At 58.8% G+C, this 114,027-nt stretch carries 110 protein-coding genes, 1 tRNA gene, 1 other RNA gene and 3 pseudogenes (2 of these 115 only partly in view); 78 read left to right on the forward strand and 37 right to left on the reverse strand.

Features of this window, described 5'->3' with window-relative positions; genetic code table 11:
• The 3 genes from U5L73_RS04305 to dbpA form a co-directional block, all read right to left on the reverse strand.
• Positions 1-792, reverse strand: partial view of an ABC transporter substrate-binding protein gene (locus U5L73_RS04305; RefSeq protein WP_322561189.1) — the 5' portion only. It extends 405 nt beyond the left edge of the window; 792 of the gene's 1,197 nt are visible here — the first part of the coding sequence; it begins with the start codon at positions 790-792; the stop codon falls past the left edge of the window.
• A 103-nt stretch (positions 793-895) separates the two neighbouring features.
• Positions 896-1,132, reverse strand: coding sequence for a hypothetical protein (locus U5L73_RS04310; RefSeq protein WP_313874988.1), 237 nt, complete (start codon positions 1,130-1,132; stop codon positions 896-898).
• Between the two features lie 116 nt (positions 1,133-1,248).
• Entirely contained in the window at positions 1,249-2,631 is a 1,383-nt protein-coding gene (gene dbpA, locus U5L73_RS04315) for an ATP-dependent RNA helicase DbpA (RefSeq protein WP_322561190.1), read from the reverse strand.
• Positions 2,632-2,784: 153 nt separating this feature from the next.
• Between dbpA and U5L73_RS04320 the strand changes: the two genes are divergently transcribed.
• The 4 genes from U5L73_RS04320 to U5L73_RS04335 all read left to right on the forward strand — a co-directional run bounded on the left by U5L73_RS04320 (position 2,785) and on the right by U5L73_RS04335 (position 7,356).
• Positions 2,785-3,585 carry an alpha/beta hydrolase gene (locus tag U5L73_RS04320; protein ID WP_322561191.1) on the forward strand — a complete coding sequence of 267 codons (801 nt, stop codon included), beginning with the start codon at positions 2,785-2,787 and terminating at the stop codon, positions 3,583-3,585.
• Between the two features lie 23 nt (positions 3,586-3,608).
• Positions 3,609-4,613, forward strand: a complete 1,005-nt coding sequence (locus U5L73_RS04325) for a GGDEF domain-containing protein (protein ID WP_322561192.1) — start codon at positions 3,609-3,611, stop codon at positions 4,611-4,613.
• Positions 4,614-4,655: 42 nt separating this feature from the next.
• Positions 4,656-6,152, forward strand: coding sequence for a M48 family metalloprotease (locus U5L73_RS04330; RefSeq protein WP_322561193.1), 1,497 nt, complete (start codon positions 4,656-4,658; stop codon positions 6,150-6,152).
• Between the two features lie 61 nt (positions 6,153-6,213).
• The gene (locus U5L73_RS04335) at positions 6,214-7,356 is read left to right on the forward strand and encodes a M14-type cytosolic carboxypeptidase (RefSeq protein WP_322561194.1); all 1,143 of its coding nucleotides are present in this window, start codon (positions 6,214-6,216) and stop codon (positions 7,354-7,356) included.
• Between the two features lie 19 nt (positions 7,357-7,375).
• Here U5L73_RS04335 and U5L73_RS04340 read toward each other — a convergent pair.
• Positions 7,376-7,714 (reverse strand): annotated as a pseudogene (locus U5L73_RS04340) (FKBP-type peptidyl-prolyl cis-trans isomerase); the annotation flags it as partial.
• Positions 7,715-8,031: 317 nt separating this feature from the next.
• Between U5L73_RS04340 and U5L73_RS04345 the strand changes: the two are divergent.
• Entirely contained in the window at positions 8,032-8,604 is a 573-nt protein-coding gene (locus U5L73_RS04345; protein ID WP_322561195.1) for a histidine phosphatase family protein, read from the forward strand.
• Here U5L73_RS04345 and U5L73_RS04350 read toward each other — a convergent pair whose 3' ends face one another.
• The 10 genes from U5L73_RS04350 to U5L73_RS04395 all read right to left on the reverse strand — a co-directional run bounded on the left by U5L73_RS04350 (position 8,605) and on the right by U5L73_RS04395 (position 19,565).
• Positions 8,605-9,465 carry a demethoxyubiquinone hydroxylase family protein gene (locus U5L73_RS04350; RefSeq protein WP_322561196.1) on the reverse strand — a complete coding sequence of 287 codons (861 nt, stop codon included), beginning with the start codon at positions 9,463-9,465 and terminating at the stop codon, positions 8,605-8,607. It lies immediately after the preceding gene.
• Positions 9,466-9,642: 177 nt separating this feature from the next.
• Positions 9,643-10,206, reverse strand: coding sequence for a pyridoxamine 5'-phosphate oxidase family protein (locus tag U5L73_RS04355; RefSeq protein WP_322561197.1), 564 nt, complete (start codon positions 10,204-10,206; stop codon positions 9,643-9,645).
• A gap of 58 nt (positions 10,207-10,264) precedes the next feature.
• The gene (locus U5L73_RS04360) at positions 10,265-11,047 is read right to left on the reverse strand and encodes a transporter substrate-binding domain-containing protein (protein WP_322561924.1); all 783 of its coding nucleotides are present in this window, start codon (positions 11,045-11,047) and stop codon (positions 10,265-10,267) included.
• Between the two features lie 320 nt (positions 11,048-11,367).
• Positions 11,368-13,371, reverse strand: a complete 2,004-nt coding sequence (gene htpG, locus U5L73_RS04365; RefSeq protein ID WP_322561198.1) for a molecular chaperone HtpG — start codon at positions 13,369-13,371, stop codon at positions 11,368-11,370.
• A gap of 94 nt (positions 13,372-13,465) precedes the next feature.
• Positions 13,466-14,734, reverse strand: a complete 1,269-nt coding sequence (locus U5L73_RS04370; RefSeq protein ID WP_322561199.1) for an alpha/beta hydrolase — start codon at positions 14,732-14,734, stop codon at positions 13,466-13,468.
• A 13-nt stretch (positions 14,735-14,747) separates the two neighbouring features.
• Positions 14,748-15,578 (reverse strand): pseudouridine synthase, encoded by an 831-nt coding sequence (locus U5L73_RS04375; RefSeq protein WP_416221277.1) that lies wholly within the window; start codon positions 15,576-15,578, stop codon positions 14,748-14,750.
• Between the two features lie 289 nt (positions 15,579-15,867).
• Positions 15,868-16,476: a retropepsin-like aspartic protease gene (locus tag U5L73_RS04380; RefSeq protein ID WP_322561201.1), complete on the reverse strand. Its 609-nt coding sequence runs from the start codon at positions 16,474-16,476 to the stop codon at positions 15,868-15,870.
• A gap of 17 nt (positions 16,477-16,493) precedes the next feature.
• Positions 16,494-16,742 carry a DUF3297 family protein gene (locus U5L73_RS04385; protein ID WP_322561202.1) on the reverse strand — a complete coding sequence of 83 codons (249 nt, stop codon included), beginning with the start codon at positions 16,740-16,742 and terminating at the stop codon, positions 16,494-16,496.
• Between the two features lie 13 nt (positions 16,743-16,755).
• The gene (locus U5L73_RS04390; protein WP_322561203.1) at positions 16,756-18,780 is read right to left on the reverse strand and encodes a putative bifunctional diguanylate cyclase/phosphodiesterase; all 2,025 of its coding nucleotides are present in this window, start codon (positions 18,778-18,780) and stop codon (positions 16,756-16,758) included.
• Between the two features lie 41 nt (positions 18,781-18,821).
• Positions 18,822-19,565 carry a Crp/Fnr family transcriptional regulator gene (locus U5L73_RS04395; RefSeq protein ID WP_322561204.1) on the reverse strand — a complete coding sequence of 248 codons (744 nt, stop codon included), beginning with the start codon at positions 19,563-19,565 and terminating at the stop codon, positions 18,822-18,824.
• Between the two features lie 176 nt (positions 19,566-19,741).
• Between U5L73_RS04395 and U5L73_RS04400 the strand changes: the two genes are divergently transcribed.
• From U5L73_RS04400 to U5L73_RS04435, 8 genes are all read left to right on the forward strand, one after another.
• Positions 19,742-21,694 carry an AMP-dependent synthetase/ligase gene (locus U5L73_RS04400; protein WP_322561205.1) on the forward strand — a complete coding sequence of 651 codons (1,953 nt, stop codon included), beginning with the start codon at positions 19,742-19,744 and terminating at the stop codon, positions 21,692-21,694.
• Positions 21,691-22,476: an ABC transporter ATP-binding protein gene (locus U5L73_RS04405; protein WP_313875013.1), complete on the forward strand. Its 786-nt coding sequence runs from the start codon at positions 21,691-21,693 to the stop codon at positions 22,474-22,476. The genes U5L73_RS04400 and U5L73_RS04405 overlap by 4 nt, the downstream gene beginning before the upstream one ends.
• Positions 22,477-22,490: 14 nt before the next feature.
• A complete protein-coding gene (locus tag U5L73_RS04410) occupies positions 22,491-23,420 on the forward strand; it encodes a branched-chain amino acid ABC transporter permease (protein ID WP_313875014.1) in 930 nt (309 codons plus the stop codon).
• A gap of 11 nt (positions 23,421-23,431) precedes the next feature.
• Entirely contained in the window at positions 23,432-24,508 is a 1,077-nt protein-coding gene (locus U5L73_RS04415) for a branched-chain amino acid ABC transporter permease (RefSeq protein ID WP_322561206.1), read from the forward strand.
• 72 nt (positions 24,509-24,580) lie between these two features.
• Complete coding sequence (locus U5L73_RS04420; protein ID WP_322561207.1) at positions 24,581-25,912, forward strand: ABC transporter substrate-binding protein; 1,332 nt, start codon at positions 24,581-24,583, stop codon at positions 25,910-25,912.
• 176 nt (positions 25,913-26,088) lie between these two features.
• Entirely contained in the window at positions 26,089-26,898 is an 810-nt protein-coding gene (locus tag U5L73_RS04425) for an ABC transporter ATP-binding protein (RefSeq protein ID WP_322561208.1), read from the forward strand.
• 85 nt (positions 26,899-26,983) lie between these two features.
• Entirely contained in the window at positions 26,984-28,237 is a 1,254-nt protein-coding gene (locus U5L73_RS04430) for a phenylacetate--CoA ligase family protein (RefSeq protein ID WP_322561209.1), read from the forward strand.
• A 196-nt stretch (positions 28,238-28,433) separates the two neighbouring features.
• Positions 28,434-29,405, forward strand: coding sequence for a tripartite tricarboxylate transporter substrate-binding protein (locus U5L73_RS04435; RefSeq protein WP_322561210.1), 972 nt, complete (start codon positions 28,434-28,436; stop codon positions 29,403-29,405).
• 36 nt (positions 29,406-29,441) lie between these two features.
• Here U5L73_RS04435 and U5L73_RS04440 read toward each other — a convergent pair whose 3' ends face one another.
• A complete protein-coding gene (locus U5L73_RS04440; RefSeq protein ID WP_322561211.1) occupies positions 29,442-29,774 on the reverse strand; it encodes a DUF1840 domain-containing protein in 333 nt (110 codons plus the stop codon).
• A 77-nt stretch (positions 29,775-29,851) separates the two neighbouring features.
• On the opposite strand from U5L73_RS04440, the gene U5L73_RS04445 reads away from it, so the two are divergent.
• A complete protein-coding gene (locus U5L73_RS04445) occupies positions 29,852-30,217 on the forward strand; it encodes a polyhydroxyalkanoic acid system family protein (protein WP_322561212.1) in 366 nt (121 codons plus the stop codon).
• A gap of 40 nt (positions 30,218-30,257) precedes the next feature.
• On the opposite strand, the gene U5L73_RS04450 is transcribed toward U5L73_RS04445, so the two are convergent.
• Entirely contained in the window at positions 30,258-30,512 is a 255-nt protein-coding gene (locus U5L73_RS04450) for an acyl-CoA-binding protein (RefSeq protein ID WP_322561213.1), read from the reverse strand.
• A 134-nt stretch (positions 30,513-30,646) separates the two neighbouring features.
• Between U5L73_RS04450 and U5L73_RS04455 the strand changes: the two genes are divergently transcribed.
• Positions 30,647-32,254: a wax ester/triacylglycerol synthase family O-acyltransferase gene (locus U5L73_RS04455; protein ID WP_322561214.1), complete on the forward strand. Its 1,608-nt coding sequence runs from the start codon at positions 30,647-30,649 to the stop codon at positions 32,252-32,254.
• Here the strand turns inward: U5L73_RS04455 and U5L73_RS04460 are convergent, their stop codons facing one another.
• The 4 genes from U5L73_RS04460 to U5L73_RS04475 all read right to left on the reverse strand — a co-directional run bounded on the left by U5L73_RS04460 (position 32,255) and on the right by U5L73_RS04475 (position 35,659).
• Positions 32,255-33,037 (reverse strand): hypothetical protein, encoded by a 783-nt coding sequence (locus tag U5L73_RS04460; protein WP_322561215.1) that lies wholly within the window; start codon positions 33,035-33,037, stop codon positions 32,255-32,257.
• Positions 33,037-33,693: a TetR/AcrR family transcriptional regulator gene (locus U5L73_RS04465; RefSeq protein ID WP_313875023.1), complete on the reverse strand. Its 657-nt coding sequence runs from the start codon at positions 33,691-33,693 to the stop codon at positions 33,037-33,039. The genes U5L73_RS04460 and U5L73_RS04465 overlap by 1 nt, the downstream gene beginning before the upstream one ends.
• Positions 33,694-33,696: 3 nt before the next feature.
• Entirely contained in the window at positions 33,697-34,941 is a 1,245-nt protein-coding gene (locus U5L73_RS04470) for a patatin-like phospholipase family protein (protein ID WP_322561216.1), read from the reverse strand.
• 115 nt (positions 34,942-35,056) lie between these two features.
• Positions 35,057-35,659, reverse strand: a complete 603-nt coding sequence (locus U5L73_RS04475) for a phasin family protein (RefSeq protein ID WP_322561217.1) — start codon at positions 35,657-35,659, stop codon at positions 35,057-35,059.
• A gap of 225 nt (positions 35,660-35,884) precedes the next feature.
• Between U5L73_RS04475 and U5L73_RS04480 the strand changes: the two genes are divergently transcribed.
• The 35 genes from U5L73_RS04480 to U5L73_RS04650 all read left to right on the forward strand — a co-directional run bounded on the left by U5L73_RS04480 (position 35,885) and on the right by U5L73_RS04650 (position 70,284).
• Positions 35,885-37,885, forward strand: a complete 2,001-nt coding sequence (locus U5L73_RS04480; protein WP_322561218.1) for an SDR family oxidoreductase — start codon at positions 35,885-35,887, stop codon at positions 37,883-37,885.
• A 38-nt stretch (positions 37,886-37,923) separates the two neighbouring features.
• Positions 37,924-38,880 carry a GDP-L-fucose synthase gene (fcl, locus tag U5L73_RS04485; protein WP_322561219.1) on the forward strand — a complete coding sequence of 319 codons (957 nt, stop codon included), beginning with the start codon at positions 37,924-37,926 and terminating at the stop codon, positions 38,878-38,880.
• A gap of 58 nt (positions 38,881-38,938) precedes the next feature.
• Complete coding sequence (gene gmd / locus U5L73_RS04490) at positions 38,939-40,060, forward strand: GDP-mannose 4,6-dehydratase (protein WP_322561220.1); 1,122 nt, start codon at positions 38,939-38,941, stop codon at positions 40,058-40,060.
• Positions 40,061-40,066: 6 nt separating this feature from the next.
• On the forward strand, positions 40,067-40,495 hold the full coding sequence (locus U5L73_RS04495) for a nucleotidyltransferase substrate binding protein (RefSeq protein ID WP_322561221.1): 429 nt from the start codon (positions 40,067-40,069) through the stop codon (positions 40,493-40,495).
• Positions 40,496-40,497: 2 nt separating this feature from the next.
• Positions 40,498-40,812, forward strand: coding sequence for a nucleotidyltransferase domain-containing protein (locus U5L73_RS04500; RefSeq protein WP_322561222.1), 315 nt, complete (start codon positions 40,498-40,500; stop codon positions 40,810-40,812).
• Between the two features lie 2 nt (positions 40,813-40,814).
• Positions 40,815-41,171, forward strand: coding sequence for a hypothetical protein (locus U5L73_RS04505; RefSeq protein WP_322561223.1), 357 nt, complete (start codon positions 40,815-40,817; stop codon positions 41,169-41,171).
• Complete coding sequence (locus tag U5L73_RS04510) at positions 41,168-42,535, forward strand: lipopolysaccharide biosynthesis protein (RefSeq protein WP_322561224.1); 1,368 nt, start codon at positions 41,168-41,170, stop codon at positions 42,533-42,535. The genes U5L73_RS04505 and U5L73_RS04510 overlap by 4 nt, the downstream gene beginning before the upstream one ends.
• Positions 42,536-42,543: 8 nt before the next feature.
• Positions 42,544-43,341 carry a class I SAM-dependent methyltransferase gene (locus U5L73_RS04515; RefSeq protein WP_322561225.1) on the forward strand — a complete coding sequence of 266 codons (798 nt, stop codon included), beginning with the start codon at positions 42,544-42,546 and terminating at the stop codon, positions 43,339-43,341.
• Positions 43,338-44,459, forward strand: coding sequence for a glycosyltransferase family 1 protein (locus tag U5L73_RS04520; RefSeq protein ID WP_322561226.1), 1,122 nt, complete (start codon positions 43,338-43,340; stop codon positions 44,457-44,459). The genes U5L73_RS04515 and U5L73_RS04520 overlap by 4 nt, the downstream gene beginning before the upstream one ends.
• A gap of 8 nt (positions 44,460-44,467) precedes the next feature.
• Positions 44,468-45,424: a GDP-mannose 4,6-dehydratase gene (locus tag U5L73_RS04525; RefSeq protein WP_322561925.1), complete on the forward strand. Its 957-nt coding sequence runs from the start codon at positions 44,468-44,470 to the stop codon at positions 45,422-45,424.
• 282 nt (positions 45,425-45,706) lie between these two features.
• Entirely contained in the window at positions 45,707-45,919 is a 213-nt protein-coding gene (locus tag U5L73_RS04530) for a DapH/DapD/GlmU-related protein (RefSeq protein WP_322561926.1), read from the forward strand.
• Positions 45,919-47,115, forward strand: a complete 1,197-nt coding sequence (locus U5L73_RS04535; RefSeq protein WP_322561227.1) for a glycosyltransferase — start codon at positions 45,919-45,921, stop codon at positions 47,113-47,115. The genes U5L73_RS04530 and U5L73_RS04535 overlap by 1 nt, the downstream gene beginning before the upstream one ends.
• Positions 47,112-48,293, forward strand: a complete 1,182-nt coding sequence (locus U5L73_RS04540; protein ID WP_322561228.1) for a glycosyltransferase — start codon at positions 47,112-47,114, stop codon at positions 48,291-48,293. The genes U5L73_RS04535 and U5L73_RS04540 overlap by 4 nt, the downstream gene beginning before the upstream one ends.
• Positions 48,277-49,398 (forward strand): glycosyltransferase, encoded by a 1,122-nt coding sequence (locus U5L73_RS04545; RefSeq protein ID WP_322561229.1) that lies wholly within the window; start codon positions 48,277-48,279, stop codon positions 49,396-49,398. The genes U5L73_RS04540 and U5L73_RS04545 overlap by 17 nt, the downstream gene beginning before the upstream one ends.
• Positions 49,395-50,171 (forward strand): glycosyltransferase family 2 protein, encoded by a 777-nt coding sequence (locus U5L73_RS04550; RefSeq protein WP_322561230.1) that lies wholly within the window; start codon positions 49,395-49,397, stop codon positions 50,169-50,171. The genes U5L73_RS04545 and U5L73_RS04550 overlap by 4 nt, the downstream gene beginning before the upstream one ends.
• Entirely contained in the window at positions 50,168-51,139 is a 972-nt protein-coding gene (locus U5L73_RS04555) for an SDR family oxidoreductase (RefSeq protein WP_322561231.1), read from the forward strand. The genes U5L73_RS04550 and U5L73_RS04555 overlap by 4 nt, the downstream gene beginning before the upstream one ends.
• On the forward strand, positions 51,123-51,683 hold the full coding sequence (locus U5L73_RS04560; RefSeq protein ID WP_322561232.1) for a sugar transferase: 561 nt from the start codon (positions 51,123-51,125) through the stop codon (positions 51,681-51,683). The genes U5L73_RS04555 and U5L73_RS04560 overlap by 17 nt, the downstream gene beginning before the upstream one ends.
• Positions 51,667-52,083 carry an H-NS histone family protein gene (locus U5L73_RS04565; protein WP_322561233.1) on the forward strand — a complete coding sequence of 139 codons (417 nt, stop codon included), beginning with the start codon at positions 51,667-51,669 and terminating at the stop codon, positions 52,081-52,083. The genes U5L73_RS04560 and U5L73_RS04565 overlap by 17 nt, the downstream gene beginning before the upstream one ends.
• Positions 52,073-53,932 (forward strand): nucleoside-diphosphate sugar epimerase/dehydratase, encoded by a 1,860-nt coding sequence (locus U5L73_RS04570; protein ID WP_322561234.1) that lies wholly within the window; start codon positions 52,073-52,075, stop codon positions 53,930-53,932. Before U5L73_RS04565 ends, U5L73_RS04570 begins: the two co-directional genes overlap by 11 nt.
• An 87-nt stretch (positions 53,933-54,019) precedes the next feature.
• A complete protein-coding gene (gene argB / locus U5L73_RS04575; RefSeq protein WP_322561235.1) occupies positions 54,020-54,919 on the forward strand; it encodes an acetylglutamate kinase in 900 nt (299 codons plus the stop codon).
• Between the two features lie 63 nt (positions 54,920-54,982).
• Positions 54,983-55,669, forward strand: coding sequence for a response regulator transcription factor (locus U5L73_RS04580; RefSeq protein ID WP_322561236.1), 687 nt, complete (start codon positions 54,983-54,985; stop codon positions 55,667-55,669).
• Between the two features lie 15 nt (positions 55,670-55,684).
• The gene (locus U5L73_RS04585) at positions 55,685-57,097 is read left to right on the forward strand and encodes a sensor histidine kinase (RefSeq protein WP_322561237.1); all 1,413 of its coding nucleotides are present in this window, start codon (positions 55,685-55,687) and stop codon (positions 57,095-57,097) included.
• A 68-nt stretch (positions 57,098-57,165) separates the two neighbouring features.
• Positions 57,166-57,810, forward strand: a complete 645-nt coding sequence (slmA, locus tag U5L73_RS04590; protein ID WP_322561238.1) for a nucleoid occlusion factor SlmA — start codon at positions 57,166-57,168, stop codon at positions 57,808-57,810.
• A 186-nt stretch (positions 57,811-57,996) separates the two neighbouring features.
• Entirely contained in the window at positions 57,997-58,602 is a 606-nt protein-coding gene (locus tag U5L73_RS04595; protein WP_416221278.1) for a TetR/AcrR family transcriptional regulator, read from the forward strand.
• 39 nt (positions 58,603-58,641) lie between these two features.
• Positions 58,642-60,438, forward strand: coding sequence for an acyl-CoA dehydrogenase C-terminal domain-containing protein (locus U5L73_RS04600; RefSeq protein ID WP_322561240.1), 1,797 nt, complete (start codon positions 58,642-58,644; stop codon positions 60,436-60,438).
• Between the two features lie 49 nt (positions 60,439-60,487).
• Positions 60,488-60,922, forward strand: coding sequence for a DUF2147 domain-containing protein (locus tag U5L73_RS04605; protein ID WP_313875034.1), 435 nt, complete (start codon positions 60,488-60,490; stop codon positions 60,920-60,922).
• An 18-nt stretch (positions 60,923-60,940) separates the two neighbouring features.
• Positions 60,941-63,340: a 3-hydroxyacyl-CoA dehydrogenase/enoyl-CoA hydratase family protein gene (locus U5L73_RS04610; protein WP_322561241.1), complete on the forward strand. Its 2,400-nt coding sequence runs from the start codon at positions 60,941-60,943 to the stop codon at positions 63,338-63,340.
• A gap of 8 nt (positions 63,341-63,348) precedes the next feature.
• Positions 63,349-63,870 carry a DUF4442 domain-containing protein gene (locus tag U5L73_RS04615; protein WP_322561242.1) on the forward strand — a complete coding sequence of 174 codons (522 nt, stop codon included), beginning with the start codon at positions 63,349-63,351 and terminating at the stop codon, positions 63,868-63,870.
• 12 nt (positions 63,871-63,882) lie between these two features.
• The gene (locus U5L73_RS04620) at positions 63,883-65,076 is read left to right on the forward strand and encodes an acetyl-CoA C-acyltransferase (RefSeq protein WP_322561243.1); all 1,194 of its coding nucleotides are present in this window, start codon (positions 63,883-63,885) and stop codon (positions 65,074-65,076) included.
• A 79-nt stretch (positions 65,077-65,155) separates the two neighbouring features.
• Complete coding sequence (locus tag U5L73_RS04625) at positions 65,156-65,962, forward strand: thioesterase family protein (protein ID WP_322561244.1); 807 nt, start codon at positions 65,156-65,158, stop codon at positions 65,960-65,962.
• 33 nt (positions 65,963-65,995) lie between these two features.
• On the forward strand, positions 65,996-66,760 hold the full coding sequence (locus U5L73_RS04630; RefSeq protein ID WP_322561245.1) for an enoyl-CoA hydratase: 765 nt from the start codon (positions 65,996-65,998) through the stop codon (positions 66,758-66,760).
• 268 nt (positions 66,761-67,028) lie between these two features.
• Entirely contained in the window at positions 67,029-67,706 is a 678-nt protein-coding gene (locus U5L73_RS04635; RefSeq protein ID WP_322561246.1) for a TetR/AcrR family transcriptional regulator, read from the forward strand.
• Positions 67,706-68,584: an SDR family oxidoreductase gene (locus U5L73_RS04640; RefSeq protein ID WP_322561247.1), complete on the forward strand. Its 879-nt coding sequence runs from the start codon at positions 67,706-67,708 to the stop codon at positions 68,582-68,584. Before U5L73_RS04635 ends, U5L73_RS04640 begins: the two co-directional genes overlap by 1 nt.
• A gap of 2 nt (positions 68,585-68,586) precedes the next feature.
• The gene (locus tag U5L73_RS04645) at positions 68,587-69,777 is read left to right on the forward strand and encodes an acyl-CoA dehydrogenase family protein (RefSeq protein ID WP_322561248.1); all 1,191 of its coding nucleotides are present in this window, start codon (positions 68,587-68,589) and stop codon (positions 69,775-69,777) included.
• A gap of 9 nt (positions 69,778-69,786) precedes the next feature.
• Positions 69,787-70,284: a thioesterase family protein gene (locus U5L73_RS04650; RefSeq protein WP_322561249.1), complete on the forward strand. Its 498-nt coding sequence runs from the start codon at positions 69,787-69,789 to the stop codon at positions 70,282-70,284.
• An 8-nt stretch (positions 70,285-70,292) separates the two neighbouring features.
• Here U5L73_RS04650 and U5L73_RS04655 read toward each other — a convergent pair whose 3' ends face one another.
• The 8 genes from U5L73_RS04655 to U5L73_RS04690 all read right to left on the reverse strand — a co-directional run bounded on the left by U5L73_RS04655 (position 70,293) and on the right by U5L73_RS04690 (position 78,471).
• Positions 70,293-71,027 carry a transporter substrate-binding domain-containing protein gene (locus U5L73_RS04655; protein ID WP_322561250.1) on the reverse strand — a complete coding sequence of 245 codons (735 nt, stop codon included), beginning with the start codon at positions 71,025-71,027 and terminating at the stop codon, positions 70,293-70,295.
• A gap of 162 nt (positions 71,028-71,189) precedes the next feature.
• On the reverse strand, positions 71,190-72,365 hold the full coding sequence (locus U5L73_RS04660; RefSeq protein WP_322561251.1) for an ABC transporter substrate-binding protein: 1,176 nt from the start codon (positions 72,363-72,365) through the stop codon (positions 71,190-71,192).
• 51 nt (positions 72,366-72,416) lie between these two features.
• Positions 72,417-74,273 carry a long-chain fatty acid--CoA ligase gene (locus U5L73_RS04665; RefSeq protein WP_322561252.1) on the reverse strand — a complete coding sequence of 619 codons (1,857 nt, stop codon included), beginning with the start codon at positions 74,271-74,273 and terminating at the stop codon, positions 72,417-72,419.
• 4 nt (positions 74,274-74,277) lie between these two features.
• Complete coding sequence (locus U5L73_RS04670; RefSeq protein ID WP_313875047.1) at positions 74,278-75,075, reverse strand: ABC transporter ATP-binding protein; 798 nt, start codon at positions 75,073-75,075, stop codon at positions 74,278-74,280.
• On the reverse strand, positions 75,072-75,899 hold the full coding sequence (locus tag U5L73_RS04675; RefSeq protein ID WP_322561253.1) for an ABC transporter ATP-binding protein: 828 nt from the start codon (positions 75,897-75,899) through the stop codon (positions 75,072-75,074). Before U5L73_RS04675 ends, U5L73_RS04670 begins: the two co-directional genes overlap by 4 nt.
• Entirely contained in the window at positions 75,896-76,972 is a 1,077-nt protein-coding gene (locus U5L73_RS04680) for a branched-chain amino acid ABC transporter permease (protein WP_322561254.1), read from the reverse strand. Before U5L73_RS04680 ends, U5L73_RS04675 begins: the two co-directional genes overlap by 4 nt.
• Positions 76,972-77,868, reverse strand: coding sequence for a branched-chain amino acid ABC transporter permease (locus U5L73_RS04685; protein WP_322561255.1), 897 nt, complete (start codon positions 77,866-77,868; stop codon positions 76,972-76,974). Before U5L73_RS04685 ends, U5L73_RS04680 begins: the two co-directional genes overlap by 1 nt.
• Positions 77,869-78,054: 186 nt before the next feature.
• A complete protein-coding gene (locus U5L73_RS04690; protein ID WP_322561256.1) occupies positions 78,055-78,471 on the reverse strand; it encodes an acyl-CoA thioesterase in 417 nt (138 codons plus the stop codon).
• Between the two features lie 40 nt (positions 78,472-78,511).
• Between U5L73_RS04690 and U5L73_RS04695 the strand changes: the two genes are divergently transcribed.
• The 6 genes from U5L73_RS04695 to U5L73_RS04720 all read left to right on the forward strand — a co-directional run bounded on the left by U5L73_RS04695 (position 78,512) and on the right by U5L73_RS04720 (position 84,941).
• Entirely contained in the window at positions 78,512-80,371 is a 1,860-nt protein-coding gene (locus U5L73_RS04695) for an ABCB family ABC transporter ATP-binding protein/permease (RefSeq protein WP_416221259.1), read from the forward strand.
• Between the two features lie 3 nt (positions 80,372-80,374).
• Positions 80,375-80,989, forward strand: a complete 615-nt coding sequence (locus U5L73_RS04700; protein ID WP_322561258.1) for a hypothetical protein — start codon at positions 80,375-80,377, stop codon at positions 80,987-80,989.
• Positions 80,990-81,115: 126 nt separating this feature from the next.
• Positions 81,116-82,093 (forward strand): LysR substrate-binding domain-containing protein, encoded by a 978-nt coding sequence (locus U5L73_RS04705; RefSeq protein WP_322561259.1) that lies wholly within the window; start codon positions 81,116-81,118, stop codon positions 82,091-82,093.
• A gap of 106 nt (positions 82,094-82,199) precedes the next feature.
• A complete protein-coding gene (locus U5L73_RS04710) occupies positions 82,200-83,111 on the forward strand; it encodes an amino acid ABC transporter substrate-binding protein (protein ID WP_322561260.1) in 912 nt (303 codons plus the stop codon).
• Positions 83,112-83,163: 52 nt separating this feature from the next.
• Positions 83,164-84,210 carry a dihydroorotase gene (pyrC, locus tag U5L73_RS04715; RefSeq protein ID WP_322561261.1) on the forward strand — a complete coding sequence of 349 codons (1,047 nt, stop codon included), beginning with the start codon at positions 83,164-83,166 and terminating at the stop codon, positions 84,208-84,210.
• Complete coding sequence (locus tag U5L73_RS04720) at positions 84,195-84,941, forward strand: DUF3025 domain-containing protein (RefSeq protein WP_322561262.1); 747 nt, start codon at positions 84,195-84,197, stop codon at positions 84,939-84,941. The genes pyrC and U5L73_RS04720 overlap by 16 nt, the downstream gene beginning before the upstream one ends.
• Here U5L73_RS04720 and U5L73_RS04725 read toward each other — a convergent pair.
• Positions 84,925-85,926: a Bug family tripartite tricarboxylate transporter substrate binding protein gene (locus tag U5L73_RS04725; RefSeq protein ID WP_322561263.1), complete on the reverse strand. Its 1,002-nt coding sequence runs from the start codon at positions 85,924-85,926 to the stop codon at positions 84,925-84,927. The two genes, U5L73_RS04720 and U5L73_RS04725, sit on opposite strands and share 17 nt — an antisense overlap.
• A gap of 196 nt (positions 85,927-86,122) precedes the next feature.
• Between U5L73_RS04725 and htpX the strand changes: the two genes are divergently transcribed.
• The gene (gene htpX / locus U5L73_RS04730; protein WP_322561264.1) at positions 86,123-87,001 is read left to right on the forward strand and encodes a protease HtpX; all 879 of its coding nucleotides are present in this window, start codon (positions 86,123-86,125) and stop codon (positions 86,999-87,001) included.
• A 116-nt stretch (positions 87,002-87,117) separates the two neighbouring features.
• Positions 87,118-87,747: pseudogene (locus tag U5L73_RS04735) on the forward strand (LysE family transporter).
• A 6-nt stretch (positions 87,748-87,753) separates the two neighbouring features.
• Here U5L73_RS04735 and U5L73_RS04740 read toward each other — a convergent pair.
• The 5 genes from U5L73_RS04740 to U5L73_RS04760 form a co-directional block, all read right to left on the reverse strand.
• Positions 87,754-89,217 (reverse strand): methyl-accepting chemotaxis protein, encoded by a 1,464-nt coding sequence (locus U5L73_RS04740; protein WP_322561265.1) that lies wholly within the window; start codon positions 89,215-89,217, stop codon positions 87,754-87,756.
• A gap of 7 nt (positions 89,218-89,224) precedes the next feature.
• Positions 89,225-89,365 carry an MCP four helix bundle domain-containing protein gene (locus tag U5L73_RS04745; protein WP_322561266.1) on the reverse strand — a complete coding sequence of 47 codons (141 nt, stop codon included), beginning with the start codon at positions 89,363-89,365 and terminating at the stop codon, positions 89,225-89,227.
• A 135-nt stretch (positions 89,366-89,500) separates the two neighbouring features.
• Positions 89,501-91,300, reverse strand: a complete 1,800-nt coding sequence (locus U5L73_RS04750; RefSeq protein WP_322561267.1) for an NAD(P)/FAD-dependent oxidoreductase — start codon at positions 91,298-91,300, stop codon at positions 89,501-89,503.
• A 50-nt stretch (positions 91,301-91,350) separates the two neighbouring features.
• A complete protein-coding gene (locus U5L73_RS04755; RefSeq protein ID WP_322561268.1) occupies positions 91,351-91,737 on the reverse strand; it encodes a helix-turn-helix domain-containing protein in 387 nt (128 codons plus the stop codon).
• An 18-nt stretch (positions 91,738-91,755) separates the two neighbouring features.
• Positions 91,756-92,298: a hypothetical protein gene (locus tag U5L73_RS04760; RefSeq protein ID WP_322561269.1), complete on the reverse strand. Its 543-nt coding sequence runs from the start codon at positions 92,296-92,298 to the stop codon at positions 91,756-91,758.
• Between the two features lie 165 nt (positions 92,299-92,463).
• Between U5L73_RS04760 and eat the strand changes: the two genes are divergently transcribed.
• Genes eat through eutC form a run of 3 tightly spaced genes read left to right on the forward strand, consistent with a single transcriptional unit; the run spans position 92,464 to position 96,132 of the window.
• Positions 92,464-93,858 (forward strand): ethanolamine permease, encoded by a 1,395-nt coding sequence (gene eat, locus U5L73_RS04765; protein ID WP_322561270.1) that lies wholly within the window; start codon positions 92,464-92,466, stop codon positions 93,856-93,858.
• A 40-nt stretch (positions 93,859-93,898) separates the two neighbouring features.
• Positions 93,899-95,299, forward strand: a complete 1,401-nt coding sequence (locus tag U5L73_RS04770) for an ethanolamine ammonia-lyase subunit EutB (protein ID WP_322561271.1) — start codon at positions 93,899-93,901, stop codon at positions 95,297-95,299.
• 8 nt (positions 95,300-95,307) lie between these two features.
• On the forward strand, positions 95,308-96,132 hold the full coding sequence (gene eutC / locus U5L73_RS04775; protein ID WP_322561272.1) for an ethanolamine ammonia-lyase subunit EutC: 825 nt from the start codon (positions 95,308-95,310) through the stop codon (positions 96,130-96,132).
• A 21-nt stretch (positions 96,133-96,153) separates the two neighbouring features.
• Here eutC and cysK read toward each other — a convergent pair whose 3' ends face one another.
• Complete coding sequence (gene cysK, locus U5L73_RS04780) at positions 96,154-97,071, reverse strand: cysteine synthase A (RefSeq protein ID WP_322561273.1); 918 nt, start codon at positions 97,069-97,071, stop codon at positions 96,154-96,156.
• A gap of 116 nt (positions 97,072-97,187) precedes the next feature.
• Between cysK and rnpB the strand changes: the two genes are divergently transcribed.
• Both rnpB and U5L73_RS04790 read left to right on the forward strand, forming a co-directional pair.
• An RNA gene (gene rnpB / locus U5L73_RS04785) (RNase P RNA component class A) lies at positions 97,188-97,532 on the forward strand.
• A 49-nt stretch (positions 97,533-97,581) separates the two neighbouring features.
• Positions 97,582-98,010, forward strand: a complete 429-nt coding sequence (locus tag U5L73_RS04790) for a CBS domain-containing protein (protein ID WP_313875069.1) — start codon at positions 97,582-97,584, stop codon at positions 98,008-98,010.
• 7 nt (positions 98,011-98,017) lie between these two features.
• Here U5L73_RS04790 and U5L73_RS04795 read toward each other — a convergent pair whose 3' ends face one another.
• Positions 98,018-99,214 (reverse strand): RNA pseudouridine synthase, encoded by a 1,197-nt coding sequence (locus U5L73_RS04795; RefSeq protein ID WP_322561274.1) that lies wholly within the window; start codon positions 99,212-99,214, stop codon positions 98,018-98,020.
• Positions 99,211-100,092, reverse strand: a pseudogene (locus U5L73_RS04800) (MBL fold metallo-hydrolase); the annotation flags it as partial. The gene U5L73_RS04795 and the pseudogene U5L73_RS04800, both read right to left, overlap by 4 nt.
• A gap of 103 nt (positions 100,093-100,195) precedes the next feature.
• On the opposite strand from U5L73_RS04800, the gene dapF reads away from it, so the two are divergent.
• From dapF to U5L73_RS04875, 15 genes are all read left to right on the forward strand, one after another.
• Positions 100,196-101,065: a diaminopimelate epimerase gene (dapF, locus tag U5L73_RS04805; RefSeq protein ID WP_322561275.1), complete on the forward strand. Its 870-nt coding sequence runs from the start codon at positions 100,196-100,198 to the stop codon at positions 101,063-101,065.
• Between the two features lie 16 nt (positions 101,066-101,081).
• On the forward strand, positions 101,082-101,780 hold the full coding sequence (locus U5L73_RS04810) for a DUF484 family protein (RefSeq protein ID WP_322561276.1): 699 nt from the start codon (positions 101,082-101,084) through the stop codon (positions 101,778-101,780).
• 16 nt (positions 101,781-101,796) lie between these two features.
• Positions 101,797-102,756 carry a tyrosine recombinase XerC gene (locus tag U5L73_RS04815; protein WP_322561277.1) on the forward strand — a complete coding sequence of 320 codons (960 nt, stop codon included), beginning with the start codon at positions 101,797-101,799 and terminating at the stop codon, positions 102,754-102,756.
• Between the two features lie 83 nt (positions 102,757-102,839).
• Positions 102,840-102,915, forward strand: a tRNA-Gly gene (locus U5L73_RS04820).
• A 108-nt stretch (positions 102,916-103,023) separates the two neighbouring features.
• Positions 103,024-104,205, forward strand: coding sequence for a class I SAM-dependent rRNA methyltransferase (locus U5L73_RS04825; protein ID WP_322561278.1), 1,182 nt, complete (start codon positions 103,024-103,026; stop codon positions 104,203-104,205).
• Positions 104,206-104,290: 85 nt separating this feature from the next.
• Positions 104,291-105,340, forward strand: a complete 1,050-nt coding sequence (locus U5L73_RS04830) for a GTP-binding protein (protein WP_322561279.1) — start codon at positions 104,291-104,293, stop codon at positions 105,338-105,340.
• 240 nt (positions 105,341-105,580) lie between these two features.
• Entirely contained in the window at positions 105,581-106,519 is a 939-nt protein-coding gene (dksA, locus tag U5L73_RS04835; protein WP_322561280.1) for an RNA polymerase-binding protein DksA, read from the forward strand.
• Between the two features lie 32 nt (positions 106,520-106,551).
• A complete protein-coding gene (locus U5L73_RS04840; protein ID WP_322561281.1) occupies positions 106,552-108,333 on the forward strand; it encodes an STAS domain-containing protein in 1,782 nt (593 codons plus the stop codon).
• A gap of 68 nt (positions 108,334-108,401) precedes the next feature.
• Positions 108,402-108,947, forward strand: coding sequence for an ATP-dependent protease subunit HslV (gene hslV, locus U5L73_RS04845; RefSeq protein WP_322561282.1), 546 nt, complete (start codon positions 108,402-108,404; stop codon positions 108,945-108,947).
• A gap of 22 nt (positions 108,948-108,969) precedes the next feature.
• Positions 108,970-110,304 (forward strand): ATP-dependent protease ATPase subunit HslU, encoded by a 1,335-nt coding sequence (gene hslU, locus U5L73_RS04850; protein WP_322561283.1) that lies wholly within the window; start codon positions 108,970-108,972, stop codon positions 110,302-110,304.
• A gap of 259 nt (positions 110,305-110,563) precedes the next feature.
• Positions 110,564-110,992 carry a division/cell wall cluster transcriptional repressor MraZ gene (mraZ, locus tag U5L73_RS04855; RefSeq protein WP_322561927.1) on the forward strand — a complete coding sequence of 143 codons (429 nt, stop codon included), beginning with the start codon at positions 110,564-110,566 and terminating at the stop codon, positions 110,990-110,992.
• Between the two features lie 9 nt (positions 110,993-111,001).
• The gene (rsmH, locus tag U5L73_RS04860; protein ID WP_322561284.1) at positions 111,002-111,937 is read left to right on the forward strand and encodes a 16S rRNA (cytosine(1402)-N(4))-methyltransferase RsmH; all 936 of its coding nucleotides are present in this window, start codon (positions 111,002-111,004) and stop codon (positions 111,935-111,937) included.
• Positions 111,934-112,251, forward strand: coding sequence for a cell division protein FtsL (gene ftsL / locus U5L73_RS04865; RefSeq protein ID WP_322561285.1), 318 nt, complete (start codon positions 111,934-111,936; stop codon positions 112,249-112,251). Before rsmH ends, ftsL begins: the two co-directional genes overlap by 4 nt.
• On the forward strand, positions 112,248-113,993 hold the full coding sequence (locus U5L73_RS04870) for a penicillin-binding protein 2 (RefSeq protein WP_322561286.1): 1,746 nt from the start codon (positions 112,248-112,250) through the stop codon (positions 113,991-113,993). Before ftsL ends, U5L73_RS04870 begins: the two co-directional genes overlap by 4 nt.
• Positions 113,993-114,027, forward strand: the 5' portion of a protein-coding gene (locus U5L73_RS04875) for a UDP-N-acetylmuramoyl-L-alanyl-D-glutamate--2,6-diaminopimelate ligase (protein ID WP_322561287.1). 1,465 nt of this gene lie beyond the right edge of the window; 35 of the gene's 1,500 nt are visible here — the first part of the coding sequence; its start codon is at positions 113,993-113,995; its stop codon lies off the right edge, out of view. The genes U5L73_RS04870 and U5L73_RS04875 overlap by 1 nt, the downstream gene beginning before the upstream one ends.

Here is a 114,027-nt window from a genome sequence, read left to right on the forward strand (position 1 = left end):
CACCGCCTTGATCACGTCCTCATCGCCCGAGAAGCCGGGGCCGAACAGCGTGATGTCCTTGGAGAGGCCGGCGCCCACAAACTGTTTGATGAAGTTTATGCCCAGGCCGCCGGGCAGGAAGATGTACACCGCGTCCGGCTTGGTGGCACGCAGCTTGGAGAGCTCGGCGCCGTAGTCCAGCTGGTTGAGGGCTGTGTAGGTTTCAGAGGCGATCTCGCCTTTGTAGAAACGCTTGAAGCCGGTGAGGGCGTCTTTACCAGCGGGGTAATTGGGGGCAATCAGCGCCACGCGCTTGAAGCCTTTGTCGGTGACCGTCTTACCCACGGCTTCGTGCATGTTGTCGTTCTGGTACGAGGCACTGAAGAAGTAGGGGTTGCACTGTTCGCCCGCGTACTGCGAGGGGCCAGCGTTGGCGCTGATGTAGAAGGTCTTGGATTGGAAGGTGGGGGGGCCCACGGCCAACATGACGTTGGAGAACACAATGCCGGTCATGAAGTCGACCTTGTCGCGTTTGATCAGCCGGTCTGCGGTTTGGCGCCCGACTTCGGGGTTGGCTTGGTCGTCTGCCACGATGACTTCGGCAGGGCGGCCGCCGAGTTTGCCGCCGTTTAGTTTCATGGCGAGTTGGAAGCCGTCACGGATATCCACACCCAAACCAGCACCGGGGCCGGACAAGGTGCTGAGCAAACCGACGCGCACGGGGGCGGTCGATTGGGCCCAGGCACCTGCTGCTGCGGCAGCCAGAGCGGCGGTCAAAACCAGGCGGGACGGGGCAAAACGGGGTAGGTGCATTGCAAACTTTCCTTGTGGAGGGTTGGACCGTTTCATTATCGGCCCAACACCCCCGGCAAATCTCTGCACCGGTGCAGAAAGCGCAAGCCCCGCAAAGTGAGGTTTAGTTCAGCAGGAAGCTGTCCGCGTGGGCTTCGAAGTCCTCCGCGTCGATGGCGGCATCAAAGGCGGCGCGGGCGGCCAGGGCTTCTTTGGTGTAAGGAATCAGGGGCTTGTCCAGGGGGCGCAGCTTGTGGCGGCGCAGGCCGCGCAGTTGTTGAGAGCGCTCCATGGTTTGCAACACCAGTTCGGGCTCCATCATCAGGCTGAAGGGGTTGAGGTCGGTGGCAGTGTTTTTCATGACAGTTCTCCGTCTATGGATTGCGCCGTAGAAAGGTTTGGCGCTTGGGAGAACTGTAGTCACCTGTCCCAAAAAATGGAGTCAGGCGTGCGCTGTAAAGCGTGTAGGAATTTCCCTTACAACAAACGTGCACGCACGCTTTTACCCTTGACGCGCCCGGCATTGAGCTTGTTGCAAGCCTGCTGGGCAACCTCGCGGGCGACTGCCACGAAGGTGCAGTATTCGGTGACCTGGATCTTGCCGATCTGCTCGCGGGTGAAGGCGGGACCGCCCTCGTCGTTGGTCAGCGCGCCCAGCACATCACCGGCCCGGATTTTTTCTTTGCGGCCACCGGCGATCTGCACCGTGATCATGGGGGGCAACAGCCGGCCTGTGCCCGCCGGGGTGAGCTCATCGAGCTTATGCCACACGGAGGGCGCGTTCTGGTACTGCTCGATCTTGCCGACCGAGCCCATCTCGCGCATGCTCGCCAAGCTCAAGGCCAAGCCTTTTTCGCCCGCACGGCCTGTGCGACCGATGCGGTGCACATGCACTTCCGGGTCGGGCGTGATGTCCACGTTGATCACAATGTCCAGCTCTTTCACATCCAGCCCGCGGGACGCCACATCGGTGGCGACCAGTACCGAGCAGCTGCGGTTGGCAAACTGGGCCAGCACTTGGTCGCGCTCGCGCTGGTCGAGGTCGCCATGGAGAGCCTGCGCTAAAAAGCCGTCTTCGACCAGCTTGTCCACCAGCTCGTTGCATTGCTGCTTGGTGTTGCAAAACGCTATGGTGCTGACCGGGCGGAAGTGATTGAGGATGCTGCTGACTGCGGTGAAGCGGGACTCGCGGTCCACCTCAAAAAAGCGCTGCTCGATGGTGTTGTCGGCCTTGGCAGCTTCCACCTTGATTTGCTGCGGGTCTTGCATGAATTGCTTGGCCAGCTTTTCAATGCCTTCGGGGTAGGTGGCTGAGAACAGCAAGGTCTGGCGATTGGGCGGGCACTGGCGCACCACGGTGGTGATGTCGTCTAAAAAGCCCATGTCGAGCATGCGATCCGCTTCGTCCAGCACCAGGGTGTTCAGGCCCTCTAGGGTCAGGTACTCGCGTTCCAGCAGGTCCATGATGCGGCCGGGCGTGCCCACCACGATGTGTGCGCCATTTTCAAGGCTGGCGCGTTGTCCACGGGTAGCAACGCCACCGAACAAGGTGACAACCTTGACGTTGTCTTGTGCGCGGGCGAGGCGGCGGATTTCCACCGTCACCTGATCTGCCAGCTCCCGGGTGGGGCAGAGCACCATGGCCTGCACCGCAAACCATCGCGGGTTGAGCTTGGCCAGCAGCGGCAAAGCAAACGCAGCAGTTTTACCGCTACCTGTCTGGGCTTGGGCAATCAGGTCTTTGCCGGCCAGCGCCACGGGCAGGCTGGCAGCCTGTATGGGCGTCATGGCATCAAAGCCCAGCTGTTGCAAATTGGCCAGCGTGGCAGGTGCGAGGGGGAGAGTAGAGAAAGCAGTCATCTGCCGATTATCGGGGGTACCCCCTGGCAGCCCTACTACAGGGGCAGAGCTTCGGGCTGAATGCCCTTGAATCTTCAACAATATTCCCGCACAGCTTGGACAATGTTTTAGACTCTCCTCACAATTTCTAGGCGTAGCGCGAGGCGAGAGAATATGGACATACTCAAGCGGAACAACGTCAAAGTAAAAGGCGAAGGTAACAAAGTGCTGCTCTTCGCCCATGGTTTCGGGTGCAATCAGAATATGTGGTCTCAGGTTGCGCCGGCCTTTCTCGAGGGTTACCGGGTTGTGCTGTTTGACTATGTGGGCAGTGGCGCGTCCTCTGCAATCGACTTCGACCACCGCCGCTACAGCACGCTCAATGGCTATGCCCGTGACGTTCTTGATGTCTGTGAAGCGCTGGATTTGACCAGTGACGTTACCTTTGTGGGCCACTCGGTGAGTTGCTCGATTGGCATGTTGGCGTCAATTGCAAGTCCCGGTTTGTTTGAGCGGCTGATCATGGTGGGGCCTTCCCCGTGTTTTGTGAACCATCTGCCTGACTACGTGGGCGGGTTTGAGCGCACCGACCTAGACGGTCTGCTGGCTTTGATGGATCAAAACTACATCGGATGGGCAAACTACCTGACGCCCGTAATATCCGGCGAGAGCAATGGAGGCCCTGTTGCCAGTGAGTTGGCAGAGAGTTTCTGTTCCACGGACCCGATCATGGCCCGCATTTTTGCGGAGGCCACCTTTTATGCCGACAACCGCGCGGACCTGCAATACGTGGATTGCCCCAGCCTGATCCTGCAGCACCGGCACGACGCGCTCGCACCTGTTGAGGTGGGCGAGTATTTGCACAGCCATTTGCGCAGCAGCACCTTGCAGGTGCTCGATGTGGTGGGGCATTGCAGCCATATGTCGCACCCGCAACTGGTGATAGATGCGATGCGCAACTATTTGCCGGCCTGACATTCACCCACCTTGGCGACTCTTTGAAACCTTACCTAGACCTGCTGCCCAGCCCTGTGCTGGTGACGGATGCGTTGGGCCACATCAGAGAGGCGAATCTTGATTTGCTTGCGCTTGTCGGCGGAGAGACCGAGAGCTGGCAGGGGCGCTATATCGATGCCTTGATGCCTGCCTCTAGCCGCATTTTTCTGCAAACCCATGTGTGGCCCATGGTGCTGCGCCATCGCATGGTCCAAGAGATGTATCTGCACTTGAATACCCACACCCAGGAGCAAGTGCCGGTCATGGTGAATGCGCGCCATGGCCTGTGGAACGAGCGGGAGTGTATTTTTTGGGTGTTTTATGTAGCCCATGAGCGCAGCCGCTTTGAGGCTGAGTTGCTCGAAGCACGCGGCCGTGCGCAACGCCTGGCCACCGAGTTGTCGGTGGCGAACTCGGAGTTGCGGACCTTACACGCGGAATTGGCACAACGCGCGGAGTTCGTCGAGTCGCAAAATCGTGAGCTATCGACCCTCAGTGAAACAGATCCCTTAACCGGGCTTGGAAACCGCAGGGCCTTGGAGCGCGCGGTGGCGCATTGGCAGAGCCAAGCGTCGATCGGGACGCCTGCGGCTCTGATGATGGTGGATGTAGACCACTTCAAGCGTGTGAACGACAGCTACGGTCACGATGAAGGTGATCGGGTGTTGCAGCAACTGGCCCAGCAACTGCAGGCCAGCCGCCGGGGCAGCGACCTGGTGGTGCGCTACGGCGGTGAAGAGTTCGCCATCTGGTTGCCAGGGGGCACGCCCGATGGTGCGCGCTCTGTCGTAAGCCTCGCACACGCGATGGTGAAACAGGTGCGGGTGGGTAACAAACCAATTTCGGTCAGCATTGGTGTGGTGTGCGCCCAGCACACCCTACACAAAGAGCGGGATATGGTGTTTTTGAGCCGCTTGCTGCATCAAGCGGATTTAGCGCTCTACCGCGCCAAAGCCGCTGGCCGCGACCGCACCGAGTGGCATACCAGCACCGTAGGACTCTCCTAAAATTGACGGACAGCGCGTAAGCGTATTCAAACGAGGTGGTGCATGCGTTCTTGGATGGTTACAGCGCTGGTCAGCAGCGCATTGCTGGTGGCCTGCGGCACCAATGTCGTCAATCCGGTGACGGGGCAAACAGAGCGCTCAGCCATGAGCGAAGAAGCCGAAGTCGCCGAGGGCGCCAAAGGCCACCAAGAGGTGTTGCAGGAATATGGCGTGGTGAACAACCCCGCGCTGCAGTCGTATGTCAATGCTCTGGGGCAGCGCCTCGCGGGGCAAAGTCATCGCAGCCAGTTGCAGTGGCGTTTTACGGTGCTGGACAGCCCGGAGATCAACGCCTTTGCGCTGCCCGGTGGCTATGTGTATGTCACCCGCGGCATCATGGCGTATATGGACAGCGAGGCCGACCTGGCCGGTGTGATCGGCCATGAAATCGGCCATGTGACCGCGCGTCACGGCGCTCAGCGTGCCACCAGTCAGCAAAACGCCGGGCTCGGTGTGTTTGCCGCCAGCGTGCTGGGTGCGGTGGCAGAGGCTTACGGCGTTGCCGGTGCCGGGCAACTGGCGGGCCAAGTGTCGCAAAACGTGGCAGCTGGCTACATCGCTTCGTACGGCCGTGAGCAAGAGTTGCAAGCAGATGGCTTGGGCGCGGAGTACCTGTTTCGCACCCGCTACGACCCGCGCAACATGATTGACGTGATCAAGGTCCTGAAAAACCAGGAGCTGTTTGCTGCAGACCAGGCCAAGGCGGAGGGGCGCCCTGTACCCGCCAAGGGCGATTGGTTGTCCTCCCACCCCAGCAACGACCAACGCCTGGAAACGATCAGCCGCCTGGCCGCGCAGTACCAGTCGCGTGAGCGTTATGACGATGATGGCCGCAACCGCTATCTGCAGGCCATCCAAAGCATGAGCTTTGGTGACAGCCCTGACCAGGGGCTGGTGCGGGGCCAGAACTTTTACCATGAGCCTCTGGGTTTGGCTCTTACCGCACCGGCGGGCTGGTATGTGCAAAACGAGCCTGAGCAACTTGCCTTTATCAACACGGCCCGCGATGCGGCGCTGCTGGTACGTGTAGTGCCCGCAGCGGCGGGCGAGGCGCCGCCTGATGTGGTTCGCAACCTGCTCAAGCCTACACAGGGCCGCTTGGAGCCCACCACCATCAACGGGCTGCAAGCCTCCCGTTTCACCGGTGCGCGGTCTGGTGCCAACGGTAGCAGCGTGCCACTGGAGGCCACAGTGATCACCGGCCCCGGCGACCGGGTGTATCTGCTGCAATCCACCGCCAAAGATGCCAATGCCTTGACCCGTGCGCGCGCAGGTTTGCGCGAGGCCGAGGGCAGCTTTCGCGCCCTGACCGCCCAAGACCGCGCTGCGGCCCGGCCATGGGTCATCAAGACGGCGCCGTACCCCAAGGGCGGGTTCGCCGAGTTGGCCAAAAACTCGCCAATTGCGCGCCCCGAGCAACAGTTGCGCCTGATCAACGGCTACTACGGCGGCGGTGAGCCTGCGGTGGGTCAGCTGGTCAAGGTTGTGGCTCTCAAGTAGTTTGCTATATTTTTAAGAGCGTATCGCGCATATTCTGCGAGCGCTAACGCCCATTTTGACCATGCCCCAACTCTCTATTTCCTCGCAGTTCGATGCCGGTGCCATTGAGGTGGTGCGTGCGGAGGTAGCGCACGACATCCAACTGCGTATCCGCCCGGATACGGCTGCCGAGTTCGCCCAGTGGTTTTACTTTTGTCTGCAGGGAGCTGCGGGTCAGGCGGCGACTTTGCGGTTCATGAATGCCTCCGAATCCGCCTACCCCAGAGGCTGGGAGGGATACCAGGTGCTGGCTAGCGAAGACCGTCAGCACTGGCGGCGCATAGACACCCACTACGACGGCACCGTGATGACGGCCCGCGTCACACCGCAGGGCAATGCCATTTACTTCGCGTATTTCGAGCCGTACTCTTACGAGCAACATCTCGACTTGCTGGCTGCGGCGACCGCTTCTCCGTTGGTCACCTTGCAGCGATTGGGCACCACCGTGCAGGGGCGCGATATGAGCCTGCTGTGCATTGCAGACCCTCATACCCAACTTCTGGAGGTCGATAAAAAGAATGTGTGGCTCATTGCCCGCCAGCACCCCGGCGAGACGATGGCGGAGTGGTTCATTGAGGGTTTTTTGGAGCGCCTGCTGGATGCGGATGACTCGGTGAGCCGCACGTTGTTGCAGCGCTGCAACTTCTATGTGGTGCCCCACATGAATCCGGATGGCGCGGTGCTGGGCAACCTGCGCACCAATGCCGCCGGCGCCAACCTGAACCGCGAATGGGGGGCCCCCAGCATGGAGCGTTCACCCGAAGTCGCGCTGGTGCGCCAAGCCATGGAGACCACCGGCGTGGACCTGTGCCTGGACGTGCACGGTGACGAAGCTCTGCCATGCAACTTTGTGGTCGGCTCAGAGGGCACGCCGGGTTACACCCCGCGTATTGCCGAGTTGGAAGACGACTTCAAAACTTCCTGGATGCGCACCTGCCCCGACTTCCAGGACACCCTCAACTACGGCCGCGTGCCGGCCGGTCAGGCCAACTTATCCTTGGCCACCAACTGGATAGCCCAGCGATTCGGTTGCATGGCCCTGACCATCGAGATGCCCTTCAAAGACAACGTCAACCTGCCCGACCCCGCCACCGGTTGGAGCGGCCAGCGCTCCAAAAAGCTGGGGGCGAGTGTGCTGCAGCCGCTGCTGCAGTGGTCAGTCTAGAGCCTGGATGGCTGGCGGCTTACTTGCCGTTCACGCCCAGCAACTCCACCTCAAACACCAGCGTTGCGTTCGGGGGAATCACGCCACCGGCACCGCGCGCACCGTAGGCAATTTCCGATGGGCAAGTCAGCTTGGCTTTGCCGCCGGTTTTCATGCGCTGTACACCCTCGGTCCAGCATGCAATTACTCCATTGAGCGGGAAGTCAATCGGCTGGCCGCGCTTGTACGAGCTGTCGAATTCCCGGCCGTCCGGAAAAGTGCCTTTGTAGTGCACGGTTACCTTGTCAGTGGCTTTGGGGCTGGCACCGCTGCCTTCTTTGAGGCTGCGGTACACCAACCCGCTGGCGGTGACCACGGCGCCATCTTCTTTCGCAGCGGCTGCCGTGACGGCGTTTTGGGCAAATGCGCCCTGGGCCTACAAGGCCAGAGCAACACAGGAAATACGGAGGCTGGTTTTCATAGTGGGTCGTAGAGTGAGGTTGAAAAAAAATATGAGTATCCGGCTAGGGCTACCTGGCTTTAACCAAGGGGCCCCTGTCGCGCTACAGGAGCGGCCACGAAGTTGTACCCCATTTTGTCTGAGCATTGCGAATGCGCTGACTGCCGATGCCCTCACTTGGAGGGGTTTTTGCAGGCAGGTAGGCTTTCGGCGAGCGGCTCTGAAAAAATAGCTCTATGAAAATTCGTCAGTCGTTGTTTCGTGGCCTTTTCCTGGTGTCGCTCGGGTGGTCCGCGGCATTTGCTGCGGCTGCCGTGAATGCCAGCGGTGCCGAAGCAGAGCTGAAGCCCGGCAGCGTGGTGCTGATCCGTCATGCTTTGGCCCCCGGTGGGGGCGACCCCGCGCAATTCGTGTTGAATGACTGCAGCACCCAGCGCAATCTCAATGATGAGGGGCGGGCTCAGGCGAGACGGATCGGCAAGTTTTTCCGTCAGCTGCCGGTGCCTGTTGAGGCGGTCTGGTCATCGCAATGGTGCCGGACCCGGGAAACCGCGAATCTGGCGTTTCCGGGTAAGCGGGTGGACCAAGCGGCATTTAATTCATTTTTTGGTGAGCCGGATGCTGCCCCAGCCCAAACGCAGGCAGCAGCAGCCTTGCTCAACGCATGGAACGGCAAGGGCCTCTTGGTGGTGGTGACCCACCAAGTCAATATCACCGCCATTACCGGCGTGGTATCTTCATCCGGCGAGGCGGTGGTGCTCGGGCGGCGCAACGGTGCTTGGGCAGTAACCGGGCGACTCACCCTCTGACTAGATACGCCGCGCTAGCCATACGCCGACGACCGAGCCGGCCCCTATGGCTTTGCACCACACGCGCACAAACCAGCCCGGCGGAGTGACCAGCCGGTTGCTGGCCTCCTCGAGGTGCTCGCGCTCATCATTGCGGCAATCGCTTAAGAGCCGCAGCAGCGTGGCGGCTTCGGGTCGGCCGGCAATCCGGTCCAGTTGGTCTTGGTAGTGCTTGTCGACAAAGGTTTCAATTGCCGCCACAGTGGCATACGTCGCAGGGGGGCTTACAAGCGCTGGCACGGCGCCTGCAACAAACCCCGCAGCCCGCCACAGAGGCAAGAGCCAGCTGCGTCGCAGGGGCGGCAACAGGGCGTTCATGACTTCGAGGTGCTCTTGTTCTGTTTGCAGGTGCCGCTGTGCGAACTCTCGGATGTCGGTGTGACGAGTGGCCCACAACATGCCGCGGTATACCGCGACCGCGCCGGTCTCGCCCGCGTGGTCCGAGCGGAGGTCGCCCACCATATCAGCGGGTAGATGCGCCAGTTCGGCGGCACGCATCCATTCTTGCAACCGAGGCCTGAAACGCAAAAAGTGGACATAAGACCATTCGAGCACCGGTGTTACCCCAGGCAGTTGTCCGAACCGCCCCAGCCAACGCCAGCCCGGCATGGCTAACCACAACGAAACAAATGCAGCGGCCCCGCTGAGCATGCGCCCGTCTGCTTGCCGCACATGAAATCGAGCCAGCAATCGCGCCTGCTCTGCAGGCTCTAAGCCGCTGTGCACCTCGCTCACATCCAGCCACTGCACCGGCTGCAAAGAGTCCAACGATTGGTAGAGCCCAATCTCACGGCGACATAAAGGGCAGGAGCCATCAAACATGACGGTGAGTCCGGCGCATGAGCGTTCAGCGGGCTGCGCGGCCGGCTGCTCAAGAGTCGGTGGTGAGGTTGGAGAAGAGGGGCGGGTCGCTGCGGACATGGGGTGCTCGAGAGCGCCAGAACATGCTGGCCACCCCAGTTTTAGCGCAATCCTGCAGGCCTTGTTTGTGACGCGGGTTTACGGAACCCGCCAAGTCCAACCGGTCTGGGTCAGGCTCGCGCGGCGGTGGCCGCTTCTTGCGAGCTCGAGCCAGTCGATTTCAAGCACCTGCAGCTTGATAAGTGCGAGGTGGTGGGGCCCGCTGACGCCCTTGGAGTGTCCTTCGGCTGCTGTATCCAGCACTGCGCCGGGTGCCTGAGCCGACAGGTAGTCTCCCGCGGCTGCGGAGGTGCTGATGCGTGCCCACACCGCATCCACCTCCGGGCCGCTACGCTGCACGGTGGCTTGCGCCCGCATGCGGAGCTGCCAGCTCAGCCGCTTGCTCCAGAACACTAGGCTCACCTGGGGGGCAGCCTCCAGCTCGGCGACTTTGGGGCTGCGACTGTCGGTGTAGATGTGCAACACGGCCCGCCCCGAATCGGCGTGACGCAACACGACTGTGCGTGCTTGCGGCGCACCATCCACCCCCAGGGTGGCTAGCACGGGCGTGCGCCATTCGTGGTGCCGGTCCACAACTGCACGCTGCAACTCCTGCCATATGCGGTGGCGGATATCCGATTTGCTCAAAAGATGTGTGTCCACAGAGTGGGGCTGCCAATGGCAGTGCTGGAAATGAGGGGCCGATGATAGCGCCGGCCTGTCAGCGTGCTGAGCTGTTCAATTGGCTGGCCAGCCGTTGCCGGTAGGGCTTGACCAGATAGGCCGGCAACCATCGCTCATAGGAGGCAGTCAGTGCGGGGTTGTTGCGATATGAGCTTGCCAGTCGGTTGAGCTCGGCAAATGTCTGGTCGGTTTGCGGGCTCTTGGTGCAGCTAAAGCGACCGGCTAGCAAGTCGCTGTTTTCTGCAATCGGATAGAAATGCAGTTTGGAGGATGCGCTGTCGTAGTAAGCAACCTCGCTGTGGTATGCGATCGTGTAATCAAACCGGTGCTTTTGCAGCATGGTGATCAACGATTTGGTCGAATTGTCCTGACTCACCTGAATGATCGGGCGTGCGTTGGATTGCACCAAGGGCCTGAGCATGTCATCCAGCTTGGTGCCGTAGGTCCTGCTACCCGCGACCCCCGCACTCAGGTCGTTTTGCTCCAAGAGGTCTCGCAAGCGGACTTCGCCCTCTTTGTTCAGAAAGCGCTTGAACTGGTCCTGGTCTTTGGCCCTGATGACCAACCCGACCGGGTACACAAAGCCATAAGGTGCGGTAAAACGCAAATAGGACTCGCGCTCCGGCGTCTGAGCTGCCATGGCCGAGCAGTAGGCGCCGCCGTTTTTGGCAACAAACAGGACCCGTGGCCAAGGCAGTACTTCTTCTTGGATGCGATGCTGCGGCAGTGCTTGTTGCACCTGCTTCAGCAGCAGGTTCATGTAGCCGATGTGCTTGGCGTCTTTGTCGAACGTTGCCAAAGGCGGGAAGTCGGCACTCAGCTAGGTAATGTCTTCGGCGCAAGCCGATGCCCATGGCATCAACGCACTGATGCAGCACGCGAGGGCTGCAGATGTCTTGTTCATAGATGCGCAATATTTTAGAGGGCAACAACGAGCATCAGCATAGCTCCAAGTGATTCCCGCCGCGGCTAGGGTCATCACTGAGCGTGGACCGGCTTGCAACACCCCTTTAAGCAAAAAGCCCTGCCAGTCTTTCGACGGCAAGGCTTTTATTGGTGCAATTTGCTATAAAAATAATAGCTTTATGCGCATATTTTATGAGGGCTAGAGGCTCATTTTGCCTCTAATTGCCCTTATGGTTACACCAGCAGCGCATTCACCCGCTTGACGTACTCGGCAGGGTCGGCTGGTAGGCCACCTTCGGCCAGCAAGGCCTGATCGAACAAGATGTGGGCCAGGTCATGGAAATGCACCGAGCCGTCCAGCTTCTTCACGAGCGGGTGATCGGCGTTTACTTCCAACACCGGTTTCACTTCGGGCGCGCTCTGGCCGGCTTGCTTGAGCATGCGTGCCAACTGGGTGCTCATGCCGTGGTCTTGCACCACCAAGCAGGCGGGGCTGTCGACCAGGCGGCTGGTCACACGCACGTCGTCGGCTTTGTCTTTGAGTGCTTCTTTCAGCTTGGCGAGCACCGGTTTGAAGGCTTCAGCAGCCTCTTCAGCGGCTTTCTTTTCAGACTCGTCTTGCAGCTTGCCGAGGTCCACCGCGCCCTTGGCCACGCTTTGCATGGGCGTGCCGTCAAAGTCGTGCAGGTAGTTCAGGGCCCACTCGTCCACACGGTCGGTCATCAAGAGTACTTCGATGCCCTTTTTCTTGAACACTTCGAGCTGCGGGCTGTTCTTGGCGGCGGCCAAGGTGTCGGCGGTGATGTAGTAGATGGCCTCTTGGCCTTCTTTCATGCGCGCCTTGTAGTCCGCCAGGCTTACGCTGGCGGTGTCGCTGGTAGTGGATGCAAAGCGCAGCAGCTTGGCCAGACGGTCTTTGTTGCCGAAGTCTTCGCCCAGACCTTCTTTGAGCACCGCGCCGAACTCGGCATAGAACTTGGTGTACTTGCCCAGGTTGGCTTCTTGCTCGGCCTTTTCTTCAGCGCTAAGGACGTCAGTCACGCCATCAGCGGTTTCAGGCAGCTTGTCGTTCTTAGCCAGGGTTTCCAGCATGGAGAGCACACGCTTGGTGTTGCCATCGCGGATGGCTTTCACGTCGCGGCTCTCTTGCAGCAGCTCACGGCTCACGTTCAAGGGTAGGTCGGCGGAATCCACCACGCCTTTCACAAAACGCAGGTAGCTGGGCAACAGGGCTTCTGCGTCGTCCATGATGAACACGCGCTTCACATACAGCTTCAAACCGGCCTTGTGGTCGCGGTTGTACAGGTCCATGGGCGCTTTGCCGGGGATGTACAGCAGCTGGGTGTATTCGGTGCTGCCTTCCACCCGGTTGTGGGTGTGGGCCAGGGGGGCTTCAAAGTCGTGGCTGATCTGTTTGTAGAAGTCGTCGTATTGCTCTTGGGTGACGTCCTTCTTGGCGCGGCTCCAGATGGCGTTGGCCTTGTTGACGGTTTCCCACTCGCCGGTCTTGACCATGCCACCGGGCTGGCGGCCATCGTTTTCGTCCGAAGGGTTGATTAGCTCGCCGTCTTTCCACTCTTCCTTTTCCATCAAGATGGGCAGGCTGATGTGGTCGGAGTACTTGTTGATGATGCCCTTGACCTTCCAAGCCTGGGCGTAGTCCATCGCGTCTTTACGCAGGTGCAGGATGACGCTGGTACCGCGGGCTTCCCGGGTGATGGCTTCCACCTCAAACGCACCGCCACCGCTGGCGCCGCCGTCGTTAACACTCGCGCTTGTCCAGCGCACCGCCTCATCGGCCTTCAGGCCTGCGCGGCGGGATTCCACGGTGATTTTGTCGGCCACGATAAAGCCGGAGTAAAAGCCCACGCCGAACTGGCCGATCAGGTTGCTGTCGGCCTTTTGGTCGCCGCTGAGCTTGCTCACAAAGTCTTTGGTGCCGCTCTTGGCAATCGTGCCTAGGTTGTCGATAGCTTCTTGCATCGACAAGCCAATGCCGTTGTCGTTGATGGTGAGCGTCTTGGCGTCCTTGTCAAAGGTGACCTTGACCTTCAGCTCGGAGTCGTTTTCGTACAGGCCGCTGTTGTTGATCGCTTCAAAGCGCAGCTTGTCGCAGGCGTCAGAGGCGTTGGAGATCAACTCGCGCAGGAAAATCTCTTTGTTGGAGTACAGGGAGTGCGTCACCAGGTGCAGCAGCTGGGCTACTTCGGCCTGGAAATTCATGGTTTGCTTGGTCATAGTTCAGTCTCTGAGTCTCAAAAAAGCGATGTGCGCCGCTAGACATTTCGCTCTCGGCACGGGCAACCTTCAATTATGGGCGAGGGCGCCGCTTTCAAGAGGGGGCCAGCCACTCCACCAACAGTTCGCGCACTACAGGGCTGCTGAGCAATTCCATGTGGTTGAGGCGGTACACCACGGCTTGGCGGTTTTTGGGGAAGTGCAGTGTGCGGGCGGCATCGTCGTGCCGGCCCAGGGCGCTGTGCAAGGGCACCAAACCGTCGCCCACCAGGCGCTCGGCCAGCAGGCTGCGCGGTTTGGCTACGGTGGCGGCCACGGTGTAGCAGGTCACGCCCTCTGGCAGGGGTATGTGCGAGCGGCGGTCGGGCTGGCTGCGGAAGCGGTCGTGGCCCAGCCAGTCCGACTCGAGGACCAAACCGTAGCGCAGGTCGGTAATGCCGGCACTGCGCAGCTGGCCCAGCTTGGCCAAAGGGCGCGAATACGGTGTGCTGCCCAGGACCACATCGACCCAGTTGCCCGCCCGCTCCAGCGGCGCGCCGTGGTGGGGGGTGCCGAGAAACACCATGGATTTGAGCAAGCCTCGCCACGGAGCTAAGGTTGCTTCGGCAGTGGCGCAGGCACTGCGTGCGACCAGCCCGCCCATGCTGTGCACCAGCACGGTGATGCTTTCTACCGCCACAGGCCAGTAGGCCACCAGCTCGCCGAGCTTTTCTGACAACCCTGCGCCATTCACCGAGGTGTGCAGGCCGGTGTTGTAGCGCACAAAAACAGGGGTGTAGCCATGGGCGGCAGCCAGTGCGGCGGCGTGGCTGGTGGGGGTGCCGTCTGCTCCCGCATGTTCCCACTGCAGGTCGTTCATGCACAGGCCGTGCAGCACGATAAGCAGCTTGCCGTTGACGGCTGTCGGGGCCGGCATCTGGCCGTGCTCCAGCACAGCGCCGTTGAAACGCACGCTCATTGGAATGGCCAGCGGGTTGCCGGTGGCGGCCAAGTGGTCGCCCAGCACGCCATTGAGCGCAGCCACGACGGCGGCACGTTGGGGGGATTCAGGGGGCTGCGCTCCAGCGGTTTCCAGCCAAGGGGTGAGGGCGCGCAAGGCGGTGTCGGCCGATTTGCCCACCAGGGTGGTGATGCTTCGTACTGCGCTGTACACCCATCCGGTCAGGCCGGTGGCTTGCGGGTGGCTGCCTGTTTGGGTACTGCTGGTGTCGCCCCGTGCGCCCAAGGTCCCAAGCACCGACTGGTGCACACCCTCGGCCATGCGCGTGACGCCCAAAGTGGCCTGGGTGGCCAGCTGGGCTGCACCCCGCAGGTCTTTAGCGATGGCTTTGGCAGAGACCTTGGTGCGGGGCGGTGTGGGCATAGGCGCCTTGTGTTTAAAACTTTTCGTGCGGCTGCAGGTAGCGCCACTGGCCTACCGGCAGATTGCCCAGCATGACCTTGCCGACGCGCACCCGTTTCAGGCCCACCACCTTCAGGCCGACCAGCTCGCACATGCGGCGGATTTGGCGCTTCTTGCCTTCGGTCAGCACAAAGCGCAACTGCTCGGGGTTTTGCCATTCCACCTTGGCGGGCTTCAGGCGCTGGTCGTCCAGGCTCAGGCCGTGCCGCAGCAGTTGCAGCTTCTCGGGCGGGAACACGCTTTGCACATCGCTGGTGACCGGGTCGTCATCGTCCAATCGGATCAGCTGCTGGGGTTGACCTCGGCCGGGCAAGCCGGGGTAGGTGGCAGCCGGCGAATTTGCGGCACTGGGGTTGGCCACCCCTGTGTAGGCCACGCGTACCAGATATTCCTTCTCCATCACCGAGTCTTCGCCGATCAGCTGGCGGGCTACGCGGCCGTCTTGGGTCAGCACCAACAGGCCGGTGGAGTCAATGTCCAGCCGGCCGGCGGGCACCAGGCTCTTGAGTTGGCTGCCGTGGAAAAAGAAGCGTGCGTTGTCATCACGCCAGCGGTTCTGGGGCTGGATGAGCTTGATGGCGGGCTCGTGCCCGTCTTCGGCCTGCCCGCTGACGATGCCCAGCGGCTTGTTGAGCAGGATGGTGACTTGGTTGGCCTGCTGGCCTTGGGCCTGTTTGTCGATCTCGATGCGCACATCGGGCAGCACCTGCATACCCATCTCGGCCACCTTGCCGTTGACCTTGACCCAGCCTTTACCGATCCACTCGTCCGCTTCGCGGCGGGACGCCATGCCGAGGTCGGCCATGCGCTTGTTCAGCCGCACGGTGCCGCCGGCGCCATGGGCGGCGGTGTTGCTCTGGCCCTGGGGAATGGCGCGGTTGCCTGAAGGGCGATTGGCCGCGGGAGGCGGGGCACGTCGTGCGCCCGTGGTGGGGGCGGCTTCATGGGCGGCCGGTGGAGGTGCGCGGCGCAAAACAGGGCGGGGCGAAGTGGGTTCGGTCATGGTGCGGATGCTATGTTTTTAGGAGCTGCTTGCGCACATTCCATGAGCGCTAGAGGCAGATTTTGCTACTAATCGGCAGTGGGTGCCAGTGTTAGCGGGGTTTCAAGACCATCTGGTCTTTGCCAAGGATGACGTCAAACTTGGATAAAAAGGATTGGCCGAGCAGGGCTTGATTGTCGTCGCCCACCGACAGGCCTATGCCGATCCTGACCCGGTTGACCTCTACCGGGCCGATTTGAACGGGGATTCCCTCCACAATGCGCCCGGGCCGGTCGCCATTGGCGGTGCGGAAAACAGTGGAAGTGCCGCCTGTGAGTTGGGCTTGGCGCGCAAAGGTTTCGCTCACCGTCACCAGCGATGCCCCGGTATCCACCAGAAACATCACCTCCCGGCCCTGGATGCGGCCCGGCGCATAAAAATGCCCGTCCAGCGCACGCTGGATGACCAGATCGCCGTTGGCCTGTATCCGGACCTGCTGGGGGCGCAGGTAGTAGGTCATGCCGGCGTACAGCAAACCCATGACCGCGCACCAAAACAGAATGAGCGGAATCAGGCCGGTCTGGCGCGGTGCGGAGGGTGGGGATGCGCTCAAATGGTTGCGACTGAAGGCAGAAAACCGGGCCCGGGTGGCCTCCAGCTGGCGCTCTTTGTCTGTCTCGCGCTGGTGGCTGGGATCCCCGTCCCGGTCTTCATGGGCCATAGTGGCTGGCTGCGGGCTTAGTTGTAAAAGGCCTCGACCTTGCCCTTAAGCTTGATCAGCAGGGGTTTGCCCTTGCGGTCTACAGTTTTGCCGGCGGGCACTTTGATCCAGCCTTCGCTGACACAGTATTCCTCGACGTCGTTGCGCTCTTTGTCGTTAAAGCGAATGCCGATGTCGTGCTCAAACACGGCAGCCACATGGTGCGGGCTGCGCGGGTCGGCAGAGAGGTGATCGGGCAGGGCGGGGCGTTCGGTAGTGTTTGTCATGGCTCGCATTTTCTCATTCCCGGGCGCTGTTCCACGATGCTGACCGCGCTCGCGCCACAAAAGCGTCGGCAGGCAGGGGTTTGGCAAACAGGTAGCCCTGGTATTGCTCGATGCCCTGGGCCCGCACCCACGCCAACTGGGCCGGAGTCTCTACCCCTTCGGCCACGATATGGAGCTGCATCAAGCGGCACATGGACACGATGAGCTCGGCCACCGGGCGATTGGCCTCGATGTCTTGCACAAAGGTTTTGTCCACCTTCAGCACCTGGATCGGAAAACGGTTCAGATAGGCCAAGTTCGAGTAGCCGGTGCCGAAGTCGTCCACGCTGATCGAGAAGCCCATGCGTCGCAAATCGTCCAGCGTTTCATGGGTGTGGGGCGCGACGCCCAGCAACATCGATTCAGTGAGCTCCAGTTCCAAGCGCGCGGGCTGTGCAGCCGCGGCGGTGACGATGCGGGCGAATCGGTTCAGTAGATCCGGGTCTCGAAACTGGCGGGGTGACAGGTTGATCGAGATTTCCAGATCCAGCCCCTCGTGGGCCCACTGCACTTGCTGCCGCGCAGCCTGCTCAAACACCCAGTCGCCCAGGGCATTGATCATGCCGGTGCTCTCGCAGGTGGGAATGAAGGCGTCCGGCCCCACGACGCCGCGCAGCGGGTGGTTCCAGCGGATTAGCGCTTCGGCGCCACGCACCAGGCCGGTCGCAACATCCACGCGGGGCTGGTAGTACAGCTCAAACTCTTCGCGGGTCAGGGCGTGGCGCAGCTCGGTCTCGAGCTCCAGCCGCTGCTGCACCCGCTGCGCCATGGGTAACTCGAAGATGTTGAGCGCGTTGCGGCCGCTCTCTTTGGCGCTGTACATGGCGAGGTCGGCATTGCGCAGCAGGGTGTCCAGCTCTTGGCCGTGTTCGGGGTAAAAGCTCACGCCCACACTGGGGGTGACGATGACTTCGGTGCCATGCAGTTGAATGGGCTGTGCCACGGTGCTGCTCAGGCGCTGACGCACGCGCTCCACCTCGTCGCGGATGTTGTGCGCCACCATCAGGATGAGGAACTCATCCCCGCCCAGCCGGGCCACCATGTCGCTGCTGCGGATAATCGTGCGCAGCCGTTCGGCCACTTGTACCAGCAGGGCGTCGCCCGCAGCATGGCCCAGGGTGTCGTTGATGTCTTTGAAGTGGTCCAGGTCGATGTAGATCAGCGCTGCCTCGGCGGCCCCTTCTCCCATGTCGCGCAAGGTGTCGGCAAAGCGCTGCATCACATGGCTGCGGTTGGGCAGGCCGGTCAGGGGGTCGTGCCGCGCCAGGTACTGCGAGTGGTCTTGCGCGTGCTTGATGGCGGTCACATCCACTTCGCTCATCAGCACCGCATCGCGCCCGGTGACCGCATCACGGCACAGGCGCACCGACACCTCGTGCCAGCGCAGGTTGCGGGTGGTGAGCGTGGGCAGGGTCAGCGTGGCTTCACCGTTCAGCTCGAGCATGGCCAGCATGCGCTCCAGCGCTTCCATGTCCCGAAACCGCTCGGCCATGCGCATGTTGAGGTTGGGCACCGATTCGCGGGCAGCCGGGTTGCGATACAGGACCCCGCCTTCCCGGTCATAGAGGGTGATCATCACATCGGTGTGCAGCAGTGCTTCTACCGAGCGCAGCGCCTCGGGGCGGTCGGGTTCAACGATGCGGCTTTCGCAGAGCATGGCCATGCGCCCGTCCGTCATGTGGATGCCGCTGAGCTGCATATTCATGGAGATGGGCACGCCAGCGGGGTAAATGGTCCACTGCTCGCTGAAGCTGGCGCCGTGCTGCACAAAGTCGCTCTGGTATTGCTTGAGCCGCTTGGCCACTGAGGCCGACATGTCCGCCCCCATGTCGCGGCTGCACAGTTCAGACTGACTTTGCGCGCGCCACAGGGTGAGCGCGGCATCGTTGGCCCAGTGGACTTGGCTCTTGTCGATATCGAACACCCAGATCGGCAGACTGATGCGTTCCAGCAGGCGAAAGTGCTGCCTGCGTGCGTCCAGCTCTTCGCTTGTCAGCATGGTGACTCCCTGTGGTGGTGGCGTATCTTAGAGGGAGCGCGCTAATTCGAAGGCCGGGTGAATACTTTGGAGCGTAGGGCCTGTAAATCCAGCACACGCAAGCCACCGTATTCGACTTTGATAACGGCCTGAGCTTCGAGGGCGTTGAGTGCTTCATTCACCCGCTGGCGCGAGAGGCCTGCCAAGTACGCCAGTTCTTGCTGGGTGATGCGCAGCACCTCACCGACGCCGGGGTAGAGCACCGGGTTGAACAGCGAGGCCAGACTGCGGGCGACCCGGATGTCGGAGTTGGTCATGCGGTCGATTTCGCGGGCGGCAATGAACTGGCCCAAGCGCTCGTTGAGCTGGTTCATCACAAAGCGGTTGAAGGCAATCGAGTGGTCCAACAGCCAATGAAAAGTGTCTACATGCAGCCCCGCCACCAGACTCTTGCGCAGGGCCTGTATGTTGTAGCGGTAGGTCTCGCGCTTGAGGGCCGTGCCCTCACCGAACCACCCGCCGGGTGGTACGCCGGTGAATGTCATGGTCTGGCCTTCGGCGTTGTCGCTGCTCATCTTCAGCAGACCGTCGATCACGCCAAACCAGTAGGTCACCGGCCGCCCCATCCGGCACATGTATTCACCGGGCTCGGCCTCGGCAATACGCAGGTCATCCACAGCACGCTCCCGGTCGGCAGGCGCCAGCAAATTCAGCCATGGAATTGCGTCCAGCTCTGCGGGTGTGAGAGGGCGTCGGCGCTGGTGCAGCGTGGCGTCAGTAGTGGAAGCGGCGCGTGAGGTAGACATCGTGAAAGCTTCAAGTAAACGGTGTGTAAGTTGCCATTCAGCGAAGGGAAAACACCTACCGAGAATTGCTCAAATTGTCGTCCAAACGACAACTTGGCGTCAAATGCAGTCCTACCATTCGGGTCATATCAAAGTCCGCATCGAGCACACCGCGGGCCATAACGAGGTGACACGCAATGGGTACGCACACGACATTTCCGCAGCTGTTGCTGCAACACGCCAGTCAGCGCCCGCAGGCCGCTGCCATGCGCGAAAAGGAATACGGCATCTGGCAATCTCTGAGCTGGGGTGACCTGGCCGTGATGGTGGAGCAGCTCGCTGCCGGACTGCACCAAGCCGGTTTGCAGCGTGGTGACCACATGGTGGTGGTGGGTGCCAACCGCCCCCGCTTGTACGCCACCATGCTGGCCGTGCAGAGCCTTGGCGCTGTGCCTATTCCGCTCTACCAAGATGCTGCCGCACCGGAGTGCGTGTTCCCGATCAATAACGCCGAAGTGCGCTTTGCATTTGCGGAAGACCAGGAGCAGGTCGACAAACTGCTGGAGGTGCGCGAGCAGTGCCCGCAGCTTGCGCACATTTACTTTGACGACCCGCGCGGCTTGCGCAATTACGACCAGCCTGGGCTGGCCGGCATGGATGAGTTGCAAGCCGCCGGCAAAGCATTCGCGGCGATTCACCCCGCGTTCTTCCGCGAAGAAGTGGTCAAGATCATGCACACCGATGTGGCGGCCATGTTCTTCACCTCAGGCACCACCGGCAACCCCAAGGGCGTGGTGCATACGCACGACTCCTTGCTCAACCGGGCACGCGCAGGCGCGGAGTTTGACAAGCTCACCAGTGCTGAAGAAGTGCTGGCCTATATGCCACCCGCCTGGATCGGCCAGAACATCTTCAGCTACGCGCAGTGGTTGTCTTGCGGCTATGTTGTGAATTGCCCGGAAAGCAGCGCGACTGCCACCATCGACCTGAAGGAAATCGGGCCGACTTACTATTTCGCGCCACCCCGGGTTTTTGAGGGCATGCTCACCAGCGTGATGATCCGCATGGAAGACGCTGGCAGCATCAAGCGCAACATGTTCCATTACTTCATGGATGTGGCCAAGCGCGTGGGGCCGGCCCTGATGGATGGGCTGGAGGCGTCGGGTGTTGACCGCGCTTTGTATGCCTTGGGCAATGTGTTTGTTTACGGCCCTTTGCGCAATACGTTGGGCCTCAGCCGCGTGCGGGTGGCCTACACCGCTGGTGAGGCGATCGGCCCCGACCTGTTTACCTTTTACCGCTCGATTGGTATCAACCTGAAGCAGCTGTACGGCTCGACCGAGACAGCGGTGTTTGTGTGCTTGCAGCCCGACAACCAGGCCCGTGCAGACACCGTGGGTGTGCCTTGCGCGGGGGTGGAAATCAAGGTGGCTGATAACGGAGAAATACTGGTCAAGTCGCCAGGACTGCTCAAGGAGTACTACAAAAACCCGGCCGCTACTGCCGAGGTGTTAACGGCCGACGGCTGGTACCACACCAGCGATGCGGGCTTTATTGATGCGCAGGGGCACCTGAAGATCATCGACCGCGTGAAAGACGTGGGGCGCATCAAGGGCGGTGCATTTGACGGCGCCATGTTTGCGCCCAAATACGTGGAGAACAAACTCAAGTTCTTCCAGCACATCAAGGAAGTGGTGGCCTACGGCGATGGCCGCGACCGGGTGTGTGTGTTGATCAACATCGACTTTGACGCTGTGGGCAACTGGGCCGAGCGCCGCAACTTGCCCTATGCGGGCTATACCGATCTGGCGCAAAAGTCCCAGGTGTATGGCTTGATCAAGGAGTGCGTGGAAAAGGTCAATGCCGACCTGAGTGCGGATGCGCTGCTCGCAGGCAGCCAGATCAGCCGCTTCCTGGTGCTGCACAAAGAGCTGGATGCCGACGATGGTGAACTGACCCGTACCAACAAAGTCCGTCGTGGCTTCATTGCTGATAAGTACCAAGTGTTGGTCGATGCGCTCTACGAGGGCAAGACCAGCCAGTTCATCGAGACCGTGGTGAAGTTTGAAGACGGCCGCACCGGCAGCGTCAGCGCCACGCTGCGCATCGAAGACACCCAAACGTTTGCCCCTGTGAAGGCTGCAGCATGAGCGAAAAAAAGATAGGTGACGTCATCCTTGACGTCAAAAACATCTCCCTGCGATTCGGGGGCGTGAAGGCGCTGACCGACATCAGCTTTGATGTGCGCGAACACGAAATCCGCGCCATCATCGGCCCCAACGGCGCGGGCAAAAGCTCCATGTTGAATTGCATCAATGGTGTGTACGCCCCCCAGGAAGGCGCCATCACCTTCCGTGGCCAGCAGTTCAAACACATGGACAGCCACCAAGTGGCGACCATGGGCATTGGCCGCACCTTCCAGAACTTGGCCTTGTTCAAGGGAATGAGCGTGCTGGACAACATCATGTCCGGTCGCAACCTCAAGATCAAAAGCAACATCCTGATGCAGGCCTTGCGCATCGGCCCCGCAGAGCGCGAGGAAATCCAACACCGCGAGGCGGTGGAGCGCATCATCGATTTCCTGGAGATCCAGGCCTATCGTAAAACTCCGGTGGGCCAACTGCCCTACGGCCTGCAAAAGCGGGTGGACTTAGGCCGCGCGTTGGCGATGGAGCCGCAGGTGCTGTTACTCGACGAGCCCATGGCCGGCATGAACGTGGAAGAGAAACAGGACATGTGCCGCTTCGTGCTGGATGTGAACGATGAGTTCGGTACGACGGTGGTGTTGATTGAACACGACATGGGCGTGGTGATGGACATCAGCGACCGTGTGGTGGTGCTCGACTACGGCAAAAAAATCGGCGATGGCACCCCCGACGAAGTGCGCAACAACGCCGATGTGATCAGTGCCTACCTCGGCACCAGCCACTGAAGGGAATGTGAATCATGGGTTTTTTTCTTGAAACACTGTTTGGCGGCCTCATGGCCGGCATGTTGTATGCCCTGGTGGCGCTGGGCTTTGTGCTGATTTTTAAAGCTTCCGGTGTCTTTAACTTTGCGCAAGGCGCCATGGTGTTGTTCGCAGCACTGGCCATGGCGCGTTTCTCCGTGTGGATACCGCAGTGGCTGGGGCTGGAGAGCAAGTTCTTGGGCAATTTGCTGGCCTTCTTTGTGTCGGCGATTTTGATGTTCGTCTTGGCGTGGCTTATCGAGCGCTTGGTCTTGCGCCACCTGGTGAACCAGGAAGGGGTGACCTTGCTGATGGCGACGTTAGGTATTACCTACTTCATCGACGGAGCAGGGCAGACCATCTTCGGCAGCGATATTTACAAGATCGATGTGGGTATGCCCAAAGACCCGATCTTCCTGTTCGAGTCGGTATTCGAGGGTGGCGTGCTGGTCAATCAGGAGGACGTGATTGCCGCTGTAGTGGCCGCTGTGCTCGTTGCGGCACTGTCGCTCTTCTTCCAGAAAACCAGCACCGGTCGTGCGCTGCGCGCTGTGGCAGATGACCATCAGGCGGCACAGAGTATCGGCATACCGTTGAATCGCATCTGGGTGATTGTGTGGTGCGTCGCAGGCATTACCGCCTTGGTGGCAGGGATCATCTGGGGTTCCAAGCTCGGTGTTCAGTTTTCGCTGACGACTGTCGCTTTGCGTGCCCTGCCGGTGATTATTCTGGGTGGGCTCACTTCAGTGCCCGGCGCGATTATTGGCGGATTGATCATCGGCGTCGGAGAGAAGTTATCGGAGGTGTACCTCGGCCCGATGGTGGGCGGTGGCATCGAAATCTGGTTCGCCTATGTGCTGGCGCTGGTATTCCTGCTGTTCCGGCCACAAGGCTTGTTCGGCGAAAAAATCATTGACCGCGTCTAAGGAGCGACTTCATGTTTTACAGAGAGAACGGTCAGTTCAAAACCAGCTACCGCGCTGACCAGCAGATTTTTCCCATCGTGCAAGACCGTTGGGGCCTCTTGGTGCTGTTGGCTGTCGCTGTGTTTGTGGTTCCGATGCTGGTCGACGAGTACATGTTTCGTGCGATCTTGATTCCCTTCTTGATCCTGTCCCTGGCCGCTTTGGGTGTGAATGTGCTGGTGGGGTATTGCGGGCAGATCTCCCTGGGCTCCGGCGCATTCATGGCGGTGGGCGCCTACATGGCCTACAACACCTATGTCCGGATCGAAGGCGTTCCCTTGATCGTGGCCCTGCTTAGCGGCGGCTTTTTTGCAACTTTGGTCGGTATGTTTTTCGGGATCCCGAGCTTGCGGGTCAAAGGCTTGTATTTGGCGGTGGCGACTTTGGCGGCGCAGTTTTTCTGTGATTGGGCTTTCCTGCGGATCAGCTGGTTTACCAACAACAACGCTTCGGGCTCGGTGTCGGTATCCAACCTCTCTGTTCTGGGTTGGACGATTGACTCTCCGGTGGACAAATACTTGCTGTGTTTGGCGTTTGTGGTGGTGTTCGCCCTCATGACCAAAAACTTGGTGCGTTCGGCCATCGGGCGGGAGTGGATGGCCATTCGCGACATGGATGTGGCCGCTGCGGTGATCGGTATTCGCCCGGTGTACGCCAAGCTCAGTGCATTTGCCGTGAGTTCATTCATCATTGGAGTGGCGGGGGGACTTTGGGGCTTTGTGCACTTGGGTTCGTGGGAGCCTGCAGCCTTCTCGATTGATCGCTCTTTTCAGCTGTTGTTCATGGTGATCATCGGCGGCATGGGGTCCATCATGGGGAGCTTCTTCGGGGCCGCATTCATTGTGATCTTGCCTATCTTTTTGAACCAGTTCCTGCCAGCGGTGGGCGACCTGTTCGGCGTCAGCATTTCGACCGCGCTGGTCTCGCACACCGAGTACATGGTGTTCGGTGCCTTGATCGTCTGGTTCTTGATTGTTGAGCCGCACGGGCTGGCCAAACTCTGGTCCATCGGAAAACAAAAAATGCGTCTTTGGCCTTTCCCGCATTGAGGTGCTCAGGCATCTTCGCTTCTTGAAAGTCCGGCTTTCCTCTCTCGCTTCAACCAACTTAGGAGACACAACATGAAGCTTCGTCAACTCGCAATCGCCGCCAGTGTGGCTGCCGCCGGGCTGTCCGCTCTGGTGGGTACCTCGTCAGCTTTCGCCCAGGCCAAGGAACAATTTTTTCCTGTGCTGGTGTATCGCACGGGTGCCTATGCGCCGAATGGCGTTCCCTTTGCCAATGGTTATGTGGATTACCTCAAGCTGGTCAACGCCCGCGGCGGCCTCAATGGGGTGAAGGTGTCGTTTGAAGAGTGTGAGACTGGCTATGCCACCGACCGGGGTGTCGAGTGCTACGAACGTTTGAAAGGCAAGGGCGCCACGGTGTTCCAGCCACTGTCGACCGGAATCACTTTTGCGCTGACCGAGAAGGCTCCCGCAGACAAGATTCCATTGATTACGGCTGGCTACGGTCGCAGTGAATCGGCTGATGGTGGCGTGTTCAAGTGGAACTTTCCTTTGGCCGGTACCTACTGGGTGGCTGCTGACGTGTTGATTCAGCACATTGCCAAAAAAGAAGGAGGCTACGACAAGCTCAAAGGCAAGAAGATTGCTTTGGTCTACCACGACAGCCCATTCGGCAAAGAGCCGATCCCCTTGCTACAAGAGCGCGCAGCGGCACACGGCTTTACGCTGAGCTTGTTGCCAGTGACTCATCCCGGTGTCGAGCAAAAGGCGACCTGGTTGCAAATCCGTCAAAACCGTCCTGATTACGTGCTGAACTGGGGCTGGGGCGTCATGAACTCCACCGCTCTCAAGGAAGCACAGGCTACAGGTTACCCGCGCGACAAGATGTATGGCGTCTGGTGGGCCGGCGCAGAGCCTGACGTGAAAGACGTCGGTGAAGGTGCCAAGGGCTACAACGCAGTGATGATGCAGCACGGTGCCGAAACCGGCGCGCCTGTCATCAAAGAGGTCTTGGACAAGCTCCATGGCAAGGGCCAGGGTACCGGACCGAAAGAAGAGGTCGGCCAAGTGCTCTACATGCGCGGAATGATGAGCGCCATGCTGGCTGTGGAGGGCGTGCGCGCAGCCCAGGACCGTTTCGGCAAGGGCAAGGTCATGACCGGAGAGCAAGCACGCTGGGGTTATGAGAACTTGAACCTGACGCAACCCAAGTTGGATGCTTTGGGCTTCAAGGGCGTGATGCGCCCGATTTCTACCAGCTGCCAAGACCACATGGGCGCGGCGTGGGCGCGTGTGCACACCTGGAACGGCAAGTCGTTCGACTGGACCTCCGATTGGATGCAAGCCGACGACCAGATCATCAAGCCGATGGTGAAGGCCGCAGCGGACAAGTACGCCGCTGAGAAAAAGCTCACACGCCGCGCGGGTAGCGACTGCCAGTCTTGAAAGCAACCTCGTTGACCGCTCACTGCGTGTAGCGGTCCTCCCCTCCAAGGGGTAACACCAGCGGCCCGGCGTAGCCGGTTCCGCGGTGTTTCTGGAAGGGTGGCTTGCTCCGCATGCCACTCTCCAGATGAAAGCGCCGTGCATCGGGGCTTTCATCTGGTCAAAAAGGCTGAGTTATGGAACCGAAAAACATCGTTCTCAACGTGAATGGCATTGAGGTCATTTACAACCACGTCATTCTGGTGCTCAAGGGGGTTTCCCTTCAGGTGCCCGAAGGCGGCATTGTGGCCATCCTCGGGGGAAATGGGGCGGGCAAAACCACGACGCTGCGGGCCGTCTCCAACCTGCTGGCCGGAGAGCGGGGCGCGGTGACCAAGGGCAGTATTGAGCTGCGCGGCGAGCGCATCGAAAACCTGAGCCCTGCCGACCTGGTGCAGCGCGGTGTGGTGCAGGTCATGGAAGGGCGGCACTGTTTTGCCCACCTGACGATCGAGGAAAACCTTCTCACCGGCGGTTACACCCGCAAGAGCAAGGCTGAGGTGGCGGCGAACCTCGAGAAGGTTTACAACTATTTCCCCCGCCTCAAGACCCGCCGCACCAGCCAGGCGGCCTTTACCTCGGGCGGTGAGCAGCAGATGTGCGCCATTGGCCGCGCGCTGATGGCCAACCCTAGCATGGTGTTGCTCGATGAGCCTTCGATGGGCCTGGCGCCACAGATCGTGGAAGAGGTGTTTGAGATCGTGAAAGACCTCAACGCCAAAGAGAAGGTCACATTTCTGCTGGCCGAGCAAAACACCAATATGGCCCTGAAGTACGCCGATTACGGCTACATCATGGAAAGCGGCCGTGTGGTGATGGACGGCGCGGCCGCTGATTTGCGCAGCAACGAAGACGTCAAAGAGTTCTACCTAGGGGTGGGCGGCGGCGAGCGCAAGAGCTTCAAAGACGTCAAGAGCTACAAACGTCGCAAGCGTTGGCTGGCCTGAAATTTATAAGAAATATGGTGCTAGCGCTCATGAAATAAGCGCAAGCAGCTACTGATTTAATAGCAAAAATGCCGACGGAGTGCTTATGACCCCTGCCTACGACGCCCTGGAAACCCGTTCGCAGGCCGAGCGCCATGCGGCCCACATGGCAGCCCTGCCCCGGCAAGTAGCCCATGCACAACAGCACAGCCCGGCATTTGCGGCGCTGCTACAAGGGGTGGATGCCGGCACCATCGTGAGCCGTGAGGCGCTGGTGCGCTTGCCCGTCACCCGCAAGTCAGAGTTGCAAGCGCTGCAGCAATCGGCGCGTGCGCAAGCGGGCAATGTGTTCGGCGGCTTCAGCACCATTGGGTTTGGTGCCGCCATGCGCCGGGTATTTGCAAGCCCGGGTCCGATTTATGAGCCCGAAGGCACCGCGCCTGACTACTGGCGCATGGCGCGCGCTATTTATGCAGCGGGCTTTCGCCCCGGTGAGTTGATCCACAACAGTTTCAGTTACCACTTTGTGCCTGCCGGCTCCATGATGGAAACCGGCGCCCATTCACTAGGGTGCACCGTGTTTCCCGGGGGCACCGGCCAGACCGAGCAGCAGGTGCAGGCGATGGCCGAGCTGCAGCCCGCCGGCTATATCGGTACTCCCAGCTTTTTGAAAATCATTCTGGAAAAGGCCTTGGAGATGGGTGTCGCACTCCCCAGCGTGACCAAAGCCATGTTTGGTGGCGAGGCCTATCCGCCGTCGTTGCGCGACTGGTTCACGGCCCATGGCGTCGATGGTTATCAGTGCTACGCCACTGCGGACCTTGGGCTGATTGCTTATGAGACCCGTGCCCGCGAAGGCTTGGTGCTGGATGAGCAGGTGATTGTCGAGATCGTCCGGCCCGGCACCGGTGACCCAGTGCCTGAGGGCGAAGTGGGTGAGTTGGTGGTGACCAGCTTGAACCCGGACTACCCCCTGATACGGTTTGGCACCGGCGATTTGTCAGCCGTGCTGAGTGGCCCATGCCCGACGGGGCGCACCAACACCCGAATCAAGGGCTGGATGGGGCGCGCGGACCAAACGACCAAAGTGCGCGGCATGTTCGTGCACCCCAAACAGATCGACGAAGTGGTCAAGCGTTTCCCGGAGGTTGGCAAGGCGCGCCTAGTGGTCAGCGGTGAAATGGCCAATGACCGGATGACCTTGATTCTTGAAGTCGACGGCTCCCACGAGGGCTTGGCCCAGCGCGTGGCAGACGCGGTACGGGATGTCACCAAGCTGCGGGGCGACGTCAGCCTCGTGAGCCCGGGAAGCCTCGCCAACGATGGCAAAGTGATCGAAGACGCCCGCACGTATCAGTAACGGTTGTGGCCGCGTTGCCTGTACCGAGGGTTTTCCCGAGCTGTTGAACACCACAGTTACAAGGTTTTTCAAGTCCCGCTAAATTGGAGCCGGCAAATCTAGGGGCCTTAGAAAGACCCCGTGACTTGAGTGCTTCCCGCATGACAGAGCGCAACAGTGCGCGATAAACTGAGATTCCACAACTGGAGACAAACCGATGAAAAAATTACTCGTTGCAACCGCAGCCATGCTGACCGTATCTGCCTTCGCGCAGGCTTACCCCGCCAAGCCCATCACCATCGTGGTGCCGTTTGCTGCAGGTGGTCCTACCGATCGCGTGGCACGTGACCTGAGCGAATCGCTGCGCAAGCAGCTGGGTGACGTCAGCATCATCATCGACAACTCCGCAGGCGCTGGAAGCTCCATCGGCACCAGCAAAGTGGCCAAGGCGGCACCGGACGGCTACACCTTGTTGTTGAATCACATCGCGATGGGCACTATGCCCGGTTTGCTGCGCAATATGCCCTTCAAGGTCGAGTCTGACTTTGAGTACCTCGGCATGGTCAATGATGTGCCCATGACCTTGATCGGCAAGCCCGACCTGCCAGCCAAGTCCTACAAAGAGTTGACCACCTGGATCGGCCAGAACGTCGGCAAAATCAACCTGGGTAACGCCGGTGTCGGCTCCGCCTCGCACCTGTGCGGCTTGCTGTTCCAGAACGCCGTCAAAGTGGACATGACCACTGTGCCTTACAAAGGTACTGCCCCGGCCATGACCGACTTGATCGGTGGCCAGATCGACTTGATGTGCGATCAATCGACCAACACCACTGCGCAAATTGAAGGCAAAAAAGTGACTGCTTATGCAGTGACTACAGCCAAGCCCCTGACCACAGCGGCCCTCAAAGCATTGCCCACCTTGCAAAGCCAAGGCTTGAGCAACTTTGAAGTGACGATCTGGCACGGCCTGTATGCTCCCAAAGGCACACCGGCTGATATTCAGACCAAGCTGAACTCTGCACTGAAGGCCGCGTTGAAAGACCCTGAGTTCATCAAAAAGCAAGAAGCGCTGGGCGCAGTGGTAGTGACTGACAAGCGTGTCGAACCCGCTGAGCACAAAAAGTTTGTGGCGGCTGAAATCGCCAAGTGGACCCCGATCATCAAGGCCGCAGGCGTCTACGCCGACTAAGCGGCTCGCACTGGCGCGTTTGACTCAGTCGCAGGGTCAAACGCCCCAAGTAATGTCTTTGCCTGCTGTCAGGCAGCGGCGAGCCATATCCAGCAAGGGTGTGGCTCGCTGACGCAAACTCACCCCTTCTGGGGTTGCAGCTTCTTCCCCTCTTTCTTGCGCTTCGAGCGCCGCCTGAATGCGGTGTGCCTCTTCTTTGGCAATCGCCTCCTCGACGGCGCTGATGGCCGCAGGCATGTCTGCGGCGAGCAGTATTCCTTTGCGTAGGCTCTCTTCGTCCGTGCGACCCCAGATGGTTAGAAGCTGCCGGCCATTGGGCTCCAGCATGATGACGTCGCTGGTTACTTTAGATTTGAATTTGTAGAGCATGGCAGGGTCCGCAGTGGTTCTATGATGTGGTCGACTGCGATTGCAGCAACTACAGCATACTGACAAGAGGAGCATTCGTGGCAGACATACACATACAGCGCGAACATAGCCTGGGCTTTGAGGCTGCCCGCAAGATTGCCTTTGAGTGGGCGGAACAGGCCGAACAGGAGTTCGATATGGAGTGCACCTATGTCGAGGGCGATGGTTTGGATGAAGTGATCTTCAAGCGCTCAGGCGTGAGCGGCATGCTGCAGGTGAGCGAAGCCAAGTTTGAACTCAGCGCCAAACTGGGCTTTCTGCTGGGGGCTTTTAAAGACAAGATCGAAGGCGAGATTGTCAAAAACCTCGATCAACTGCTCAAGCCCAAAGCTGCTACGAAAGCAGCGACCAAGGCAGCCACCAAAGCGGTGGCGAAAAAAAGTAGCGCGAGCGCTACTTTTTGAATAGCAGAGCCCGCATATTCTGCGGGCGCTACTGGCTGAATTAGCTCAAAGATTCGATCAAGTCGACGTACTGTTGCATTGCGTCATCGTTGCTGATGCCCTTGAATCCATTCCAGGCCTCCCACTTGGCGCGGCCCACCATGTCGGCGAAACCGGGTTTCTTCTCGGTGTTGTCACCGGCAGTTGCTTGCTTGTAAAGCGCGTAGATTTTCAAGAGCGTGCCGTTGTCAGGGCGCTCGCTCAAGTTTTTGGAATTGGCAACAGCGGCTTCAAAAGCGGCTTTCAAATCGGCCATGGTTTTCTCCGTTCGGTGAGATGCAAGAAACTAGGGGAACACCCGATGCATGCAGGTGGCTGACCCGTATCTTAAGCGGCGTTTTACCCCCAGAATAGGCAGCTTCCCCCACACGTGTTCTGTTCGGAGAAACCATGGTCACCCGAGTTATTGCCAAGAAGGTTGCAAGCAAGGCCCGCAGCACGATCGCTGAAAAGGTAGCGCCGGTCGCTCCAGTGGCCAAAAGTGTGACGCACCGTGCCCGCAAAGCCGCCGGCACCGTGCAGAAAAGTGTGGCGGATGCCGTCGCAGGCACTTTGGGCTTGCAGGGTGAACGCATGTCCAAGGTCGATACCGCTTGGCTGCGCATGGACTCCAGTGCCAACTTAATGATGATTGTGGGCGTGTGGGTGACCAAGCCGGGCCTGCCTTTGGCGGACCTGAAGTTGCGCGTCGAAGAGCGCTTGCTCAAGTACCCTCGATTCAAGCAGCGGGTGGTGGAAGACGCGGCCGGGGCGACGTGGGTCGAGGACGCCGATTTTCAGCTCGATCGCCATGTGGTCACCGAAACCTTGGCGAAGAAACCCCACGGACGTGAGCAGGAGGCTTTGCAAGAGCGCCTTGCCGCCTTGACGATGGAGCCTTTGGATCGAGATCGCCCCTTGTGGCAATTTCATTTGGTCGAGAACTACAAGGGCGGCTCTGCCCTGATGGTGCGGATCCACCACTGCATTGCAGATGGCATTGCCCTGATCTCGGTGACCCAGTCTCTGGTGGATGGCGGTAGCCCACCGCCCCAGCGCCGCAGCAAGGCGGCACGTGCCCTAGGGATGGATGGCGCAGAAGAATGGCTGAGCGATGCGCTGCTCAAGCCCCTTACCCATTTGGCGGTGAAAGCACTGGGTGCTGCCGGGGATGGCGCGGTGAAGTCCATGTCTTTGCTGATGGAGCCGCAAAAGGGCATGGAGTCGGGCATGCACAGTTCGGTCGACATGGCGAAGATGGCCTACCAGGTCGTGAGCGACTTGGCGGCATTGGCCCTGATGCCGGATGATTCGCCCACGCGCCTCAAGGGGCACCCCGGCAATGCCAAGCGGGTAGCGTGGTGTGCGCCACTTCCACTGGAAGAGGTGAAAGCCGTGGGCAAGGCCTTAAATTGCTCCATCAATGATGTGTTGCTGAGCTGCGTGGCAGGCGCCATAGGTGCCTATTTGCGTGAGCAGGGCGATGCCGTGAGCGGCAAGGAAATCCGGGTGATGGTGCCGGTGAATTTGCGACCGCTTGAGCATGCTTATAAGCTGGGCAACCAGTTCGGGCTTGCGCCTTTGGTGCTGCCCATCGGCCTCGATAACCCGGTAGAGCGGGTGTACGAAGTGCGTGCCCGTATGCGCGGCCTCAAAGGCAGCATGCAGCCGCTGTTGGCCTTCGGTTTGTTAGCAGTGGCGGGTTTGCTGATCAAGCCGGCGCAGGATGCCTTGCTGAGCTTGTTCTCCAAAAAGACCACGGCCGTGATGACCAATGTGCCCGGACCTCGGGAGAAGCTCAAGATCTGCGGATCAACGATCGAGGAAAACCTGTTTTGGGTGCCCCAGAGCGGGTCCGTCGGCTTGGGCGTTTCTATTTTGAGTTACGGGGGCGGTGTGCAGTTCGGCGTCGTGACGGATGCCACGCTGTGCCCGGATCCCCAAAAAATCATTGACCAGTTCGAGCCCGAGTTTGCCAAGCTGTCGGTATTGACCTTGATGCTGCCCTGGGGCGAGTGATCAGTCTGCGAGTTCCGCCTGCACCTGCAGCACGCCCAAGTGCTCCATGGCGTCTTTGGGGTTGACTGCTGCGGCGCGGGCATAAAGTTCCATCGCTTCGGTCTCGTGGGCCTCTGAATCGAGCATCAGCAAGCCGCGCGCGTATTCGGACAGCGCCAAGGGCGCGTGGGGTATCAGGGCCATGCCTGCGCGAAAGTGCCGAATCGCAACGTCCGGGTGGGCGCCGTAGGTGATGTTGCCGATCATCGCGCCGACCTTGTCAATCACCTCCGCATGAAAAGTGCCCAGCGCGAGGTGGGCATCTGCATGCAGGGCTTGCAATGTAATCGCCGTTTCAAACGCTTTTTTTATCTTTTCACCATGCCCTTGCGCAAGGGCTTGGGCCACGCTGGTCCCTTGGCTGTAGCGGCCCAGTGCATAACCATAAAAGTAATGCGCGTTCGGGTTGTACGGATCATGGTTGATCTGCCGGAGTGCCCGTTCCGCCGTGTCGCAATACAGCTTGAGCCGGGTGGTTTCACTGGGTTCCAGAAAGTCCGCATGGATCAGGCAAGCCTTATTGACCACTGTGACACCGGCCTGACCCAGCAAGCGACCTGCATGAAATGCTGCCTCAAACTCCCCGCGGTGGAACAGCGCCCATGCAGACAATAGGTCAGGGTCGGAAGGCAGGGGCTCTGCGTCCCCGGCGTGCAGTGCGGCCCAGTGCGCCGGTAAATTGACGGCATCCAGCGCACGCAGGTGCACGTACGGGTAAGGTTGCCAGTCGAGCGCCCCCAGCATCAAGGCGCCTGGTAAGCACCGCTGAGTTGCAGCAAGTGGTTGCGTTGTTGAACTTGCAGGTACGGTACCAGGAGGTTGAGCACATGTTGGCCACCACGCAATAGCGCTGCTTGGGCACTGGCGGGCTCCAAGGCGTTGCGCGGGTCACGCACATACTCAAAACTCAGCCAATAGGTCAGCACCACCACCATGCTGGTGGCGGTGGGCTCCATCTCGCGGATGTCCATTTGCAGGGATCCTGTGCGCGCCATGCACTCCAGCATCGCGCGGATGGAGCGGGTCTTGTTCTTCAAAACGCTTTGAAAATGGGTTTCCAGGCGGCGATTTTTGCTGAGCAAGTCATTCAAATCGCGGTACAGGAAACGGTATTGCCAAATCAGCTCGAACAGCGTGTGCATGAAGAACCAGGCATCTTCCACGTCGCGGACATTGTCACTGGCGTTCAGCAGTTCGTTCAGCGCACGCTCGTACCGGTCAAACAGCGAGTTAATCAGCTCGTCTTTGGCTGGATAGTGGTAATACAGGTTGCCAGGGCTGATGCCCAGCTCGGCAGAAATCAGGGTGGTCGAGACGTTGGGCTCACCAAAGCGGTTGAACAGCTCCAGGGTGGTTTCCAGAATCCGCTCAGCGGTGCGTCGGGGCGCTTTTTTAACCATGGGTCAGTGCCTCAACATAGTTTTGTGGTGAACCACTTGCGATAGATCTTCCATAACGCCCTCCAATGTACCCAAAGCTTGGCCCCAGCTTGACGCTGGTGGGCTCGGTGCGATGAGTTGGCGTGTGTTGTCGTTGAGTATCGGTAATTTCAACGTGATGCCGTGACGGTGCAGTAGTTCCGACAGGCGAGTGTGTTGGGCGCGTAGCAGGGCGCGGGTTTGTTGATACGCGTGCTCGGCCAGCTGCCTGCGTTGCGCGTAGCTGAAGGTGTTGGCGAGGTACAGCTCCGGGTCGCGGTGGTCCGGCTCCAGCAGGACGATATCGGTGTGCGGGTAGGCGTGGGCATAGTGCTTCATGCCCAACTCCATGCGGGAGTGGATCATCGAGCGAAATGTCTGACTCATCACGGAGGGCAGGCCCCCGTCCACCATGCGGGGAATGGGGCGGCTTCCCCTGGAGGCGCCTGCCGCGTCTGGCCCATGGGCTTGTGGCGAACTCGCATCGAAAGGCACTAAAGGGTTGAGACACAAGAGCAAGTCAGCACCCTGCTCCAAGGCCACTGAGGCGTGCATGGTCTTCTTCATCGCGCCGTCGACGTAGTACTGATCGTCAATGACGACGGGCGGAAACAAGCCGGGCAGCGCCGAGCTGGCCTGAACTGCTTTGGAGATTGGTACATGGTCCCAGCCACTGCTGCCGAACGCAACGGCCTGTGCACTGTCGAGTTTGGTAGCTACCAGGGTAAGTTTGCAGGCGAGTCGACGGAAGTCATTCGTCCTTCCCGGTTTGCTGAACAAGCGCGCCAGTTGTGTATCAATCTGCCGATTAGAGAAAACACCGGTCGGCAGCGCGGGCGCCATGCGCTCAAGCGCTTGCACTAAAGAGGCGCGACCGCGGAGCATGTCCCAGCCGACGGCACCCATCAATCCCGGTACCAAGAGGCCGCGGCGTAAAAACTCGCCGTAGGCGGGTTCCATCAGCCACGAGGGATCGAAGTAATCACCCGAGCGCGGATCGTTTTCAATAAATGAGGCACAAAGCTGCCGCGGAGTCATTCCGTTGGCCAGCGCCGCAGCAATAAATCCCCCTGCAGATACCCCGACGTAGTGATCCAGTTGGTTGAGGTCGATGCCCCCCAGGCCCTCTTCCAAGGCGCACAGCGCACCTATTTCATAGATGGCGCCTAGCGGACCGCCGCCGGCCAAGGCCATGGCGATTTTGGGTCGGGTGCGTTGTGGTGCCTTCATGCGGTGCAGTGTAGTGTTTGGAAAGGGGATTTAATGCTGCGCTGCAACAGGTGGCCGGACGTGAAAGAGGGCGCTTGCGCGCCCTCTTTCTTTCAACCGTGTGGCCGAGTTATGTCTATTCGCTGGCCTTGGCAGCGGCCGGAGTGGCGGACGCTTTTTTGGCAGCTGCGCGTGGAGCGCGTGCTTTCTTGGCGGTAGCCGGCTTGCTGGCTGCAGCGGGAGTCGTCACTTTTTTGGCAGCCGCCTTTTTCTTCAGTGGTGTTACCGGTGAGCTGCTTGCAGCTTTGCTTGTGGACGACTTGGATTGCGCGGACAGCTGTTGCACGGCATGGTTGAGTGCATCAATACGCTCGATAAGCGATGTCACTTCTTTGGCAGTTGGGACGCCGAGTTTGTGGAGCGCTTTGGCCACGCGCTCTTCAAAAATGTTTTCCAGTTTGTCCCACTGTCCGGTTGCCTTGCTGCTGATATCGGTGGCCATGGTGGACATTTTTGCAGTGGCTTCGTTGATTTTGTCTTCTGCCGCAGCTTGGGTTTTGCGCTGGATACTGACGCCTTCTTTCACCAGGGCTTCGAATGCTTTGCTTCCCTCAGCTTGGGCGCGGGTGAATGCCCCGAGGCCGGCTTGCCAGATCTGTTGTGCAGAGTCCTTGACGGATGCCGACAAGGGGCTGCCGGCGGCAGGGGCGGGTTTGTTTTTCTGAATTTTCTTGACCATTAGAGCTCCTCTTTTGAGTGTGACGTGCAGCAAGGGTGGGTGTCTCCACTTGCGTGGGAATGACTCTAAGCGCTGAACCCGCGGGTGTGTAGATGGCTTCCACTAAGAAGCACGGTCGTTCGCAACCGTATTGCCTGCAGTATTGGAGCCGGCGGGTTAGTCGGGTTAACGATGAAATCCGCGAGCCCAAAGTCCGTCAGAATAAATTCATTAACAGGAGCATGTATGCGGTATTTCGTCACGGGAGCTACAGGATTCATTGGTAAACGTCTGGTCAAGAAGTTATTGCAGCGCAAAGGCGCTACGGTGCATTTCCTGATCCGGCAAGAAAGTGAAGAAAAGGTAGCGGGGTTGCGGGAGTATTGGGGGCTGACGGACACCAAGTCTCAAGGGCGGGCCGTTCCTGTTTTTGGCGATCTCAAAGGGAAAAAACTCGGAGTGTCTGCAGAGACCGTCAAAACCCTGAAAGGGCAGGTGGATCACTTCTACCATTTGGCCGCGGTGTATGACTTGGAGGCTGATGAGGAGTCTCAGATCGCGGTGAATGTAGACGGCACGCGAAACACGGTGGAGTTCGCCAAAGCCATTGATGCGGGCCATTTCCACCACGTGTCTTCGATTGCTGCCGCGGGTCTGTATGAAGGCGTATTCCGCGAGGATATGTTTGAAGAAGCTGAGAATTACGACCATGCTTACTTCATGACCAAGCACGAGAGTGAAAAAATCGTGCGCAAAGAATGCAAGGTGCCGTGGTCGGTGTACCGCCCCGCCATGGTGGTCGGCGACAGCACCACCGGCGAGATGGACAAGATCGATGGTCCGTATTACTTCTTCAAGCTGATTCAGCGCATGCGCCAGTTGCTCCCGCCATGGATGCCATCTATCGGCCTAGAAGGGGGGCGGGTCAACATTGTTCCTGTTGACTTTGTGGTCGATGCGCTGAACGCGATCAGCCACAAGCAAGGGATCGCCAAGCAGTGTTACCACTTGGTAGACCCCGTGGGCTACCGGGTGGATGATGTCCTGGATATTTTCAGCAAGGTTGCACATGCGCCGAAGATGAACATATTCGTGAACGCTGCCTTGCTGGGGTTTATTCCCCGTAGCGTGACCAAAAGCCTGATGGCGCTGGCACCGGTGCGGCGGGTGCGCAGTGCCATCATGAAGGACCTGAGCCTGCCCGAAGACATGATGACCTTCATCAACTACCCGACCCGCTTTGATTGCCGGGGGACGTTGGCAATGCTCAAGGGCACAGGCGTCGAGTGCCCGAATCTTAAGGACTATGCATGGAAGCTGTGGGACTACTGGGAGCGTCACCTCGATCCCGATTTGCACATTGACCGCACCTTGCGAGGCACTGTGGGGGGCAAAGTGGTGTTGATCACCGGAGGTTCATCTGGAATCGGACTGGCTGCCGCCCACAAGTTTGCGGAGGCCGGTGCCACCACCATCATCTGCGGGCGTGACGTAGATAAATTAGAAGAGGCTTGCAAGGATGCCAAGGCGAAGGGCTATAGCTTTGTGGCTTATCCCGCTGATATTGCCGATATGGCCGATTGCGACCGGTTTGTAGCTTTGTTGATTGAAAACCATGGAGGCGTGGACTTTTTGATCAATAACGCGGGTCGCTCCATCCGCCGCGCCATCGAGTCGAGTTATGACCGTTTCCACGACTACGAGCGCACCATGCAGTTGAATTATTTTGGTTGCCTGCGGGTCACTATGGGGTTATTGCCGGGTATGGTGGCCAAGAGAAAAGGGCATGTGGTCAATATCAGCTCCATTGGCTTGCTGACCAATGCCCCGCGATTCAGCGCCTATGTGGCCTCCAAGGCCGCGCTGGATGCCTGGACACGTTGCGCATCCAGCGAGTTTGCGGATCAAGGTATCAGTTTCACCACCATTAATATGCCTTTGGTGCGCACCCCGATGATTGCCCCCACCGGTATCTACAACAATGTACCCACCCTTTCGCCCGAGCAAGCGGCCGATATGGTGGCTGACGCTTGCATCAGCAAACCGGTGCGGATTGCCACTAGGCTTGGTATTACGGGGCAGGTGATGCATGCGTTGGTGCCTCGTATTGCCCAGATTGCCATGAATACCAGTTTCAGAATGTTCCCGGACTCTTCTGCAGCAAAAGGGGCCAAACCCGGGGAGAAATCGAAGCTATCTCCCGAAGCCATTGCCATGCAGCAAATGATGCGGGGTATTCATTTCTAAGCGTGGATAATCTTTGTCTCGAACGGTAAGGGGCCTGAATGTTTGTTAGTGAGAAGATTTACGTTGCCGGCCATCGCGGGATGGTCGGCAGTGCCATAGTGCGGACCCTTCTGGGGCAGGGCGTGCGGCAGCAAGACATCATCACCCGCACCCATGCTGAGCTAGACCTGTGCAACCAAGCCGCAGTGCGAGCCTTCTTTGCCCAAGAGCGCCCCAGTCAGGTCTATCTGGCAGCCGCCAAAGTAGGTGGCATTCACGCCAACAACACCTACCCGGCAGACTTCATCTACGACAACTTGATGATGCAGGCCAATGTCATCCACGCCGCGCACACCTATGGCGTGCAAAAACTGCTGTTCCTAGGCAGCAGCTGCATCTACCCCCGCCTGGCCTCCCAGCCTATGTCGGAGAGCGCCTTGCTCACCGGCACCCTGGAGCCCACCAACGAACCCTACGCCATCGCCAAGATTGCCGGCATCAAGCTCTGTGAGAGCTATAGCCGACAACACGGACGCGACTACCGTAGCGTCATGCCCACCAACCTCTACGGCCCGGGCGACAACTACCACCCCGAAAATAGCCACGTCATCCCCGCACTCATCCGCCGCTTCCACGAAGCCAAACTCAGCGGTGCGCCGGAAGTCGCCATCTGGGGCACTGGCACGCCCAAACGCGAATTTTTGTATGTGGACGACATGGCTGCTGCCAGTGTGTTCGTCATGAACTTGAATGAGGCCATCTACCAAGCCAACACCGCCCCCATGTGCAGCCACATCAACGTGGGTTTCGGTAGCGACGTCACGATCGCCGAGCTAGCCCATGCGGTTGGGACAGCCGTTGGCTACCAAGGTCGCATTACCTTTGATGCAACCAAACCCGACGGTGCCCCCCGCAAATGGATGGACAGCAGTCGCCTCAATGCTCTGGGCTGGCAAGCCACGGTCGGTCTGCAGCAAGGCCTGACACTTGCTTATCAAGAATTCTGTGGTGAATAAGCCCCTAGCCCCCGTAATTATTGGGTAAGCAGCTCATAAATTTATAGCGAAATCGATCATGACTATTCCTAGCGGCACTCCATCTGCCACCAATACAGCCCCCAAAGTCGCCCTCATCACCGGCGTGACCGGTCAAGACGGCTCCTACCTTGCAGAGCTCTTGCTGGAAAAAGGCTACGAAGTGCACGGCGTCAAGCGCCGCGCAAGTTCCTTCAACACCAGCCGGGTAGACCACATCTACCAAGACCCCCACATCGACAACGCTCGCTTCAAACTGCACTACGGCGACCTAACCGACACCAGCAACCTCACGCGGCTGATCCAGCAAGTGCAGCCGGACGAAATCTATAACTTGGGCGCCCAAAGCCACGTGGCCGTTAGCTTTGAGAGCCCCGAATACACTGCCGACGTAGACGCCATAGGCACCCTCCGCATCCTAGAAGCCATCCGCATCCTTGGCCTAGAGAAGAAAACCCGCTTCTACCAAGCCAGTACCAGCGAGCTCTACGGCCTAGTGCAAGAAATCCCGCAAAAGGAAACCACCCCTTTTTACCCCCGCAGCCCCTATGCAGTGGCCAAGATGTATGCCTACTGGATAACGGTCAACTACCGCGAGGCCTACGGCATTTACGCATGCAACGGCATCTTGTTTAACCACGAAAGCCCCCGCCGCGGCGAAACCTTCGTTACCCGCAAAATTACCCGTGGCCTGGCCAATATCGCCCAAGGCTTGGAGCAATGCCTCTACATGGGCAACATGGACGCCCTGCGCGACTGGGGCCACGCCAAGGACTACGTGCGCATGCAATGGATGATGCTGCAACAAGACACGCCCGAAGACTTTGTTATTGCCACCGGCGTGCAATACAGCGTGCGCCAGTTTATTGAATGGACCGCCGCAGAGCTAGGCATGCCACTGCGCTGGCAAGGCCATGGCGTGGAAGAAGTCGGTTACTGGAACGATAAAGCCATCGTCAAGATTGACCCCCGCTATTTCCGCCCGGCGGAGGTGGAAACCCTGCTGGGGGACCCGACCAAAGCCAAACAGAAACTGGGGTGGGTGCCGGAGATTACGGCGCAGGAGATGTGCAAAGAGATGGTCGCCCATGACCTAGCGCAGGCCAAGCAGCATGCGCTGCTCAAGGCCAATGGCTACAACGTCAACGTGAGCGTGGAATAGAGAATCATGGGCCAAGGCGCAAGCACAAGCAGCCATGACGTGCGCTGGAGGCGGCGTTTCGATAACTCTCAACGCGCCATGCACCAGCTTACCCTCGCCATCGAGCGCAAAGCACAAAGACCCCTGTCAGATCTTGAGCAGCAGGGCTTGCTTCAAGGCTTCGAGTTCACGCATGAGCTTGCGTGGAACGTACTCAAAGACTACCTTGAAATGGAGGGTATTCAAGGGCTTGTGGGTTCCAGAAGCACAGTGCACGAAGCCTTCGACAGGGGTCTAGTGGCCGATGGCGAGCCTTGGATGGATATGATCGAAAAACGCAACCTCTCCAGCCACATTTACAACCCAGCTGTGGCCAACACACTATCTGAAGCCATTGTTGGCCGTTACTACCCTGCACTCATGGCGCTGCAGCAACGCTTTGCCTCCAGCCTTTGACTATGCTCGAATTCGGTTTGCCTCGCGCCACCTGCAGCATCATTCGGCGCATCTTGGCTGTCGTGCCCGAGGTAGATAAAGCAGTCGTCTATGGTTCAAGGGCCAAAGGTAGCCAAAGCCTAGGCTCCGACATCGACCTTACTCTATTTGGCCAAGACTTAACCCTCACAACACTGAGGCACATAGCTGCCCAGCTCGATGAGTCGACCATACCCTACCCAGTTAACCTCTCGGTGTTTGACCGCATTGTGCACCCTGTGCTGCGCGAGCACATCGAGCGGGTGGTGCAGGTGTTTTACTTCGTTGTCAGGCGGTAGCCATGCAACAACTAAAAATCGCCATAGCCGGCACCGGCTACGTAGACTTAGCCAACGGCGTGTTGCTTTCCCAGTACCACGAAGTAGTGGCGCTAGACATGTTGCCCGCCAAGGTGGACATGCTTAACCGCAACCAATCCCCCATTGAAGACGCCGAGCGGCAAGATTTTTTAACTAACAAACCGCTCAACTTTCGTGCCACGCTAGACAAGCAAGACGCCTACACCGGCGCCCACTTTGTCATCAGCGCCACCCCTATCGACTACGACCCCACTGCCAAAGATGCGCGTTCAGTAACGATGAAAAGCTTTGTCGGTTCCGTTTGTGGTGGTAACCATAGTGCTAGGTGCCCAGGTTGAAAGTGCTCAACGTTATCCGTTATGTTCGATTGAGACCCTTTGATCAACAAACTGAGCAAGGTCGAGCTGCTGAGCGGTACCGATTGGCAGCAGTATCAATAATCGCCAATGTGCTAAGTAGAGTTTTTGGCATTGCACTAACGCTGCTCAGTGTGGGCCTAACCCTGCCCTATCTTGGTGCCGAGCGCTTTGGCATCTGGATGACTGTGGCGAGTTTTGCAGCTATTTTGACCTTTCTTGATTTAGGTGTCGGTAATGCGCTAACCAACCACGTCGCCCAGCGAGCGGCATTGTCCGACAGACCACTGTTGCGCAGTACGATCAGCGGTGGCTTGGGATTTTTAGCCATTATTGGTGTCTGTATCGGTGCATTGTTATGTCTCCTCGCTGTGTCTCTACCTTGGGAAAAGATCATCAAAGTCACAGACCAAGCGCTCCTGCCTGAAGTGCGGATCGCAGCCATTGGTTTTGCGTTACTTTTTGGGGCAAATATTTTTTCATCTGGGGTCGCCAGAGTTTATGTGGGCATGCAGCAAGGTTTTATAGTGCATCTTGTAACCGCGTTCACCACAGTCTTTGCATGCGTTGCCATGTGGTATGCGGCCGAAACTAAACAAGGCATACTAGTATTGCTTTGTATTGTGATGGGTGCACAAATAATTAACGGCCTTGTTTTGCTTGTAAAGCTGGCAAAGGACGGGCTATTTTCAATTCGTTGTTCTGTATTCGGAGTTGTTGCTGAATCCAAATTCTTAATTAAGGCAGGCGGATTGTTCTTTCTGCTGCAAATTGGCATGATGGTCGGCTGGGGGGCAGACAGCCTGATTATCGCCAATGCATTAGGGGCGGCGCAGGTAGCGGTTTTTAGTGTGGTGCAACGACTTTTCCAGTTCGCAACACAGCCCTTAAATATTATTAACGCACCTCTATGGCCGGCATACGCTGATGCAGATGCAAGGGGCGACGGAGATTTTATAAGGAAGACGCTTCGTAAAAGCATGCTGCTGACGTTTAGTCTGGCGACGTTGTCTGCAATCGTACTGCTGTTTATTTACCCTTGGCTAGTTAAATATTGGACGCAGAGTGCAATCACTGCTGGTTTTGGTTTTGTGGCACTGTATGCGGTATGGTCGGTGTTGGATGCTTGTGGTAATGCATTTGCTATGTTTTTGAATGGCTCTGGAGTTATTGGCTTGCAAGTCCGTGTAACAACTTTATTTGTCTTGATTGCTTTGCCCTTGAAGATGCTTTTAGTGCATGATTTCGGTATTTCGGGTTTGATTGGGGCAACAGTTTTTTCATACATAATATGCGTTGCAGCCGTCTACGGTTATATGTACAGAAGATTTCTATTTAAATTTTGAGAAGAACAATGAGTACGTATTCAGGAGATATGGGCTTTGGTTCTTGCCGTCTGTGCGGTAATGCAAGCATAAATTCGATATTTGGCGCTAGTATTTTTGATGTAAATATTAATTATTTCGATTGCGCTGTTTGCAGCTATGTTCAAACCGAACAGCCACACTGGCTAGATAGAGCTTACGAATCAGCTATCAATAATTGCGATACCGGCATTATGGCTCGCAATCTGTCGAATATTGGGTTGGTCTTGGCTACATTGTCCGTACTAAATAGGGCAAGCGGTACAGTGGTTGATTGCGCTGGTGGCTACGGCATCCTTGTGAGGCTGCTGCGCGACCGCGGGGTAGAGGCCCTTTGGTCGGACCCCTATTGCGAAAACTTGCTTGCAGTAGGCTTTGAACACACAACAGAAAAAGCCGAGCTGGTCACTGCTTTTGAAGCATTCGAGCATTTTGTTGATCCGTTGCTTGAAGTTGAAAAACTATTTGCAGTTGCCCCCAATTTACTCATCTCTACCAGTTTGATTGCCACACCTGCGCCGCTGCCAGATAAGTGGTGGTACTACGGCCTTGACCATGGGCAACACATTGGATTTTTTAGGTTGCAAACCTTACAGTTCATTGCTGAGAAATTTAATAAGCATATGGTGACCGATGGAGTCGGGTATCACCTATTTACTGATAAGCCAATTAGTGCAACGGAATGGAATTTGAAAGCACGTGTAGCGCGACGTATGCCATCGTTGTTTAGCCGCAAGCTTCGATCAAAAATTTGGTCGGACTTTGAAAAAATGAGTGCAAAGTCGTGAAAATCGTTTACGACCATCAAATCTTCACACAGCAATCCTATGGCGGTATCTCTCGCTATTTTGTTCGCTTGGCCCAAGGTTTACTGGCGCTGGGGGATCAAATTGATGTGGTTGCGCCCATTCACCTCAATTGCTATCTGCGAGACGTGCCCAACTCGATGGTGCACGGGTTTCGGCTGAAGCGATTCCCGCCAAAAACGGGCCGTTTGGTGATGCTGGCGAATCACTATCTAAGTAACATTAAATTGCATAGTTTGCCTGCCGACATACTGCATGAAACTTATTACAATGCCAAGCCGGTGTGTGCCGGTACCAAGGGCCGTGTAATAACCGTCTACGATATGATCCACGAAAAATATGCAGCCAATTTCTCCGCTAAAGACCCAGCTGTTGGAAACAAAAAAATAGCCGTTTCCCGCGCTGATCACGTTATATGCATATCGCACAGTACTAAAAACGACTTGTGCTCCATGTTTGGGATGCCGGATCACAAGGTTTCTGTGGTGCACCTTGGGTTTGAGAAGTTTGATGCACTGCCAAGGGCCATCGAGCCACAAGCTAGCCTAACAAGCCCTTTTTTGCTTTACGTTGGCTCGCGTGGTGGTTACAAAAACTTTGAGCGGATGCTCCGGGCCGTTGCTCTAAACCCTGCGTTAAAAAAATCCATTGACGTGGTGGCGTTTGGTGGCGGGCCATTTAACAGTGTTGAGCACGCGCTGATTGCCACGCTTGGGTTTGGCCCCAATGCAGTGCGGCAGGTTGGTGGGGGCGACGCGGTGCTAGGTGGGCTGTATGCCCGTGCCCGTGCCTTTGTGTATCCGTCGGTTTACGAAGGTTTTGGCCTGCCGCCGCTTGAGGCCATGGCGCACGATTGCCCGGTGGTATCCAGCAACAGCAGTTCAATGCCCGAAGTGGTCGGCGATGCGGGGGCCTATTTCGACCCGTTGGATGTGCAGGCGCAGTCCGAGGCAATTGCCAGTGTGGTTTTTGATGAAACGCGCCGCAACGCTCTAGTTGCCGCAGGGCGGCAGCGCCTGCAATTGTTCTCATGGGAGCGCTGCGCCCGTGAAACGCATGCGGTTTATCAAAAAGTACTTATAGCCAAGGATGCCCATTGAAAACTGCTTTGATATGTGGCGTGGGCGGGCAAGACGGTGCCTATTTGTCGCGCCTGTTACTTGGTAAGGGCTACCGCGTCTTCGGCACTTCTAGGGATGCGCAGGGTGGTAGCTTTGCAAACCTTCAGCGATTGGGGGTTCATAGCCGGGTTAACCTCTTATCAATGGCACCGGAAGACTTTAGAAGCGTCTTGATGGCCATGAAGGCAGCCCAGCCCGACGAGGTTTATTTTTTAGCGGGCCAGTCGTCTGTGGGTTTGTCATTTGAGCAGCCCGCCGAGACAATTCAGAGCTTCATGCTGGGCACGCTTAACGTGCTGGAGGCCTGCCGCATGATGGATAAACCCGCTAGGCAGTATCACGCCGGGTCTAGCGAGTGTTTCGGCGACACGGGCGGCGCGCCCGCCACCGAGACAACGCCCTTTAGCCCCCGCAGCCCTTACGCCGTGGCCAAAGCGTCGGCCTATTGGCTGGTGAACAATTATCGCGAGGCCTATGGTTTGTATGCCTGCACCGGCATTTTGTTTAACCACGAATCGCCATTGCGGCCAAGCCGCTTCGTTACCCAAAAAATTGTGCAAGCCGCTAAACGCATTGCGGTTGGCTCCACAGAAAAGCTAATCCTTGGCCGCATGGATATTTCACGTGATTGGGGCTGGGCGCCGGACTATGTAGAGGCGATGTGGTTGATGCTGCAGCAGGACAGCCCAGACGACTACGTGATAGCCACCGGCCATACCTTTTCATTGCAAGAGTTTGTGGCAACCGCTTTTGAGTTGCACCAGCTAGATTGGCGCGACCATGTGCTTCAAGACCCCAAACTGTTCAGGCCGTCGGATATTTTGATTAACTGTGCTGATCCTGGCAAAGCCCAGAAGCAACTTAAGTGGGTTGCTAGTTTGCAGGGCGGGGCAGTGGTACAAGAGATGATGAAGCCTGCTGGTGCTGGAAACGTCTGTGGTTAGGTCATGATTAGGCACTTTGCAAACCTGTTTTTAAGCGTGCTACCGCCATCACGTCTTTTCTATTTTCGTCGTCTGCTTCTTCTTTGGTCTGGGTTGGAGCTTGAAATCGGCGTCAAGTTTTGCGGAAGGGGTTGGGTGTACGGTCGAGGTCGTGTGCGTATAGCGGCTGATACGTGGCTAAGTCCGGGCGTAATTTTTCACTCGCATCTAGATGCTCCAATTTATATTGGTAGCCGTGTTGATGTTGGGCCGGGTGTGGAGTTCATAACCGGCAGTCATGTAATGGGTACAAGTGAACGACGTGCGGGTAATGGCACAGCAAAGTCCATAACTATCGGTAACGGTTGTTGGATCGGTGCTAAAAGTATTATTCTTGGCGGTGTTTCTGTTGGCCCCGGCAGTGTGGTAGCCGCCGGCAGCATCGTTACGCGTGACGTACCAGCCAACGTACTCGTAGCTGGCGTACCCGCGAAAATTAAGAAAAGCTTGTCGTGATGGCTCTGGGACTGCCTAAGAATAACCAGCCGCTGGTTCTCGTGATGTGCAACGCGCTAGACGACGCTACGCGGCTACAAAGACAAATTACGACCGATAGCCCGGCCGCGTCACGAAAAGTATTCAATATGTGTTTAGCGCTTAAGCTGGCCGGTGTGCGCGCATATGTGCTGAGTTTAGGCCGTGGCAGAGCAAGCGGGTCAGGTGACTGCTACCGCGTAAAGGTGTGCCGCGTAGACCGGGTTCTTACTGTTTATGCGCCCTTCTCGCATTTGCGGGTTTGGTCTGAGCTGTTGTCGCTGTTCGGGCATTTGAAAGCTGTTTATCGCTTCGCCTCGCGACCTAACAAGGTGATTGTTTTTTATAATAGGCAGTTAGCTTACTTGCCGTCTTTGTACCTTGCCAGTTTTCTTGGCTATAAATGTTTTCTCGATCTAGAGGATGGCGAAGTAGAGTCCGGGAAATCGCTTGGTGTGTTGTCGAGGTTTCTTGTCACGCAGTTTGAAAAGCATTGCCGGTCTGGTGCCTTGCTGGCGTGCAGCGCACTTGAGCCAATGACATCTATCCGACCGACGCTTGCCTATTACGGCACTGCTGAAAGTAACTGCTACGAACTGCGGCTTCAGTCCACAGCAGTTACTTGCTTAATGCCAGGCACGCTCACACCCTCAACTGGAGCGGACACTTTGGCCGAGGCGATTCGGCGGTTGCGAGATCGTCAGCCCGCATGGTGTGATCTACTGACTTTTGAAATAACAGGTAAGGGTGCAAGTTTGCCTTTGTTTCAACAATTAGCCGCTACCTCGGGTGTGCCCAGGGTCCATGTACACGGCCGCACGACCGACAATCGTTACCGCGAGATACTAAACATCTGCGACGTGGGCCTAGCTCTAAAGCCGGTGGGGGGGCATTTGGCGGATACAACTTTCCCCTCAAAAGTAATCGAATTTGCTGGGGCGGGCTTATTGGTGCTTTCCAGCGATATCAGCGATGTACGTGCTGTATTCGGTGATGGTGCGCGGTATTTGGACCGGAATGACCCAGAATCATTGATAGTCAGCTTGGCTGGCATCGTGCGCGACCGTATCGCTGCTCAAAATACGGCAAAAAATGGCAGGCAAACCGTGGTGAATAGGTTCGCACCGTTTCAAATGGGCAAACAGTTACGCGCGTTCTTTTTTGAATCAAACGGATGAAAAAGTCATTTTCAAAAATCTTTACTTGGCAACCGGTCTTAACAGACCATCAGGCCTTTACGCACCATGAGCTTGCCCTGCAGAGCGACGCATCAATGCTCGCTTATGTTTCGCGTTTTGAGGATTCGACTAGACAAGCTCAGGGTTGGGTAGACACAAGCGTAATGAGTGTTCCACGTGCATTAATACCCGCGGCTAGCTTTCTTCGAAGCAGCTTAAGAGTATTGTGGAAAAACCGAGAACATGTGCACTTTTTTGGCAGTGTATTTGAAGACCCGCGTTTGTATTTTTTAATGTGGACGGCAACGCTTATGGGTATCACTTGTTACCTCATATCAGAGCCTTACTCACCGGTTGCTTTAGGTTACTTTGGTGATCGCAGTATAGTTCGTGAGCGTGTTAAAGCAAAACTTCGGCCATTTTTGTATCGAGTCTACGTTTTGACGCTTCGTAAACGCATCTGCGGTGTTTTTGCTATGTCGCAACTTGCTGTGCAACAGTATGCGGAAGCCGGTATGCCGAGAGAAAAAATTTTTCCTTTTGGTTATTTTGTTCCTGCGCTTGTACCAAGCACAGAAGCGGCACAGTCAGTTCGCAGGTCAGCCCAACTTCGCTTGGTATTCGTTGGGAGTTTAATTAGTAGAAAGGGGTTGGATACGTTAATCGAAGCGGTATACATGGGTGTTGCTCGTGGTGCAGACATACAGCTGGACATATTTGGCCCCGGTGATCCGCGCCTATTCGACATTGACGAAAAAAACGTCTGCTACAGGGGTCTGATCCCTTTTGGCCAGACCCAGCAATATTTGCCGGGGTACGACTTTTTGGTGCTGCCCAGCCAGTACGACGGTTGGGGTGTGGTAGTAAATGAGGCTCTGTGCGCGGGCGTCCCAGCAATTTGCAGCGACCAGGTGGGTGCCCGCGTGTTGGTTGAAACTTTTGGTGCCGGTAAATTGTTCGCACGCGGTGATGCCACCGCTCTGTCTGCACTGTTTGTGTTGCTTGCTCAGAACTCGGACATGCAACAAGCATGTAAAGCTGCGTGCCCGGCGGCGGCGGAGGCTATTCAGCCGTCCCGTGCTGCTGCGTACATGTTGAAAGTCATGCTGGCCAATATTGACGAGCGGTCGCATATTAAATCTCCTTGGTACGGAGGAATGAATGACCAGAGAACCTAACAAACCCATGGTTCGTCTGCACCTCACTAACGTAGCAGGTGCCGGTGCCACCCAGTTGCTTCTGTCTTTGTTGCCCGCGCTTGAACGCGATTCAGGTGTCGTCATCAGCCGGATAGAGTTACCAGATAGAGGTTTGCTTTCTACTTACCGCAGCGAACATGTGAATACAGTCATAGCCGTTTATCGGCGTAGGGTTAGCAATGCATTGTCGCGTGTGCTGGAATGCGTTTTGCTGTCTGGTAAGTTCGACGGCGTGACACCGCTTCTTGTTCTCGGTGATTTACCTTTGAGATGTAAATGCCCTCAAATAGTTTTTGTGCAAACGCCTAATTTAATTGTTCCAAAGGGCGGGAAACTTCGTCTGAGTAGTTTTCGATATTTGGTGGCTCGCGCGATTTTTCGATTTAACTTGAAAAGAGTTCAAGCCTTTATTGTTCAAACCAATGTCATGAAAGCCGAGTTGGAGCGCAGTTACCCCTTCGTGGTGGGGCGAGTGCACGTTATTGCGCAACCAGTGCCGGATTGGTTGCTTAAGAGCGGTCTCAGGCGTGTAGGTCGTATCGTTGATAAGTCTGTTGATGCATTGCACCTAATTTATCCTGCAGCTGGGTATCCGCATAAAAATCATGCGCTTTTATCGAGTATTGATCGGCAGCAAGTTTGGCCAGTGAAGAGTCTTGACCTAACCCTCGACCTTGCAGCACATCCGGCTAGTTATTTAGATTGGGTGCGGTGCAAAGGCTTTTTGTCTGCGGCTCAAATGATTGAATCCTATGCATCTGTTGATGCAGTTTTATTCCTGTCGAAGGAAGAAAGTTATGGATTTCCGCTCATTGAGGCGATGTTTGTGGGCTTGCCCATCGTTTGCCCAGACCTGCCCTATGCGCGTATTCTATGCGGTGATCAGGCAATTTACTTTGACCCGGATTCGGCTGAGTCCTTGCGCGCGGCGCTACTTGAGCTCATGCACCGAATTACTCAGGGCTGGTGGCCAAATTGGCATGCGCAGTTAATGATAATCCCAAAAGATTGGGAAACAGTGGCTAGACAAATGTTGAGCGTGACGGTTCACGACGCGACATTTGCTGTTTCGGTTAATAAATGAAAATATCCATCGTCACCGTCGCCTACAACAGCGCCGCCACTATTGCCGATACGCTGCGTACAGTGGCGATGCAGACGCATCAGAATTTTGAGCATTTGGTCATTGACGGCAAATCGAAGGACTCAACCCTTGCAGTGGTCGCAGCGCACCGCTACCCCGGTTTAACTTTGGTATCCGAGCCAGACAGCGGCATTTACGACGCTATGAACAAAGGGCTGCGGCTTGCCACCGGCGAGGTTATTGGTTTCCTAAATTCTGATGATTTTTATGCTGATGCTGCTGTGCTTGAAAAGGTGGCTGCGGCTTTTCAAGATGCGTCGGTAGAGGCGTGTTTTGCTGACTTGGTGTACGTTACTCCTGATAACAGTCGCGTTGCTCGCTTTTGGAAATCAAAGCCTTTTACCAAAGGCGACTTTTCCAAGGGCTGGTGCCCGGCGCACCCCACTTTTTACATACGTAAATCTGCCTTGCGGCGTCTGGGTGGTTTTGATGAGTCTTTTAAGTTGGCGGCAGATGTGGAATTCATGATGCGCTACCTTGAACGTGGCGCTGTGCAGTCCGTCTACATTCCTCATGTACTAGTGCGTATGCGCTTGGGCGGCACATCCAATCAAAGCTGGGGTAATGTGTGGCAGCAAAACAAAGCAATTTTTGAGGCACTTCGTAAAAACAAGGTGCCTTTTAATGTTTTTAGCTTTTGGGCGAACAAGTTGGTAAGCCGGGCCTGGCAGGTCGTGGCGGCTAGGTTGGTAAAACCAGGGCCATTAGCATGAGTGTGCTGGTCACCGGTGCCAACGGCTTTGTAGGGCGTGCGATTTGCATGCGTGCCGCAGCCACCGGGCTTGCGGTGCAGGCTGCTACGCGCGCTGCGGCTGATCTGCCCAGCGTGGGGCCCAGTGTGGCAGTTGGCGCGGTGGATGAGTCCACCTGTTGGCAAGCTGCGTTGGCGGGCTGCAGCGCTGTGGTGCACCTGGCTGCCCGCGCGCACATCATGCGTGACGTTGCGGCTGACCCATTGCTTGAGTTTCGCCACGTCAACGTGGATGGCACCCTGAACCTGGCTCGCCAAGCTGCCGCAGCGCGTGTGCGGCGTTTCGTGTTTATTAGCTCGGTCAAGGTCAACGGAGAGGCCACGCAACCAGGCCAGCCCTTTGGGGCTGACGACGCGCCCGCGCCGCAGGATGCGTACGGGGTGTCCAAGATGGAAGCTGAGCAGGGCTTGCGCGAATTGGCCGCCCGGACCGGTATGGAGGTGGTAATTATTCGCCCGCCCTTGGTGTATGGGCCCGGCGTTAAGGCCAACTTTGCCACCATGGTGCGTTGGTTGCAACGCGGAGTGCCGCTGCCCTTGGGCGCTGTAAACAACCAGCGCAGCTTGGTGTCGCTAGATAACCTTGTCGACCTTATCATCACCTGCCTCACCCACCCGGCGGCAGCCAACCAGACCTTCATGGTGTCAGACGGGCAAGACGTGTCCACCACTGAGTTGCTGCGCTCCATGGGCCAAGCCCTGGCCGCCAACAATCAAGGCCACCCCGCACGCCTGCTGCCTGTGCCGGCAGCCCTGCTCAAAGCCGTTGCTGCTCTGCTGGGCAAGGGCGATGTAGTGCAGCGGCTATGTGGGTCTTTGCAGGTGGATATTGTTAAAACGCGCGAGTTGTTGGGCTGGGCGCCGTTGGTGACGTTGGATGAAGGCTTGAGGCGAGTACTTTTAGAAACATATGATGAAACGTCTTTTTGATCTGCTAATAGTCTTTCTCGCAGCGGTGTTTTTGCTGGTGCCTATTGTGTTTGTGGCGCTATTGGTCCGCATTACCTCGGTAGGGCCTGCGCTATATTGGTCAAAGCGCGTGGGGCGAGGAAACCGGATATTCACAATGCCAAAATTTCGCAGTATGCGAGTTGGCACCCCCGCTGTAGCAACCCATCTATTGGATAACCCTGAGGAATACCTGACGCAGATCGGAAGTTTTTTACGCAAAAGTAGTCTGGATGAGTTGCCGCAACTCTGGAGCATCCTTAAGGGTGACATGAGTTTTGTGGGCCCGAGGCCGGCGCTATTCAACCAACAAGACTTGATTGATTTGCGCACAGAGGCGGGCGTGCATGTATTGCTTCCAGGCTTAACTGGCTGGGCGCAGATTAACGGGCGGGACGAACTGCCTATTGGCCAAAAAGTAGCGTTCGATGTCGAATATTTGAATCGCCGCTCGCTAACATTTGATATCTACATCATATACACAACGGCTGCTAGGGTAATTCGGCGTAGTGGTGTTGCGCACTGATGTAGTATCCACTTTGTTTTTAATTTCGGAGTTGAACATGTCCAATCTAATTGATATCCAAAGCCAAATCGATAAGCTGCAAAAGCAAGCTAACGAAATCAGGTCTAAAGAATTCGGCGGTACGGTTCAGGAGATTTTGGCCAAAATGCAAGCTTTCGGTATTACCGTCAAAGACTTGCAAACTGCCAAACCTGCGAAGGCAGGTAAAGGCGGACGCAAAGCCAAAGTTGGTACTGAAAAGACGGTAAAAGCGCCCAAGAGGGTTGCGGTTGCCGTGCCCCCAAAATACCGTGGCCCCAATGGAGAGACTTGGTCCGGCCGTGGTTTAACGCCCAAGTGGTTGTCGGCCTTGATCGCACAAGGTCAGTCCAAGGAATCTTTCGCCATCAATGCACAGTAAGGTGCTCGCTTGGCCGCGATGGGCTAAGCGATTGATCGTGATCGCACTGGATGTGCTGCTCGCGATTTTTTCCACATGGATCGCATATTCGTTGCGACTAGATGGATTGCACAGGCCCGCGGAAGCACAGTGGTGGGTTTATGGCATTGCTCCTGTGTTGGTAATCCCGATATTTATCCGCTTCGGGCTTTATCGTGCAATCTTCCGGTACACCGGTCAAGCGGCATTGATTGCGACGGGGAAAGCAGTCGCTCTCTATGCGCTTGCGTTGTCCTCCCTGCTGATGTGGCATCAATGGCCAATGGTTCCGCGCAGTTTGGGGTTACTCCAGCCATTGGTATTTCTGGTCTTGGTCGGCGCCAGTCGTGCGTTTGCCCGATTCTGGCTGGCCGGAGTGGATGCGACTTCTCGTGGCTCTGAAGGGCGCCTATTAATTTATGGGGCCGGCAACGAGGGGGCCCAGACGGCCGCTGCTTTGGGGGTGGCGCGGCAGTATGAGTTGGTCGGCTTTGTAGATGATGATGAGACTATGGCGGGGCGAAGTTTGAACGACCTTCCTGTCTACTCTTCAAACGCATTGTCACGGCTGGTCTCGAATGAGGCGATTACAGATATCTTGCTCGCCATGCCTAATGCGCCACGTGAGCGGCGAAACCAAATTATCGCGAAGCTGGACGGATTGCCGGTTCACGTGCGGACGCTACCCAGCATCTCGGACCTAGCCAGCGGTAAAGTGACGATTCAGGATATCCGGGAACTTGATATCGAAGATTTGCTTGGCAGGGATCCGGTGCCTCCGTCCGAAGAATTATTGAACCGCGAGTTGACTGGCAAAGTTGTATTGGTAAGTGGTGCGGGTGGCAGCATCGGCTCTGAACTAGCTCGCCAAATTTGTTTGCAAGCGCCCACTAAATTGTTCTTGCTGGATCACAATGAATTCGGCTTGTATTCAATCCATCAAGAGCTTTTGGCGATTGGCTTAAAGAGTGGAACCCCCGTCGAGTTGGTTCCTCTTTTGGGTAGTGTTGCTAACGTTGAGCGCCTGCGCGAAATTCTGGCGGCCTATAAGCCATCAGTCGTGTACCACGCTGCCGCCTATAAACATGTGCCCATGGTGGAAGAAAATCCTGGCGAAGGCGTGCGCAACAACATCTTTGGTACCGTAAACCTCGCGCGGGCTGCGGCTGATGCGGGCGTGGCGCGCTTTGTTCTTATCAGCACCGATAAGGCCGTACGCCCCACCAATGTGATGGGAGCTACCAAGCGAGTGGCAGAGTTGGTGCTGCAAGCTTTGGCTGCGGAAAACACGCGCACTCGCTTTTCTATGGTTCGTTTCGGCAATGTGCTGGGCTCCAGCGGAAGCGTGGTACCTCTTTTTCGTAAGCAGCTGGCTGAAGGCGGCCCGCTCACTGTGACCCATGTAGAGGTAACCCGCTACTTCATGACGATTCCGGAGGCTGCACAGTTGGTGTTGCAAGCCGGTGCCATGGGGCAGGGTGGTGATGTCTTCGTGTTAGACATGGGGGGGCCGGTGAAAATCATGGACCTCGCTCGCCGAATGGTGCAGCTATCCGGGCTCTCTATTCGCGACGCCGAACATCCCGATGGAGATATAGAAATCGCTCTAACAGGTTTGCGTACCGGTGAAAAGCTTTACGAAGAGCTGCTGATTGGCGACAACCCGCAGGCGACAGAGCACCCTCGAATCATGAAGGCGCATGAACCCTATGTGCCGTGGGACCAGCTGAAGCCCGAGCTGGATAACTTGTACCTCGCGGCCGAACGTAATGATGCCAACGCCATCAAAGCGTTCATGCTGAAGCACGTACAGGGTTATCAGTCCGCTTGAAGCACAACCTGTAGAGTGCCGGACACATGCGGCACAATTTAGCCTTGGACATTCTCATTCGGTATCGCTTTCAACTTGGTGCTTTTCATGACCGACGTTACATCCGCCACAGCCATTGCCCCCTTCGATCAAGCCCAGATTCTGGCGCGGGCCTTGCCGTATATCCGCAAGTTCCATGGCAAGACCATGGTCATCAAATATGGTGGCAACGCCATGACCGATCCAGCGCTGCAAAAAGCCTTTGCGGAAGACGTGGTGTTACTCAAACTGGTGGGTATCAATCCGGTTGTAGTGCATGGAGGCGGCCCTCAAATTGAAGGGTTGCTCAAGCGCCTCGGCAAGAAAGGTGAGTTCATCCAAGGGATGCGGGTCACAGATCCCGAAACCATGGAAGTGGTCGAGTGGGTGCTCGGCGGAGAGGTCCAGCAAGATATCGTCGGTTTGATCAACCAGGCGGGTGGCAAGGCAGTCGGATTGACCGGGCGCGATGGCGCCATGATCCGCGCCCAGAAGCTCAAGATGCTTGACAACGCAGACCCGAGCAAAGAGCACGATGTGGGTCAGGTTGGGGATATTGTCAGTGTCGACCCCAGTGTGGTGAAAGCCTTGCAGGACGATGCGTTCATCCCGGTGGTGAGCCCCATTGGTTTTGGTGAGAACAACGAGAGCTACAACATCAACGCCGATGTGGTGGCTGCCAAGTTGGCCACGGTGCTCCAAGCCGAAAAGCTGATGATGTTGACCAACATCAGCGGCGTGTTGAACAAGCAGGGCGCCTTGATGACGGACCTGACCGCCCAGCGTATTGATGAGTTGTTCGCCGATGGCACCATCAGTGGCGGTATGTTGCCCAAAATCGCCGGTGCGCTGGATGCGGCCAAAAGCGGTGTCAATTCGGTCCACATCATCGATGGACGGGTGCCCCATGTGCTGCTGCTCGAAATCCTGACGGATCAAGCCTTCGGCACCATGATCCGCTCCCATTGAGTCAAGCTGCTATTGTTTTTGTAGCTGCTTGCGCAGATATCACATGGGCTTAAAAGGCATTTGATGCGTCTGTTACTCGTAGAAGATGACGTGATGGTTGCCAGCGGCATCAAACTCGGTCTGTCTGACGCCGGCTATGCCGTCGATTGGGTGGGCAGTGCCGAGCGCGCTCTGGAGGTCACCAGAACTGAGTCGTTTGATGTGGCGGTCGTGGACATCGGCTTGCCGAACATGGATGGCCTCTCACTCACCCAAGCGATGCGCAAGGCAGGGCAGACCATGCCGGTATTGATCCTCACCGCGCGTGATGCGCTGCAGGATCGGGTCCAGGGGCTAGACATGGGGGCGGATGACTACATGGTCAAGCCTTTTGAGCTGCCTGAGTTGTTGGCACGCTTGCGGGCTTTGCTACGGCGGTCGCAGGCGGCTACTTCCTCGGTGCTGAGCTTCGGTCCGCTGGAGCTGGATACCGCGCAGCGTGTCGCTTGCATCCGGGTAGACGGTGCGGCCGCTACTGCACTTGAGCTCGGCCCTCGCGAGTGGACCGTCATGGAGTACTTGCTGTTGCAGGCCCCCAAGCCCGCGAACAAAGACAAGCTGCTGCAGGCGCTGACAGGCTGGGACAAAGAAATCACCCCCAACGCGGTAGAGGTATACATTTCCCGGCTCAGGGGGAAGTTAGAGCCGCATGGCGTCGCGTTGCGCTCTATTCGCGGTTTCGGATACCGGCTAGAGCTGGCCGCAGCCTGAGTGGTCCCCTCTGGCATGTCCAAGGGTTTGCAGCGGCGTTTGCTGCTGTTGCTGCTGCTTCCCTTGTTTTTGTTGGCCATGCTGAACGCGTGGTTCGACTACCGCTCTGCCGACAGTGCCGCCTTGCAGCAAGACCGGCAATTGGTCCGCATGGTCCCTTTGCTGGCGGATTCGGTGGTTGCCAAAGGCGATCCATCGTCGCCGGCCTTGGTGCTGCTCACCGCTCCGCCGGTTGACGAGTTCCTGAACAGCCGCCCGGGCATGTCGGCCATGGCCGTTGTTGGCATGGATGGCGTCGTGCGGGCTGGGGCCGACTGGCTCTACGGTATGCCGCCGAGCACCAAAGAGCCTGCTTTTTCGAGCCAGGAGTTTGAGGGCGTCACCTATCGCATCGTCAGCCAAAGGGTGCAAACCGTGGCTGGTGAGCTTGTGGTGCGGCTTGCTGACGGTTCCGACCCCCGCCAGCAATGGCTTCGTTTACTGGCCTTGAAGGTGTTGTTGCCGAATCTGATTTTGGCTTTCGCTGGGTTTTTTGCGGTGCGCTGGGCGGTGGGTACCGCTTTGCGCCCCTTGCTGACCCTTCGCGAGGCCTTGGAGCGTCGCTCCCCGAGGGATTTGTCCGCCCTGGACCCCGATGCGTCGCCAGACGAGGTGAGGCCCTTGGTGGAGTCGCTGAATCGGTTATTCGGCCTGGTAAATGCGCAGGCAGAAAGCCAGGCCCGGTTTGTTGCGGATGCTGCGCACCAACTGCGCACCCCGCTTGCCGGCCTCCAGGCACAGGTGGAAGCATGGGCGCAGGTGGTAGATCCGCATGGAAGCAAAGGAAAAGCGGCACTAGCCTCCGAAAGAGCTGCGCCTGGCGCTATCACTTTAGGAGCGGATCAGGTCTTGCGGCTTCGCCATGCGGCGCGGCGCACTTCGCAGCTTGCCAATCAATTGCTGGCCTTGTCGCGGGCGGATTCGCGCAGCGCCAACATTCAGCCACTGCAACGCGTCGACCTCTTGCAGCTGTGTGAAACGCTGCTGGAATCCCAGCTGGATGCGGCCATGGCCAAGCAAATAGACCTCGGGCTGGACGTGACTCCGGTTCACGTAAGTGGCCAGGAGTGGTTGCTGCGCGAGCTGATGACCAATTTGGTGGACAACGCGATCAAATACACCCAAGAGGGCGGCCGGGTCACGATCCGGTGCGGGCAACAAGGCCAGGCATTTCTGGAGGTCGAAGACGATGGCCCCGGCGTGCCCTCCGGTGAGCGCTACCGGGTGCTGGAGCGCTTCTACCGGGTAGCGGGTACCGCCGTCGAGGGCAATGGCTTGGGCCTGGCCATTGCCAGCGAAATTGCCCATGTCCATCGCAGCCAGCTGGAGTTGCAGGCAGGTGCTGGAGGCAAGGGGCTGCGGGTGACACTCCGCTTTCCCCTCGCTTGAAAAGCCTAGCGCGTTGCGCGTGCGAGAATTTAAGTGAACACTAACTAGCCCTTGAGACCAGACGTGCCATGACCGATACCTCTGCTGAGACTTCATCTGACGACGCGCCAACGCGCAAGCGGCCCAAACCCGGGGAGCGCCGGGTTCAGATTCTCCAAATGTTGGCCAGCATGCTGGAGCAACCCGGTGGCGAACGCATTACGACCGCAGCATTGGCCGCGCGGCTGGAGGTCAGCGAGGCCGCGCTGTACCGGCATTTCGCCAGCAAAGCGCAAATGTTTGAGGGCTTGATTGACTTCATCGAGCAAACGATTTTTTCGCTGATCAACCAGATCATCGAAAAAGAAGCCGCCGACCCCGCCCCCGATGTCGGCGTGCGGCAGTCGCATCGCATTCTCAGCATGCTGGTGCAGTTTGTCGAAAAGAACCCCGGAATGGCCCGTGTGATGGTGGGTGATGCACTGGTGCTGGAGCACGAGCGCTTGCAGCAGCGCATGAACGCGCTGTTTGACAAAGTGGAAACCACGGTCAAGCAATGTCTTCGGGATGGCCGCTTGGCGGCACCGACGCAGGTGGGTGCGGTTGATGCGCAAATTCAAGCTTCTACTGCAGTGGCTTTTGTGGCGGGCCGCTTGCAGCGGTTTGCCCGATCCGGGTTCAAGCGCTTGCCGTCGGAGCACCTCGACAGCGCATTGAGTTTGATGCTGGGGTAAACCCTAGTTTGCCTTAGAAGTGACCCTCTAGAGGGGGTGGGTACTTCACAGTGTCGAGTGAAATGCTGCAAAATAGCACGATCGTTCTATTTTGATTGTCACTCGTCTATGTCGCTTGCCGCTGAAATCGCTATCGAGCACTCCGCTACCGAGCCCGCTACCAAGCGCGCGCCCGCTCGACGTGCGATGCAGAAAGGCCAGCAAACCAAGGCCGCTATCGTCGAGGCCGCGTTGGGCCTCGCCACGCAGATTGGCCTCGAAGGCTTGAGCATCGGGGTGCTTGCAGAAGTCACCCAAATGAGCAAATCCGGTGTGTTTGCGCACTTTGGCTCCCGCGAAGAGATGCAAATCTCGGTGGTTCGTGAATACTTCAGTCGCTTCGAGCAAGAAGTGTTTTACCCGGCGCTCCATGCGGATCGTGGGCTGCCTCGCGTTCAAGCGCTGTTCGGTAATTGGATGAAGCGCGTCGCGGTAGAAATCCAATCTGGCTGCATCTTTATCAGCGGTGCCGTCGAATTCGATGACCGTCCAGGCCCCGTGCGTGATGCCCTGGCCTTCTCGGTCCAAACCTGGCTCAGCGCGTTGTACCGCGCCGTCGTCTTGGCCAAGCAATGTGGTCACCTGCGCTCGGATGCCGACGAGCAGCAAATGGCATTTGAGATCCACGGCTTGATCCTCGCCTTGCACTACGAGGCCCGTTTTCTCAAAAATCCCGGTTCCATCGAGCGCGCGAACCAAGGCTTTTCCAACATCCTTGCGCGATATGCCGTGACCCCGGTCACCCTTAATTAAACCCACCCATACCCAACCAGTTCATCAGGAGAAAGCAACATGCCTACTTACACCCCCCCCCTGCGCGACATGCAATTTGTGATGCACGAAGTGCTGAATGTGGCGCAAGACCTGCAGCAAATCCCCAAACACGCTGAGATGGATGTGGAAACCATCAACGCCGTGTTGGAAGAGGGCGGCAAGTTCGCTGCCGAAGTGGCCTTCCCCCTGAACATCAGCGGCGACACGGAAGGCTGCACGATCGACCAGACCACCCACGCGGTCACCACCCCCAAGGGCTTCAAGGAAGCCTACCGCCAGTACATCGACGGCGGCTGGGCTGCACTGGCTTGCGACCCTGAGTACGGCGGCCAAGGCTTGCCCTACGTAGTGAACAGCATGTTCTACGAAATGCTCAACAGCGCCAACCAAGCGTGGACTATGTACCCCGGTCTGACCCACGGCGCCTACGCAGCGCTGGAAACCCACGGCACCCCTGAGCAAAAAGCCACCTACCTGCCCAAGATGACCAGCGGCGAGTGGACCGGCACCATGTGTCTGACCGAACCACACTGCGGTACCGACCTGGGCCTGATGCGCACCAAGGCCGAGCCACAGGCCGACGGCACCTACAAGATCACCGGCAACAAGATCTTCATCAGCGCCGGCGAACACGACATGACCGACAACATCATTCACTTGGTGTTGGCCCGCTTGCCCGATGCGCCTCCCGGCATCAAAGGCATCAGCCTGTTTATCGTCCCAAAGTTCCATGTGAATGCGGACGGCTCCTTGGGTGAGCGCAACGGCATCTACTGTGGCGGCCTCGAGCACAAAATGGGCATTCACGGCAACGCCACTTGCCAAATGGTGCTGGAAGACGCCGTGGGCACTATGGTGGGCCAAGCCAACAAGGGCATGCAAGGCATGTTCGTGATGATGAATGCCGCGCGTCTCGGCGTGGGTAACCAATCCCTGGGCCTCACCGAAGTCGCATTCCAGAACGCATTGGCCTACGCCAAAGACCGTATCCAGATGCGCAGCCTGTCCGGCACCAAGGCCAAAGACAAGCCTGCTGACCCCATCATCGTGCACCCCGATGTACGCAAGATGCTGATGACCGCCCGTGCCTACGCAGACGGCGGCCGTGCGCTGCAGGTCTACTGCTCGATGTTGCTGGAAAAAGAGCACAACCACCCCGATGAAAAGGTGCGCAAAGACGCAGGCGAAATGCTCGCTTTGCTGACCCCGATTGCCAAAGCCTTCCTGACCGACAACGGCCACATTGCCACCAACGCTTGCATGCAGGTCTTCGGCGGCCACGGCTTCATCAAGGAATGGGGCATGGAGCAGTTTGTGCGCGACAACCGCATCAACATGATCTATGAAGGCACCAACACCATCCAGTCTCTGGATTTGTTGGGTCGCAAGGTCTTGGGCAACAACGGCGCCACGCTGAAGAAGTTCGGCAAGCTGGTCGGCGCGTTGGTGGCTGAAGAAGGCGTGAACGAAAAGATGGCTGAATTCATCACTCCGATCGCCATCCTGGGCGAGCAGATGACCAAGTTCACCACCGAAGTCGGCTTCAAGGGTTTCCAGAATCCTGACGAAGTAGGCGCTGCCGCCGTGGACTATCTGCGTGTGGCAGGCCACCTGGTGTTCGGCTACTTCTTCGCCCGTATGGCCCAAGTGGCGCTGCGTGAAATTGCGGCCGGTAGCACCGACCCGTTCTACACCGCCAAGCTGCAGACCGCACGCTTCTACTTCGCCAAGCTGTTCCCCGAAACCGCGACCCTGATGCGCACTGCCCGCACTGGCTCCAAAGTTTTGATGGACACCAACGCCGCGCTGGCTTAAAAAATCACTGCGTTTGCCTCACCCACTTTTTAAACGACAGGAGACATTCATGATTCGCACATCGCTCGTAATTGCTCTCGGCCTGACTGCCACTGCCGCTATGGCCCAAATGAGCCCCGTGGGCTTGTGGCGCCAAGTGGACGATAAGACCGGCCAGGCCAAGTCGGAAATCCGCATCGTCGAGGAAGGTGGTGTCGTCACCGCCCGCATCGAGAAGCGGCTCGACCCTGCGGCAAAGCCCGAAGACAAGTGCGACGAGTGCAAAGATGACCGTAAAGGCAAGCCCATCGTCGGGCTTGAGATCATCCGTGGCGTGAAAAAGGTGGAAGGCAAAGAGGTCTGGGACGGCGGCAAGATTCTTGACCCTGCAGAGGGCAAGGAATACAACGCCCGCCTAACCCCCATCGAAGGTGGCAAGAAGTTGGAGATGCGCGGTTCTATCGCCTTCTTTGGCCGCACGCAGACCTGGACCCGCATCCAGTAAACCAATTCAGGAAAACTTATGTCCCGTTTCCAAGTCCGTAAAGTCGCCGTGCTCGGCGCAGGCGTGATGGGCGCGCAAATCGCAGCCCACCTCGTCAACGTCAAAGTACCCGTCGTACTGTTTGATCTGCCCGCCAAAGAAGGCCCCAAGAATGGCATCGTCACACGTGCCATTGAGAACCTCAAGAAGCTCAAGCCCGCACCGCTGGGTGTGGTGGATGACGCTGCTTTGATTGGCCAAGCCAACTACGAAGAGCACCTCGAACAGCTGCGCGACTGCGACCTCATCATTGAGGCGATTGCCGAGCGCATGGACTGGAAGCTGGACCTCTACACAAAAATCGCGCCCTTCATCGGCCCCAACACGATTGTTGCGTCCAACACCTCCGGCCTGTCGATCACCAAGCTGTCGGAAGCGCTGCCGGAAGAAATCATGCCCCGCTTCTGCGGTATTCACTTCTTCAACCCACCCCGCTATATGGCGCTGGTGGAGTTGATCAACACCCCCACCACCGAAGCCCACTACCTCGATGCGCTCGAAGGCTTTGTGACCAGCACCCTGGGCAAGGGTGTGGTGCGTGCCAAAGATTCCCCGAACTTCATCGCCAATCGCGTCGGTATCGCCGGCATGTTGGCCACCATGAAGGAAGTGGAAAACTTCGGCCTCACCTACGACGTGGTCGATGACCTGACCGGCAAAAAGCTGGGTCGTGCATCCTCCGGCACGTTCCGCACTGCAGACGTGGTCGGCCTGGACACCATGGCCCACGTGATCAAGACGCTGCAGGACACGCTCAGCATCGAGACCGACCCCTTCTACGAGACCTTTGCCACTCCCGCCGTGCTCAAGACGCTGCTGGAAATGGGTAACCTGGGCCAGAAGTCCAAAGCCGGTTTCTTCAAGAAGGTCGGGCGCGATGTGCTGCGTTTCGACGGCGAAAGCCAAGAGTACGTGCCCGGTGGTGAAAAGGCCGACGAGGTCTACGCCCGCATGCTCAAGAAGCCAGCTGCCGAGCGCCTGAAGCTCTTGCGCAATGCCGAAGGCAAGCAGGGCCAGTTCCTGTGGGCCATCCTGCGCAACAGCTTCCACTACGCTGCCATCCATTTGGCGTCGATCGCCGACAATGCCCGCGACGTAGACTTCTGCATGCGCTGGGGCTTCGGCATGAAGCAAGGCCCGTTCGAGCTCTGGCAAGAAGCCGGTTGGCTCGAAGTGGCCAAGATGGTCCAGGAAGACATCGACGCGGGCAAAGCCCTGTGCAAAGCGCCGCTGCCCGAGTGGGTGTTCAAAGGCCCGGTGGCGGACGCCGGTGGTGTGCACACCGCTGCAGGCTCCTGGAACCCCACCACAGGCACCTTTGTACCGGTGCGCAAGCTGCCCGTGTACGAGCGCCAGCACTTCCCCGAGAACGTGCTGGGTTCCAACGCGCCCAAGGCCGAGACTGCCGGCAAGACCGTGTTTGAAGACGAATCCATCCGCCTGTGGACGCTGGACGAGCAAGTGCTGATTGCCAGCATCAAGACCAAGATGCACGCCATCGGTGGCGGTGTGATCGAAGGCCTGCTGCAAGCGCAGGAGTTAGCGGAGAAGGAATACCAGGGCTTGGTCATCTGGTCGCCGGACGACATGTTCTCTGCCGGTGCCGACCTGCAAGGCATGATGCCCGCCTTCATGATCGGCGGTGCCAAAGCCATCGAAGGCGCAGAAGCCGAGCTGCAAAACGCCATGCTCAAACTGCGCTACTCCAACGTGCCTGTCATTTCCGCCATTCGCGGTTTGGCGCTGGGCGGTGGTTGCGAGCTGGCGGTTTACTCCAGCAAACGTGTGGCGGCTATGGAAAGCTACATCGGTCTGGTGGAAGTCGGCGTGGGACTGGTGCCCGGTGCCGGCGGCTTGACCTACATCGCACGCCGTGCGGCTGAGAACATGGCCATGTCCACCTCCAAGGACGTGCTGCCTTTCCTGACCGAAGGCTTTACCGCTGCGGCCATGGCCAAGGTGGGCACCAGCGCGCTGGAAAGCCGCAAGCTGGGCTATCTGCTGGACAGCGACATCGTCGTGCCGCACAAGGATGAGCTGCTGTTTGTCGCAATCAACGAAGCCAAGGCCTTGTTTAACGGTGGCTACCGCGCACCGCATAAGCGCAGCTTCCCGGTTGCCGGACGCAGTGGCATTGCCACCATCCGTGCCCAGCTGGTCAACATGCGCGACGGCGGCTTTATCAGCGCGCACGATTTCCATATCGGCCTGCTGATTGCCGAAGTGGTGTGCGGCGGCCAAGTCGATGCCGGCACTTTGGTGACCGAGGAATACCTCATGGCCATGGAACGCAAGGCCTTCTGCAGCCTGTTGACCCACCCCAAGACGCAAGAACGCATCATGGGCATGATGTCCACCGGCAAGCCGGTGCGCAACTGATAGGCACCATGACTGCATTCGCTGCCCACGCATCGGCCGCCAGGCCCAACCGGCTGGCGCGTTCGGTCGCCAAGCTGGACCGTGTGCCCGCGGCCCTGCGCCCTTGGCTGCGCAACAAGGTTATGGGCCGTGCAGTGCCGTTTACCGGCACTGCGGGTCTGAACTTTGCGCACATGGCACCTGAGCGTGTGGAAATTGCCGTGGTCAATGTGCGCCGCGTGCAAAACCACATTCAGGGTGTGCATGCCGCTGCCATGGCGCTGTTGGCCGAAACGGCCACCGGCATGGTGGTGGGCATGAATGTGCGGGACGACTGCCTGCCCCTGGCCAAGACCATGCGCATCGACTTCAAACGACGTGCCCAGGGCGCCATGCGCGCAGTGGCCACCTTGTCGGATGCGCAGCGCCAGCTCATGCAGCAAAGCGACAAGGGCGAGGTCAGTGTGCCGGTGCTGGTCAGCGACGAATCGGGCGAGCAGCCCATTCAATGTGAATTCATCTGGGCGTGGATACCCACCCCGAAAAAATAAAGGAGTTTCCTCATGAAACAAGTCCAAGACGCTTACATCGTTGCCGCCACGCGCACGCCTATCGGGCGTTCCGGCCGCGGCTTTTTCCGTAATACACGACCCGACGAACTCCTGGTGTCTGCCCTGCGCAGCGCCATGTTGCAAGTCCCCACCCTAGACCCCAAGGCGATTGAAGACGCCATCATCGGCTGCTCCTTCCCCGAAGGCGAGCAGGGCATGAACATGGCCCGTGTGGCCGTGGGCCTGGCTTTTGACCACCCCGTGGGCGGCATCACCGTCAACCGTTTCTGCGCATCCGGCATTTCCGCCATCCAGATGGCGGCAGACCGCATCCGTGTGGGCGAGGCGGATGTGCTGATCGCCGGTGGCGCCGAGTCCATGAGCATGGTGCCCATGGGTGGCGGCAAGCCTTCGTTCAACCCCGAAGTGTTTGCCCGCGACGAAAACGTCGGCATCGCCTACGGCATGGGCCTGACTGCGGAGAAGGTGGCCCAGCAGTGGAAGGTGACCCGTGAAATGCAAGACGCTTTCGCCCTTGAATCCCACCTGCGTGCCATCAAGGCGCAGCAAGCTGTCGAGTTCACCGACGAGATCACGCCCATCGATGTGATCGAGCGCACCCCCAACCTGGCCATTGGTGAAGTGTCCACCCGCACCCGCACCGTCAGCTTGGATGAAGGCCCACGCCCTGACACCTCCATCGAAGGCCTGGCCAAGCTCAAGCCCGTGTTCGCTGCTCGCGGCAGCGTGACCGCCGGTAACAGCTCCCAGACCAGCGATGGCGCAGGCGCTTTGATTCTGGCCAGCGAAAAAGCGGTCAAGCAGTTCGGCCTGACCCCTCTGGCCCGTTTTGTGAGCTTTGCAGCCCGCGGCGTGCCACCCGAAATCATGGGTATCGGCCCTATCGAAGCCATCCCTGCCGCCTTGCGTTACGCCGGTTTGCAGCACTCTGACATCGACTGGTTTGAGTTGAACGAAGCCTTTGCCGCCCAGTCGCTGGCCGTGATCAACACCCTGGGTCTGGACCCGTCCAAGGTCAATCCCATGGGCGGCGCGATTGCGCTGGGTCACCCGCTAGGTGCTACCGGTGCTATCCGCGCCGCCACCGTGGTGCACGCGCTGCGTCGCCACAACCTGAAGTACGGCATGGTCACCATGTGCGTAGGAACCGGGCAGGGCGCTGCCGGCATTTTTGAACGCGTGTAAAGCGCGCTACACCAAGGCCACCTCTGGGTGGCCTTTTGCATGGGAAGGGTTGGTTCGCAGCCATCTGGAGATCGCTTGAATGAGTACCCACGTTTTTGATGAAGCCATTGCGCTGCAGGCGCAGCCGGATGGCAGCTGGACAGGCCACACCCACCCGGCCTACGCCAATATGGTGGGGCCCTTTGGGGGCATCACGGCGGCACAAGCCCTGAACGGGGTGCTGCGGCACCCGGAGCGATTAGGCGACCCGGTGTCACTGACGGTAAATTTTTGCGCAGCGCTGGCCGACGGTCCCTTCACCGTCTTTGCGCGTGCCGCGCGCACCAACCGGTCGACCCAGCACTGGACCATCGAGATCCAGCAGGGGGATGCGATTGTCATGACCGGCACGGCGGTGACCGCCGTGCGCCGCGAAACCTGGGGTGTGGACGAAGAACCCATGCCCCTGTGCCCGCCACCTTCCGAAGTGCCGCCGCCGCAAGTCATGGCGCCCATGGAGTTTGTGAAGCGCTATGAGCAGCTTCCGGTGACCGGCCAGTTGCCCGCCGTGTGGGATGGCAGCGGTCACAGCAGCTTGTCGCAGATGTGGGTGCGCGACAACCCGCCGCGCTCGCTGGACTTTGCGTCGCTGGCCTGCATCTCCGATGTTTTCTTTCCCCGGGTGTTCATCCGCAGGGCCACCCACGTGCCCGTGGGCACGGTGTCAATGACGGTGTACTTTCATGCCAGCTCGGAGCAACTGGCGCAGACCGGCACTGGCTACCTGCTAGGGCAAGCTCAGGCGCAGGCCTTCCGCAACGGCTTTTTTGATCAGAGCAGCCAGCTCTGGAACGAGGCCGGTGTGCTGCTGGCGACCACGCACCAGATCGTCTATTACAAACAGTGATCCAATTACGCATCCATTTTTGAGCGAGCAACCATGCAAGACATCTTGATCCACACCGACGCCGGCATCACCACCATCACCCTGAACCGGGTCGAAAAAAAGAACTCCTTCACCCAGGCCATGTACGCCGCCTGCGCTGATGCGCTCGACGCAGCGCGTGACGACGCTGCCGTGCGGGTGGTGGTGTTCCAGGGTGACGCCACCGTGTTCAGCGCCGGCAACGACATTGGTGATTTCTTGGGCGCGCCGCCCAAGGCACAAGACGCGCCGGTGTTCCGTTTCCTGCGTGCACTGGCGGCCTTCCCCAAGCCCATCATTGCGGCCGTGTGTGGCCCGGCCGTGGGCATCGGCACCACCATGCTGTTCCATTGCGACCTGGTCTACGCCGGTGACAACGCAGCGTTCTCCATGCCCTTCGTGAACCTGGGCCTGTGCCCCGAGGCGGCTTCCAGCCTGCTGGTGCCCCAGATGATGGGTTACCACCGCGCCGCCGAGGCCTTGCTCATGGGCGAACCCTTCATGGCCGAAGCCGCCCTCGAAGTCGGTCTGGCTAACCGCGTGGTACCACCCACTGAAGCCAATGCCGTAGCCCAGGCGCAGGCCCGCAAGCTGGCGGCCAAGCCCATCGCCTCGCTGATCGAAACCAAGCGCCTGCTCAAGAAAGGGCAGATGGAGCAAGTGCTGGCCCGCATCGACGAAGAAGCCGTCAGCTTCGGTCGCATGCTGGGTGAGCCTTCCGCCAAGGAGGCGTTCACCGCGTTTATGGAAAAACGCAAGCCAGACTTCAGCAAAGTGTGAAGGCTGTAACCAAAGGATGCGCACGAAGTGCGGGCTTGCGTTTTCGCTAAAGGCGCAAGCCCGACTTCAACAAGGTCTTACTTTTAAGTGTTTTAGGCTGCTAGCGCTCGTTCTGTATGCGCAGGCAGCTCCTAAAATAATAGCAATTTGAGGGTGTGGCGTTGCCTTTGCACCTCAGCTATAAAGCGCCGAGACACTCGCGTTTTCCCTGAATATTTTTGCCAAGCAAGCGCTTGCTGAAAATAGGTGGGGCTGGTATGGTTAACACATGACCCCAACCGAGACCCTGCCCGACGCGCCTGCTGAAGATGCCGCGCCACCCGAGGCCAAACGCCCGCGTGGCCGTCCCCGCAAAACCGAAGACGAGCGCGATGACGGCAACCGCCGCCACGAGCTGCTCAAGGCCGCTGCGCAACTTTTCCGCCGCCAGGGCTTTGCGGCCACCACCACCCGCGACATTGCCAACGCAGCCGGCATGCAAAGCGGCTCGCCGTTCTACCACTTCAAAAGCAAAGACGCGCTCTTGTTCGCCGTCATGGAGGCGGGCATGCATTCTGCGCTCGCCAACCAGCAGCGTGTGCTGGGCGATGCCGCCTATGCCGCACTGAGCCCGGCCGACAAACTACGCCGCCTCGTCCATGCGCACTTTGAGGTGCTGCTCGGGCCCGGCAACGACTTTGTGCCGGTCATGCTGTATGAGTGGCGCTCTTTGCAGCGCCCGCAGCGCAAGGTGCTACACACACTGATTGCCGACTACGAGGCCCTGTGGATGCCTGTGCTGCAAGCCCTGCAGAGCAGCGGCCAGCTCAAGGCACCAGTGGGTGTTGCGCGCCTGCTGATTCTGGGCGCGCTCAACTGGTCGGTGCAATGGTTCGACCCCGCCAAAGGGGCCACGGTAGAAGCGCTCGGCGAACACGCCATTGCCATGTTCATTCAGGAGGTGTGATGCATTACGGTTCTGTCTTCGCGCCCGGCTTGTTCGCCGGCAAAGTGGTGGTGATTACCGGGGGCGGCTCCGGCATTGGCCGCTGCACAGCCCATGAGCTGGCAGCCTTGGGCGCCACCGTGGCGCTCATAGGCCGCAAGCCTGAAAAACTGGAGAAAGCGGCCACTGAGATCACCAAGGACGGCGGCAACGTCAGCCAGCATGTGTGCGACATCCGCAATGAAGACGCCGTGAAGGCCTGTGTGGCTGCCATCGTGGCCCAATACGGACGCATTGACGGCCTGGTGAACAACGCCGGCGGCCAGTACATGACGCCGCTGGAGGCTATCAGCGCCAAAGGTTGGGAGGCGGTGATCAACACTAACCTGACCGGCGGCTTTTTGATGGCGCGCGAGTGCTTCAGCCAAAGCATGAGCAAGCATGGCGGCGCCATCGTCAATATTGTGGCCGACATGTGGGGCTCCATGCCCGGCATGGGGCACAGTGGCGCTGCGCGCGCCGGCATGGTGAGCTTTACCGAGACTGCAGCCACCGAGTGGGCAGGCCGTGGGGTGCGGGTGAACGCCGTTGCGCCGGGCTACATCGCCTCCAGCGGCATGGACCACTATCCGTCTGAGATGGGCCCTATGTTGCGCGAAATGGCCAAGACCGTACCCTTGGGCCGCTTCGGCACCGAGGCCGAAACCTCCGCCGGCATTGTGTTTTTGCTAAGCCCCGCAGCGGCCTTCATCAGCGGCACCACCTTGCGCATCGACGGCGCGCGGCCCCAGGTGCGCATGGGCTGGCCCATGCGCGTGGCGGACGAAAAGGCGCAAGCCCGCGATGCCATCAAGCCTTTCAACGGCTTTCACCGCGCCAGCACGCCCAAGGTGTTTTAGTCATGAGCGCGCTGCCTGATTTGGCGCAAGAGTTCGGCCCGGAAGACGTGGCTGCCGTGGAAGACGCCGCTCGCCGCTTCATCCAGACCGAAGTAGCCCCGCATCTGGCGAACTGGGAAGAGGCGGGCGAGTTCCCCCGCAGCCTCTACCAGCGCGCTGCCGATCTGGGGTGGCTGGGGCTGGGTTATCCAGAGCGCTTTGGCGGCACACCGGCACCTTGGGCACTGCGCAACGCGCTTACGATTGCGCTCGCCCGCAGCGGGGGCAGTGGCGGCCTCATGGCCAGCCTGTTCAGCCTCAACATCGGTTTGCCGCCGGTGCTGCGTCATGGCTCGGAGGCTCTGCAACAGCAGGTGGTGCCCGATGTGCTGGCCGGGCGCAAGATTGCCGCACTGGCGATTACCGAGCCCGGTGGTGGCACCGATGTATCTGCACTCAAAACAACCGCTCGCTTGGAGGGCAACGAGTACGTGGTGGATGGTGAAAAAACTTTCATCACCTCCGGCATGCGCGCCGACTGGATCACGGTGGCGGTGCGGACCGACCTCAAAAATAAGGGGCCTATGGGCATCTCCATGCTCATGGTGCCCGGCGATGCACCTGGTCTCTCGCGCAGCCCTCTCCAGAAGATGGGCTGGCATTGCTCGGACACCGCGCAACTGCGCTTTGATGGCGTGCGGGTGCCGGCCTCTAACCTCGTGGGCGAGGAAGGTGCGGGTTTCAAGATTATTTTGACCAACTTCAATGGCGAGCGACTGTCCATGGCGGCCATGGCGTTGGGTTTTGCAGAGTGCTGCTACGACGAAGCCCTGAGCTGGGCCCAGCAGCGCAAAACCTTCGGGACCGCGCTGATCGACCACCAGGTGATACGCCACAAGTTCATGGACATGAAGATGCGCATCGAGTCCACACGCGCTTGGCTGCATGCTGTGGCCGCGCGGGCGGACACCGGTGACCGTGGCGACAAAAGTGCCAAGGGTGCTGAGTGGGTAGCGCAGGTGTGCCTGCTCAAGAACCACGCGACGCAGACCATGCAGTTCTGCGCCGACCAAGGCGTGCAGATTCTGGGTGGCATGGGCTACATGCGGGGCACGGCGTGTGAGCGCATCTATCGCGAAGTGAAGGTGATGATGATCGGCGGTGGTGCTGAAGAAATCATGAAAGAGTTGGCAAGCCGTCAGCTCGGCCTGTGAGAATGCAGCATGCCTAAAACCCCCCATGCCGAGCCAGCGGCAGCGCCCATCGTTTTTGAGCCGGAGTTCATCGAGGGGCTGACCCGCATCTTTGAAGTGAGCATCGTTTTTAACCAGATGCTGGGCTTGAAGATCACCTCCATCACCCCCAACAAAGTGAAAGCCCGCATTGCCATGCGCCCGGAACTCGTGGGCCATGCGGCTTACAACCGCATTCACGGCGGCGTGATCAGCGCGGGGCTGGATGCCATGGGAGGCCTGGCGGTGATGGCGGCCATTGGCGCCCGCCACATGGACGAAGCACCTGCGCAGCGCCTGCACCGCTTTGCCAAACTAGGCACCATCGATTTGCGAATTGACTATCTGCGCCCCGGCATCGGCGAGCAGTTCGAGCTGCACGCCGAGTTGATGCGCCTGGGCTCACGCGTGGCATCTACCCGCATGGAGTTTTTGGGTGCGGATGGCAAGCTGCTGTCCACCGGGTCTGCGGCTTACATCGTCTCCTGACTGGCTGCTCAGGCGTTGTTGGCGTATTGCGCCACAATTTTGGCTGCCTGCCCACTCCGGGTGATTTTGCCGGCTGCTTCGGCTAGACGTGTGCGGTCTGCTTGCGCAAATCTGGCGGTGGCCCATAGGTTGAGGTCCAGCCGCCCTAATACAAACGCCGCTCCCAAGTCGGCCGAACGCATGCCTTCCTCGAGGAGCCCCTGTCGTAAGGAGTGACGCACACTTGCAACCCCATCCACCCGACCGCTGCGAAGCAACTGCAACATGGACGACAGCGAGTTGGTGCGTTGATGCAAGACGCCTTCCAAATCGGCAATCATTCCGTAGTCTGCGCCACCGCTCAAGCTGGCAATGCGCAAGCCCCGCAGCGAAGCCCTGCTGTCCAGGACCAGACCTTTGCGCGGGAGCACTTCGACTTCCAATTGGGTCAATCGTGCAATCGATTGGACCTCGGAATCAAAACCTGGGACCGGTAGCAAGATGGTGAGGTCAGATGACCCGCGATTGATGTTTTGCAACGCACGGGCAATCGGCACCAAGCGCGTTTCAATGGGGTGACCGCAGGCTTTTGAGAGCGCCTGCGCAAAGTCAGCCATGACACCGGTGATAGATCCATTGGGCTGAACGAAGCCGTAAGGAATCACATCAATCACGTCAAGTAGCCAAGGAGGCGCTGCCACGGAGGCCGAAGCTATCCCGAGGGGCAGGGTGGTTAAGGTGGACAGTAGGTGTCGTCGATCCATGGTGGAAGCACTCAAACCTTGCCCGAAGGCGTTATGGACTCCATAAGAAATACCGCCTTACCATATTAACCCTCCACCAAGGGTTTCGGATAGGGTGCGACCCGTGAGTGGCCCCATAAAAAAAGGCCACCCGTGGGTGGCCTTTGTGTCGTTCGCGGCAGCTTACTTTTTGGCTGGTGCGTCGCTCACATATTCAGACACGACTTTCCATTTGCCATCCGTGATCTGGGAGAGACGCGAAGCGTTGCTGCCCAAGCGCTTGGTGGCCGTGAAGGTTTGTACCGGGGCTCCGAACATGTCGGGCTGAATGGTCAAGGTGTCCATGACCTTGCTGAAGCTCTCGGTGCTCAAGTTTTTGCCAGCCTTGTTCGCGACGGAAGCGAAGGTGTCAATAATGAAATAGCCATACACCGAAAACACGGTGGGATCTTCATTGAACTTAGTCTTGTACTTGTTCGCCCAGAACCGGATACCGGGAGATTGCTCGTCGGTGTAAGGGTTTTGTACCGTCATGGTGGCGTAGAAACCATCCATCGCTTTTCCGCCCAACTTGTGAATCAAGTCGGTGTAGGCGCCGGAAGAGCCCAGGAATGTCGGGTTGTAACCCAGCTTGCGAGCGGTACCAATGCCGCCAATCGTCTCGCGGATCAGGGTACCCATCACTACAAAGTCGCAGCCACCCGCTTGCATCTTGGAGACTTGGGAAGAGAAGTCGGTAGCACCCCGTTTGTAGGAAGTTTTTTCCGCGAATTCCATGCCGATAGTTTTCAGGCCATCCTCGCCGCCTTTGAGGACTTCCAGACCGAAATCATCGTCCTGGTACATGGCGCATACTTTTTTGGCGCCTTTTTCTTTCACCAGCTTAGGTACTGCCAGACGCATTTGGTCGTAGTAGGAGGCGGCGTAGGAATACTTCAGCTTATGGAAGGGCTCATACATCTCGCGGGCGGCCGTGATCGGGAAGAAGTTGATCACGTTCTTCTCAAATTGCACCGGCATGGCCGCCATGTTGTGGGCAGTTCCGATATGACCCATCATCATGAAAATCTTGTCCTGGTTGACCAGCTTTTGGGCTGCCAATACCGCCTTCTTGGGGTCGTATGCGTGGTCTTCCACAATCAACTTGATCTTGCGACCGTTGATCCCGCCCTGTTCGTTGATTTCATCCACCGCTAACTGCATGCCGTTACGGGCCTGCTTGCCAAAGCCAGCAATTGGGCCTGACAGATCTTGGATCGAGCCTAGCAAGATCTCGTCTTTGGTGACGCCTTGCTGGGCCTGGGCGAGGGATGCGCACAGGGCCAGTGTGCCGAGTGCGAGTGTGGTGCGCAGTGTCATGGTCTTGTCTCCTGGTTGTTTCTCTGGGGTCTACGTTGCTGTCATTGCGGCTCAGCGATACATGGCCTCGATGCGGGCCTCGTATTTCTTTTCCACCAGCTTGCGTTTGAGCTTCATGGTGGGGGTGAGTTCCTCATCTTCCGCTGTGAGTTGGTTCTCCAGCAAGAAAAACTTCTTGATCTGTTCGACGCGGGCGAACTTTTTGTTGACGCGGTCCAGCTCTGCCTGGATCAAGGCCAACACCTCGGGCGCGCGGGTCAACGATGCATAGTTACTGAAAGGAATATCAGCGTCCTGCGCAAATTTCTCCACGTTTTCCTGGTCGATCATAATGATGACCGTCAGAAACGGTCGTTTATCGCCGATCACCACTGCATCGGTGATGTAAGGCGAGAATTTCAGATCGTTTTCCAGCTCGCTCGGGGTGATGTTCTTTCCACCGGCGGTGATGATGATGTCTTTCATCCGGTCGGTGATCCGGAAGTAGCCATCGCTATCGACTACGCCCACATCTCCGGTGTGCAACCAGCCATCGGCGGTGATGGTTTCTGTCGTTTTCTCAGGCAGATTGAGATAGCCAGCAAACACGTTCTTACCACGTACCAGGATTTCGCTGGTCGCCGGGTCGAGCTTGACCTCGTTAAAGGGCGCTGCCGGGCCGATCGAGCCGGGTTTGATTTTGCCGGCAGGCACACCTGTAGAGGCGCCGCAGGTTTCGGTCATTCCCCAGACTTCCAGCATCGGAACACCCAGTGCCAAGTACCAGCGAACCAGGTCAGGTGAAATTGGAGCCGCGCCGGTGATCAGGAAGCGCGAGCGGTGGATACCGATGAGTTTGCGCACATTGTTCAGGGCCAGCACTTGGGCCAGTTTGAACTGCAGCTTGAGGCCAGCGCCCACGGGTTGTCCCGCGAGCACTAAATCGGCAATACGTCCACCCACGCCGATACCCCAGCCATAGACCATTTGCTGAATCTTGCCGGACTCTTTGAGCGCGATCATGACGCTCGAGTAGAACTTCTCCCACACCCGTGGCACTGCAGTGAACACCGTGGGGGCGATCTCACGCACGTTTTCGGGGATGGTCTCCGGGTTCTCTACAAAGTTAAGTTTGGCGCCGGTGTAGAGTGAGAAATACTCACCGCCCAAGCGCTCTGCAATGTGGCACAGGGGCAAAAAACACATGCGCTCATCGCGCGCGTCTTGGGCGATGAGGGTGTTGTAGCCCCTGATGGCATAGACCAGGCCTTCGTGCAAATGCATGGCTCCTTTGGGCTTGCCCGTGGTCCCTGAGGTGTAGACCAGAATGGCCAAGTCTTCGGGTTTGCAGTTGGCGCTGCGCTGGGCCACCGCATTCGGGTGGGCTGCGTTATGAGTGCGGCCCAGTGCGCGCAGGGCGTCAAGGCTGATAACGTTCGGATCGTCAAGGCCACGCAGGCCCTCCATGTCCATCACCACAATTTTGCGCAGGGTGCTGCACTGCGCGCGCACCTCGAGTGCTTTGTCGAGTTGTTCGTCGTCTTCGACGAACAAGATGCTTGTGGTGGAGTCTTCACACAGGTAGTGCACCTGGCTTGGCGCATCGGTGGGGTAGATCCCGTTTGACACGCCACCCGCCGACAGCACAGCCAGATCCGCCCACACCCATTCGACGACGGTGTTGGCCAATATGGATGCGGTGTGGCCTTGTTCGAAGCCCAGGCTGATCAATCCGCCTGCAATTTCGCGTACGGCCTCGGCGGTCTGGTTCCATGTCCAGCTACGCCAGAGCCCCAGGTGCTTCTGGCGTAGCCAGATGTCGGGGCCGCGTGCGGCCACCGCGTTCCAGAACATGGCCGGTATCGTGTCACCGGTCATGGCAATACCACTTTGTGGCTGGATGTTGCTGGTGTCCCAGAGTCCGTTCATGCTGCTATCTCCAGGTTTTCTTCTTTTTCCAACGACGTTCCCCGCGCACACCGTCCTCCTTCATGCCAAGGTAAAACTCTTTGATGTCATCTTTTTCGCGCAGGTTGGCGCAGGTGTCTTCCATGACGATGCGGCCGTTTTCCAGCACATAGCCGTAGTCTGAGGCGTTGAGCGCCATATTGGCGTTCTGCTCGACTAGCAGGATGGTGGTGCCACGCTCGCGGTTGATACGCACCACAATTTCGAAAATCTCTTTGGTGAGTTTCGGGCTCAGACCCAGGCTGGGCTCGTCCAGGAGAATGAGGTCGGGGTCGGCCATGAGCGCACGGCTGATCGCCAGCATCTGCTGCTGTCCGCCTGAGAGCAAGCCCGCATCCTGGGTAGCGCGCTCTTTCAAAATTGGGAAATAGCCATACACCGTGGCAATGTCTTTGGCAACGCCGTCGCGGTCAGAGCGGGTAAAGGCCCCCATGAGCAGGTTGTCATGCACGCTGAGCAGCGGGAAAACCTCACGCCCTTCAGGCACGTGGCTCAAGCCCTCTTGCACGATGTGCGCTGGATCGCGCGCCGTGATGTCTTGGCCCTTGAATTCGACTGACCCCTTGCGCGGATCAATGATCCCGGAGATGGTTTTCAGGATGGTGGTTTTGCCGGCACCGTTCGAGCCGAGCACGGTGGCTATCTCGCCACGGCGCACCTGCAGGCTCACGCCGCGAATGGCTTTGATCGGTCCGTAAGCACTCTCGACGTTCGAAAGCTTGAGCACCGGTTGGTCGCTGATGGGCGGCGGTAGGGTGCTCATGCAGCCTCCCGCGCGGGTTGGCGGCGCAACGACGACACATCGTCGATCGAGCCCAAATAGGCTTCCACGACCGCAGGGTCCGTTTGCACTTCGCGGGGGCTGCCCATGGCCAGTACTTCGCCCTGGTTCATGGCCAGAACCCGGTCCGACACTTTAGAGACCAGGCTCATATCGTGTTCCACCATGAGTACTGTGATGCCCAACTCGTTTTTTATATCTTGGATCCAGAAGGCCATGTCGTCGGTTTCTTCTACATTCAAGCCGCTGGATGGCTCATCGAGCAGCAGCAATTTGGGTTCGGTGCACAGTGCGCGCGCCATCTCCACCACTTTACGCACGCCGTAGGGCAGACCCGCGACCATGGAGTCTCGGTAGTGCTGGAGATCGAGGAATTCGATGACTTCTTCCGCCTTCTCCCGCGCTTTGAGTTCAGCCTCGCGCACGGCGGGAGTGAACAGCAAGTCTTGCCAGAGGCTGGTTTTGCGGTGGGTATGGCGGCCGATCAGCAAGTTGTGCAGTACGCTGGCGTGCTCAAAAAGCTCGATGTTCTGAAAAGTCCGGGCAATGCCCAGCGAGGCCACATCCTGGGGCGCCTGATCGGTCAGTTGCAGCATGCCCTGCGACCCCCGGTAGGCAATGCTGCCGGTCGTGGGGGTGTAAATGCGGCTGATCAGGTTGAACACCGTCGTTTTGCCAGCCCCATTAGGGCCGATCAGGGTGAAAACCTCACCCTGCTTGACATCGAAGCTGACTTTGTTGACCGCCAGCACGCCGCCGAAGCGCACGCTCAGGTCTTGGGCGGAGAGTAATGTGTCGGTGCTCATTTGAGGCGATCAGACTTTTGGAAGGATTTCTGCCGCTTGAACATGCCCTTGCGGTAGAACGGGAACATTTGCAAATAGGTGCGCACCTTGAGCCATCGGCCATACAAGCCCATGGGCTCAAAAAGCACAAACGCAATCAGGACACTGCCGTAAATCACGCTTTTCAGACCGGGAGCCTGGCCGATGATTTCCGGCAAGAACTCTTTGCTCAGCGAAATACCCTGCGGCAGGATGATGAGGAAAATAGCCCCCAGAAACACCCCATGCACCGAGCCCAAGCCGCCAATCACAATCATCAACAACAAGTCAATAGATTGCAGCAAGTTGAATTGGTCGGGCGAAATGAAGCGCAGGTTGTGCGCATACAAAGCCCCCGCCATGCCTGCCAAGGCCGCTGAAATCGAGAACGACAGCGTCTTGTAATACGCCAGATGGATGCCCATGCTCTGGGCTGAAATCTCAGAGTCGCGAATCGCCACAAACGCCCGGCCGGTAGGCGAGCGCAGCAGGTTCAAAATGCCCAAAGTGCACAGCACCGTGAGCACCAGGCAGACAAAGTAGAAGCCGGTGCCACTGCTTAGGTCATAGCCGAACATCCGGATCGCAGCAACCGACTTGCCGGCGTTGCCCCCTGTGACAGATTCCCAACGCGCAAACACCTCTTCGATGATGAAGCCGAACGACAAGGTCGCCATACCCAGGTAAATGCCTTTGAGCCGCAACGCAGGGATACCCACCACCATACCGATTGCCGCAGACAGCGTGCCAGACAAGGCAAGGGCCACCACAAAAGGCACGCCCATTTGCACCAAATAGGCCTGTGTGTAGGCCCCCACGCCAAGGAAGGCGGCATGGCCCAGAGAAAATTGGCCGGTAAAGCCCGCCAGCAGCATCAGGCCGAGCCCTGCAATCGCATAGATCAGCACCAGGTTCAGCTGTGCCAAGCTGTATTCGCTCAGCAGCCAAGGCGCTACCAGTAGCAGGGCGATGAGCGCGCTGTACCAAAAAACGTGGCCGCCGTGTTTGGCAAGCTTGATGTCTTGCGCATAGTCGGTTTTGAAAATGAAGCGCATCAGACTTTCTTCCGCAATTTTTCGCCGAACAGGCCATTGGGCTTGACCATCAGCATGACCAACACCACGACGTAGGGTGCGGTATCCTTGAATCCATCAGGCAGGTAGAAGCCGGCAAAGGACTCCACCAGCCCGATCACCAGCCCGCCCACGATGGCGCCAGGCAAACTACCAAAGCCACCCACCACGGCTGCAGGGAACGCCTTCAGGCCGATAAAGCCCATGTTGGCGTGCACAAAGGTGATGGGAGCCAGAAGGACGCCTGCGATGGCGGCGACCGCCGCGGCGAGACCCCAAGCCAAGCCGTTCAGGCGTTGCACCGGGATTCCCATGTAATAAGCGGCCAGCTGGTTCTGGGAAGCGGCTTGCATGGCAATGCCGAGTTTGGTGTAGCGGAAGAGTGCGAACAAAAGTGCGCATAACACCCCGGTCGCACCGATGATGGCAAGGTGCTCCACATTCAGCACCAGGGCGCCGATGCCCATTTCATTGCCGCCGAACTTCAGGATCTCGTCTTTGTAGGGCACCGCCAAGGCGTTGGTGTCGGTGCCAATCCCGGGGATCATGGTGATCAGCCCGCGTGCTACATAGCCGATGCCGATAGTGAGCATCACAATAGAGAACGCAGGTTGCCCCAGGATCGGTCGGATGACCAGGCGCTCCAGGAAGATGCCAAACACCGCCATGCCCAAGATCGCGCTGGGTACAGCGATCCAGTAAGGCATGCCCAGCATGGTCATGCCTACTAGTCCGCCGAAGGCGCCCAACATCATGAGCTCGCCCTGGGCAAAGCTTACGGTTTCGGTGGCCTTGTAGATCAATACAAAGCCGAGTGCAATCAGGCCGTAGATGCACCCTTGTGCTACGCCGCTGATCAGCAATTGAAGGAACTGCACGTTGTCTCCTCTGGAAGTGCAATTCGTTTATAGCGGGGCGCGCTTCAATCGCCGATAGGGTTCCCACTGATCTCGTTGTCCCCTAGAAAGCCCTTTCTGGCGCCGGGGCTTCCTACTGCAGGCTATCTGCTAATTGTGCCTGTGGCGCCCGATTTATATGCGTGTATAGCTATCAAAAACGTAGCGTTATTCGCCGGTTTTATTGATGGGGCGCGGGCGTCCCTGGTCGTCTATGGCGACATAGGTGAGTGACGCCTCGGTGACTTTGGTGTAGTTTCCTTGCGACCGATAGCGCTCCGCATAGACCTCGACCTTGACCGTGATCGAGGTGCGCCCGACCCGGCTCACTTTGCTGAAAAAGCTGAGGATGTCACCCACACGCACGGGCTGCTTAAAGATGAATTCATTGACAGCAACCGTAGCCATGCGGCCTTGTGTGTAACGTGCCGGCAGCACCGAGCCTGCGAGGTCTACCTGGGCCATGACCCAGCCGCCGAAGATGTCGCCATTGGCGTTGCAGTCCCCCGGCATGGGGATGACTTTGAGCACCAACTCCTGGTCGACGGGCAATTGAACATTGGCGGGGCTTGGAACAGTAGACATGGGCACAATCCTGACTTGGAACTTCTCTGAATTGTCCTCCATGCGACCCTCTAGTCTTCCCGCAGCCGCGCCTGCCGCTCCCCCGTCAGAGCCCGGCATGCCACCTTCCTCGGATTGGAAGACGCTGCAACGCTTGTTCCCGTACCTTTGGACCTACAAATGGCGGGTCATCGCAGCTCTCGGTTTCATGGTGGCGGCAAAGCTGGCCAACGTCAGCGTGCCCCTGCTGCTCAAACAGTTGGTGGACGCCATGACCCTGAAGCCTGGGGATGCCACGGCGGTGCTGGTGGTGCCAGTGGCGCTACTCGTGGGGTATGGCGCATTACGGCTGTGCACCTCCCTCTTCAGCGAGTTGCGCGAGCTGGTGTTTGCCAAGGCGACTGAGGGTGCTGCGCGGTCTATCAGCCTGCAAGTGTTCCGCCATCTGCATGCGATGAGCCTGCGCTTTCATTTGGAGCGCCAAACCGGCGGCATGACGCGCGATATCGAGCGGGGTACTCGCGGTGTGCATTCGCTGATCAACTATTCGCTCTACAGCATCGTGCCCACCCTGATCGAGGTGACGCTGGTGCTCACGCTGCTGGCCGTCAAGTTTGATGTGTGGTTTGCCTGGATCACCGGCATTGCGCTGGTGGTGTATATCGGCTTTACCGTCACGGTGACCGAGTGGCGCACCCAGTTCCGCAAAAAGATGAATGAAATGGACAGCACGGCGCACAGCCGGGCCATTGATTCACTGCTGAACTACGAGACGGTGAAGTACTTCAACAATGAAGACTTCGAGGCCCGGCGCTACGACGAAAACCTAGAGCGCTACCGCCGTGCCGCCGTCAAAAGCCAGCGCACCCTGAGCCTGCTCAATAGTGGACAGCAGCTCATCATTGCCAGCGCGCTGGTCATCATGTTGTGGCGTGCCACGCAAGGCGTGGTGGACGGGCGGATGACCTTGGGGGATCTGGTCATGGTCAATGCCTTCATGATCCAGCTCTACATTCCCCTGAACTTTTTGGGCGTGATTTACCGCGAGATCAAACAGAGCCTGACCGACCTGGAAAAGATGTTCAGCCTGATGGAGCGTGAGCGCGAGATTGCCGATTCGCCGGATGCGCGCCCCCTGCAACTGGCGCCCGGCGGAACCGATGCCAGCGTGCGGTTCGAAGAGGTGACCTTCAGCTATGACCCGACAGGTAGCCAAGCCGCTCTTGGCACCGAGGCGCGGACCATCCTGCACCACATCAGTTTTGAGATACCGGCTGGTAAAACCGTCGCGGTCGTCGGGCCTAGTGGCTCGGGCAAATCGACACTGGCGCGGCTGCTGTTCCGGTTTTATGACGTGCAACAGGGGCGTATCACCATTGCCGGGCAAGACATCCGCAAGGTGACCCAAGGCAGTGTGCGCCAGGCGATCGGGATCGTGCCGCAGGACACGGTGCTGCTCAACGATACGGTGGAATACAACATCGCCTATGGCCGCCCCGGTGCCAGCCGTGCCGAGGTGGAATCAGCCGCCAAGGCCGCTCACATTCACGGCTTTATTGCGGCAGCCCCTCGCGGTTACGACACCATGGTGGGCGAGCGGGGCTTGAAGCTCAGTGGGGGAGAAAAGCAGCGTGTGGCGATTGCCCGGACCCTGCTCAAGAACCCGCCTGTGATGATCTTTGACGAAGCCACCAGCGCGCTGGACAGCGCCAACGAGCGCGCGATCCAGGCGGAATTACAAGGCGTTTCTCGCAACAAAACGACCTTGGTGATTGCGCACCGTTTGTCGACGGTGGTGGATGCGCACGAGATATTGGTGATGGATGCCGGTCGCATCATCGAGCGCGGTAATCATGCCGAGCTGCTGTTGGCCAATGGACGTTACGCGTCCATGTGGGCTTTGCAACAAAGCGGGGAGTAATTCATGGATGTTCTGTTGTTGGTGGTAGCGGCACTCGCTTTCGCGTGGGCCAAAAAGAAAGACCAGAGCGAGCGAATTGCCCTGCTGGGTTCGACGCTGTCGCGCTTTGATATCGAAAAGCTGATGGAAATCCTGACCGACGGGTATCTGCGGGCCTTGGGCGAAGAAGATGCCGAGCGCCAGGCACAGGTCTGGAGCTACCTCGAGGTGCAAGAGCAAACCCTGAGCGAGCAATTCGCGGCGTTTGCGGCCGAGTTCGCCACGCTGGATGCGTCCGCGACACGCGTGAGCCGTTTACCTATCGCCATTCTCTATGCGGCCCGCTGGTGGCCGGCGGCGGGGTTTGACGCGCGGGAAGCGTTTGCAGTGCACGCGCGTGGCATTGCTGCCGTGGTCGAAAACCGGGCGGGTTTGGCGCCCAAGCGCCGTGCGTTCACCCTGTCGGCAGAACTCTTCTTGATGCAGCACACCTGCCATTGGTATTGCCGCTCCAAGACGGTGGCCTCCGCCAGATTACTGGCCCGGCACAAGACGGCCTATCAGCAGGTGCTGCAATCGGTGAGCGTTGGCACCCGCGATGCCTACCTCGCACTGACCGGGCAGACCGTGCCGGGCTGATCGCCAGGCGCAAAACCACTCGCATGGGTATTGGCAGCGTTCGGTCAACCTTTAATGCTGGCAAGTTGTAGGGCTGGTTTGCCGAGCCAATGGCCAATCCATGCGTTTCACGCATAATCCGCGCCCATGGAAACCAAATGGCTCGAAGACTTCGTGTCTCTGGCTGAAACCCGGAGTTTCAGCCGCTCTGCGCAACTGCGCCACGTCACCCAACCCGCGTTCTCTCGTCGCATTCAGTCGCTAGAGGCTTGGGCGGGCACTGACCTAGTGGACCGCAGCAGCTACCCGACCCGGCTGACACCGGCGGGTGAAACGCTCTACGATCAGTCTCTGGAGGTGCTGCAGGCCCTGCAAAGCACCCGCGCCATGCTGCGCGGGCATACGACTGCCGCCCAAGACGTTGTGGAATTTGCGGTGCCGCACACGCTGGCGTTTACGTTTTTTCCGGCGTGGGTGTCTGAGTTGCGCGAGAAGTTCGGCCCCATGAAGAGCCGGCTGATTGCACTGAATGTGCACGACGCGGTGATGCGCCTGGTGGAGGGCAGCTGCGACTTGCTGATCGCCTATCACCACCCCTCCCAGCCTTACCAGTTGGATGCGGACCGCTATGAGATGGTCAGCCTGGGCGAAGAGATCGTGGCCCCGTACTCCAAGCCGGATGCCGATGGCAACCCCCTGTTCTGCTTGCCGGGCAAACTGGGCCAGCCTTTGCCCTATCTGGGCTATGCACCCGGCGCCTATCTGGGCCAGATGGTGGAACTCATCTTGAAGCAGGCAGACGCTCCGATCCACTTCAACCGTGTGTATGAGACCGATATGGCTGAAGGCCTCAAGGCCATGGCGCTGGAGGGGCATGGCGTCGCCTTTTTGCCGCACAGTGCGGTTAAGAAAGACCTGCGTGCCAAAAAGCTGGTCAGTGCCTTGCCGGCGCACATGAAAAGTCTGCAAATCACCATGGAGGTGCGCGCCTACCGCGAGCGTTTGGCCTTGCGGGAGACCGGCCGTGGGCTAAGCGCCGCCCAGCGCGCCCACACGCGAGCGCCCAAAGGCTCTGCGCAAGCCCTGTGGGACTACCTGCACGCCCAAGGCAGCATGCCGGCCTGATAGTTGCTTGCCCCCGTAGTGCCGCTTATCGCTGCCACAAGCTGAAAGCGGCACCTCGGGGTAAGGTGCAAGTCCTGCCCTCATTCTTTATGTCGTTGGAGTTGACATGATCTTTCGTCCTGTGCGGGATGCCGCAAAAGCCATTTGTCTATTAGCTTGCCTGGGCGCCACTTTTTGGGGTGGCGGGGCGAACGCCGCAGGCGTGCTCGACCGGGTGGGGGCCGGTGGCAAGCTGGTGATTGGCCACCGCGAATCCTCTATCCCGTTTTCGTATGTCGATGCCGACAAAAAGCCGGTCGGCTACGCCGTCGATTTATGCCTCAAGCTGGCCGACGCGGTACGCAAGAAGACCGGTGCCAAGAGCATGCAGGTCGACATGGTGCCGGTCACCTCTGCCAACCGCATCGCCATGGTGGCTGAGGGCAAGGTAGATCTTGAGTGCGGCTCCACTACCAACAATGCGGAGAGGCGTGAGAAGGTGTCCTTCACAGTGCCGCACTTCATCACCGGCGCCCGTTTGCTGGTGCGCTCGAATGCCCGGGTCGACCGGATTGAAGATTTAGAGGGGAAGAAACTGGTCTCCACCAAAGGAACGACGCCGCTCAAAGCCGCGGAACAAGCCAACCGTGAGCGACTCCTGGGGATCACGATTCTGGAGGCACCTGACCATGCCAAGGCGGTCGAGATGGTTGAAAAAGGCGATGCTCATGCGTTCGTCATGGATGACGTATTGCTCTACGGCCTGGCCGCCAATCGCCCCAAGCCCGATGCCCTGAAGGTGGTGGGCAAGTTTTTGACGACTGAGCCCTTGGCCATCATGATGTCCAAGAATGATCCGGAGTTCAAAAAGCTGGTCGACGAAGAAATGCGCAGGCTGATCGTCAGCAAAGAGATACAGCCGGTCTACGACAAATGGTTTTTGAAGCCGATTCCGCCCAACGACAAGGCCCTGAATCTGCCGGTGAGCTATTTGCTGCGCGATTTCTGGAAGTACCCCAGCGACTTTGTGCCGTTCTGAGCGGTAGTGCGGCCTCTGAAACAGGCCGGCGGGTTTTGGGACAATAGCGGACATGACCTCCACCGCCACTCCCCAATCCCTCACCATTACCCGCCCTGACGATTGGCACTTGCATGTGCGCGACGGTGCCGCCCTGAGCACCGTGGTGCCGCACACGGCTGCACAGTTCGGCCGCGCGATCATCATGCCCAACCTCAAGCCGCCGGTGACCACTGCCGAGCAGGCGTTGGCTTACAAGTCGCGTATCCAGGCTGCGGTGGCCGCTGGTGTGCAGTTCGAGCCCTTGATGACGCTCTACCTCACCGATAACCTGCCCGCCGACGAAATCGCCCGCGCGAAAGACGCCGGTGTCGTGGCTGCCAAGCTTTACCCCGCAGGCGCCACCACTAACAGCGACGCCGGTGTGACCGATTTGCGCAAAACTTACAAGACGCTGGAGGCCATGCAAAAGGCCGGTCTGTTGCTCTTGGTGCACGGCGAAGTGACCAGCAGCGACATTGACCTGTTCGACCGTGAAGCGGTGTTCATCGACACTCAGCTGATCCCGCTGCGCCGCGATTTTCCGGAGCTGAAAATTGTGTTCGAGCACATCACCACCCTCGAGGCCGCGCAATACGTGCAGGCGGCAGATCGCTTCACGGCGGCCACCATCACCGCCCACCACCTGCTCTACAACCGCAATGCCATCTTTACCGGAGGTATCCGTCCGCACTACTACTGCCTGCCGGTTTTGAAGCGTGAGACCCACCGCCAGGCGCTGGTCAAGGCGGCGACCAGCGGCTCCCCCAAGTTCTTCTTGGGCACAGACAGCGCCCCCCACCCGGCACACCTCAAGGAGCACGCCAGTGGCTGCGCCGGCTGCTACACCGCACATGCCGCCATGGAGCTATACGCGCAGGCATTTGATGCCGCGGGCGCGCTCGACCAGCTCGAAGGGTTTGCCAGCTTCCATGGCGCAGACTTTTACAGCCTGCCCCGCAACAAAGGCAGCATCACGCTGCACCGCGAAACCTGGACGCCGCCCGAGAGCTTTGCTTTCGGCGAAACCACCCTCAAGCCGCTGGCCGCAGGCGAAGCATTGCAGTGGCGTTTGGTCTAGAAGCCATTGACTGGGCTGCGCCGTGGCTTTCGCCCTGGCGCGGCGTGGGCGAGCGCGTTGCGCAAAGCGTGGACGCCGGACAAACCGTCGCCCAGGCCCTGAACGCCCAAGGTATTGCCCCGGTGCGCTTTATTCCGCAAAATGAGCTGCCATCGGGCACTGCCTATGAGCAGCATATTTTTGATACCGGTGGCGTGCCCACGCGGGATGGCCTGCACGACTTCTTCAATGGGTTGTGCTGGATGCACTTCCCGCTCGCCAAACAAAAACTCAACCGTCTTCAGGCCGAGCAGATCGCCCAGACCGGCATCCAGCCGGTGCGCGGCCCGGCGCGGGACGCACTCACGGTGTTTGATGAAAACGCGGCACTGCTGATTGCGCCCGATGCCCTGTGGGATGCGCTCGCCGCCAAAGATTGGGCGCGCCTGTTTGGCCCTTTGCGCCCCCTGTGGGCCGAGGCGACCCTGATCCTCTTTGGTCATGCCTTGCTCGAAAAACTGGTTTGCCCACGAAAACCGATCACAGCCCACGTATTCCGTGCGCAGTTAGCTACTAATTCGATAGCGGATTTGGATGCATGGTTGGCCGGCGCTTTGAGTGCCCCCATGCTGGCCGCCAAGCCCTTTGCCCACTTGCCGGTGCTGGGCGTGCCGGGCTGGTGGCCGGGCAACACACTGCCCGGTTTCTACGAAGACACCAGTGTCTTCCGGCCGCTCAGGCCTTCAGCTTGAGCAGGTGCACCATCACCCGTGCGGTGGTCTGGTCAAAGTCAATTTGCGAGTGGAAGTCTTTGCCGGCGAGCCAGGAGGCGTCCCAGCGGTTTTGCTTGAGCGTGGTTTTCCACTCTTCGTGCTGGGTCGCCAGGCGGATCGCCTCCACCATCGCGCGCTGCCGTGCGACCGGCACTGCTTGGCCGGTGAATACGCCTCGCCAGTTGGCCATATCGAGTTGCAGGCCTTGATCGCGCATAGACGGAATGCCGAACGAGGATTTGCGTGATGACACGCCGATCGCCCGCAACTGGCCGCTGGCAATCTGTGCGCTGAACTCGCTGAAGCCGGAGACGCCAATGGTCGCCTTGCCCGACAGCACAGCGGCCGCCACCTCGGTGCCGCCCGCAAACGGCAGGTAGACCAAATCCTCAGGGTTGGCGCCGGTGGCACGGGCGAAAACGCCAGCAAAAATGTGGTCAACCCCACCAGCCGAGCCGCCCGCCACGGGCACTGCTTTCAGTGACGCTTTCATGGCGGCCGAGAGGTCGGTCGCGGTTTTAATCGGCGAGTTGGCAGCCACCACCATAACCAGGTAGTCGCTGGTGAGCCGGGCCAACGGAGCCAGCACGCCCATGTCAACGGCCGGCTTTTGCAGCGCCATGGCACCCACCATGACGGTGCCGCCCATGATCAGGGTATAGGGGTCTGCCGCGTACTTCTCCGCGTAGTAGGCCAGGCCGAGCGTGCCACCCTTGCCGCCTTTGTTTTCGTATTCAATGCTGTCGACGCTGCCTGTTGTGAGCAGGGCGCTGCCTAAGGCTCGCCCCGTCTGGTCCCAGCCACCACCTGCATTGGCTGGAATCACAATCCGCAGCTTCTGTGACAGCTTGCTTGCGGGCGTGGTCTTGGCGCTCGCGGCTTTGGCCGTCTGTGCAAAGCTTGTCGTGGTGGCCAAGAGGGTGGCACTTGCAGCGAGGAGGGTGCGACGGTTGATCGAGTGCATAGAGGGGCGTGTGGGGGTGGAGCCCGCTATTCTCACCGCTTCAAGTGGGTTGGGGATCTCATTACTTTGTAAAAAAGTTGCAGTTCAGAATGCCCATAAACTTCATGGGTTCAAGCTGCGGGGTGCTTGAATTCACGCCTCGCGCCCCTACTATCTGCATCAACGGCCCGTCATGGGCGCTTTTCCGAGAGAAACCATGAAACGCATTTTTCTGTTTATTTTGACCAACGTGCTAGTGGTCGCTGTGCTCGGCGTTGTCGCCAGTTTGTTGGGCGTGAACAGGTTTTTGACCTCCAATGGCCTGAACCTCGGCGCCCTGCTGGGTTTCGCCCTGATCATGGGCTTTGGTGGCGCCATCATCTCTTTGCTGATCAGTAAGCCCATGGCCAAGTGGACTTCGGGTGTGCAAATCATCGAGCAGCCCCGCAATGCCGACGAGGCGTGGATTGTGGACACCGTGCGCAAGTTTGCTGACAAGGCCGGCATCGGCATGCCCGAAGTTGGCATTTTCGAAGGCGAACCCAACGCGTTCGCCACAGGCGCGTTCAAAAACAGCGCACTCGTCGCTGTATCGACGGGTTTGCTGCGTGGCATGACCCGCGACGAAATTGAAGCCGTGATCGGCCACGAAGTGGCGCACATCGCCAATGGCGACATGGTCACCATGACCCTGATTCAGGGCGTGATGAATACGTTTGTGGTGTTTATCAGCCGCATCGTCGGATACGCGGTGGACAGCTTCTTGCGCAAGAACGACGAGCAGAGTAGCGGCCCGGGCATCGGCTACTACGTCACGACCATCGTGATGGACATCGTGCTCGGCTTTGCAGCCGCCATGGTGGTGGCTTGGTTCAGTCGTCAGCGCGAGTTCCGTGCCGATGCGGGTGCCGCCCAGTTGATGGGCCGCAAGCAGCCCATGATGAACGCCCTGGCCCGCCTGGGTGGTATGACTCCCGGCGAGCTGCCCAAGAGCGTTGCTGCTATGGGCATTGCGGGCGGCATCGGTCAATTGTTCTCCACCCACCCGCCCATTGAGCAGCGCATTGCGGCTCTGCAAGCTAATAACGGGCAGTAACCCCGACAGCGTTCGGCGCTGTATCTCTTGAACCAACCCCTTGCCGCTATGTGCGCCAAGGGGTTTTGTTCGTCTTGCGTGCTACAAATGCGTATTGCATTTCACCGATCCGCACTATGGAACTCGCTACCTGGCTCGCTTTCTTTGCCGCTTCTTGGGCTATCAGCATCTCGCCGGGGGCAGGTGCGGTGGCTGCCATGAGTGCCGGGCTGAACCATGGGTTCCGGCGCGGCTACATCACCACTCTGGGGCTGGTGCTGGGCATCTGGACGCAGATTGTGGTGGTGGGAGTCGGGTTGGGAGCGGTGGTTGCCGCCAGCAGCACGGCGTTTCTGCTCATCAAATGGGCCGGGGTGGCGTATCTGGTGTAGCTGGGTATCCAGCAGTGGCGAGCGCCCGCGGTGCCGTTGGCTACTCAGGCTGAAGAGGCACCGATGGTCGCCGCGCGCACCATGATCTTTCGGGCGTGGGTTATCAACGCGCTGAACCCGAAGGGCACAGTTTTTCTGCTGGCCGTGATGCCGCAGTTTTTGAATCTTGCAGAGCCGCTACTGCCGCAATACCTCGTCATCGCAGCCACACTGGCCTTTACCGATCTGGTCGTGATGGCCGGCTATACCGCGCTGGCCGCCCGGGTGCTGCGCGCACTCAAGTCCGAGTCGCACCTCAAGGTCATGAACCGGGTGTTCGGCGGTCTGTTTGTGGCCGCAGGCACCCTGCTAGCGTTGTTCAAACGAACCGCTTAAGCCGTGTCAGGCTGCGAGTTGCAATAACCCTGCGTTGTCTGGCAAGCGGTTCTGCTCAATCCGGAACATGCTCACCACCTCCTTCAGTCGGGCCGCTTGGTGCCGCAGGCTGTCGGCAGCGGCCGCGCTTTCCTCTACCAGCGCGGAGTTCTGCTGTGTTACCTGATCGAGCTGCATGATGGCCTCGCTGATTTGAGTGAAGCCTGCGTTTTCCTCAGCAGTAGCGGCAGAGACTTGGTTCATCAGTTCATTGACCCGTTGCACGCGCCCCACGATGCCTTGCACCGATTCGCCCGCCAATTGGGCCTGCTGCTCTCCATTGCTCACGCGGCTGATGCTGTCACCGATCAGGGTTTTGATTTCTTTAGCCGCCTCGGCGCTGCGCTGTGCCAGGCTGCGAACCTCCGAAGCCACCACGGCGAACCCGCGGCCTTGTTCACCAGCCCGGGCTGCCTCCACCGCTGCATTCAATGCAAGGATGTTGGTTTGGAAGGCAATGCCATCAATCACCCCGATGATCTCGCTGATCTTGCGCGAGGACTGGGCAATAGATTGCATGGTGTGCACCATCGCGTCCACATGGTGACCGCTTTGCAGGGCGGCGTTCGAGGTCTCATTGGCCATGGCACTGGCCTCACGGGTGTGCTCTGCATTCAGTTTGACTGCGCTGGCGATTTCCTCGGTGGAGGCCGCGGTCTCTTTCAGATTACTGGCTTGCTGCTCCGTGCGTGCACTCAACTCCGCTGTGCCGGAGGCAATCTGTTCTGAGGCAGAGGCCACATGTTCGCTGCACGCGTGCACCATACCCGCCATCTGTGTCAGGTTGGACTTCATGCGCAGCATGGCAGAAACCACGCTGTCTTGTGGCAACGTTTTAGTGCCGATCGCAACCGTCAGGTCCCCTTGTGCGATAGCGTTGGCGACGCGCACAACCTCAGAGGGCTCGCCGCCGAGTTGGCGTGTCAGGCTGCGGGTGATGACGGTAGCGACCCCTACTGCCGCAAGTAAAGCAAGGACGGAGAGTACTAAGTTCGTCTGAACGGCCGCTACGCCTTCCGCTTTGGCGAGTTGCCCATCAAGCGCAATCATTTTTGACTGACTCGCCAGCAGGGCATCGGAGGCGGCGGTCAGCTTGCTGAGCGGGCCCTGCACACTCTTGACCAGGTACTCACCTGCCTCTTGTGTATTGCCTGTTTGGATGCGCTTGACGGCTTCGTCTCTGACAGCATTGAAAGCAATCAACGCCTCTTCAACGGTTTTTAAAAGTTCCAGCTCTTTAGGGTTGACGATGGTTTTCTTTAACTTTCCAAACGCATCGTCCGCAGCCTTTTGGCCTTGGGCGACCCGACTCAGGGTGTAACTCGCTTCTTCCGCATTGCCTATGGCCAACCCGACCACAGCAGCCCGCATAGTGCGAACCTGCACATTGATGCCCAGTTGCAGCTCGGCGGCAAGGATCACCTTGACCACGCTTTCATCACACGATGTGATTGACGTTGTCGTTGATGTTGCCTATCCGGTAAATGGCAGTGCCACCAATGACCAGAAGCAATGCGATCAGCAGACCGAAGCCTGCGGCCAGCTTGGTGCTGACTTTCCACGAACCAAATGTTGGCATGGCGCCCTCCCTGTTTTTGTAAGCACATGCTAGGCCTTGTGCTGCCAAAGTGGGAAGTCCCTAAACCTTAAAAGGTCTGATTCGTGTGCGCTTGCGGTTGCAGCCGCCAGCGGGGCGCGGCCAGGCCGGTCGGATTTAACGCAACATATCCAAGGCCAGTGCCTCCGCCACTTTGATGCCATCTACGCCAGCCGACAGAATGCCGCCGGCATAGGAGGCGCCTTCGCCTGCGGGGTAGAGGCCGCGCACATTGGTGCACTGCAGGTCCTCGCCGCGCGGAATCTTGATGGGGCTGGAGGTGCGGGTTTCCACACCCGTCAGCACCGCATCGGCCATGTCAAAGCCTTTGATCTTGCGGCCGAATACCGGTAATGCCTCGCGCATGGCTTCAATGGCGTAGGCAGGTAGGGCGGGGGCCAAGTCGCCCAGTTTGACGCCCGGTTTGTACGACGGCGTGACGCTACCGAATTCGGTGGAGGGCTTGGCCGCAATAAAGTCGCCCACCAGTTGGCCGGGCGCCTCGTAGGTGCTGCCGCCCAAGGTGTAGGCGCCGCTTTCAAGCTGGCGTTGCAAAGCGATGCCCGACATCGGGTGAGCGGCCTTCGGGTCTTTGGCCTTCAGGGCTAGGGCTTCTTCTGCATAGCGCTTGCCGCGCTCGGGGCCGAATGCGTGCACAAAAGCGGCCTCGCTGTCCGGGTAGTCGGGCGGGTCGATGCCCACCACCATGCCGGCGTTGGCATTGCGTTCGGCGCGTGAGTATTGGCTCATGCCATTGGTGACCACGCGCTCCGGCTCGCTGGTGGCGGCAACCACCGTGCCGCCCGGGCACATGCAAAAGCTGTATACCGCTCGCCCGTTGGCGGCGTGGTGCACCAGTTTGTAGTCGGCAGCACCCAGCAGCGGATGGCCTGCGTGGCGGCCCCAGCGGGCGCGGTCGATCACGCTTTGCGGGTGCTCGATGCGAAAGCCCACAGAAAACGGCTTGGACTGCATGGCGACTCCGCGCTCGTACAGCATGGCAAAAGTGTCGCGCGCACTGTGGCCCAAGGCCATGACCACATGGCTTGTGGGCAACTCATGCACACTGCCATCTTGAAGGTTTTCGACCTCTAGCCCCCAAACTGATTGCGCAGAGTGCTCCTTATTTAGTAGCAAATTGTTGACGCGCTGCTCAAAACGGATTTCGCCGCCCAGGGCAATGATTTGCTCGCGGATACCCTCCACCACCTTCACCAACTTGAAGGTGCCGATGTGCGGGTGCGCCTCATAAAGGATTTCGGAGGGGGCACCGTGCTGCACAAATTCGTGCATCACCTTGCGGCCCAGAAAACGGGGGTCTTTGATCTGGCTGTAAAGCTTGCCATCAGAAAAGGTGCCAGCGCCGCCTTCTCCGAACTGCACATTGCTCTCGGGTTTGAGTGTTTTTTTGCGCCATAGGCCCCAGGTGTCTTTGGTGCGCTGGCGCACGGTAGTGCCGCGCTCCAACACGATAGGTTTGAAACCCATTTGGGCCAGCACCAGCGCGGCGAACATGCCGCAAGGCCCGAAGCCCACCACGACCGGTCGCAGGGGCATGCCTGCGGGAGCCTGGGCCACCATGTGGTAGGCCATGTCGGGCGTGGCACTGATGTGCGGATGGTTGGCGTGCCGGATCAGCAAGGCGGCTTCCTGCGCCGTGTCTGCCAGTGTCAGGTCTACGATGTAGACCGCCAGCAGGTCGACCTTGCGAGCGTCAAAGCTTCGCTTGAAGATACGCAGGTCGGCGATGTCGGTGTTTGCAATGCCCAGCGCCTCGGCGGCCAACGTGTGCAGTGCCTCCACCGGGTGGGCCACGGGGGCGCGGTCGGCCTCGTTTTCTGCGGGTGCATCCGCCGCGCGGCGTGCCTCCACGGGCAGGGCGGAAAGGGGGAGTTTGAGTTCGGTAATTCGGATCATGGCACGGGCTCGTGGTTATCAAGCAAGGCCATGATTTTACGCGGGTCGGGTCAATGCAGTCCGGTGCGTTGGGTGGCGGAGGGGCTGTAGCCGAAGAGTTTGCGATAGTCGCTCGCAAACTGGCTGAAGTGCCAGAAGTTCCAGTCAGCAGCCACGTCGCGCACCGTCGCGCTTGGGTTGCTGCGCAAGTCGCGTCGCGCGCCATTGAGGCGCAAGATGCGCAGCGTTTGCACCGGCGTCATGCCCAGCACATCTTCAAAACAATACTGCAGGGTGCGTCGGCTCACATGCAGTTGCTCACACAAGTCGGGCACGGTCACGCTTTGGTCGTGATGGGCCAGCAGATAGTCCCGCGCTGCAGCCACGATGCGCTGGCGGCGGCTAAAGCTGTCGCGCACCCCGGTATCCACCACGCTGGTATCTAGCAAGGGCAGCAAGGCTTCAAGGGCATGGGTTTACGCGTGCTCCGGATCGGCTGGTACCCCGTGATCGGGTTGCAGCAGTGCACTCAAGGTGTGCAGGCACTGCTTCAGTGCAGCCGCCGAGGGGTGCAGTATTTCGGCGGCCTGTAGCCGGCTCCAGTCCACATCAAAGCCCAGTGCTTGGGCGGCGCTGTGCAGGGTGTCTTGTCGCACCACCAGGCCGAAGATGGTGTAGTCGGCGGGCGTCACCAGCTCAAACTCTTGGTGACCTGGGCGCACCAGCACACTGTGGGGGGCCACCGTGCGCCCGTTGATACGGGTGATGTCCGCCGAGAACGGAAGCCCAAACCACATGGCATCAGGCCACACGCAGCAGGACTGCCGCATGCCCTGGCTGGTGCTCTCGCGAAACACCTGCATCTCGGGGAGCTGGATTTCCTCCAGGAGCCCGTGGAAGGTGCCGCAGGTGGTCTGGTCGTAGCACTGCTCCCAGTTGGTGAGGTTGGCGGCGTGCTCGTCCGCATCGCGGGCCTCGACGACGCGCAGACCGGCTGCAGTGTGGGGTATGGGGTTCATGAAGCTTTTCTCCCGTGATGCAGTCCGGGTTCGCACCGTCCAGGTGCGCGCCGCAAGTCTGCCGATTTTTGATACCAGCTTATGGCGGGACTGCCTACATTCACACCAAGCAAACCCTATGCCGAGCCGCATCGGACCTTGACTCAACCTTGTTGGAGAACCCACATGTCATCTGCACATTCCACGGGCGTGCATACGCTCAAACCGGTGCTCAGCACCCTGCAACTCTGGGGCATCGCCGTGGGGCTGGTGATCTCCGGTGAATATTTCGGCTGGAGTTTTGGCTGGGCGTCCGCCGGTACCTTGGGCTTCACGGTCACCGCGCTCTTCATCGCGGCGATGTACACCACGTTCATCTTCAGCTTCACCGAGCTGACCACAGCCATCCCCCATGCTGGCGGCCCCTTTGCCTACAGCAAGCGGGCTTTCGGCCCCACCGGTGGCTATCTGGCCGGTGCGGCTACCTTGGTGGAGTTCGTGTTCGCTCCGCCTGCCATTGCGCTCGCGATTGGTGCCTACCTGAATGTGCAGTTCCCATCGCTGGACCCCAAGCTGGCAGCGCTGGGTGCCTACCTGGTATTCATGACGCTCAACATCGTGGGGGTGCAGATTGCTGCCACCTTTGAGTTGGTGATCACTGTCATCGCCATCTTTGAATTGCTGGTGTTCATGGGTGTGGTGTCCCCGGGCTTCTCCATGGCCAACTTCACCAAAGGCGGCTGGGCGGGTAGCGATGATTTCAGCTGGGCTGCGATTCCCGGCATGTTTGCCGCCATCCCGTTTGCGATCTGGTTCTTTTTGGCGATTGAAGGCGTAGCTATGGCCGCTGAAGAAGCCAAAGACCCCAAGCGCTCGATTCCGATTGCCTACATCACCGGCATTCTGACGCTGGTGTTCCTGGCCGTGGGCGTGATGGTGTTTGCCGGTGGTGCCGGCGACTGGACCAAGCTGGCCAACATCAATGACCCGCTGCCCCAAGCGATGAAACTCATCGTCGGCGAAAACAGCGGCTGGTTGCACATGCTGGTGTGGCTGGGCCTGTTCGGTCTGGTGGCGTCGTTCCACGGCATCATCTTGGGTTACTCGCGCCAGATCTTTGCGCTTGCCCGTGAGGCTTATCTGCCTGCTTACTTTGCCAAGGTGCATCCGCGCTTCAAGACCCCGCACCGCGCCATCCTGGCCGGTGGTGTGGTCGGTATTGCGGCCATCTACAGCGACTCTTTCATCACGATCGGCGGCCAGTCTCTGACGGCGAATATCGTCACCATGTCGGTGTTCGGCGCCATCCTGATGTACATCCTGAGCATGCTCAGTGTGTTCAAGCTGCGCCGGTCCGAGCCTGCCATGGTGCGCCCTTTCCGTGCGCCGTTGTACCCCTTGTTTCCGGCGTTTGCCTTGTTCGGCGCGCTGGTGTGCATTGCCACCATGATCTATTACAACCCGCTCATCTTCGGCTTGTTTGTGGGCTTCTTGGTGTTGGGCTATGTCTACTTTAAGATGACTGGACAACAGCGCGCCGACGCCACGTTGGCAGGCATGAGCGCACCGGTTGCCAAGTAACCTGTCCTGTGCGATTCCAGTTTTTTGCGGATTCACTGACGTGCCAAGCCATCCTTATCAGCACACCGTTGCAAGCCATGTCTATGGCTTTCGGGACCTCAAAGACCTGATGGCCAAAGCCACGCCTTTGCGCTCGGGCGACTTGCTAGCCGGGGTGGCTGCACACACCGCGCAAGAGAGGGCGGCGGCGCAGATGGCATTGGCAGAGCTACCCTTGCGCACCTTCTTGACTGAAGCCTTGGTGCCCTACGAGTCGGACGAAGTCACCCGGTTGATTCTGGATACCCATAGTGCGCAAGCGTTTGCGCCAGTGAGCCATCTCACAGTGGGGGATTTCCGCAACTGGCTGCTTAGTGACGCGGCAAATACGGACGCCCTCACGGCACTGGCACCCGGCATCACACCTGAAATGGCGGCTGCGGTGAGCAAGCTCATGCGCAACCAGGACCTGATTCTGATAGCCAAGAAGTGCAGCGTGGTTACTGAATTTCGTAACACCATCGGCCTGCCTGGTCGCATGGCGACGCGGCTGCAGCCTAACCACCCCACCGATGACGCTACCGGCATCGCCGCCAGCCTGCTGGATGGCCTGCTCTACGGCAGCGGAGACGCGGTGATTGGCATCAACCCCGCCACCGACAACGTAGCGCAGGTGATGAAGCTGGTGCACATGATGGGCGACGTGATTGCGCGTTACGACATCCCGACCCAGAGTTGTGTGCTCACCCATGTGACCAACACCATCCAAGCCATTGAGCGCGGGGCACCGGTAGATCTGGTGTTCCAGTCCATAGGCGGTACCGAGGCGACCAACAGCAGCTTTGGTCTGAATCTCGCGTTGCTGGCCGAGGCACGCAGTGCGGCCCTCTCGCTGAACCGGGGCACGGTGGGCGACAACGTGATGTATTTTGAAACCGGGCAGGGCAGTGCCTTGTCGGCCAATGCGCACCACGGCATGGACCAGCAAACCTGCGAAGCGCGGGCCTATGCGGTGGCGCGTGCTTTCAAGCCCTTGTTAGTCAACACCATAGTGGGCTTCATTGGCCCGGAGTATTTGTTTGATGGCAAGCAGATCATCCGCGCCGGTCTGGAAGACCACTTCTGCGCCAAGCTGCTGGGTCTGCCCATGGGCTGCGATGTCTGCTACACCAACCACGCCGAGGCGGACCAGAACGACATGGACGTGCTGCTGACCCTGCTGGGGGCGGCAGGCTGCAACTTCGTGATGGGCATTCCGGGCTCGGACGACATCATGCTGAACTACCAGACCACCTCGTTCCACGACGCCTTGTATGCCCGCAAGGTGCTGGGCTTGCGGCCTGCGCCTGAATTCGAGGCCTGGTTGCAGCGTATGAATATTTTTCAGGGCCAGGGGGCCGACTTGGTGTTGCCGCCCGGACTACCTGCCGCGTTCGAGCAAGCCTTGTTGCCCTTGGCCTGAGGTGGGGCATGTCTGAAAAACAATCGCCGGTCACCGCCAACCCATGGGCGGCATTGCGCCAATTCACTGATGCCCGCATTGCATTGGGCCGCTCCGGTGTGAGCTTGCCCACGAGCGCACACCTTGCGTTCCAACTCGCCCACGCCCAGGCACGCGACGCCGTGCATCGCAGCTTGGATGGTTCGGCCTTGTCAGAGCAGCTGAGCGCTGCCTGGCCGGGTCTGTCGGGCTCTGTGCTCCAACTGCAGAGTGCGGCCACCGACCGCAACCTCTACCTGCAACGCCCCGACCTGGGGCGCAGGTTGGACATCGCTTCGCGCGACTTGTTGGCCCCTTCGGACAGCGATCTGGAGGAACGGCAGTTCGACGTAGCATTTGTGATCGCAGACGGCCTGTCGGCTTTGGCTATCGAGCAAAACGCGGCACCGTTCTTGGCGGCTTTGCACCATCGCATGACGGGCGAAGATTGGAAAGTCGCGCCCCTGAGTGTGGTGCGCCAAGCCCGTGTCGCCATCGGCGATGAAATCGGGCAGGCATTGGGTGCGAAGGCGGTGGTGGTACTGGTCGGGGAGCGCCCTGGCTTGAGCTCACCCGATAGCATGGGCCTGTACCTGACCTGGATGCCCCGCGTTGGGCTGACCGACGCGAGCCGCAACTGCATTTCCAATGTGCGGCCCGCTGGACTGGGCTATGACGAGGCAGCCCTGAAGCTGCACTACTTGCTCACCGAGTCCCGTCGCCGTCAGCTCTCCGGAGTGGAGCTGAAGGACGAAACCGCCACTACGGCGGCCACCGCCCTGAACTCGGGTCACGGCAACTTCCTGCTGAAGTAAGCCGCGGCCTTGTGTATGAGATCAGACGGGCAAGTAGCCTTCGACCGACAAGTAACGCTCGCCGGTATCGTAGTTAAAGCCCAGCACGGTGCTGCCTTCGGGGATCTCGGGCAGCTTCTGAGCAATGGCAGCTAAGGTTGCGCCGCTGGAAATGCCGACCAGCAAACCTTCTTCACGTGCGCTGCGGCGGCCGTATTCACGGGCTACTTCGGCTTCGACCTGGATCACACCATCCAGCAACTCGGTTTTCAAGTTCTTGGGGATAAAGCCAGCACCGATGCCCTGAATAGGGTGGGGCGCGGGCGCGCCACCGCTGATCACGGGCGATGCCGATGGCTCAACGGCAAACACCTTGAGCTGCGGCCACTTGGCTTTGAGCACTTGCGCCACACCACTCAGGTGACCGCCGGTGCCCACGCCGGTGATGATGTAGTCCACGCCATTGGGAAAGTCGTTGGCGATTTCCAGAGCCGTGGTGCGCACGTGCACATCGATATTGGCGGGATTTTCAAATTGTTGGGGAATCCAGGCGCCGGGGGTCTGGGCCTTGAGTTCTTCGGCGCGGGCGATGGCGCCTTTCATACCTTTCTCGCGCGGGGTCAGGTCGAAGCTGGCGCCGTAGGCCAGCATCAGGCGGCGGCGCTCGATGGACATGCTGTCGGGCATGACCAGGATCAGTTTGTAGCCTTTAACGGCCGCGACCAAGGCCAGGCCCACGCCGGTGTTGCCGGAGGTGGGCTCAATGATGGTGGCGCCGGGTTGCAGCGCGCCGCTGCGTTCTGCGTCTTCGATCATGGCCAAGGCGATGCGGTCCTTGATGGAGCCGCCCGGGTTGGTGCGCTCACTCTTTACATACACCTTGTGGCTGTTGCCGAACAGTTTGTTGATGCGGATGTGGGGCGTGTTGCCGATGGTTTGCAGGACGTTGTCGAATGCCATGGGGTGTCTCCGTGATGGGGTGTGCAGGTGATTATTTTGTGGCAAAGCCGTGAATTGCTAGCGACAGTTTGCACATATCGATATTCCGGCGCCGGCAGGCCCGATAATCGGAGGGTGAAGCCCGCCAGACCACCGCTGGTGCAATTTGGGAAACCAAGCACTGGAGGAACGTCCGGACTGCATAGGGCAGCGTAGCAGTTAACGACTGTCCACTGACAAGCCGGCCACGCAAGTGGCAGGCCCTAAGGTGAGGATTAGAGCAACAGAGACGAGCCGATTTAGTTCGGGTGAAACGGGCAATCTCTACGCGCAGCAATACCAAGTAGGCCAACGTTGACGGGGCCCCCGGAGTTGGCGGGTAGGTAGCATCGAGCCGTTTGGGTGACCAGCGGCCCAGAGTAATGGTGGTCACGTGGGGGAAACCCCATGCACAGAATCCGGCTTATCGGTGGGCTTCACACTTTATTTGTTGTATGGTCGAGTCTTCACAGTGTTTTTGGCGGAGGCTCTATGCGACCGATTCTGGAACTGTTGGAGAAACACGGGGGCTCTGTCTGGAGTCTGAACCCGGAAGACAGCGTCTACCAGGCGCTTGAAATGCTGGCGGACTGCAACGTCGGCGCGCTCATGGTGATGGACGGCGACAAGCTGGTTGGCATCTTCTCGGAGCGGGACTACACCCGCAAAATCGCGCTGGCAGGCCGATCCTCCAAAGACACCCAAGTGAAAGACATCATGACCTCGCAGGTCATGGTGGTCGGCCCCAAGACGCGCACCCAAGAGTGTATGGCCTTGATGAGCCAGAAAAAAATCCGCCACTTGCCGGTGGTCGACGGCACCAAGGTGCTGGGCATGATCTCTATCCGGGACTTGATGGACGACATCATCAAAGACCACGAACAGACGATCAGCCAACTGCAGAGCTACATCGCGAGTTGATCCGCTCCTAAAACTTTTCCCAGCCCGCCAGATATCGCCACTGTCCGACCGGCAGATCGGCCAGAGTGACGCGGCCCAAGCGGATGCGCTTCATGGCCAAAATCTGCAGGCCGGCTTTTTCGCACAGGAATGCAATCAACCCGGGGTGTGAGCCCTTGATTGCAAAGCGCAGGCGGCTGGATTCGGGCGTGGTGCTGTTCACACTCACCTTCACTTGCGGCAAATCCAAGCGCTCGTCTTTGAGCGCATAGCCGATCGGCTTGAGTGCATCCGGCTCGATTTCGCCTTGTACCTCCACCAGAAACTCGTGTTCCATGGTGGACATGTCTTCGGTGAGTTTGCGGGTGGTACGCCAGTCCTGGGTGAACACCACCAAGCCGGTTGCGCCGTTTTCGAGCTCGACATCCGCTTCTAGGTGGTTGAAGTGGCGTTTGATGACCCGGGTCTCGCTGGCATCGCCCTCCCAATGCTGGGCGGGGGTGAGTAGCAGGCGGGCATTGGGCGGTGGTGCTTTTGTGCCGCGGGCGGGCGGGCGCATGGGGGCGCCCGCGCGGGTCGTGGGCAGTTCTTCTAGACCGTCGGTATGCCCGGCAGGCTTGTTGAGCAGGATCGTCACCGGAGTGAGTTCCATCAAGCTGGCGTTGGGGTCCAGGGTGATGGTCTCGTGGTCTACCCGGTGTTGGGGCTCTTCAATCACCTTGCCATTCACTTGTACCCAGCCACCTTCAATGTACTGCTCTGCCTCTTTGCGGGAGCAGTCTTTGAGTTGCATGACCTTTTTGGACAGGCGTTCACCGGTGTCCGGCAGTGGCGCAGGTGCAGGCCGCTGCCGTGGAGTGGCGCCACTGGCAGGGCGCGCCGCACTGCGGGGTTTTGCGGACTCTGCCCGAGGAGGACGCGGAGTGCCTGCATGCTCAGGTGGGCGTGGATGGCCGTCCGCAGGTCGGCTGCGCAGCGGGCGAGGGAGGGCACCATCGCGCGGTGCGTTGCCGGTCGGGCGCGGGTGTGCCGGGCCATCATGGCTGCGAGGTGGGCGGTTGCCCGTCGGGCGTGCGCCGGCCGGCCGCGCCGCGCTAGCGCGGGGCGCCGAGGAGGGCGCGGAAGCAGGGCGTGGAGCCGGTGTTGCTTGTCGTGCGGGAGTTTGACCGGCAGGCAAGCGCTTGGGCTGGGCGACAGGGTTGAGCTTGAGGGTGTTGCGGGTCATGGCCGGCCTTTTTCGTTATCCAGTGCGTAAATGCGTTCGACGTGGGCCAGCAATGAGCGCTTGGCGACCGGCCAGATGCGCGGATCCACGTCGTCATAGGCCAGGGGCAGCCAATCGTCCATGCTGCCATGGGGGTGCGCTTGCATGACGGCGGCAATTTTTGCCTCGCGCTTGAGCCGGTGGGCTTTGAGGTGGGCAATCGCATCGAGTGCCGCCTCCATCACATGGCCATGGGCTGGCAGGATGAATTGCACCTGGTGTGCCTCGCAGGCGGCGCTCAAGGCGTCCAGCGATTGCAGGTAGTCGTGCATATTGCCGTCTGGCGGGTCAATCACGGTGGTGCTGCCGTTAAGGATGTGGTCGCCGCTGAAAAGTAGGCCGTCCTCTTCGAGCAGGACGCAGACATGGTTGGCCGCGTGGCCGGGGGTGTAGATCACTCGCAGGGTATGCACCGGTTTGAGTGCACTTTCTACATCTAGCCCAGGCAGCATATGCGCGATCAGCTCCTGATTTAATAGCGGACGATCGGGGGTGAATGCGCTGGCTGTGCGCGCAGTCGGCGCAGAGGGCAGACCCAGAATTGGCGGGCCGCCCTGGCACAGTGCCTGCAGTGGGGCGGCGCCGGGCGAGTGATCCGGGTGGGAGTGGGTGCAAACAATCCGCAAGATGTTGCCGCCTGCGCCGTCTTCAAACGCGGCCGCTTGCCACAAGCGCTGCAGGTGGTCGGGGTCGGCGGGGCCCGGGTCAATCACCGTAAAGCCGGTGGCGGGTTCTCCGACGAGGTAGCTGTTGGTGCCCGGGCCTGTCATCACCCCGGGGTTGGGCGCGGTCAGGCGCAAGACATTGCGCAGCAATGGTGTGGGGCGGTCGGTTTGCCAGGCGTCAACGAGCGAGGCAGATGCCGGCGACAGTGCGCCGGGCAAGAGAGAGGTGGGTCGGGCCATGCGGCGGATTGTGACGCCAAACGGGGATAATGAAACGATGCGAATCCAGTTCACCAAAATGCAGGGCGCGGGCAACGACTTCGTGGTGCTCGACGAAACCCGCGGCCGCCTCGGCCTGACCCCTGCGCATTACCGCTATCTGGGCGACCGCCACTTTGGCGTCGGGGCCGATCAGATATTGACGGTACGTCCTTCTCCGGGAGACGGCATCGATTTCGAATACGTGATCCACAACGCGGACGGCAACGAGGTCGAGCAGTGTGGAAACGGCTCCCGATGCTTTGCCCGTTTTGTGCGCGACCAAGGGTTGACGACCAAAGACCGCATCCGCGTCAAGACCATGAAGGGGGTGATCGAGCCGCTGCTCACCCCTGATGGCCGTGTCACGGTCGATATGGGCCCCCCGGTGTTTGAGCCGGCCGAGATTCCTTTTGACGCCTCTGGCTTGAGCCTTGTGCCGATGGGTTCATGGGGTTATTGGCCTCTGGCCGGCGCTGATTCTGCACAAGGCGCTCCTCTTTTGATAGCTGCGGTCTCGATGGGCAACCCCCACGCGGTCACCCTGGTGGCTGATGTGGATGCGGCACCGGTCGGCGTGTGGGGCCCGCACGTACAGGCCGATGCCCGTTTCCCGCAAGGCGTGAACGTAGGCTTTTTGCAGGTGGTGAGCCGCAGCGAGGTGCGCTTGCGTGTGTACGAGCGCGGCGTGGGCGAGACCCTGGCTTGTGGCACCGGCGCCTGTGCTGCCGTCGTGGCGGGTATCCGTCTGGGGCTGCTGGACGCCCGGGCGGATGTGCATACCCGGGGCGGTGTGCTCACCATCGCGTGGGCGGGCCTTGGGCAATCGGTGTTCATGACCGGCCCGGCCACGACTGTTTTCCGCGGCGAAATTGATTTACCCGAATAACCTGACTTAGCTCACGATGACTACACCCACCCACCAAGCCTTGGCGAACCCGATCACTGAAGACGATATCGCCAACTTTCTTGCCAACAACCCCGATTTCTTCCAGCGCCACGCGGAGCTGTTAGCCACGGTGCAGTTCACCAGCCCGCATAGCCACCGAGCGGTCAGTTTGCAAGAGCGCCAAGCCGAAATGCTGCGCGAAAAAATCAAAATGCTGGAGCAGCGCATCATGGAAATGATCCGCCACGGCAATGAGAACGTGCTCCTGTCCGACAAAATTTTGCGCTGGGCGCGCTCGCTGTTCCTCACCATCAACCCGGCAGAACTGCCCACTGAGATCGTGCGGGAGATTCAAGACCAATTTACGGTGCCCCAAGTGGGCTTGCGCTTGTGGGGCTTGGCGGAGAGTTTTGCCGGTATCCCTGCCGCGCAAGCGGTGAGCGAAGAAGCCAAGGTATTTGCCACCTCTTTGAATGAGCCCTTTTGCGGGCTCAATACCGGCTTCGAGGCCGTGAGCTGGCTGGACCAGCCGACCGGCATGAGCTCTCTGGCCTTGATCCCGCTGCGCAGCGGCGTGGCAGGTAGTTCTGCCCCCGCTTTTGGCATGTTGGTGCTGGCGTCCAGCGACTCCCAGCGCTTCAACAGCAGCATGGGAACCGAGTTTTTGGCCCGCATCGGCGAGATCGCCAGCGCCGCCCTGTCGCGCTTGCGCTGAGTTAGTTATTACCGCCATGCCTGCGGACGATCGTGCCCTGATCGACAAGTATCTGGAGTTTGTACGAGTTGAAAAGCGCTTGGCGGCGCGCACCGTCGAGCTCTACGCTCTAGACCTCGCCCGCCTGCACGAGCAGGCAGAGCGTGCCGATGTCGGGCTGCGCGAGGTACAAAACCATCACATCCGCCGCTGGGTCGCGCAAATGCATGGCGCGGGCCGCAGCGGCCGCGGCATTGCGTTGATCTTGTCGGGGTGGCGAGGGTTTTTCGCCTGGTTGGGGCGGGATGGGCTGGTGCCCAGCAACCCGGTGCAAGACGTGCGCTCGCCCAAAGCCCCTAAGCCACTGCCCAAAGCGCTAGCGGTCGACGATGCAGTGCAATTCGCAGACTTTCAAAGTGATGACGATGCCTGGTTCGAGGCCCGTGATGCCGCCATGGTGGAGTTGCTCTACGGCAGCGGCCTGCGGGTCGGCGAGTTGGTGGGCTTGGATGTGATGGCGGGCAAAGCCGCCAAAGGCTGGGTCGATCTGCAGGCGGCAGAAGCCCATGTGCTGGGCAAAGGCGCCAAGCGCCGCAGTGTGCCGGTCGGCGCCACCGCCTTGAAGGCCTTGCAACGGTGGCTAGACTTGCGCGGCCCATCAGGCACCCGGGGCGCAGCACCAGTGTCCGCGTCTGGTGCAGATGCCGCGTCTGCCCTGTTCACCGGCCGCAATGGCACCCGGCTCACCGCGCAGAGCGTCTGGCAGCGTTTAAAGCGCCGCAGCCAGCTGGCCGGCCTGAATGTGCCGGTGCACCCTCATATGTTGCGCCACTCGTTCGCTAGCCATGTGCTGCAAAGCAGTGGTGACCTGCGCGGCGTGCAAGAGCTGCTGGGCCATGCCAATATCACCACCACACAGGTGTACACCAGGCTGGATTTCCAGCACTTGGCCAAGGCATACGATGCCGCGCACCCTCGTGCCAAGCTCAAGCGCTGATCGCCCAATAGGACTTTTTTGAAAAAAGTTGATGACTTTCTCGCGAAGCCGAAAAATGCGGCATATAATCGTGGTCTTGCAACGCGGGAATAGCTCAGTTGGTAGAGCGATACCTTGCCAAGGTATAGGTCGAGAGTTCGAACCTCTTTTCCCGCTCCAATTCACCCTTTAGGGTTCAAAAAAGGTCAGCTTCTGCTGGCCTTTTTTGTTTTCTGCGCTTGCTTTCTTCCTGCGGGTTGCGATGCGTCCCAAGCGACAATACCTTCCATGAAAATCATTCGACTGCGCGCCGGTAAAGAGCGCTCCTTGTTGCGTCGTCATCCTTGGATCTTCGAGTCCGCCATTGCCAAAGGGGGCGGTGACAGCGGCGAAACCGTGCGGGTCGAGTCGGCGGAAGGGGTGTTTTTAGGTTGGGCAGCTTTCAGCCCGCAATCCAAAATCCGTGCACGTGTCTGGAGCTTTGACGAGAAGCAGCGGATTGATGCTAGCTTTTTCATAGCTGCTTGCGCAAGCGCTATAAGCGCTAGAGCCCGATTTGATATCAAAAGCGATGGCGTTCGGCTTATCCACGGCGAGTCCGACGGCTTGCCAGGCCTGATTGTTGACCGTTATGGCGACACACTGGTTGCGCAGTTCACCTCAGCGGGTGTTGAGAAATGGAAGTCCGCCATTGCCGATGCGCTGCTCTCCGCCACGGGCTTGACCAAGCTGTACGAGCGGTCGGATGCCAGTAGCCGTGCGCTTGAAGGCTTGCCTGAGGCTACCGGTTGGTTGCGCGGTGAAGGGCCTACTGATCTGGTTTTGCAGGAGCACGATTGGGCGTTGGCGCTCAGTATTTCCGAGGGCCATAAAACCGGCTTCTACCTGGACCAGCGCGACAGCCGCCACCGGTTTGCAGAGGCGACCCGCCGCTTGGGTTTCCAGCGGGTGCTCAATTGCTACTGCTATACCGGCGGCTTTACCGTGGCTGCGTTGTCCGGCGGAGCGGGGCATGTGACATCGATTGACTCCAGTGGCCCTGCCATTGAAAAAGCGCGTGCCAATGTGGCGCTCAACGGTTTCGATGCCAGTCGCACGACCTTCATGGATGCCGATGTCAACGCCAGCCTGCGTGCCTTCGCGGCGGAAGGGCGCACGTTTGATTCCATCATTTTGGATCCGCCGAAGTTTGCACCCACAGTGGCCCACGCCGAGCGCGCGGCCCGTGCTTATAAAGACATCAATCGACTGGCGTTCAAGTTGTTGGAGCCGGGTGGCGTGCTGTTTACCTACAGCTGCTCAGGCGGTATCAGTACGGACCTCTTCCACAAAATCATTGCCGGAGCTGGCTCGGATGCGGGCGTCGACGGATTTATTACCGACCGCATGGGCGGTGCACCGGATCACCCGATGACGATTGCTTTCCCGGAAGGGGAGTACCTCAAAGGCCTGGTGGTGATGCGCCGCTGACCCCACCGGCCCTCGTGCCCTTGAATTGCTGACTACACTCCCCAGTTGCTTTGTTCGCACTGCACCATTTTTTGGAATTTGAACCATGAGCTTGATCCCCGCCACTATCCTGACCGGTTTCTTAGGTTCCGGCAAAACGACCTTGCTCAAGCGCGTGCTGGCTGAGGCCCACGGCCAAAAGATTGCCGTGATCGAAAATGAGTTCGGCGAAGAGAATATCGACAGCGATATTCTGGTCAGCGAAACCAATGAGCAGATCATCCAGATGAGTAACGGCTGCGTTTGCTGCACCATTCGCGAAGACCTGCGCACTACCTTGAAAGACTTGGCAGAAAAGAAGCGCAAGGGTGAGCTGGACTTTGAGCGCGTGGTGATCGAGACCACCGGCGTCGCCGACCCCGGCCCCGTGGCACAGACCTTTTTTATGGACGATGAGATCGCCGAGACCTACTTGTTGGACTCAATTTTGACCCTGGTCGATGCCAAGCACGCGGTTCAGCAGCTCAATGATCGCCAGGAGGCACGGCGCCAAATCGGCTTTGCCGACCAGATCTTTATCAGCAAGTCGGATTTGGTGTCCAAAGATGAGCTGGACGCCTTGATGCACCGCATCAAGCACATGAACCCGCGCGCGCCGCAAAAAGCGGTGCATTTCGGCGAAGTGTCCATCCAGGAAGTGTTTGATCTGCGCGGCTTCAACTTGAACGCCAAGCTCGATATTGATCCGGACTTCCTCAAGGACGACGACCACCACCACGACCATGCCCATGGAGAGCATTGCGACCACCCGTCGCACGCCCATGACCATGCGACCCACGGTCACCATCACCATCACGAAGATGATGTAAAAAGTTTTGTGTTCAAGTCAGATCGTCCGTTCGATCCTGCCAAGCTCGAAGATTTCTTGGGTGCCATCGTCAATATCTATGGTCCGCGCATGCTTCGCTACAAAGGCGTGTTGAATATGAAGGGCACTGACCGCAAGGTGATCTTCCAAGGTGTGCACCAGCTCATGGGCAGTGATTTGGGCCCTGCGTGGGGTGAGGCTGAGGTGCGCACCAGCAAGATGGTGTTCATTGGTATTGATCTGCCCAAGGACATCTTCTTGCAAGGCATGGAGCAGTCTTTGGTTTAAAGGTATCGAGGGGAGTTGCGTACGGCTGCTGTCACGGCCGTCGCTGCTTCTGAATATTTGGATGGAACGAGGGCAGGGGGTGCTATGTTTGTCTCGCTTTTGCAACTTATGGGTTTTCCTTCAGGTAAGCCTGTACACTCGCGCGCCGAAGAAGCCCGCTCCGAGAGGCCTCGAAAAGCCTCCAGAGTGGCTGCAGCCACCAGCGACGATGTGCAGGCCGAACCTGCCAGGAGACAAGAAGTGAACGCGAAGTCCGGGAAAGATAGCAAGGCCAAAGAAGCCCCTGCCAAAGTCAAGCCAGCTGCCGTAAAGGTCGCTGCAAAATCCGCTGCCAAGCCAACTGCGAAAGTCGTTGCCAAAGCACCTGTCGCTACACCACCGAGCAGCAAAGCCGCTGTCAAAACCACGGTTCCTGCCCCTGTGAAAACAACTACCAAGACTGCTGACAAAGCGCCGGTGAAATCCGCAGCCAAAACAGCTGCTGCAACGCCAGCAAAAACCAAGCCTGCCGCCGAAAAAGCGGTTGTTAAACCGGTGGCCGTTGCCGCGCCGGTGGTTGCTCCGGCTCCCGCAGTACCTGCCAAAGCAGGTCGCCCGTCCTCGCGACTGGCCCAGCTCACGGTGCCCTCTATGGCGCAGTCAGTCGCCTCAACGGCTGCCAAAGCCAGTTATAACCAGTCCATGTCTTCCCCTGTTATTGCTCCCGTAATTCCTGCTATCGTGAAAAAAGACGCGAAACTTGCCAATAATTGGAAAAACAAAACGGTGACCGAAATGACGGATGCTGAACTGTTGGCGATGCCCGACTCCGAATACATGAACGAGATGCAGCTCGCATACTTTCGCTTAAAGCTCACCGAGCTTAAGCGTGGAATTCTGGCGAGCGCCGGAGAGACTACCGAGCATTTGCGTGAAGACACCTCGGTGGTGCCCGATCCGGCGGATCGCGCAACCATCGAAGAAGAGCACGCTCTGGAGCTGCGCACCCGCGACCGCGAACGCAAGCTGCTGAAAAAGATTGAGCAGTCCATCGGACGTATCGATTCCGGCGACTATGGCTATTGCGATGAAACCGGTGAACCTATCGGTGTCGGTCGTTTGCTGGCCCGCCCGACGGCTACGCTCTCTTTGGAAGCGCAGCAACGCCGCGAGCTGAAGCAGAAAATGTTCGGGGATTAATTTCCCTCTAACGCAGGCTACTTACCGCTCACATGGCAACCAAAGACGAACGTCCCGGCCTACTTTCCAAAGTGGCGATGTTTGTCCGCAATCCGACCAAAGACTGGTCGGATATCTCTCGCACCGAAACAGAGCCTGATAGTGCTTACGATAAGCAGGCTCTCAAGGCCATGATTGAGCGCAAGCGACAAAATGACTTTGTCCGCAAGCGCGAATTCGACCAGCTCCGCAAACTGCGCAACAGAGACCCCTCCGCGGTAGCCAATCTTGCGCGTCCCTCGTTTTTCCAGAGCAGTATTCCCACCGACCCCGACGGTCGTGCGGTGACCCTCAAGAAAATCGACGAAATCGAAGCGCAGATGTCCCGGCAGTGGTGGAAAGGCAAGCAAGACGCGGCAGCCGCTGCAAATGCAGGGAGTGAACAGCGCCCGTCGGCAGTTGCACCTGGGAGTGACACACAGCCATCCTTGGCGCCGAGTGGCGCCTCCGCCGGCACCCGGTATGGGGGGGGCGCCGCTGCATCCACATTGCCCATCATGCGCGGAGTACCGGATCAGCCGGTGGCTGGCGCACCGCAAACGGAATATGCGGCGACCCAAATGGGGCAGCCGACTGAGCCAATGTTTGCAGCGCCGGAGTCAAAAGCACTTGGGAGCAAGCCTGCATTTTCCCGAGCCACAGAGTCCTCTGATCTGTCGTTCACGACCTCTAAGCTGCTGGCTTTAGAAGTCTCTGATGCTGCCGCTGATCCTGAACTGGAGGAAGCCGCCATTCGTTTTGCCAATGGCGACGATCACGGGGCGGAAAGTAGCCTGATCAGCGCGCTGCGACGCGGTGTAGCGGATGCTTCGACGGCGTTTAACTGGGCCGCTGCCCTGATGGACTTCTATCGAGCCACTCAAAATCGTGAGCGTTTTGACTGGGCCATCGTGGAGTTTGCGCACTTATGGGACGAACGGGTGCCTCGTTGGGATGTCGTTCAGCTCAACACGGCGTTCGGCGCGGAAACGACATTGGCGGCGCCCTTTGTGCCAGAGCCAGTGGCTGGAGAGTACGCTGAAGCGGGTCCGATGTGGTCCTGCCCCCAGCTTTTGGACGTTCCAGGGATGGAGGCTTTGCGCCTGGTACTGTCGACTCAGCCGATGCCATGGACTTTGGACTGGACTGCTCTTGAGCGTATCGATGCTCCTGCGATGCCTTTGCTTTCTGGCTTGTTTGCCAGTTTGTGCGACGAGCCGGTCTCGTTGCGGTTCGGCGGTGCATCGCAGTTGTTGGCGGCGCTGCAACTCTTGACACCCTCTGCTAATCGTAGCGTTGATTCTGCGTGGTGGATTGTTCGTTTAAATGTCCTCCGAGCTTTGCAGCGTCTTGACGACTTTGAGCTGGTGGCGCTGGACTATTGCATCACCTATGAGGTTTCGCCCCCTGCATGGGCCCCGGCGCGCTGTGACTATTCAGCCGTTCACTTTCGCTCCACTGATGCAGCTTCCGCCGATTTTGTCTCTACTGCGCCGATGGGCGTGGGTTCAGTCACCCTGACCAGCCAAGAGCTGCGCGGGGTCGTGGCCGGAGATACAACGGCGCTATTGGCGGGGCTGGACAGTGCGCGCGACCAGTCCAACAACATTGTGATTTCTTGTCGATTCTTGGTTCGAGTCGACTTCTCTGCGGCAGGGACGATCTTGAACTGGGTCGTTTCGCGTCAGGCAGAGGGCTGTATGGTGCAGTTTCAAGATGTGCATCGTTTGGTTGCCGCATTTTTCAATGTGATTGGCATCAGCGAACACGCACGGGTTGTGCCCCGCGATTTGTAGGCGGGGCTTTGTGCGGAGATAGCATGTCTCCGCTTGTATTCGCTAGCTTCACCCTTATCTCCCCCCTTATGGAACAATTTCACGGAACGACCATCATCAGTGTGCGGCGCAAGACAGCTGCGGGTGTGCAGGTCGCGATCGGCGGTGACGGACAAGTCACTTTGGGCAATATCGTGGTGAAGGGCACTGCCCGGAAAGTACGTAAGCTCTATCACGGCAAAGTACTGGCCGGCTTTGCAGGTGCTACGGCGGATGCCTTCACCTTGTTCGAGCGTTTTGAAGCCAAGCTCGAAAAGCACCAAGGTCATTTGGTGCGGGCGTCGATTGAGTTGACCAAGGACTGGCGCACCGATCGCGTCTTGCGCAAGCTGGAGGCGATGTTGGCGGTGGCGGACAAAGACGCTTCGTTGATCATTACAGGAAACGGTGATGTGCTTGAGCCCGAAAACGGGATCGTCACCATTGGCTCCGGTGGTGCGTATGCCCAAGCCGCTGCGGTGGCCTTGCTCAATCACTCTGATTTGCCGGCTGCGGATATTGTGAAGCGCTCACTCGAAATTGCAGGTGAGCTGTGCATTTACACCAATATGCATCACACCATCGAAACCCTGTAACTCCTGTTTTCCGAAGTTTTTTATGCAGACGCTCACACCCCGCGGCATTGTTGCCGAGTTAGATAAACACATTGTTGGCCAAGCGCAGGCCAAACGTGCGGTTGCGATCGCATTGCGCAATCGCTGGCGCCGGCAGATGGTCGAGGGCGATTTGCGTCATGAAATTACGCCCAAGAATATTCTGATGATCGGCCCTACCGGCGTCGGCAAAACAGAGATTGCGCGACGCCTTGCAAAGCTGGCTGATGCGCCATTCATCAAGGCCGAGGCGACCAAGTTCACCGAGGTTGGGTATGTGGGCAAAGATGTGGATGCCATCATTCGCGACCTGGCAGAAATTGCCGTAAAGCAGGTCCGGGAGCAAGAGAAGCGCAGGGTTGCCCGCCGGGCTGAAGACGCTGCCGAAGAGCGAATTTTGGATATCTTGGTGCCACCTCCGCGGTTTGACGCCAGTGCCACGCCGTCGGCCGATATCCCTGAAAGCTCTACGCGTCAGGCTTTTCGCAAGAAGCTACGCGAGGGGCAGCTCGATGATCGTGAGATTGAGTTAGACCTCGCCATGCAGGCGCCGAGCTTGGAGGTCATGGGGCCCGCGGGCATGGAGGAGATGACCGAGCAGCTTCGCGGGCTCTTTGGTCAAATGGGCCAAGGCAAGAAGCAAACCCGCAAATTGCGGATTGCAGAGGCTGCCAAACTACTGGTCGAGGAAGAGGCTGCCAAGCTGGTCAACGAAGAGCACATCAAAACCCAGGCGATCCAAACCCTGGAGCAAAACGGCATTGTGTTTATTGATGAAATTGACAAGGTCACCTCCCGTGGCGAGGGCAATGGAGGTGAGGTTTCCAGGCAAGGTGTTCAGCGTGACCTGTTGCCTTTGGTCGAAGGAACCACAGTCACCACCAAGTACGGTATGGTGAAAACGGACCACATTCTGTTTGTCGCATCGGGCGCCTTCCATTTGAGCAAGCCGAGTGATTTGATTCCTGAATTGCAGGGGCGCTTTCCGATCCGCGTGGAGTTGCAGTCTTTGTCGGTCCAGGATTTCGAAGCGATATTGACGCAAACCCACGCATCGTTGATCAAGCAATACCAAGCGTTGCTTGCAACCGAAGCTGTGACTTTGGAGTTCACGCCCGACGGCATCACCCGTCTTGCGCAGATTGCCTTTGATGTGAATGAGCGAACTGAAAATATCGGAGCCCGTCGTTTGGCCACGGTGATGGAGCGTTTGCTCGATGATGTAAGTTTCGATGCGGGAGACCTGGGTGGTCAAACCATACAGATCGATGGCCGCTACGTGGATGAGCGTCTCGGGGCGCTAAGCCAGGACGAAGACTTGTCACGATTTATTCTGTGATGTGTGAAAAAGCGGATAAACGGTATTCCCTTCAAGCATCACTTTCAGAGCATCTGCTAAGTGCTTAATTTAGAACGGTTTTTAAGGTGTTGCCGCCTTTAAAAACGCTTCTAAGTCCTTGATTTCATTGGAAAAAATTCGCGCGAGGCATCTTGCGGTTAGGCCGTTTGCTGATACAGTGCAAAAAAGTGCAATTTAGTGGTGAAAAGTGCCATGAAATTGCTGTTTGAGTGCTGTCGCAGTACAAAGGTGGTTTTACGTGTTCCAAGGGGCTTCGTCTCTCAGTCTTGATGCCAAAGGTCGCCTGTCGGTGCCGACACGGCATCGTGACGTCTTGAGTGCGACGGCTGCCGGACTACTCACGATCACCAAGCACCCCCACGGCTGCCTGATGGTTTTCCCGCGTCCGGAATGGGAAAAGTTCAGGGAGCGTATTGCTGCGTTGCCGATGTCTGCGCAGTGGTGGAAACGGATTTTTTTGGGCAATGCCATGGATGTCGAGATGGATGGCACCGGCCGCGTGTTGATCTCGCCAGAACTCCGGGAGTCTGCAGGTATTGCCAAAGACACCATGCTGCTTGGCATGGGGAATCATTTTGAGTTGTGGGACAAAGCAACCTACGACGAACAAGAGGCCAAAGCGATGCAGGGCGAGATGCCCGACGTCTTCAAGGACTTTTCTTTTTAAGGCCTGACGGTGGAAGCTCCCCGGATCCATACCACCGTGTTGTTGAACGAAGCGGTTGATGCCTTGTTCAGTGACGGCGGCACTCCATTTGCCTCAGCGGCCCAGGCTACTTATGTCGACGCTACGTTCGGCCGTGGTGGCCACTCCCGGCTTATTTTGTCGCGCCTCGACGCCGTTGGACGCTTGATTGCATTCGATCGCGACCCGGAGGCTGTGGCGCAAGCAGCCCTGATCGGCGATGCCCGCTTCTCTATCCGTCACGAAGGATTTTCCAATCTTGGAGTTCTGGCCGGCGGCAGTGTGGGCGGAATTCTGATGGATCTGGGGGTCAGTTCCCCACAGATTGACAGCCCGGAGCGGGGCTTCAGCTTCCGCTTCGAAGGTCCTTTGGATATGCGCATGGACACTACGCGCGGAGAAAGTGTTGCCCAGTGGCTGGAGACAGCCGAGATCAATCAAATCACGGAGGTGATACGTGAATACGGTGAAGAACGGTTTGCTGGGGCAATTGCAAAGGCGATTGTTGCTCGCCGACAGGAACGGGGGGCAATTTCAACCACCTCCGAGCTGGCCCAACTCGTGGCTGACACGGTCAAAACCCGCGAGCCGGGCCAGAACCCTGCAACGCGCACATTTCAGGCTTTTCGGATTTTCATCAACGCCGAGCTTGAGGAGTTGCAACAAGCGTTAGAGGCCAGTCTCGAGGTGCTGGAGCCCGGAGGGCGGTTGGCGGTGATCAGCTTTCATTCGCTCGAAGACCGGATCGTGAAGCAATTTATTGCCAAACACTCGAAAGATGAATACGACCGGCGTGCCCCTTTTGCCGCACCCAAGGTCATGAAACTCAAGGCGCTTGGACGAATCAAGCCGTCAGCTGAGGAGGTCGCTGCAAATCCTCGCTCCCGCAGCGCCATTCTGCGCGTTGCGCAGAGGATGCCGGCATGATCCGAATCAATCTTGTCCTGTTGTTGGCGGTCGTGATCAGTGCCCTGTACCTGGTCGGAGTGCAATACGAGTCTCGCCGCCTGTTCGCCGAGTTAGACAAGGCGCGCGCGGACTCTCGCCGCCTGGAGACAGAGTTCGGACGCTTGCAAGTGGCCAAGCGTGAGCAGGCCACTTCTGCCCGTGTGCAGCAGCTCGCACGCGACAAACTCCAGATGCGCCAGGTGACACCTGCCATCACCAGCTATGTGACCTACAACGCACCGGCGTCCAAAGCCGCTCCCGAAGCCTCTGTGCCGACGAAAGGTGCCGAGTGACACGCCGGGGCATCCAGTACACCTCCAGTCCTTTGCTGGCCAGCCGCACTCCTGTCTGGCGCAGCAAGTTTGTCGTGGGTGCCATTGCGCTGGGTTTTACCGGGCTGGTGGCCCGCGCGGCTTACATCCAGGTCTATGCCAATGACTTCTTTATCAAGCAAGGCGAAGTGCGCTTTGCCCGGACGATCGACCTGCCCGCAGATCGCGGCCGCATCCTAGACCGCAACGGATTGATCCTGGGGTCCAGCGTACCTGCGCCCAGTATTTGGGCTATTCCTGAGGATGTCGATCTCGAAAAAGGCCAGCTCTCGCAGCTGGCCAAGTTGTTGGATATGCCCGTGGCGGAGCTATCCAAAAAGCTGGCTGACGAGGACAAAACGTTTGTCTGGATCAAGCGGCAGGTCGATGCGGACATCGCCAAAAAAATAGCCGAGCTCAACATCAAGGGTATCTACCAGCGCAAAGAGTACAAGCGTCAGTACCCGGAAGGTGAGGCTGCGGCCCACATCGTGGGCTTTACGAACGTGGAAGACAACGGCCAAGAGGGCGTTGAGCTGATGTTCAACAAAGAGCTGCTCGGTCGTGCCGGTATGCGTCATGTGATCAAGGACCGATTGGGCCGGGCGGTTGAGAATGTGGGCGAGGTGGTGCCGCCGGTGCCCGGGCGCGACTTGCAGCTCAGCATCGACAGCAAGGTACAGTTTTTTGCCTACCAGAAGCTGCGGGATGCAGTGACCACTCACAAAGCCAAAGCCGGCAGCGTGGTGGTGTTGGACGCTGTCACCGGCGAGGTGCTGGCCTTGGCCAACTACCCCAGCTACACGCCCGACAAGCGCAAGAACCTCACCGGTGAACAACTGCGCAACCGTGCTCTGACCGACACCTTTGAGCCCGGTTCGGTCATGAAGCCGTTCACGGTGGGCTTGGCGCTCGAAACCGGTCGTGTGAAGCCGACCACGATGATCGACACGGCACCCGGCACCATCACGATCACGGGCGCGACGATCCGCGACTCTCATCCTCACGGGATGTTGACGGTAGAGCAAGTTCTGCAAGTCTCCAGCAACGTGGGAACGACCAAGCTGGCCATGCAAATGCCTGCGAGCGAAATGTGGCAAACCTTTTCGCAAGCCGGTTTTGGCCAAAAGCCCCAAGTCGAGTTTCCGGGCGTTGTGTCCGGTCGCTTGCGCCCTTACAAATCGTGGCGCCCCATCGAGCAAGCCACCGTCTCGTACGGCTATGGCATGTCTGCGTCCCTGTTTCAAATGGTGCGCTCTTACACCGTCTTCTCGCACGGCGGGCAAATCATCCCCGCCACTTTGCTGAAAACCACTACGCCTGCAGTCGGCGTACAGGTGTTTTCCGAGCAAACAGCCGCCCGGGTTCGGCACATGTTGAAGATGGCCGCCGGTCCCGGCGGGACTGCCCCCAAAGCCCAGACGATCGGCTATTCGGTGGGGGGCAAATCCGGTACGGCGTACAAGCAGATCGGCAAGGGCTATGGCTCTGACGGCAACCGCAAATATAGAAGCTGGTTCGTGGGCATGGCCCCGATTGAAGAGCCACGGATCATTGTCGGCGTGATGCTTGATGAACCAAGTAACGGCAAGTACTACGGCGGTGAAGTGGCTGCTCCGGTGTTCAGTGAAACAGTGCAGCAAACGCTGCGCATGATGGGTGTGCAGCCCGATATTGCCGTGCAGCCGCATATTCAGGCTTCGGCGGTTGAGGAGAGCTTCTGATGACGGCTTTCACCCATCCCGCCGCCGTGGTTGC

The sequence above is a fragment of the Rhodoferax sp. genome, assembly GCF_034520025.1.
Lineage (GTDB): Bacteria > Pseudomonadota > Gammaproteobacteria > Burkholderiales > Burkholderiaceae_C > Allorhodoferax.

Bases quoted from the DNA above. Each gene is read 5' to 3' on its own strand.
- U5L73_RS04310 (WP_313874988.1), bottom strand. From the start codon at position 1,132: ATGAAAAACACTGCCACCGACCTCAACCCCTTCAGCCTGATGATGGAG.
- dbpA (WP_322561190.1), bottom strand. From the start codon at position 2,631: ATGACTGCTTTCTCTACTCTCCCCCTCGCACCTGCCACGCTGGCCAAT.
- U5L73_RS04320 (WP_322561191.1), top strand. From the start codon at position 2,785: ATGGACATACTCAAGCGGAACAACGTCAAAGTAAAAGGCGAAGGTAAC.
- U5L73_RS04330 (WP_322561193.1), top strand. From the start codon at position 4,656: ATGCGTTCTTGGATGGTTACAGCGCTGGTCAGCAGCGCATTGCTGGTG.
- U5L73_RS04335 (WP_322561194.1), top strand. From the start codon at position 6,214: ATGCCCCAACTCTCTATTTCCTCGCAGTTCGATGCCGGTGCCATTGAG.
- U5L73_RS04345 (WP_322561195.1), top strand. From the start codon at position 8,032: ATGAAAATTCGTCAGTCGTTGTTTCGTGGCCTTTTCCTGGTGTCGCTC.
- U5L73_RS04350 (WP_322561196.1), bottom strand. From the start codon at position 9,465: ATGTTTGATGGCTCCTGCCCTTTATGTCGCCGTGAGATTGGGCTCTAC.
- htpG (WP_322561198.1), bottom strand. From the start codon at position 13,371: ATGACCAAGCAAACCATGAATTTCCAGGCCGAAGTAGCCCAGCTGCTG.
- U5L73_RS04370 (WP_322561199.1), bottom strand. From the start codon at position 14,734: ATGCCCACACCGCCCCGCACCAAGGTCTCTGCCAAAGCCATCGCTAAA.
- U5L73_RS04375 (WP_416221277.1), bottom strand. From the start codon at position 15,578: ATGGCCGACCTCGGCATGGCGTCCCGCCGCGAAGCGGACGAGTGGATC.
- U5L73_RS04380 (WP_322561201.1), bottom strand. From the start codon at position 16,476: ATGGCCCATGAAGACCGGGACGGGGATCCCAGCCACCAGCGCGAGACA.
- U5L73_RS04385 (WP_322561202.1), bottom strand. From the start codon at position 16,742: ATGACAAACACTACCGAACGCCCCGCCCTGCCCGATCACCTCTCTGCC.
- U5L73_RS04390 (WP_322561203.1), bottom strand. From the start codon at position 18,780: ATGCTGACAAGCGAAGAGCTGGACGCACGCAGGCAGCACTTTCGCCTG.
- U5L73_RS04395 (WP_322561204.1), bottom strand. From the start codon at position 19,565: ATGTCTACCTCACGCGCCGCTTCCACTACTGACGCCACGCTGCACCAG.
- U5L73_RS04400 (WP_322561205.1), top strand. From the start codon at position 19,742: ATGGGTACGCACACGACATTTCCGCAGCTGTTGCTGCAACACGCCAGT.
- U5L73_RS04405 (WP_313875013.1), top strand. From the start codon at position 21,691: ATGAGCGAAAAAAAGATAGGTGACGTCATCCTTGACGTCAAAAACATC.
- U5L73_RS04410 (WP_313875014.1), top strand. From the start codon at position 22,491: ATGGGTTTTTTTCTTGAAACACTGTTTGGCGGCCTCATGGCCGGCATG.
- U5L73_RS04415 (WP_322561206.1), top strand. From the start codon at position 23,432: ATGTTTTACAGAGAGAACGGTCAGTTCAAAACCAGCTACCGCGCTGAC.
- U5L73_RS04420 (WP_322561207.1), top strand. From the start codon at position 24,581: ATGAAGCTTCGTCAACTCGCAATCGCCGCCAGTGTGGCTGCCGCCGGG.
- U5L73_RS04425 (WP_322561208.1), top strand. From the start codon at position 26,089: ATGGAACCGAAAAACATCGTTCTCAACGTGAATGGCATTGAGGTCATT.
- U5L73_RS04430 (WP_322561209.1), top strand. From the start codon at position 26,984: ATGACCCCTGCCTACGACGCCCTGGAAACCCGTTCGCAGGCCGAGCGC.
- U5L73_RS04435 (WP_322561210.1), top strand. From the start codon at position 28,434: ATGAAAAAATTACTCGTTGCAACCGCAGCCATGCTGACCGTATCTGCC.
- U5L73_RS04440 (WP_322561211.1), bottom strand. From the start codon at position 29,774: ATGCTCTACAAATTCAAATCTAAAGTAACCAGCGACGTCATCATGCTG.
- U5L73_RS04450 (WP_322561213.1), bottom strand. From the start codon at position 30,512: ATGGCCGATTTGAAAGCCGCTTTTGAAGCCGCTGTTGCCAATTCCAAA.
- U5L73_RS04455 (WP_322561214.1), top strand. From the start codon at position 30,647: ATGGTCACCCGAGTTATTGCCAAGAAGGTTGCAAGCAAGGCCCGCAGC.
- U5L73_RS04460 (WP_322561215.1), bottom strand. From the start codon at position 33,037: ATGCTGGGGGCGCTCGACTGGCAACCTTACCCGTACGTGCACCTGCGT.
- U5L73_RS04465 (WP_313875023.1), bottom strand. From the start codon at position 33,693: ATGGTTAAAAAAGCGCCCCGACGCACCGCTGAGCGGATTCTGGAAACC.
- U5L73_RS04470 (WP_322561216.1), bottom strand. From the start codon at position 34,941: ATGAAGGCACCACAACGCACCCGACCCAAAATCGCCATGGCCTTGGCC.
- U5L73_RS04475 (WP_322561217.1), bottom strand. From the start codon at position 35,659: ATGGTCAAGAAAATTCAGAAAAACAAACCCGCCCCTGCCGCCGGCAGC.
- U5L73_RS04480 (WP_322561218.1), top strand. From the start codon at position 35,885: ATGCGGTATTTCGTCACGGGAGCTACAGGATTCATTGGTAAACGTCTG.
- fcl (WP_322561219.1), top strand. From the start codon at position 37,924: ATGTTTGTTAGTGAGAAGATTTACGTTGCCGGCCATCGCGGGATGGTC.
- gmd (WP_322561220.1), top strand. From the start codon at position 38,939: ATGACTATTCCTAGCGGCACTCCATCTGCCACCAATACAGCCCCCAAA.
- U5L73_RS04495 (WP_322561221.1), top strand. From the start codon at position 40,067: ATGGGCCAAGGCGCAAGCACAAGCAGCCATGACGTGCGCTGGAGGCGG.
- U5L73_RS04500 (WP_322561222.1), top strand. From the start codon at position 40,498: ATGCTCGAATTCGGTTTGCCTCGCGCCACCTGCAGCATCATTCGGCGC.
- U5L73_RS04505 (WP_322561223.1), top strand. From the start codon at position 40,815: ATGCAACAACTAAAAATCGCCATAGCCGGCACCGGCTACGTAGACTTA.
- U5L73_RS04515 (WP_322561225.1), top strand. From the start codon at position 42,544: ATGAGTACGTATTCAGGAGATATGGGCTTTGGTTCTTGCCGTCTGTGC.
- U5L73_RS04530 (WP_322561926.1), top strand. From the start codon at position 45,707: ATGGGTACAAGTGAACGACGTGCGGGTAATGGCACAGCAAAGTCCATA.
- U5L73_RS04535 (WP_322561227.1), top strand. From the start codon at position 45,919: ATGGCTCTGGGACTGCCTAAGAATAACCAGCCGCTGGTTCTCGTGATG.
- U5L73_RS04540 (WP_322561228.1), top strand. From the start codon at position 47,112: ATGAAAAAGTCATTTTCAAAAATCTTTACTTGGCAACCGGTCTTAACA.
- U5L73_RS04545 (WP_322561229.1), top strand. From the start codon at position 48,277: ATGACCAGAGAACCTAACAAACCCATGGTTCGTCTGCACCTCACTAAC.
- U5L73_RS04550 (WP_322561230.1), top strand. From the start codon at position 49,395: ATGAAAATATCCATCGTCACCGTCGCCTACAACAGCGCCGCCACTATT.
- U5L73_RS04555 (WP_322561231.1), top strand. From the start codon at position 50,168: ATGAGTGTGCTGGTCACCGGTGCCAACGGCTTTGTAGGGCGTGCGATT.
- U5L73_RS04560 (WP_322561232.1), top strand. From the start codon at position 51,123: ATGAAACGTCTTTTTGATCTGCTAATAGTCTTTCTCGCAGCGGTGTTT.
- U5L73_RS04570 (WP_322561234.1), top strand. From the start codon at position 52,073: ATGCACAGTAAGGTGCTCGCTTGGCCGCGATGGGCTAAGCGATTGATC.
- argB (WP_322561235.1), top strand. From the start codon at position 54,020: ATGACCGACGTTACATCCGCCACAGCCATTGCCCCCTTCGATCAAGCC.
- U5L73_RS04580 (WP_322561236.1), top strand. From the start codon at position 54,983: ATGCGTCTGTTACTCGTAGAAGATGACGTGATGGTTGCCAGCGGCATC.
- U5L73_RS04585 (WP_322561237.1), top strand. From the start codon at position 55,685: ATGTCCAAGGGTTTGCAGCGGCGTTTGCTGCTGTTGCTGCTGCTTCCC.
- slmA (WP_322561238.1), top strand. From the start codon at position 57,166: ATGACCGATACCTCTGCTGAGACTTCATCTGACGACGCGCCAACGCGC.
- U5L73_RS04595 (WP_416221278.1), top strand. From the start codon at position 57,997: ATGCAGAAAGGCCAGCAAACCAAGGCCGCTATCGTCGAGGCCGCGTTG.
- U5L73_RS04600 (WP_322561240.1), top strand. From the start codon at position 58,642: ATGCCTACTTACACCCCCCCCCTGCGCGACATGCAATTTGTGATGCAC.
- U5L73_RS04605 (WP_313875034.1), top strand. From the start codon at position 60,488: ATGATTCGCACATCGCTCGTAATTGCTCTCGGCCTGACTGCCACTGCC.
- U5L73_RS04610 (WP_322561241.1), top strand. From the start codon at position 60,941: ATGTCCCGTTTCCAAGTCCGTAAAGTCGCCGTGCTCGGCGCAGGCGTG.
- U5L73_RS04615 (WP_322561242.1), top strand. From the start codon at position 63,349: ATGACTGCATTCGCTGCCCACGCATCGGCCGCCAGGCCCAACCGGCTG.
- U5L73_RS04620 (WP_322561243.1), top strand. From the start codon at position 63,883: ATGAAACAAGTCCAAGACGCTTACATCGTTGCCGCCACGCGCACGCCT.
- U5L73_RS04625 (WP_322561244.1), top strand. From the start codon at position 65,156: ATGAGTACCCACGTTTTTGATGAAGCCATTGCGCTGCAGGCGCAGCCG.
- U5L73_RS04630 (WP_322561245.1), top strand. From the start codon at position 65,996: ATGCAAGACATCTTGATCCACACCGACGCCGGCATCACCACCATCACC.
- U5L73_RS04635 (WP_322561246.1), top strand. From the start codon at position 67,029: ATGACCCCAACCGAGACCCTGCCCGACGCGCCTGCTGAAGATGCCGCG.
- U5L73_RS04640 (WP_322561247.1), top strand. From the start codon at position 67,706: ATGCATTACGGTTCTGTCTTCGCGCCCGGCTTGTTCGCCGGCAAAGTG.
- U5L73_RS04645 (WP_322561248.1), top strand. From the start codon at position 68,587: ATGAGCGCGCTGCCTGATTTGGCGCAAGAGTTCGGCCCGGAAGACGTG.
- U5L73_RS04650 (WP_322561249.1), top strand. From the start codon at position 69,787: ATGCCTAAAACCCCCCATGCCGAGCCAGCGGCAGCGCCCATCGTTTTT.
- U5L73_RS04655 (WP_322561250.1), bottom strand. From the start codon at position 71,027: ATGGATCGACGACACCTACTGTCCACCTTAACCACCCTGCCCCTCGGG.
- U5L73_RS04660 (WP_322561251.1), bottom strand. From the start codon at position 72,365: ATGACACTGCGCACCACACTCGCACTCGGCACACTGGCCCTGTGCGCA.
- U5L73_RS04665 (WP_322561252.1), bottom strand. From the start codon at position 74,273: ATGAACGGACTCTGGGACACCAGCAACATCCAGCCACAAAGTGGTATT.
- U5L73_RS04670 (WP_313875047.1), bottom strand. From the start codon at position 75,075: ATGAGCACCCTACCGCCGCCCATCAGCGACCAACCGGTGCTCAAGCTT.
- U5L73_RS04675 (WP_322561253.1), bottom strand. From the start codon at position 75,899: ATGAGCACCGACACATTACTCTCCGCCCAAGACCTGAGCGTGCGCTTC.
- U5L73_RS04680 (WP_322561254.1), bottom strand. From the start codon at position 76,972: ATGCGCTTCATTTTCAAAACCGACTATGCGCAAGACATCAAGCTTGCC.
- U5L73_RS04690 (WP_322561256.1), bottom strand. From the start codon at position 78,471: ATGTCTACTGTTCCAAGCCCCGCCAATGTTCAATTGCCCGTCGACCAG.
- U5L73_RS04695 (WP_416221259.1), top strand. From the start codon at position 78,512: ATGCGACCCTCTAGTCTTCCCGCAGCCGCGCCTGCCGCTCCCCCGTCA.
- U5L73_RS04700 (WP_322561258.1), top strand. From the start codon at position 80,375: ATGGATGTTCTGTTGTTGGTGGTAGCGGCACTCGCTTTCGCGTGGGCC.
- U5L73_RS04705 (WP_322561259.1), top strand. From the start codon at position 81,116: ATGGAAACCAAATGGCTCGAAGACTTCGTGTCTCTGGCTGAAACCCGG.
- U5L73_RS04710 (WP_322561260.1), top strand. From the start codon at position 82,200: ATGATCTTTCGTCCTGTGCGGGATGCCGCAAAAGCCATTTGTCTATTA.
- pyrC (WP_322561261.1), top strand. From the start codon at position 83,164: ATGACCTCCACCGCCACTCCCCAATCCCTCACCATTACCCGCCCTGAC.
- U5L73_RS04725 (WP_322561263.1), bottom strand. From the start codon at position 85,926: ATGCACTCGATCAACCGTCGCACCCTCCTCGCTGCAAGTGCCACCCTC.
- htpX (WP_322561264.1), top strand. From the start codon at position 86,123: ATGAAACGCATTTTTCTGTTTATTTTGACCAACGTGCTAGTGGTCGCT.
- U5L73_RS04745 (WP_322561266.1), bottom strand. From the start codon at position 89,365: ATGCCAACATTTGGTTCGTGGAAAGTCAGCACCAAGCTGGCCGCAGGC.
- U5L73_RS04750 (WP_322561267.1), bottom strand. From the start codon at position 91,300: ATGATCCGAATTACCGAACTCAAACTCCCCCTTTCCGCCCTGCCCGTG.
- U5L73_RS04760 (WP_322561269.1), bottom strand. From the start codon at position 92,298: ATGAACCCCATACCCCACACTGCAGCCGGTCTGCGCGTCGTCGAGGCC.
- eat (WP_322561270.1), top strand. From the start codon at position 92,464: ATGTCATCTGCACATTCCACGGGCGTGCATACGCTCAAACCGGTGCTC.
- eutC (WP_322561272.1), top strand. From the start codon at position 95,308: ATGTCTGAAAAACAATCGCCGGTCACCGCCAACCCATGGGCGGCATTG.
- cysK (WP_322561273.1), bottom strand. From the start codon at position 97,071: ATGGCATTCGACAACGTCCTGCAAACCATCGGCAACACGCCCCACATC.
- U5L73_RS04790 (WP_313875069.1), top strand. From the start codon at position 97,582: ATGCGACCGATTCTGGAACTGTTGGAGAAACACGGGGGCTCTGTCTGG.
- U5L73_RS04795 (WP_322561274.1), bottom strand. From the start codon at position 99,214: ATGACCCGCAACACCCTCAAGCTCAACCCTGTCGCCCAGCCCAAGCGC.
- dapF (WP_322561275.1), top strand. From the start codon at position 100,196: ATGCGAATCCAGTTCACCAAAATGCAGGGCGCGGGCAACGACTTCGTG.
- U5L73_RS04810 (WP_322561276.1), top strand. From the start codon at position 101,082: ATGACTACACCCACCCACCAAGCCTTGGCGAACCCGATCACTGAAGAC.
- U5L73_RS04815 (WP_322561277.1), top strand. From the start codon at position 101,797: ATGCCTGCGGACGATCGTGCCCTGATCGACAAGTATCTGGAGTTTGTA.
- U5L73_RS04825 (WP_322561278.1), top strand. From the start codon at position 103,024: ATGAAAATCATTCGACTGCGCGCCGGTAAAGAGCGCTCCTTGTTGCGT.
- U5L73_RS04830 (WP_322561279.1), top strand. From the start codon at position 104,291: ATGAGCTTGATCCCCGCCACTATCCTGACCGGTTTCTTAGGTTCCGGC.
- U5L73_RS04840 (WP_322561281.1), top strand. From the start codon at position 106,552: ATGGCAACCAAAGACGAACGTCCCGGCCTACTTTCCAAAGTGGCGATG.
- hslV (WP_322561282.1), top strand. From the start codon at position 108,402: ATGGAACAATTTCACGGAACGACCATCATCAGTGTGCGGCGCAAGACA.
- hslU (WP_322561283.1), top strand. From the start codon at position 108,970: ATGCAGACGCTCACACCCCGCGGCATTGTTGCCGAGTTAGATAAACAC.
- ftsL (WP_322561285.1), top strand. From the start codon at position 111,934: ATGATCCGAATCAATCTTGTCCTGTTGTTGGCGGTCGTGATCAGTGCC.